Consider the following 94,877-nt stretch of genomic DNA (forward strand, 5'->3'; position numbering starts at 1 on the left):
AGCTGAATTCGATCTCAATATTGAGTTATGGCGAGAGGTTCCAGTCAACAATGATGCCCTCAATGAAGCCTCTCAAGCAGTACAGCAAACGATTCAACAGGTTGTTTTTACTAATAAACAATCAAACAGAACATCCAATGAGTTTGAGGGTGATATCAACAAAGCACTCAATGAACTAGAGTCCCAAGGTTTCACTAATGATAACCTGCATGGATTCTATCCGCTGTCAATGAGCTCTCGAACACAGGTTTATAAAGGCAGACTAAATTCATGGGAAGTCGTGCCCTATTTTGCTGATCTTTCTCACCCAGACCATCAGATTACAACGCTGTTTTTCCACACCCGCTTCTCAACCAACACGGCTCCAGCGACTATGATGGCGCAGCCATTCAGAAGAATGGCGCACAATGGTGAACTGAACACCGACAAAAAGAACCGTCTAAGTGAAGATGCGATTGCGCGCCAACAGAAGAAGCGCGTGATTTTTCCAAAAGGTCAATCAGACTCCTCTCGTCTTGACCAAACATTAGCACGCCGAGTTGTCGAAGATGAACTCGATATCGTGACGGCTGTATTGGCAATGATGCCACCAGCGTGGGAAAACGATGATAGCTGTCGCCAGAAGTGACAGCGATGCTAGAGTACTTCAGCCTTTCCGAAGAGAAGAACGATGGCCCTGCTGCGCTAATTTTCTCGGATGGCCAGAAAGTGGGTGCCCGTTTAGACCGCTTGGGTCTTCGTCCACTACGAAGTGTAGAAACAGACCGCTACCTAGCCGTGATGAGTGAAGCGGGTCAGATCGATTTCCCTGCGGAGGAAGTGGTTCGTTTCGGTCGCATTCAAGCCGGTGGCATGATCTATTTTGATCATGAGACAGGCCAAAGTTATGAAACCAACGAAATACTAGAAACCCTAGCTAAAGAACGCGACTATACCGCGCTACTTGAATCTGCTCGTATTACACTTAACAACTTAGACGATTCCTCTCTTGATAACGTCAGTGAAAACAAAAGCTTCAGCACTTATAGCCGTCATGTTGCCTACTCATTGAACCAAGAGAGCTTTAAGTTCTTCCTCGACCCGATGATTGAAAATGGCGCTGAGAAGATCACCGCGATGGGTTTCGGCCTTGCTCCTAACGTCCTAACGGATGAAGAAGGTGGCATGTCCAAATACTTTAGCCAGCGCTTTGCTCAGGTCACTAACCCTCCGCTAGATTCCTTGCGCGAATCTGATGGGATGACGCTACGTGTTGCGTTAGGCGCAAAGCCAAACTTCAGCCCAACAGAAACACTACAACTGGTTCTGGCTTCTCCGATTCTACAGCCACAGCAATTGGAGCAAATCTTTGCTCAACAGCAGATTAAAGTTGCCACCTTCGATGCGCTATTCACTCCGACTCTCAACAGTCGTGAAGACAATGCAAAACGCGTTTCGCAAGCCCTTGATAACTTGTGTGATCAAGTAGAACAATCGGTTGAATCAGGCACTAACATTGTTGTTCTTAGCGACAAACAAATTGGCAATGATAAAGCGGCTCTACCTGCCATTTTAGTGGCAACCGCAGTCAACCAACGCTTAATTAAACGCGGTTTGAGATTCGATGCCAGCGTTGTGTACCAAACTGGTCAAGCGGCAAGTAGCCATGATATTGCTTGTTTACTTGGTTTTGGTATCTCGGCAGTCTGCCCTATTTCGGTATATCACCGTGCTAAGACCCTATCGAATAACCAATCCGTTGAACAGGGCCTGAAAAACTTCCAGAAAGCGTGTGAAAAGTCGCTGATGAAGACCATGGGTAAGTTTGGTCTGTGTACCGTTGAGAGTTACATCGGCGGTGAATTTTTTGAATCAAACTTCCTAGATACCGAATCCTCTGAGCTAAAACGCTTCTTCCCAAATATCAGCTCGCCAGTCGGCGGGGCTCAATTTGATGATCTTGCTTGGAGCTCAGCCAAGTGGCACTTCAAAGCGTTAGCGATTAACGAAGAGAACCAAATCCCACTACTTGGGTTGTTTAAAGAGCGCCAAGACGGAGCCGGACACAGCTTCGGTAACACAGCGGTTCGTGAATACATCAATATGACTCACGAAGAAGTGCGCTACGCTGACCCTGTTGCAGAGCAAGCGCTCGAAGCAACAGTCGCAACCAGTGAAGATATCGCATATAAGCAAACAGGCTACGAGAAACTGACACCCGCCGAAATCGATCGTTTTAATGTCACACCGGCGTATCGTGCTTTTGCAGAAAACTTGTATCGCGAGCGGGAAACTCGACCGGCTACTCTACGTGACATCTTATTGTTACCACTCGATTTCACAGCATTTAGCAGCGCTGCAGAGTACTCACACCTTCTTAATCGTTTCCACTTTGAAGGAAACATCAATTACCTGTGGGCCGGATTAAGTGTCCAGCAATCAAGCGAGCGTTCTAGCTTGTTCGTGCTCTCTCTAGACAACATTGAAGCTAACAACACCCTAAAGATCGCAATAGAAACCACTTGGGCTGAAAAAATTGAGAAAGTAGAGCTGGTCGATAATGCCATCCACCTCGAAACCAAACCTGTTCTTGAGCAGTTCTTGTCGCGCATTAAAGCGGCTAAGAAACCCATCTCACTAAACGATGTTGAGCCCGCTCACCTCATTACGCCAACTTTTGCTTCAGGTGCAATGAGTCACGGCGCACTCAACGCTAATGCTCACCAAGCCGTCGCCCAAGGAACCAACATTGCTGGCGCAATGAGTAACTCGGGTGAAGGTGGTGAACATTCGTCGCGCTTTAACTCAATTAAATCGAGCAAGATTAAGCAGTTCGCTTCTGGCCGTTTTGGTGTTTGGGTAGGTTACCTAGCCGACCCTCAACTTGAAGAGATCGAAATTAAGATTGCTCAAGGTGCGAAACCAGGTGAAGGTGGTCAGCTACCATCGCCTAAAGTTACCGTTGAGATTGCCGCTGCACGTGGCGGTACACCGGGGGTCGAGCTAGTCAGTCCTCCACCACACCACGACACTTACTCGATCGAAGATTTGGGTCAGCTGATCATGATGCCAAAGCAGCCCGAGTGCGAGTTATCGTTAAACTCGTGTCTTCAGAAGGTATCGGGACCATTGCTGTCGGTGTTGCCAAAGCGGGTGCAGATGTCATCAACGTTGCCGGTAATACAGGTGGTACTGGTGCTGCAGCCGTAACCAGCTTGAAGAACACAGGTCGTGCAGCAGAAATCGGTATTGCTGAGGTGCATCAGGCTCTAAGTGAAAATGGCCTGCGTGATAAAGTCACACTGCGTTGTTCAAACGCACACCAAACCGGTGTCGACGTCATCAAGTCAGCCATTATGGGCGGAGACTCATTTGAGTTCGGTACGACCGCATTGATGATGCTTAAGTGTGTCATGGCGAAGAACTGTAACGTTAAATGTCCTGCTGGCCTAACAACTAACCCAGAGCTCTATCAAGGTGACCCTCGGGCACTCGCTCAGTATTTCCTAAACGTTGCACACGAAGTTCGTGAAATACTTGCTAGCTTGGGATACTCCAGCTTGAAAGAGATTCGCGGTAAGAGTGAGCTGCTTCATTTAGCAAACCATCACAGTATTGTCGGTAAGCTCAATGTCACCGGATTACTGCGTGAAGTCGATATTGTTAAAGTCGCGAAACCTGTTTATCTCGAAGCGGACTTTACGCCAGATGACAAACTCATAGAAAGCCTACTTAGCGATTACTTCGAGAACGAAGAACGTAACGTCGTGCTTGGTGCAGGTAAGCTCAACAACCGCAATAAGTCGACAGGTGGGCAACTATCCATTGATATCGAGCGTGCGCTCAACTATCAAGACAAGGCTGCTAAGCACCCTGCAGTTCTGCTTGCGAGCAACGGCCGTCGATTCTTCGATGCAGAATCTATTGTGGTTCAAAGTCACGGCAGTGCTGGCCAAAGCTACGCGGCGTTCAACAACAGTGGTCTGGTTATGCAGCACACTGGAACCTGCAACGACGGTGTCGGTAAAGGCTCCAGTGGTGGTCACATTGTTGTTCGCTCACCGAGCCAACGTAAACTCACAGCCGGAAACAATGTACTGATTGGTAACTTTGCTCTGTTTGGGGCAACCGGCGGACAAGCCTTTATCCAAGGTGAAGCGGGTGACCGTTTTGCCGTACGTAACTCAGGGGCTGTTGCCGTCGTAGAAGGGGTTGGTGATTTCTGTTGTGAGTACATGACCAACGGTTCGGTAATTAACCTTGGTGGATTTGGTAAAGGCTTTGGTAACGGCATGTCGGGTGGTATTGCTTACCAATATGACGTCGATGGTCAGTTTGCCGATAGCTGCAGTGCTGACTCCGTACTACCCGTGCCTTTGATAGAACAAAACCCTGGCTATGAAGAGGCCTTAAAGTGGCATCTTGAGCAACATGTTCGTTTTACCGGTTCACGCAAAGCGCAACGAATCTTAGATGACTGGGCAACAAGCCGCACGCTCTTTACTCTTGTAGTACCTTTCGCACTGCTCCACAGCCAACATCCGGAGAGTATTCTTTCATCTCATACGCGTAAGCAAATGCTTGAAGAGCTAATCCAAGGTCAAGCTCAGAACTTAATGGAAGCGGTTCACTTCGCCTACCGCGATAACAAAGCCTTAGCGGGCGGGTTGAGCCCTCAATATGGGGAGATGGATACACCGCTGATCTGCGACCTTCTCACCCATAGTGGCGTGTTACATCGTGCGCACCAGCTTGCGAAAAACGCTGGTGACCATGCCCAAGCCATTGAGCGAATGTTCGAGCTAAAAGACAAGAAGCTGCTTGACCAACTGCTGAAAGATGTGAAAGAAGCAGTATCCAATTACCGCGATGAAGAGCTGTCTGTACTGCTCGCTAACAAACGAGTTCAAGACTATAAAGCTTCATTAGCGCGACGTGATGTGTGGGACACCCACTCACGAGGCACTGCCGTTTGGATTATTTCCCGCGAACAAGACATCAGTGAAGAGATGCAAGATATTGAGCCAATTAATCAGCGCCTTGCTACGCTCTATTGCCATGCATTCGCTGACGTCATTCGTGACCAAATCCAACAAGAACAAGAAGCCCAGATCGCCTAAGGACAGGCAAAGCATTAGATAGGAAGAACAATGAAAGTACCTCATTTGCCACAAGATATACCATTTAATGAAGACCAAAAGACTTGGTTGGCGGGCTTCTTTTCCGGCCTACACTCGCGTCTTTTAGTGAAAGAAGAGTCCGTGGTTCACGCGGAATCCAAACCACAAGTTAAAGGGCTCACTATCCTTTATGGTTCACAAACAGGTAACGCGGAGAGTGTAGCCTACGACACCGCAGAAAAAGCCAAAGAGTACGGCCTTACTGCCAGTGTGCATGATATGGATGATGTTGATGCTCAAGTGTTTGTAAAATCTTCACGCATTCTGATCGTCACCAGTACCTATGGTGAAGGCGAACATCCAGATAACGCGGAATCGCTTTGGGAAACCATGAGCGGTGACAACGCTCCTAATCTCGCCGATACCTACTTCTCGGTACTGGCACTGGGCGACACCAGCTATGATGAGTTCTGCCTTGCAGGTAAACAGTGGGACGAGCGACTCGAGCAGCTTGGTGCAACTCGAGTCACTGACCGTGTAGATTGCGACATCGACTTTGAACAACCTTCTGAAGAGTGGATGATCGCGACCCTTCCGGCTATTGCAGATAAAGGGGAAGATGGTCAAGCAACGGCAAGCGGGCAGTCTGCGCCAAAGCAAAAATCGAAGTACGGCCGTAAGAACCCGCTATTGGCAACCTTGAAGCACAAGCGCACTTTAACTAAAGAAGGCTCAAGTAAAGAAATTGTTCATTACGAGTTTTCACTCGAAGGTTCAGGTGAGTTTTATAAGCCGGGCGATGCATTAAATGTGATCCCAGAGAATCAACCTGAGCTGGTTGAGGCACTGTTAGAGCACTTCCAGTTTAGTGGTGATGAAAAACCATCTTGGAATGGTGAAAGCCATAGCCTTCGAGAGTTGTTCACTAGCACATTAGATATTCGAACACCGTCAAAAGAGTTGGTGAAAGCGTTAGCTGAAGCGGCTAGCGACCATAGCGTTATTCAAATGCTTGCCGATGAAGATTCCTCTGCGCTGAACGATTTCCTTTGGGGCAAAGATATCCTCGATCTCGTCAAGCACTACGCAGGCGTTTCGCTGTCATTAGCGGAAATTCTATCGCTACTTAAACCCATCGCTCCACGCGCTTACTCTATTTCATCAAGCTTGAACAAGCATAACGATGAAGTACACCTCACTATCGGTAGCGTGCGCTATGCCAATGATGAGCGAGAATATGGCGGCACTTGCTCAACTTGGTTAGCAGACCTCGTTGATGAAGGTGAAAAAGTGCCATGCTACTTCGCCCCGAATAAAAACTTCGCCGTTCCTGAAGATGATAAGGCTCCAATGATCATGGTCGGCCCAGGTACAGGTATTGCCCCGTTCCGCGCTTTCCTAGAAGAGCGAGAGATACAAGCATCACCTGGTGATAACTGGCTAATCTTTGGCGATCGAAACAGTGCGACAGACTTTATCTATCAAGAAGAGATCGAAGCTCTCCAGACGAAAGAAGTATTAACTCGACTCGATCTGGCTTTCTCTCGTGACCAAGCCGAGAAAGTCTACGTACAAGATAAGATGAGAGAAAACGGTGCAGAGCTCTATGCGTGGCTAGAGCGTGGTGGTTACTTCTTTGTATGTGGTGACGCTTACTATATGGCAAAAGATGTCGATAAAGCGCTGCATGATATCGTCGCAGAGTATGGCAACTATAACGAAGAGCAAACTAAAGAGTACATCAGCAACTTGAAGAAGCAAAAACGCTACGTGCGCGATGTTTACTAACCCAAGTTAACCTCTAATACACAAAAAGGATCTCTGCAGAGATCCTTTTTTGTTTTGTGTCGTATACACTCTAACCATCAGATAGATAGAGGATATTATGAAAAAACGGATAGTATTTATCTTCGCCTCCTCCATTCTACTTACCGCTTGTAGCCAAGGAGTTGTCGACATGGATGATAGAACATCCTCACCTTGTGGTGATAAACCCAACTGCGTCTCGACCTTTGATGTACGAGAAAAATACGCTATTGCACCTTTTGTATTAGCCCGTAACGTAAACATTGACACGATTGAACAACTTGCTCTGCAGCTTCCCGGGGCGAAAACTGCCGTGAAAAAGGACAACTACTTGCGAATTGAATGCACGTCAAAAATCATGCGCTTTGTGGATGACCTAGAGATAAAGATAGAGGATAAGCGCCTCATCGTTCGTTCTGAATCTCGAGTTGGTTATTCTGATTTTGGAGTTAATCGAAAACGCACTGAGCTGCTACGCTCTATTCTCATTGAGAATGGCTATACGCAATAGCAAATAAAGGCAACCTAAAGGCTGCCTTTACTGCTCCTATTTAACGCCTTTCCTTACTGAAACGACTGCTTGGTACAATGATGTTTTCTAGTGGCGTACCGCCATATAGGTTAGATTGCATCGTCTTGCCTTCTAGCTCAGGCTGCGGAGCGTAGTAACGCATGACTAAGTAATAATTTTCACCATCAATGACAGGCATCCAATACGTGCCATCTTGTGGATCTTCTGATGAGAATGTAATCGTTACGTTTCCATCTGCATCTGGTGACGTGTTACCGCCTGCAAATACTTGACGATTAGAGCCGTGTATATCTTCAGGATTTAGTGGCAAACGCGTGTCACTAGCATAACGTGTCAGTGACCAGAATTCGCCAACCGCTTGTTCATGAGGGAAGGTTAACGTAAACGCTTCAGAACCATTTAACAACTCGCCTTCTGGGGTCATTGGAATCATCTCGTAATAGGCATGGTATGCCGGGAAGCCTAAATGCCCCATATGCGTCACGAATGATTCTGCAAGCATATCTTCATCGTAAGTTGGGTGCTCAGGGTTAGTGAAGCCAACTCGATTGTTGGTATAAATTCCCGACATTCCAAGTTCATAAACGTAGTTAGCGGTTTGCTTGTATTGATCTAGCGTGTACCCATTGTCGATCATGTACTCGAGACCAGGGTTGGTGCGTTCCCAACCATCAGACCACTCTGTCGCCAGAGCAATGACACTTTGTGCATCAGTACGCTCAGGTAGGGAGATGTCACGAGGCTCACCATGAGCTTTAATCGTGTACTGCTGACGGATATCATTGGCTACACCGTCGTCACGGTAATCAAATGTTTGTGTCCGTAGGAATAGGAAAATAAGGTCATCGTTCACTTCAATAGTATCAATGTACTCACCTTCTGGCAGTTCATAGTCCGCGCCTGAACGGTGTATTAGGTAAGTACACCTGTAGTAGGCATCATCTCAGCATAGACGGTAAAGTGTTGTGCATCTTTCAAATGAAAAGAGGCATAGCGGCCTTCGTCGTACTCAGGAATAGTGACTTCAACGGCACCATTAGTGACATCAATCATTGCTTTTGAATACAAGTGATCCAGTGCAGGAGTGATAACAAAGAACGTATGATCGGCCAGATCTTCTTGTGAGAAATGGTTAATACCATGCTGCTCAATATGTTCGACCATATTCTCCATATGGTGGTAGGTTCGCTGAGCCGTCAATTGTGCATCCGTTGGAACGTAGTCATTGGCTACAGCGCCAAAAGAGAGCGTTGTAATGATGGTTGCTAAAACTGTTTTATTCATAGGTCACCTCAAGCTATTAGAGAGAATTAATTAACTGAGGTAATCTTAAAACGTTGAGCCATCACTCCTGAAATGACTTGAACGGTAAGTAATATGAATCAAATTCATATCTAGATGAGTAGATCTTTGGGCTCTTTTTTGCACAGGGTTTCTATTTGTTCAATAAGCCAATGCATCATCGGTGTGTTCGCCGTTCTCACCGCAGTAAATAAACCAACGTGACGGCCTATCTTATTGTCTGGGTGAGGCACAACCAATGTGGTACCTTCAGGCAATTGAGCACTGTCCAATGGTTCACTGGTTGGCAATAATAGATCCGAGTTTGCTACTACAGACAAACATAAACTCAATTCATCAGCCCGCAAATGAATCTTAGGCACAATGCCTTCAGCAAGCAGCAAGTGTTCTATAAGGTTCCGTTCTTTCGAAAAGTCAGGCAGTTCAAGTAGTGCCAAAGGGTATTGGCCAATGTCTTGCGCTCTTCTTTCAGAATCCAAAACTGGGTGTCCTTCTCTGCAAACTAACATGAAATCGTTGTAAACAAGCTTTCTTTGCAGCAAACTTTTCGATACATCCAGAGGATAGAAATTAATGCCGAGATGAATACTGCCGACTTTAAGTTCATGCTCTGTATTCGAGTTCCAATTCAACAGCTTTATGGTGGCATTGGGTAAATGTTGTTTTAGGTAAGTATATAAAGGTAGAGATATCCAGTGATAAATCGATGAACCGATAGCGATAGAGATATCGTCGTTATACTCTTCTGGCTCAAATTTATCCAAGTCACGGAAGATCTCATCAATCACTTCAAATGCGACAGGGAGCTTTTTTAGTAACTCTTCACAGTAGGGCGTTGGCTTCAAGCCATACTGCTTGCGTACGAAGAGATCATCGCCAAAATACCCACGCAATTTTTTAAGCGCTTTGCTGACAGCTGACTGAGACAAATACATTCTCTCTGAAGCGCGTTTTGTATTTCGCTCTTCACCAAGAATTTTTAGTAATTTAAGACTATTAAAATCAATTTGATACAGTTGCTTGTCATGCATGTCTATTACCACAATTGCCAGTTTTTGAATGTTAGGCCAGTATAAAAAAGAAAAGCCGAGGCAACAATTGCCTCGGCTTTTAATTGATTGGATGCGCAAAGATTATGCTTCTTCGCGAAACACCACTAATCGCTTGGGTGCCACTTTCCCGTCTTTATTAACTTCTGCAACACCAATGAACAGCTTTTCATCACCAGATGTCATTCGCAGTGGTATCCCCTCAGGCGCACCAAAAACTTGAACTGGCATACCATGCTGAACTAGATTAGTGAGCTCTGCATCTAAGTTAACCTCAGGAAGATCTTCCACAGCGGTATCCATTGGCAGCAAGAGTGGATCAAGTAGATCTTTAGGTGCAACTTCGTCACGATGCGCTTGTTCCAACAACTCATTGAGCTGCTCAAGCGTCACCATCTTCTCGTACGGATATTTAGCAACACCAGTACGACGCAGCATAGTCACGTGCGCGCCGCAACCAAGCATCTCACCAAGATCATCCACAATAGTACGAATATAAGTACCTTTTGAACAGTGTACTTCCATTTCTACCTCATCACCTTCAAAGCGATGGAGTACAATTTCATACACAGTAATTTTGCGTGATTCACGCGGTACTTCAATGCCTTTACGAGCATATTCGTAGAGAGGCTTTCCTTGGTACTTCAATGCAGAAAACATGGAAGGCACTTGATCAGATTCACCACGAAACTTATCAATACATGCCTCTAGCTTGTCTAAGGATACATCCACAGGGCGAGTTTCAACCACTTCGCCGTCAGAATCTGACGTATTGGTGCGCTCGCCAAGTTTTGCTTTCACAACATAACGTTTATCCGAGTCCAGTAGGAACTGAGAAAACTTAGTTGCTTCGCCTAAACAGATAGGAAGCATACCCGTTGCTAGTGGATCAAGCGCACCCGTATGGCCCGCTTTTTCAGCAAAATAGATACGCTTTACTTTCTGCAGTGCGTCATTGGATGAAATACCCGTAGGTTTGTCGAGTAAGATAACTCCGTTAATTGGGCGACCTTTACGACGACGAGCCATTACTCTTCACCTGCCTGTTCGTCATCACGACCAGCTTCGTGCTGTTTACGCTTATCTTCGCTAACCACTTCGCTTACGAGGTTTGACATACGCATACCTTCAACCAAAGTGTTGTCGTATTCAAAACGAATTTCAGGTGTTAGACGTAAGCGAATACGCTTGCCTAGCATCATACGAATATGCGCTTCGTGTTCGCGTAGCGCCTTAATGCATGATTCCGGCGTTTGTTCACCCACACATAGGAAAGTCACAAACACTTTTGCGTATGCAAGGTCACGTGACACTTCTACGTCTGAAATCGTAACCATGCCTAGGCGTGAGTCACGAACTTCACGTTGTAGAATCATGGCTAATTCTTTTTGCAGCTGCTGCGCTACGCGCTGCGTGCGGCTAAATTCTTTTGACATATCTTTTCTCTTATTAGAAAGAATGGGGGATGGTCAAAGCCAGCCCCCATGGTGTATTCAACAACCAATTACTGTCATTAAGACAATGTAATTTTAGTCAATTAATCAAGAGTACGTTTAACTTCAACGATCTCGAATACTTCGATTTGGTCACCAACGCGAACATCATTGTAGTTCTTAACGCCGATACCACACTCGTAGCCATTCTTAACTTCTTGAACGTCATCTTTAAAGCGACGTAGTGACTCTAGTTCACCTTCGTAGATAACAACGTTATCACGTAGTACGCGGATTGGGTTGCTGCGCTTAATTGTGCCTTCAGTAACCATACAACCTGCGATTGCACCTAGTTTAGGCGACTTGAACACGTCACGTACTTCAGCAAGACCAATGATCTCTTGCTTGAATTCTGGAGCAAGCATACCGCCCATCGCTTGTTTCACTTCATCAATCAACTGGTAAATGATTGAGTAGTAGCGTAGGTCTAGGTTTTCGTTCTCAACTGCACGACGCGCTGTTGCGTCTGCACGAACGTTGAAGCCTAGGATGATTGCGTTAGAAGCCGCTGCTAGTACTGCGTCAGTTTCAGTAATACCACCAACACCAGAACCAACGATGTTCACTTTAACTTCGTCAGTAGACAGTTTCAGTAGGGAATCCGCGATTGCTTCAACCGAACCCTGTACGTCAGCTTTAAGTACCACGTTAAGCTCAGCAACTTCACCAGCCGCCATGTTAGAGAACATGTTCTCAAGTTTCGCTTTCTGTTGACGTGCTAGTTTCACATCGCGGAACTTACCTTGACGGTAGTTAGCAACTTCACGTGCTTTACGCTCATCACGTACCACTGTTGCTTCGTCACCAGATGCTGGAACACCAGACAGACCAATGATTTCAACTGGGATAGATGGACCTGCAGTGAAGATCTCTTGACCATTCTCGTCGCGCATTGCACGTACACGGCCGTACTCTTGACCACAAAGCAGGATGTCACCTTTGTTCAGCGTACCAGATTGAACAAGAACAGTAGCAACTGGACCACGGCCCTTATCTAGGCGAGATTCAACAACAACACCCGATGCCATGCCTTCTTCAACAGCCGTCAGCTCAAGAACTTCAGATTGTAGAAGGATAGTTTCTAGTAGGCCGTCGATGTTTGTACCCTGTTTCGCAGAGATGTGAACGAACATGTTCTCACCGCCCCACTCTTCAGGAATTACGTCGTACTGAGCGAGCTCGTTCTTAACGTTATCTGGGTTTGCATCTTCTTTATCGATCTTGTTTACCGCAACAATTAGAGGCACACCTGCCGCTTTCGCGTGCTGGATTGCTTCGATTGTTTGTGGCATTACGCCATCGTCAGCTGCAACTACAAGTACAACGATATCTGTCGCTTGAGCACCACGAGCACGCATAGCCGTAAACGCCGCGTGTCCAGGAGTATCAAGGAAAGTGATCATACCGTTTTCAGTTTCAACGTGGTATGCACCGATGTGCTGTGTAATACCACCTGCTTCACCAGAAGCAACGTGTGCTTTACGGATGTAGTCAAGTGTCGATGTTTTACCGTGGTCAACGTGACCCATGATAGTAACAACAGGAGCACGAGGTACTGATTCAGCGCTGTTATCACGATCAGACAGTACTGCTTCTTCCAGCTCATTCTCTTTACGAAGGATAACCTTATGGCCCATCTCTTCTGCTACAAGCTGTGCAGTCTCTTGGTCGATAACTTGGTTGATAGTCGCCATAGCGCCCATCTTCATCATCACTTTGATAACTTCTGTGCCTTTGACAGACATCTTGCTTGCTAACTCAGAAACAACGATCGTTTCACCGATGACAACATCTGCTTTCGCAACGGTTGCTGTCTTATCGAAGCCGTGCTGCATTGAAGTTGGCTTAGCTAGTTTACCTTTACGACCTTTACCGCGTTGGTTACGACCACCGCGATCATTGCTGTCATTACCTGCTTTTTTCTTCTTCTTGCGACGACCGCCACCTTCTTCTTTGCGGTCAGCAGCATCTTCAGCTTCACGAGCATAAGTAGAAGTCGTTACGTGGTAGTCAGAGTTTTCAAGCTCTTTCTTCTTAGCTTCTTCTTCATTCCAGCGAGCTTCATTCTCTTCAGCGAGTTTACGAGCTTCTTCAACAAGCTTCGCCGCTTCTTGTTCCGCTTTCTTCTTCGCTTCTTCTTCCTGACGACGTTTTAGTTCATCAGCTTCTTTCTTTGCTTGCGCAGTAACATCTGCGTTTTTTGCATTCATGTCTTTCTTAGCCTTATCAGCTTGTGCGCGCTGTGCCTTTTCTTCAGCTTTGCGTTTTGCATCCGCTTCTTGCTTCGCTTTCTCTTCGGCTTCGCGCTGTGCTTTCTCTGCAGCTTCACGTTTAGCTTGCTCTTCAGCCTCACGCTTTGCGAGCTCTTCGGCTTCACGCTTAGCTGCTTCCTCAGCTTCGCGATTTGCTTCATCTTCGATAGTGCTGCGCTTCACATAAGTGCGCTTCTTACGCACTTCTACTTGAACATCTTTGCTCTTACCACCGCCAGCAGCAACACTTAGTGTGCTGCGCGTTTTGCGCTGAAGTGTCAAGCGAGTCGGTTCAGACTCACCAGACGTATCGCCATGTTCTTTTTTCAGGTGCGAGAGAAGCTTTTGCTTCTCATCGTCTGAAACTTGGTCGTTGCTTGCTTTGTTCATTCCTGCATCAGCAAGTTGTTCAATCAAGCGGTCAACTGGCGTACCAATCTCTTCACTAAGAGCTTTTACTGTAAGTTGTGTCATGCCGCTTCCTCCTTGCTGAATTATTACTCTTCGTTGAACCAACAGATGTTACGTGCAGCCATGATTAGCTCGCCTGCGCGCTCGTCTGTCAATCCTTCGATGCCTTCTAGGTCATCGATACCTTGGTCTGCAAGATCTTCCAGCGTGGCAACGCCTTTTGCAGCCAGTTTAAATGCCATTTCACGCTCAAGACCTTCAAGGCCTAGTAGGTCTTCTGCAGGCTCTAAACCTTCAAATGACTCTTCTTGCGCTAGAGCAATTGTCGTTAGCGCGTCTTTTGCACGGCTACGCAGCTCTTCGATGATCTCTTCATTTAGGCCATCGATTTCTAGTAGTTCGTTTACTGGTACGTAAGCGACTTCTTCTAGCGTTGAGAAACCTTCTTCAACCAGTAGTTGAGCAAAGTCTTCTTCAATATCTAGGTACTTCATGAAGTTTTCGATAGATGCCATTGATTCTTCTTGGTGTTTCTTCTGAAGATCAGCAACTGTCATTACGTTTAGTTCCCAGCCAGTTAGCTGAGACGCTAGACGTACGTTTTGGCCATTACGACCAATCGCTTGTGCTAGGTTATCGGCTTCAACAGCGATATCCATGGAGTTTGCATCTTCATCAACGATGATTGACGCAACATCAGCTGGTGCCATTGCATTGATAACAAATTGAGCTGGGTTATCGTCCCAAAGAACGATATCGATACGCTCACCGCCAATCTCGCCAGAGACAGCTTGTACACGTGCACCACGCATACCCACACACGCACCAACAGGGTCAATACGCTTGTCGTTGGTTTTCACTGCGATTTTCGCACGTGAACCAGGATCGCGCGCTGCACCTTTCAGCTCAATTAGCTCTTCACCAATTTCAGGTACTTCGACGCGGAATAGTTCAGCTAGCATCTCTGGCTTAGAGCGAGTGATGAATAGTTGGAAACCACGTGCTTCTGGTGCAACTTTGTATAGAAGACCACGTACACGGTCGCCCGGACGGAAATTTTCGCGTGGAAGCTGGTCGTCACGTAGGATAACCGCTTCAGCGTTATTACCTAGGTCTAGAATTACTGTGTCGCGGTTAACTTTCTTAACCACACCAGTAACTAGCTCACCTTCGTTGTCGATGAACTGTTCAACGATTTGTGCGCGCTCAGCTTCACGTACCTTCTGTACGATTACCTGCTTAGCGGTTTGAGTCGTAATACGGTCAAACGTTACTGACTCAATTTCGTCTTCAATGAAATCGCCTAGTTCGATTGTTTCGTCTTCAAACTTAGCTGCTTCTAGTGAGATCTGCTTTGTCGGGAATTCAACTTCTTCTACCGCTTCCCAGCGACGGAATGTTTCAAACTCACCTGTTTTACGGTCGATCGCTACGCGCACTTCGATTTCCATCTCGTGCTTTTTCTTAGTCGATGTTGCTAGCGCAATTTCAAGCGCTTCGAAAATACGCTCACGAGGTACAGCTTTCTCGTTAGAAACTGCCTCAACAACCGCTAAAATTTCTTTACTCATTTATCTAGCCTCTTAAGCTTCTATTTCTCTAGAGCTGTTTTCTCTAAAAAACTAAAATTTAGGGATTAGGTTTGCTTTCGAAATGTTGCTCAAGACAAAAACTTCTTCTTGTCCGTCAACCAAAACAGCGATGTTCTCACCATCAACAGATTGGATTACACCTTTCCACTTACGACGGTTACCCACAGCCATTTTCAGTACGATGCTTACCTCGTGACCAATAAACTGCTCATAATGTGCTGCTTTGAAAAGTGGTCTTTCAAGACCCGGTGAAGACACTTCTAGGTTATAAGCCACAGAAATTGGATCTTCGACATCCAGTACCGCACTCGCTTGGTGACTTACTTCAGCACAATCATCAACATTGATGCCATTTTCATGATCAATATAAATTCGCAGTGTTGAGTATTCGCCTGCACGGATAAATTCTAATCCAACTAACTCATAACCAGCCGCCGCAACAGGTGCGTCTAGCATTTCAGTAAGTTGTCTTTCTAAACCAGTCATTTTAACCACTCCAGAAACAAAAAAAGGGCTCAGAGCCCATTTTAAATTCCAAGCAACTATCTGAACTTGGTAAAACCAAAAATTCAAATAACAAAAAACCCCGATAAGTCGGGGTTTTTTGTTGCTGGACCCTGATACGTTAAATGCGTATTTGCATCTAACTCGCAGTGTTGTCCACACTACGCAAACTTGTCCACGAATCCTAAAAGGATTTGGTTGCGGGGGCCGGATTTGAACCGACGACCTTCGGGTTATGAGCCCGACGAGCTACCAAGCTGCTCCACCCCGCGTCCGACTTGCTGTGCATTATACGCTCAACAAGGTGTTTTACAAGTTTGTAAACGATGGTGCCGAGAGAGGGACTCGAACCCTCACACCAAAGGCACTAGCACCTCATGCTAGCGTGTCTACCAATTTCACCATCTCGGCAACTAAATTCGTTTTATTGAGGGATTTCATCGCCGCTTTCGGCTGGAATTCCACTCGTTGCATCTTCAGCTTGCTGGATGATTTGACCTTGAGTTGGGTCAACCCATTGCGACTCACTCTTGTTCGTCGTCATGTTACCAAGCACTAAGCTGATGATGAAAAATACTGTTGCAAAAATTGCAGTCATTCGGGTTAGGAAGTTTCCTGAGCCGCTTGCGCCAAACACTGTGTTTGAACCGCCAGCACCGAATGAGGCTCCCATATCTGCGCCTTTACCTTGTTGAATCAACACCAGGCCAATTACACCAAGCGCTGCCAACAGGTAAATCACAAGTAGAACTGTAAACATTTTTCCACCTATGTTCCAAATTGTTGAGCCAGCGCCGTTCTAATTCATGACGTTAATCAAGATATTTTAGAACAAGGCTAGCGACCTCCTTACTGAAGGCCGAGCAATACTAGCGAAAGCCCCTGTCGCTGACAAGAAAAAATTGTAGAAATGTCTCATTTACCTAATCAAACGGTCAAAAAAAAGCCGAAACAATTGGTTTTCGGCTTTCGTTACTAATCGTATTTGATTATCAGCAGTTTGCTTTTACTGTTTCAGCAATTGTTGTAGCGCAACTTTGAACTAAATCAGCATCTTCGCCTTCTACCATCACACGCAATAAAGGCTCGGTACCTGACTTACGTAAGAGTACTCGTCCTTTTTCACCAAGCTTAGATTCTGCCTCGACAACCGCCGCTTTAACCGCTTCTGCATCTAAAGGGTTGGAATCGCCACTGAAGCGAACATTCTCGAGAACCTGAGGGTAAAGAGTCATACCTTGAGACAACTCATTTAGCGTCATTTCGCTGCCAACAACAGAAGCAAGCACTTGAAGCGCGGCTACAATCGCATCACCCGTCGTCACTTTATCCAGTAAAATCACATGCCCTGAGTTTTCTGCACCGATCTTCCAGCCTTTTTCAAGCAGTCGCTCCATCACATAACGATCACCCACCGCAGCGCGAACAAATGGAATGCCTAACTGCTTTAAGCCATTTTCCATCCCTAGGTTTGTCATTAGTGTACCAACGACGCCACCTTTGAGTTCACCGCGACGTAGAGCATCACGAGCAATAATGTAGGCAATCTGGTCGCCATCGATTTTGTTGCCAAGCTCATCAACCATGATGATTCGGTCACCATCACCATCAAAGGCTAGACCTAAGTGCGCTTTTTCTTCTACCACACGTTTTTGCAGTGCGCGTACGTCTGTCGCACCCACTTCGTCATTAATATTAGTGCCGTTTGGCTCAACACCCATTGCAATGACTTCTGCACCTAGCTCTTTGAAGACGTTTGGAGCAATGTGGTATGTCGCCCCATGAGCACAATCAACCACAATCTTTAGGTCTGCAAGGCTAAGCTCTGATGGGAAAGTGCTCTTACAAAATTCAATGTAACGGCCCGCAGCATCATTCAAGCGCGTTGCTTTACCAAGATCCGCCGATTCTACACATTCGATATCTTTATCTAGCTCGGCTTCAATCGCCAGTTCAATATCATCAGGAAGCTTGGTGCCTTCCGATGAGAAGAACTTAATACCGTTATCATAATATGGGTTGTGCGATGCAGAGATGACAATCCCAGCTTCCGCACGAAATGTTTGTGTTAGATAAGCAACCGCAGGCGTTGGCATTGGCCCGGTGAATGTCGCCTTCAGTCCCGCCGCGGCAAGGCCAGCTTCGAGTGCAGATTCAAGCATGTAACCCGAAATTCGAGTATCTTTGCCGATAATCACTTTCTTCGTGCCCTGCTTAGCAAGTACGCGCCCCGCAGCCCAACCTAGTTTCAAAACAAAATCGGGCGTGATTGGATATTGGCCCACTTTGCCACGTACACCATCTGTACCAAAATAACGTCTCTTATCAGACATGGTAAATCCTTCAGTTTTTATATTATTAGTGATTAGCCTGAACCAACTGCACCATTTTCATTGCTTCTATCGTTTCATCGACATCATGAACACGGAGAATTTGAGCACCTTTCATTGCTGCAATCGTTGCGCAAGTGACACTGGCGACAGTACAGTCGGCAGGCTTTTTATCTAGCACTTTAAAAATCATAGACTTTCTAGACATACCAGCAAGCAAAGGCAGGCCTAGTTGATGAAATTGTTCCAAATGTGCCAAAAGGTGGTAATTATGGGCCAAAGTTTTACCAAAACCAAAGCCCGGATCAAGGATTAGCTGCTCTTTGGCTATTCCCACTGATTCACACGCCCTAACCCGCTCTTCCAAAAACTGGCTGATGTCGGATAGGATATCTTCATAATGTGGCGCGCTTTGCATGGTTCTTGGTTGACCTTGCATGTGCATCAAACACACAGGCACATTCGCCTCCGCTGCCGCTTCTAGAGCACCGGGTTCTTGCAACGCTCTGACATCATTAATAATGTCAGCGCCAGCTTGCACGGCTTGGCGCATCACTTCTGCTTTACTTGTATCGACGGAAATCCAGATTTGACTATGCGCTCTTATGGCTTCAATCACTGGAATAACACGATTTAACTCTTCTTCTAACTCAACATCCGGAGCGCCAGGGCGCGTCGACTCACCGCCGATATCGAGAATAGTTGCTCCAGCAGCAATCATCTTTGTGGCTTGCTCAAGTGCCGAATCAACAGAGTTAAATTTCCCGCCATCAGAAAACGAATCGGGAGTGACATTAATAATTCCCATCACTTGTGGGACTGACAAATCTAGCTGTTTGTTGTTTGCATATAAGATCATGAAAATTAACCGTGACAATTAAATGCGATTTTCTGAATGACCAAAATAGAAAAACCCCGGGACTAATCCCAGGGTTTCTATCTTATAAAGATTTATTCAGTGTCTTTCTTTTCTTCAGACTCTGTTTGCTCTTCTGCTACTGGCGCAGCTTTTTCTGACTTAGCTTCAGCTTCTGGCTTAGCTTCAGATTTTGCTTCTGAAGCAGGAGCGTTATTGTTTTCACCCCAACCTGCTGGCTCTCGAATATCACTCTTGCGCTCCATCAGATCATCGATCTGACCAGCATCAATCGTTTCATACTTCATCAATGCATCTTTCATTGCATGCATGATGTCCATATTATCTTCAAGAATTTGCTTCGCACGATCATAGTTGCGGTCGATGATCATACGTACTTCGTCATCGATCAGCTTAGCGGTATCATCAGAAACATGTTTAGTCTGAGTTACGCTGCGACCAAGGAATACTTCACCTTCGTCTTCTGCGTATAGCAACGGACCAAGCTTTTCAGAGAAGCCCCACTGAGTCACCATCTTACGTGCAATATCAGTCGCACGCTCGATATCGTTTGATGCACCTGTAGAAACTTTGTCTTTACCGTAAATAAGCTCTTCAGCTAAACGGCCACCGTACAAACTAGACACCATAGATTCTAGATGTTGGCGAGACATGCTCACACGGTCTTGCTCAGGAAGATACATAGTGACACCAAGTGCACGCCCACGAGGAATAATAGACACTTTGTACACTGGGTCATGTTCAGGAACTAGACGGCCAACAATGGCGTGACCAGCTTCGTGGTATGCCGTTGATTCTTTCGTTTCCTCAGACATCACCATTGAGCGGCGCTCTGCACCCATCATGATTTTGTCTTTCGCAAGCTCAAACTCGACCATAGATACGTTGCGCTTGTTGCCACGAGCTGCAAAAAGCGCCGCTTCGTTAACAAGGTTAGCTAGGTCTGCACCAGAGAAGCCTGGTGTACCACGAGCGATTAAAGAAGGCTCAACGTCACCCGCTAGAGGTACTTTGCGCATGTGAACTTTAAGAATCTGCTCACGACCACGTACATCTGGTAGACCAACCACAACCTGACGGTCGAAACGACCAGGACGAAGTAGCGCTGGGTCAAGTACGTCTGGGCGGTTAGTCGCCGCAATAACGATGATACCTTCGTTACCTTCGAAACCATCCATTTCTACCAACATTTGGTTCAATGTTTGCTCACGCTCATCGTGACCACCACCAACACCCGCGCCACGTTGGCGACCTACTGCATCAATCTCATCAATAAAGATGATACAAGGCGCTGCTTTCTTCGCTTGTTCGAACATGTCACGTACACGAGATGCACCAACACCAACAAACATTTCTACGAAGTCAGAACCAGAGATAGTAAAGAATGGTACTTTCGCTTCACCAGCAATCGCTTTAGCTAGAAGTGTTTTACCTGTACCTGGAGGGCCAACCATAAGAACACCAGTTGGGATCTTACCACCAAGCTTTTGGAAACGGCTTGGGTCGCGCAAGTAGTCAACCAGCTCTTTAACGTCTTCTTTTGCTTCGTCACAACCAGCAACGTCTGCAAAAGTGGTCTTGATCTGCTCTTCGCTCATCATTCGAGCTTTGCTCTTACCGAAAGACATAGCGCCTTTACCGCCACCGCCTTGCATTTGACGCATGAAGAAAATCCATACACCAATCAATAAGATCATTGGGAACCAAGAGATGAAGATAGTGCCAAGTAGGCTCTGCTCTTCTGGAGGAGTACCTTGAACTTTCACGTTTTGATTGATCAGGTCATCAAGGAGTTTCTGATCATACACAGGCATGTAAGTTACATAGCGAGAACCACCGCCACGACGAACGAAAGTAATTTCACCGTCTTTGAATGTTGCTTCCTGAATCTGCCTTGGCCAACTTCCTGTACAAACGTAGTATAATCAACTGCTCGACCGTTATTTTCACCTGGGCCGAAGCTCTGGAAAACGGACATTAAAACGACAGCAATGACTAACCACAGTATTAAATTTTTTGCCATGTCACTCAAGGTGTAAGCCTCGCGATAACTAATTGTAATTAAAGGTAGGGTACTACAGTTTGAAACCTGTAGCTATAGTGTTAACTTTTGCCTTTAGTAGCAAAAGAGTTAACCTTTGTAACCAGTGGCTACAATGAATACTTCACGAGAACGAGCTCGAGAAGAATCAGGTTTTCGAACCTTCACGGTTTTGAACATATCTCGTACATCTTTTACGTATTGATCAAATCCTTCACCTTGGAACACTTTGACCACAAAGCTACCATTGGTTGCCAGAACTTGTCGACACATATCCAACGCCAACTCAACGAGGTACATTGCTCGTGGCTGGTCAACAGAATTGTTGCCTGCGATATTAGGCGCCATATCTGACATCACCACGTCCACCATGCTTGGCTGAATTCGGTCTAACAGCGCTTCTAAGACAGCATCTTCTCGGAAATCACCTTGTAAAAAGCTCACTCCAGAGATTGGGTCCATCGGGAGCAAATCACAAGCGATAATTTGTCCAGAATCTCCAACTATTTTAGCAGCATATTGAGACCACCCACCAGGAGCCGCGCCTAAATCCACGACCGTCATTCCTGGAGCCAATAGTTTATCTTTAGTCTGGATCTCTTCCATTTTAAAGTAAGCGCGTGAACGGTAACCTTTTTTTCTGGCTTCGTTCGCATACTTGTCGTCGAAGTGCTCCTTCAACCAACGACCAGAACTGGCCGAATGCTTCTGTTTACTCATTCTATTCTCAATAAGATAGATTGGGGACTTGTTAGTGCGTATTGCTGCGATAGTTACCGCCTATCACTAACAAATTATAGTCTTTAGCCATAGATGGCGTTAAAATAGGTTTTTTCAACCCTAATAGTAAAGAAAATTGGCCGCGTAATGAACCTAAGCACCAAACAAAAGCAGCATCTTAAAGGCCTAGCGCACAGTCTAAAACCTGTCGTGCTTATGGGCGCGAATGGACTCACTGAAGCTGTTCTAGCGGAAATCGAGATTGCCCTTGATCATCATGAACTGATCAAAATTAAAGTGGCATCTGAAGATCGTGAGACAAAACAACTAATTATCGATGCTATCGTGCGTGAAACTAACGCAGAGAAAGTACAGACTATTGGTAAAGTACTGGTATTGTATCGCCAGTCTGAAGCTCGCAAGATCGAACTTCCACGTAAATAGTACTTCGTGTTTGCCATAGCAGTGGCAAATAGCAAGTAACAAAAAAGGTCGCGAATGCGACCTTTTTTAATTCTATTAAAATGGCTTGACCATTTCAGATGTATTCAACTTTATCGATTTCAAAGTCTTTGTCGCCACCAGGTGTTGAAATCACAACTTCATCACCTTCAAGCTTACCGATCAATCCACGAGCGATTGGCGAACTGACAGAAATGCGGCCAGCTTTAATGTCCGCTTCGTCGTCACCAACGATTTGGTATGTTTTCTCTTCATCGGTATCAACATCAATTAGCGTTACCGTAGAACCAAAGATGATCTTGCCTGTGTTTTCCATGCTAGTGACATCGATAACTTGCGCAACTGACAGTTTGTATTCAATGTCGCGGATCTGGGCTTCACAGATACCTTGCTCTTCGCGCGCAGCGTGATATTCAGCATTTTCTTTCAAATCACCTAGCTCACGGGCTTCGGCAATTGCTTCAGAAATTTGTGGGCGAAGCTTAAGTAATCTTTCAAGCTCTGTGCGCAGCAGCTGTTCGCCGCGCGTTGTCATTGGAACTTTTTCCATCTTCTACCTCTATTGCCAAAGTATGCTTTGGACAAAACAAAACTACCCAACCCATAGTCGGATCAGGTAGTAAAAGAATTCGTTATTTCGCCTAGTGTAAACAATGTCGTGTTTTAAATCACCCAAATTCGAGCATTTGTCTAATCGGGCGACATAAAATCCAACTTAGCTCTCGCAACCATAAGCTTCTTGAATGAAAAATAATCCTCAGACACTTCTACTAAACCAACTCGCTTTTACATGATTGCCCTATGCTACCCTGCCATTAAATACCGAGTGCCAAAAGATAAAGTATAGATACTCAGCCTATTTTTATGTTGCGTCATCAGTGCCAGCACACCGCCTGTTTTTTCAAAAAACCAACACTTTGTGCAAAAAGTAATCATATTTCACATCTCTGACATATTTCTTACATATGAAACTTGATTAATTACAACTATGCGTCCACTCTAAGCACTGCGATGCGAAGCGCCTCGCAAATACAACTATTTATGGACAGTAAATTAGGACTATTAAAATGAACAAGAATCTGATTACTCTAGCGGTATCAGCTGCAGCAGTGGTAGCGGCATCTGGTGTTAACGCAGCTAACGTATATAGCAGCGATGGTACAGAACTCAATATCGGTGGCCGTGCGGAATTCCGTGGTGATTTTATCGGTAACGGTGGTAACGAGATCGATGGCACTATGGCGAATAACAGCCGTTTTCGTCTAAACCTAGGCGGAACAACAGAGATCACTAGCGATCTTTCTGGCTTTGGCTTCTACGAAGCAGAGCAAGGCGTAAAGTCAGACACTACCAACGACGCGGAAACAGACTTCAAACAGCGTTACATGTTTGCCGGCTTAAGTGGTAGCTTTGGCGCAGTATCGTTTGGTCGCCAAGATACGGCTGCGGTGCAAATCTCGCAAATGTCGGATGTCACCACTTTCACGGGCGCTCAAAAAGCATTCATTAATGCTTCTGACGAGCAAATCAACAACACCATTCTATATACCGCTGACTATGAATCACTAACGCTAAAAGGTAGTGTTTCTCTTGGTGAAGCAAAAGACACAAACACCTCTGGCTTGTCTGTTATCTACACATTGCCAATGGGGTTAGGTCTTGGTCTTGGTTACTCGGCAGGTAACAATGGTGAAAATAATGGCTCTAGTGATGCTATTATTGGCGGTATCAACTACGCTTTAGATTCACTATACCTAGCTGTGACTTACGCTACTGGTGATAAAGATAATAAAGCCACCGCTGAAACAGATTTCAACGGTATCGAGCTAGCCGCTAAATATGGCTTTGGTAATGGCTTTGCCTAATGGGCGCGTACCAAAAAACAGATGTTAAAAAATCAGGTACAAAAGTTGACGAGAGTGATTTCTTTGAGATTACTGGTGATTACAAATTCAACGGTAACATCAATGCTTATCTAGCTTACATGTTAAACAACATGGATGAGAGCTCAGTAGGTGCAAAAGATGCTGAAGACACGCTACGTCTTGGTCTTAAGTACTCTTTCTAAGTTAGATAGACACTCAATTTAGTCAAAACCTATAGGTTTGGATAAAGGCTTAGCGAATTGCTAAGCCTTTCTTCTTTGGGGCTAGCCCAATACCAAAGCTCTCTTTATACTAACCCAATTCCATAATGCGCTTTTGTCGCCACAAATCGCTTCTTTTTCGTTTGTCATGGACTTCACAATGCATAAATGCTGGCTTTTCATTACTCTCTGCTTCTCATCCGTTGTTTGGGCCAATTACGATACAAGCGCATTGCCGAAAGAGTCTCGCCATAGCTTAGTTGTAAAGCAACTCGCTGAAAGTAAAGAGAATTCCATTGAGAGCAATTCAGGGCATTTCTTCCCACCAGCCAGCACCCTAAAGATCATCACCGCTTTAGCAGCCACGTTAGAGTTAGACAATGATCACAAATTTGAAACTAAATTACTTAATAGCGGTAATGATTGGATCATTCAATTTTCTGGCGATCCTACTTTGACCACTCAAGATCTTGATAACATCATCAAAACTCTACAAGAACGCAGTAAAGGAAAAACCATTGGCAACATCTGGTTAGATAACTCTGCCTTTACCGGTTACGATCGGGCCGTCGGCTGGCCTTGGGACATTTTAGGCGTCTGTTATAGCGCACCCGCCAGTGCAATCTCTATTGATGGTAACTGCGTTCAGGCGTCTATCTATACGCAAGACCAAGGAAAGACAAGGGTTTATGTTCCTGAACATTTCCCTATCCATGTGTCGACAAAAGCGAAAGCGGTCACGAAAGAGCATCAAGAAAGCACACAATGCACCATTGAACTCATTAGCCAGCCAGACAATTTCTATCAACTTCAAGGCTGTTTGGTCGAGCGTGAAAAAGCACTTCCACTTAAATTTGCCATCCAAAATCCAGAGCTGTACACAACGAGAGTAACGCACAGCCTACTAAATCAACATGGCGTGAAGATAAGTGGCAATGTCCAAGTCGGCGCACCAAAGCTTGATAATTCAGTAACGGTTTACACCCACTATTCTGCTCCACTGCCTGAACTGCTTGAAGAGATGCTGAAGAAATCAGATAACTTGATTGCAGACAGCATCACCAAAACCCTTGGCGCTCACTTTTACTTACAAGCGGGCAGTTTTGGTAACGGCACCGAAGCCATCAAACAGATCATCTTTTCACGTACCGGGATCGACTTAGGATATGCTCAGCTTGCCGATGGTTCGGGCTTATCTCGCAACAACCTACTGACTAGCCAATCCATGGCGAGCATTCTTGAATACATTTGGAAACATGACGAAGAACTTGGGCTTATTGATCTCTTCCCAAGAGCGGGCGAATCGGGAACGTTGAAATACCGACGCAGCATGAGAAAAGAGCCGATCAAAGGCCAAATAGCCGCCAAGAGTGGCTCTGTCTATGGCAGCTACAACATGGCAGGCTATGGACTAAATGAGAAAGGCGAGCCAACGAGTCTATTTGTTCAGTTCGTTGCCGATTATCATCCTAGAAAAAAGAGCGATGGCCCTGCGGTCATCACTCCTATCACTCAGTTTGAAACTCAGTTTTATCAAGATGTTGTTCGTTACAGTCAGGAAATACCTAAGAAGTAATTGACAACGGTAAAGTAAATCCACATACCTGAGATATCCACTATCGACGCAAGTACAGGGCTCACCAATACGGCTGGGTCCATCTTGAACGCACGTGCGAGTATTGGCAGTAAGCACCAAGCGTGGTTGATATCGTCACTTGAATAAACAGTGCTACGGCCACCGCTAGAGCAATCGTATTGATGTCAAAACCACCCGCTGATGCCGGATCACTGAAAAATACGATACGACCAATCATCACAATCGCGATAGCTAAGGCTAAACAGAGTGCCACGCGGCTCTCTTTCCAAAAAACTGCTAACCACTGACGTTTTTTCAGCTCGCCAGTTGCAAGAGCCCGAATAACCAACGTCGCCGCCTGGGTGCCCGTATTGCCCCCTGCCGCAGCAATAACAGGCATATATACCGCAAGTAAAACCAGCTGACTTAACGTGTCTTCATATTGAGCAATAATCAAGCCTGACACGATCCCCAGCAAAGCCAACGCAATGATCCAACCAATACGCTGCTTTACATGCTCAAACACGGAAGTACTTAGGTACCCCTGTGGCGTATCAACTTCAGAATGCACAAAGCCAAGCTGGTGAGCAAAGTGTCTGGCACGCTTATCGTGCCCTTCTGTTTCGAGTACTGTTAGTAGTTGTTGTACATAGCTTATTGAACAGTCGTGCAAAATAGCCACCGCCTCTTCAATAGGCATTACTGTTAGCAAGTGAACTTGCTTAGTTTGTTCATATTGCAAAAATGCATTACGCGCGGCCCCGATCTCTTCTTGAGAAAAAGCACGCGAAGTTTCTACATAATTATTGCTCATTACCGTCATGGCGAATCTCCCGATTGGCAAAGGTAACGACCATCAAGTAACACAAGACATAGCTATCCCTAGTCGGACGACTACAGCTTTACAGTTACTTTGATTGAATAAATGAGGAGTGATTGAGAAAGGAAAATAGATCCTACCGCTAGGTAGGACGGAGTGCGCCAATACCGAAGCGGGTTACAATGCCCTCTTAAAATTATTCACCCAGCAACTGGAGGATGGTCGGTATTGTTCATATTTATCTCCAAAATTACTGCCAATTCAGCAGCGCGCGTATCTTAACAAAAGCCAATAAAGATTGCTGTTATTTTTGAATCGAGATGCCCACTTTTCACAGAAACTTCATATAAAAGAAGAGCTACAATAGACCCAATAAATAATTAAACCTGTCTGCATAACGTTCTATTATTCAAGAAAACAAAAAAGCGCCCATTAGGCGCTTTTACTACACAGTGAAGCTATCGGATTACTTGATAGTAATGCGAGCAAACTTACGTTTACCAACTTGGAAAACATAAGTACCAGCTTCTGGTGCGAACTTGCTATCAGCGACTTTTTCGCCATCCATTTTCACTGCACCTTGCTTAACCATTCGCATCGCTTCAGATGACGATGGGCAAAGCGCCGCTTCTTTAAGAAGGTTACTTACTGGGCGACCTGCATCAAACTCAAACTCAGGCATTTCGTCTGGAATCTGGTTCTTCGCAAAGCGGTTCACAAACTCTTGCTCAGCAGCGTCAGCGTCGGCTTCTGAGTGGAAACGAGCAATGATCTCTTTTGCTAGCGCCACTTTCACGTCACGTGGGTTTTTGCCTGCTTCAACGCCAGCTTTCAGCTCTGCAATCTCTTCTAGAGGACGGAAAGATAGCAGTTCGTAGTAGCTCCACATCAGATCATCAGAAATCGACATGATCTTACCGAACATTTCGCTTGGCGCTTCGCTCACACCGATATAGTTATGAGCGGATTTAGACATCTTCTTAACGCCATCAAGGCCAACAAGCAGAGGCATCGTTAGTACAACCTGAGGCTTTTGACCGTTGGCTTTTTGCAGTTCGCGGCCCATTAGAAGGTTGAACTTCTGGTCAGTACCACCAAGCTCAACATCCGTTTCCATTGCCACTGAGTCATAACCTTGTAGGAGTGGATACATAAACTCATGGATAGCAATAGGTTGGTTGTTACCGTAACGCTTTTTGAAATCGTCACGCTCTAGCATACGTGCAACAGTTTGGCTTGCAGCTAGGCGAATCATGCCTTCAGCACCAAGCTCAGACAACCATTCAGAGTTGAAGGCAATCTTAGTCTTAGCTGGATCTAGGATCTTAAATACTTGCTCTTTATACGTTTCAGCATTACGTAAAACGTCTTCGCGAGTTAACGGTGGACGCGTTGTGTTCTTACCTGTTGGGTCACCCACCATGCCAGTGAAATCACCAATTAGGAATGTTACATCATGGCCTAGCTCTTGGAATGCACGCAGTTTGTTTAGAATAACTGTGTGACCAAGGTGAATATCTGGAGCCGTTGGATCGGCACCCAATTTAATACGAAGAGGACGACCCTCTTTCAGTTTTGCAATCAGCTCTTCTTCTGGAATTAGCTCATCAACACCGCGCTTAATCTCGCTAGTGCCGCTTCAATGCTCGCCATTCTTGTTCACTCCCACAGATTTGGCAAAAATAGTTTAATTCACCATCTTACTTGAATAGCGATGCTTTTTGAAACCAGTTAGACTAAACAGCTCGCTATTTTTTTAATACACACAGAACGAACGATAAAAATGCTGTCTATTTTTGCTCGACTTCCATGGATGCACCGAGCCCTTATCGCTATATTTAGCGCTGTTATTGTTATCGCGCTCTTTTTTCTTCCCGATCCAAAAGATCTGCATCCTGAAGAGAGCCGATATGAAGTGGGACGTCACTACCCACTCACTATTAATGCCGAAGCGTTATCACCAGGCAATCAAGTTGCTCCGTCAGCAGTCATGCGATGGGAAAAGCATAAAGTCGGTAACGGCGAAAGTGCCGCTATTTTGTTTCAACGCTTGGGCTTATCGTCTCGTCTTTTATATCAGCTTACTTCAACCAACAAAGACATTGAGCGCCAACTGTCTCGCTTAAGACCCGGTGACGTACTCGAGTTTGGCTTTGATGAAGATGACCAACTGATTCAGCTAAAACGCCGCTTAAGCGCTTTTGAAACCTTCAAGATCACCCGTACAGATTCTGGCTTTCGTTCAGAGACGGACAAAAAAGAGGTGGCGTATCAATACAACTATGCCGAAGCTTCTATTACTTCCAACTTCTGGAATGCGGGCATTTCAGCCGGTTTAACCGCCAACCAAATCATGGAGCTCGCGGGTATCTTTGGTTGGGATATCGACTTTGCGTTAGACATTCGCAGTAAAGATAGCTTTCAAGTGCTGTATCAAGAAAAGGTTGTAGAGGGCGAGGTTATCGGCGAGGTAAGATCATCGCTGCCGTGTTCACTAACCAAGGCGATACGTTCAAAGCCATTCTTGATGACAATACCGGCAATTACTACGACGAAAACGGCCGAGCGATGAAAAAAGCTTTCTTGCGCTCGCCACTCGATTTTCGCCGTGTAACGTCAAACTTTAATCCAACACGTCGCCACCCAGTAACGGGTAAAGTCCGCGCTCACCGTGGTACAGACTATGCCGCACCGGTTGGCACGCCTATCTGGGCGGCAGGTGATGGCGTGGTTCAAAAGTCTGGTTACAATCAGTTCAATGGTAACTATGTCTTTATTAAGCACAGTAACACTTACATTACTAAGTACCTTCACCTACAAAAGCGCCGTGTAAAAACAGGTCAACGCGTTAAGCAAGGCCAAACTATTGGTACATTAGGTGGCACAGGTCGTGTAACAGGTCCTCACTTACATTATGAGTTCTTAGTTAATGGCGTTCACAAGAACCCAAGAACCGTTAAATTGCCTCAGTCAAAATCACTGACGGGTAAAGCGAAAACAACTTACTTGGCAAATTCAAAGCTCAGACTTGCTACGCTAGATCGATACAGCAAACTACTTTTTGCTAAGTAAAACATGCTTTAAACCCGCTGCTATATACGTCGTTATAGACATTTGCAGTCCTGTTAGTCAAGACATAAAAAAGCCCGTCACTATGACGGGCTTTTTGTTATCACTTCGTTTTTGTTTCTCACTTATTATTGTGCTGTGCTCTCTTGAGCAACTGCACTCTCTTCTTGAAGTTTATCCTCTGCTTTTTCCAGATTATGGTTGCGACCTAGCATTAACATACATGGCGTCAGTACCAATGTAAGCACGGTCGCAAACGCCAAGCCACCCGCGACTGCGGTCGCCAATTGAGACCACCACTGCGTACTTGGTGCACCGAACTCAATCTTCTGGTTGATAAGGTCGATGTTCATCTCGAGCACCATAGGCAACAAACCGAGAATGGTGGTGACTGTTGTCAGCAATACTGGCCTTAAACGCTGAACACCAGTACGAAGAATCGCCTCTTGCTTACTTAAACCGCGGCGCAGTAATTGGTTAAACGTATCGATCAATACGATGTTGTTGTTAACCACGATACCCGCCAGCGCAATCACCCCGATACCCGACATAATAATGCCAAACGGTTTTTGGAAGATCAGTAAGCCTGCAAATACCCCAACTGTTGAGAACAATACCGCACTCAAAATCAAGAAGGCCTGATAGAAGCTATTGAACTGCGTAATGAGGATCAATGCCATCACCGCCAAAGCAATCAAAAATGCTTTCTGCAAGAAGGCTGACGAATTGTTCTGCTCTTCATTTTGCCCCCTGATCTTAAACTCAACACCGCTTGGTAAATCCAGTTCAGACAAAGCTTTCTCAATATTTGGCAGCTCAAGTGCTAAGTTGTAGCCCTCTTTCATGTCTGCCATGATACTGATAATACGCTGACCATCGACGCGGTGAATCGTGTCCTGCTTGGTTTCAGGTACAATGCTCGCGAAGTTGGTGATAGGGACTAAACCAGCTGGGGTTTTTACTCTCAACTGATCAAAGCGCCCGATGTCTCGCTTCTCTGTTGGATAACGAACCAAAATATCGACTTCTTCGTTCGCATCATCAGGTAAGTAATCACCTATCTTAAGTCCGTTTGTTACAAACTGAACGGTGTTACCAACCAAGGTCGCATCAGCTGCAAATCGAGAAGCGTCATCGCGTCGAATATCAATTTGCCAATCAATACCTTCTTTACTGGAGTTATCGCTCAAGTTAGTGAAGATCGGATTGTTGTCCGCCCATTTACGTACCTGTTTCGCTGCTGCATCTAGGTTGTCTGGCGTGGTTGAGCTCATCTCAATCACGAGATCATGCTCAACCGGAGGCCCTGCATCAGGGAATTTATATTCGATCTCCACACCAGCAAATTTACTGGTCGTTTCTTCCAGCTCTTCGATGATGGTTTTCACTTTACGACGATACTGCCAATCAACAGGGGTAATTTGGATCTGACCGATCTCTTCCTTACCCCCGTTTTGGTGTAGACGCTTTCAAACTCATCATGCCCCAGCATCACTTGCTCGATATCGCGCATAATGACGTCTTTTTCATTGATCGATAGATCACCATAAGAGCGTACTTTCACAGTGAAAAATGGCGGATCAACTTCTGGGAAGAACTCAGCACCCAAGCCAGCTTTGCTGTAGGTAAAGCCGACTCCAACCGCCATCAATATCGCTAACATCAATATTTTCAGCGGGTGCTTAATAGCAATCGCTAGCGTGTGGTAGTAGAGCTTAGTAATTCCGGTTGCTTTAGTGAAGTCGCCTTCATGCAAGGCCACCATTTTTGCTCGATTCTGAGGATTAACGTTCTGTGGTTTACCAATTAGGCCACCCAGCACCGGAACAAACAGCAGTGCCATGACTAATGATGCTGCCAACGTCGCAATCAAGGTGAGTGGCAAGTACTTCATGAACTCACCAGTAATATCCGGCCAGAAAAGTAATGGTGCAAACGCCGCTAAAGTAGTGGCCGTTGAAGCGGTGATCGGCCATGCCATTCGTTTCGCCGCATCTCGATACGCTTCACGCCTAGGTGTGCCCTCTTGCATCCGTCTATCTGCAAACTCGGTCACTACAATGGCACCATCCACCAGCATGCCCACCGCCATGATCAAAGAGAAAAGCACAACGATATTGACGGTCAGTCCAAATACAGACAGCACCAGAAGACCGGTTAAGAACGAGCCGGGAATCGAGATCCCCACTAACAAGGCCGTTCTCACACCAAGAATCGCGATAATTACGATCACCACGAGGATAATGGCTGACAAAATGTTGTTTTGTAGATCATTGAGCATGATCTTCACGTCATCAGATTGGTCCCATGTGTATTTCACCAAAAGGTTATTCGGCCAGTCTGGTAACTTCTGAGCTTCATTAATTACCGCTTTCACAAGTTCCACGGTTTCAATGATGTTCTCACCCGCGCGCTTTTTCACATCGAGGACGACAGCGGTTTTTCCGTCTAGACGAGCAAAGCTTTCCGGATCGCGAAACGCACGTCTAACCGTGGCGACATCACCAAAGGTAATTACCTGCTTACCATCAACTTTGATCGGCAGCTCTAGCACATCTTTAAGTGAATCAAAAACTGAAGGTACTTTGACAGAGAAGCGGCCATAGCCTGTATCGACAAAGCCCGCCGCCACGACGCGGTTGTTTAACGCAATAAGGTTATAGATATCGCCTTGATCTAAACCATAACTTTCCATAAGTAGTGGATCGACAATGATTTCAACAATATCTTCGCGGTCACCAGCAATGTCCACTTCCAGAACTTGTCGGTAACTTTCCAGTTTATCTCGTAGTTTGCGAGCAATAAGTACGTTGGTACGTTCAGGGACCGTACCGTATAGCACAACCGACAAAACAGGCTCTTCAGAGGCAAACGTCACCTCATTAACGGTAGGTTCGTCACTGTCCGCTGGCAGCTTAGGTTTGGCCAGATCAACAGCGTCTCGAACATCAGCCATGGCTTTGTTCAAATCGACACCAACAGAGAATTCAAGCACAACAGACGCATGACCTTCTGAGGCCGTCGCTGTCATCTCTTTTACGCCTTCAATGGAACGCAACTCTTGTTCTATTGGCCTAACGAGTAAGCGTTCTGCATCAGTTGGGGATATCCCTTGGTGACTGACCGATACATAGATCACTGGAATGGTAATGTCTGGGCTCGACTCTTTAGGAATCGTGACATAAGTGACGGCGCCGGCAATTAATATCATCAGCAACAACGTCAGCATGGTCCGCGTGCGCGATAGCGCCGCATCAATCAGTGTGAACATTTATCACACCTCCTAGTTGTTTAATTGCTGTGATGCGCGATCTTGCTCAACCGCGACAACTTTATCACCGTGTCGAACAAAGCCTTGCCCGACAGTGATGATGCTCACTTGATCACCGAGACCAGAGAGCCAAACACCGTCTTGCTCAGCTTTTACTAACTGAATTGGTATGAACTCGACGAAATCGTCTTGCAGAGTTTTAACGCCTAAGTTGCCTTCTTCATCCAGTGCCAGCATTGCAGGTGTTACTTTCACTGCCATTTGCTCTTGGAGATCCAAAGTCACTTCGGTGCTGATACCCGCTGGGATTTTGCGTTCTGGATTTGCCACTTCAATTTCAATTGGGAAGGTGTTGGTCGACTCCGAAGAGATACGCGACATGTAGCGAACTTTGCCTGTTACGGTTTGGTCATTAATAAAGCGAACTGTCGCCTCTTGTCCATTCGCAATGTACTGAATGTGTCTTTCACTCACGTCCGCTTCAATCACGAGCTTACTTAAATCGATCACAGTTGCGACTGGATCGCCGATGCCAACATAATCGCCTAACTCGATGAACAGGTGGTCAACATAGCCCTCGAATGGTGCGCGAACCACAGTATTACGCAGAGACAATTTTGCGTTGCTCACCCCTGCTTTTGCTTCTGCTAAAGCAGCCTGAGCTGTGGCGTAAGCCACCTCACCTTGTAAGCCACGGCTCTTCAAAGATTCCGCCGCTTTAAACTCTTTCTGTTTCACTTGGAGCATCGCTTGCGCACGCTCTAATTGGATGTTGAGATCGCCTTTATCAATCTGGGCAATATGCTGACCTTTCTTAACGAATTCACCTTTGCTCACTTTAAGATCGATAATTTTCCCGCTGAATTCAGCACCTAATCGCGCCTGTTTGTCTGGTGCAGTGCGGCCATAAAGATCAATAGAGCGGAAAGTTGGCTGGGACGCAAAAGTTTCAAAAGCAACTTTAGCGAGAGGAACGGATTCTTCTGACGTTGAAGTGTTTTCTTCTTGTGCATTGGTACTCCCCATCCCTAGCCAAAGAGCGAGTAGAAGCACAAGAATAAGAGAGACTAAATATGGACGAGCGGAAAAGAACCCGATCGGAGAGTACTTTGACATAACAATCCCTTGTATTCGTTTCGTCAATGTTCATCATTGACTCTAACTTTTTTTATTATGAACACTTACCCTATACAATAAGTGCTCATAAATAAAATGAACTTATGGGGGATATTACGCCAGTCTCACTTTTTTGGATTAGTGAGAGTAGGGAAAATATTGATTAAACGCTGAAAGATGCGCCACAACCGCAAGTTGTTGTTGCATTTGGATTGTTTACAAAGAAACGAGCACCTTCTAGGCCCTCTGTGTAATCAACCACACCACCAACAAGGTACTGCAGACTCATAGGGTCAACCACAAGCGTTACGCCGCTGTTTTCAATTGTGGTGTCGCCTTCATTCACACTTTCATCAAACGTAAAACCGTATTGGAAACCACTACAACCACCACCAGTGATGTAGACGCGCAATTTTAATTCTGGATTCTCTTCCTCAGCGATCAGCGTTCTAACGCGTGTTGCAGCTGCATCCGAAAATGATAGTGGGATATTTACTTCGCTCACGATGACCTCTCTCATTCGTGTCATGCCCAACAGCCGATTGAAGTTGTTGAGTCAAACTTGTTCTAATAATCTGGCGATTATCTAATACCTGACTGTTCCGTTCAAGTATTCGCCGCAAGTTAAGTCAAAATCCGATTTTTTCGCACTTTTTTAGCCGTTTCTGTTCGAAATCTAACCAGAATGTGGCGCAAAACATTCCTAGTTTCGATAGGGATAGGTACAATGCGAGCCAAATTGGTCCTAGCAATCATAAGAGGATACATCCATGACCAAATCAGCAGAGCTTTATGAAAAAGCACAAAACACCATTCCGGGTGGCGTTAACTCGCCAGTTCGTGCTTTTAACGGCGTTGGCGGCTCACCTATTTTTGTTGAGAGAGCCGATGGTCCTCTGATTTTCGATGCTGACGGCAAAGCTACATTGATTACGTTGGTTCTTGGGGTCCTATGATTCTTGGGCACAACCATGCTGTTATTCGTGATGCGGTCATTAATGCTGCACAGCGTGGTTTAAGTTTTGGTGCGCCAACCGAAATGGAAATTCAAATGGCAGAGCTTGTGTCTGAACTTGTCCCTTCAATGGAGCAAGTACGCATGGTGAGCTCTGGCACAGAAGCCACTATGAGCGCTATTCGTCTAGCTCGTGGGTTTACTGGTCGCGATAAGATTCTTAAGTTCGAAGGTTGTTACCACGGCCACGCAGATAGCTTGCTTGTTAAAGCGGGTTCTGGTGCTTTGACATTAGGTCAACCTAGCTCGCCAGGTGTTCCTGCTGACTTTGCAAAGTACACACTCACTGCAACGTTCAACAACCTAGATTCCGTTCGTGAGCTGTTTGCAGCAAACAAGGGGGAAATTGCTTGTATCATTGTTGAACCGGTTGCAGGCAACATGAACTGTATTCCACCTCTAGAAGGTTTCCACGAAGGCCTGCGTGAGATCTGTGATCAAGAAGGCGCACTACTGATTTTTGACGAGGTTATGACAGGCTTCCGCGTTGCATTAGGCGGTGCTCAAGCACACTACAACATTAAGCCAGACCTAACCACTTTGGGTAAAGTCATCGGTGGTGGTATGCCTGTTGGCGCATTTGGTGGCCGTAAAGATGTGATGCAATACATCGCCCCAACCGGCCCGGTTTATCAAGCCGGTACACTATCAGGTAACCCTGTTGCTATGGCGGCTGGTTATGCTTGTTTGAATCTTCTAAAAGAAGAAGGCAATGAAAAACGTCTTGCCGCAAAAACTAAGCAATTGGCAGATGGCTTTAAATCACTTGCAGACAAGCATGGTGTGCCGCTGCAAGTCAATCAAGTGGGTGGCATGTTTGGCTTCTTCTTTACCGAGCAAACAAGCATCACCTGCTACGACGACGTAGCTAAATGCGATATCGACCGCTTCAAGCGCTTCTTCCACTTAATGATTGAACACGGTGTCTACCTTGCTCCATCTGCGTTTGAGGCAAGCTTCACGTCTCTTGCTCATAGCTCTAAAGAGATAGAAGCGACACTAGAAGCCGCAGATCGCTGCTTTGCGATCATAGCGCAAGAAGCTTAGTATCGCCCACATTCAAAAAGGGCTGCCAATGGCAGCCCTTTTTTGTAGCGATAACAGCGAGCTATACCAGCTTTGCCATTGCTAACGACTCGCTTTGCGGTCATTATATCGACACAAACATTTTCTCTGGAACGAAAGCGTGTCGGATAAACTCAAAATTACTCCTAGCCATTGGGTACTTGTCATCGCACTGTTAGCCTCGGCATTTGCCTGCTATTTATTAGTTGCGCCATACATGAACTCCATCGTGATGGCTTTCATCATTTCTTTGTTGATGTTCCCTATCCATCAATGGTTTGAAAAAAAGCTACCCAATCACCCCAACGTCTCATCATTGCTTTCTTGCATCGTGCTCACTTTCATCATCGTTATTCCATTGATGTTTGTGTTTACCGCAATTGTCCAGCAGGGTTCTCACTTCTCACAAAATGCATATCAATGGGTAACACACGGTGGTATCCAAACGATTTTTGATCACCCTTTTGTTGTTAAAGCGTTGTCGTTGGCCAATACCTATCTGCCTTTCGATGAAATTCTCCCAGAAGATATCGCGCAAAAGATCGCTCAGTTTGCAACGTCGTTTGGCACTAACTTAGTTGGTGTGTCCGCTAAGATCCTCGGCGATGCCACCAACTTTTTGATGAGCTTCTTCTTAATGCTGTTTGTTTTGTTCTTCTTACTAAGAGATCACGACAAGATCATTAGCGCCATTCGCCATATTTTGCCTTTGTCGAGAAGCCAAGAAGACAAACTGCTTGATGAGATCGAGAAGGTGTCAAAATCGGCGGTTATGGGATCATTTCTTACCGCGATAGCACAAGGTTTTGCTGGTGGTATCGGTATGTGGTTAGCTGGCTTTCCAGGTCTATTCTGGGGCACGATGATGGGCTTTGCCTCCTTCATCCCTGTTGTCGGTACCGCTTTGATCTGGATTCCAGCCGCACTGTACCTATTCCTCACCGGTGACATTACTTGGGCTATCTTCTTAACGGTATGGTCAGTAGCTATTGTTGGATCAATCGACAATGTGTTGCGCCCATTACTAATGCAAGGTAGCGCCGGCATGAATACCTTAATGATCTTCTTCTCGTTGCTGGGTGGTATTCATCTATTCGGTCTCATTGGCCTAATCTACGGGCCACTTATTTTTGCCATTACTATGGTGCTGTTTAATATGTACGAAGAAGAGTTCAAAGACTTTTTAGACAAACAAGACAACAGTTAATGAGTCGGCGTAGTTCCTTTCAATACTAAACTTCTTCAAGCAAAGGGCAGATTGTGCGAAAATCTGCCCTCTTTTGATCGAACCGAGTCTGTTATGTCTGCTTATATTGCTCCTAGCCAAATCGCCCAACGCCAACTTGAGTATTTCTCAGGTAAGCATGTGCTCGTCGCAGGTGAAGCCGAAGACCTTTTCCCACGTGAGTTAGTTGAGCATTGCGAATCAGTCTCGGTGTTTACCACTAACTATGGTTATTACCGTCAAACTCAAAAGCAATCGAATCTAACGTGTCAATTTGGCGCAGTGTTTGAGGTCGACGAAAGAAAAGAAGCTAAACCAGACCTGATCTTGCTCTACTGGCCAAAAGCGAAAGCAGAAGCCGAGTATTTATTAGCGATGTTACTGGCTAAGCTCGGTGTAAATACTGAAATCGTCGTGGTGGGTGAGAACCGTTCAGGTGTCAAAAGCATCGAGAAGATGTTCAAGGCTTATGGCATTGTCACCAAATACGATTCGGCTCGACGCTGCTCTTTCTATTGGGGACAGTGCACTCAGCAGCCGAAACCTTTTGTACTCGACGATTGGTTCAAATCTTATCAAGTGCAATACAATAACCTGTCGATTCAAGTAAAAAGCTTACCGGGTGTGTTTAGCTACGGCGAGTTTGATGTTGGCAGTAAACTTCTATTGGATACGCTTCCATCATTATCAGGTAAGGTGCTGGATTTCGGCTGTGGCGCAGGGGTGCTCGGTGCAGTCATGGCTAGCCTCAACCCTTCCATTGAACTTGAGATGTGCGATATCAGCGCGCTTGCGGTTGAATCGTCAAAAGAGACATTAAAAGCTAACCAATTAAACGGACGAGTATTTGCCTCGGATGTCTATTCAGATACAGCAAAAGATTATCAGTTTATTGTTAGTAATCCGCCATTTCATGCCGGATTAGATACCAGCTACAGTGCGACTGAAACATTGCTTGCTGATGCTCCAAACCATCAAAGCCAAACTGGCCATCTGTATATTGTGGCCAACAGCTTCTTGAAATACCCTCCTATCATCGAACAGGCATTTGGGCATTGTGAAACTTTAAGCAAGACAAACAAGTTTGCCATCTATCACGCCAGTAAGTGATATCTGTCTACAGTAAGTAATTACTATGCCCAGTAACGCAGAGTTACTGGGCAACTTTCCATCATAAGTCAAATAAAATGCGCCTATGTGCACGATTTGATTAGCACTTGCTTGTCAAAGCGAAAAAACTCGTTAATTTCGTCATTTTGGATACTGCTTTTTCTGATTTGTATTGCAGTCGATGAGTCAAATTTCACGGAAATGACGTAATTACTATGTTCAGGTTTTATCGAAAACAAAAATTCAAACGCCTTCAAAATACGCTGATGTTAGCGTTTTTGGTATTGAGCATTACCCCACTCACCATCATCGCACTTCTGTTTCTTCATTCTCATACTACAGATTTGCAAGAACAGAGCACCTCTCATTTAACCTCTGTACGCGATACCAAACAGCAGCAAATTATCGACTACATGTACGCCAAAGAATCTGAGGTCATGGGCTTTGTGCGCTCAGAACTGGCTTATGCAAGTGCAGGTCGATTCTATGGCATTGTTAATGCCTTCAGAGACCTGGGAACGAGTATTGATGATGCTCGCGAACATGCCCAGCAACGTTATATTCCAGGCTCTGGCGATCAGGTCAAAACATCGGTTTTGCCTCAATCGGATGTTTATAAAGGCAGTGAAAGGTATCGGCTTCTTCACAAACGCTACCACTGGGCATATCTAGAACTCCTCAAACGCTCTGACTTCGACGATATTCTGCTGATTGATCTTTCGGGTAACGTGACTTATTCCATCTTCAAGAACGAAGATTTTGGTACCAATCTACTGACCGGAGAGTACAAAGATAATGTTCTGGGGGATACTTTCCGTCAATTGAAAGATCTGGTTACCGAGCGACGTAAAACCAATCAAGATTATACACCTGTTGTTATTTCCGATTTCTCAGTAACCAATGGTAGACAAGTCGCTTGGCTTGGGGCCCAATCATTCGCCAAGGATATCTACATAGCTACGCGATGTTTAGGCTGCCTAACAACGGTATTACCAAATTGATTGCTGATGGAAACAACAAGAGTTCCTCTTTGCGCACTCTGCTTGTCGGTGATGACAACCGAGTTCGCACGCTCGCCTACTCACAAGAAGAAGCAGACAAGAGTGTTGAAGTTATCGAGCGAGCTCTATCCGGCGAGTCAGAGGTTGGCACCTATACCAATACGATTGGCAAGAAAGTCATCGCAGCGTATGCACCGATCTCAGTTAAAGGATTTAATTGGGCACTAGTGGTTGAAATTCCAGAGAGCGAAGCGTTTGCTCGTGTAAGACAACTGGAGAAGCTGTTTGTATTTGTCATGTTGTGCGCTGTCGTCTTGGTATTCATCTCATCACACTACTTATCGAACTTCATCACATCACCGCTACTGAAATTGACTTGGGCGGCAGAAAAAGTATCTGCGGGTGATCTCGATGAAAGTATGATCAATACCAATCGAAAAGACGAAATTGGAAGGCTCGCTATCAGCTTTGAGCGTATGCAGCGCTCAATTCGAGAGAAGATGCAACTGATCAAGCAGCAAAACAAAGAGCTTGAGAGCAACTTACAGATCATTCAAAAGCAAAATGACGATCTTCAACTTGCCAACAAACTTAAAGATGAGTTCCTAGCAACCACATCGCACGAACTGCGAACGCCTCTGCATGGAATGGTCGGAATAGCAGAAGCTCTAGCTTCTGGGTCCAATGGTGCGATTACCGCCGATCACAAATATCAGCTAGATATCATTATCAGTAGTGGTCAACGCTTAACGACTTTGGTTGATGACTTATTGGATTACCATAAGATGCGTTATGGCAATCTCGATATTCAAACCAGTGCGGTGGATCTATCAAGCGCAACTCGTTTAGTACTAGAGCTGTCTAGTCATTTGTTGGGCAGCAAACCAATCCGCATTATTAACCAAATTGACGATGCAAGCCTATGGGTATGCGCCGATCCGCAGCGAGTCGAACAAGTACTTTATAACCTTGTTGGTAATGCCATCAAATACACCAGTGAAGGTAAAATTGTTATCTCTGCTGACATTGTCGATGACAATATTCGCGTGCAAGTCGTTGATACGGGGCAAGGCATTCCTGCAGAGCAACTCGAACACATTTTCGAGCCACTGATTCAAGCGGGTAGCGATTCTAGCCGCTATCGCCAAGGCGCGGGACTGGGGTTATCAATCAGCCGACAACTGATCGAATTGATGGACGGCAGTTTATACGTGAGCAGCCAACCTATGGTCGGCACAACATTTAGCTTTACTCTTCCAATAGCAAGTGAAGAACAAATCGCTAAAGCGAGCTACAAAGAGAGCAATCACTATCAAGCACCAGAATCGAACGAGCTGGACTTGCCTGATACAAATTCATTACCTGAAAATCCAGATGGCCCACTGCTACTGATCGCTGATGATGAGCCGGTGAACTTACGCGTACTCGACAGTTTCTTGCGTTTGGAAGGCTACCGAGTGAGAACCGCTCACGACGGGCCTGACGCTCTCGAACAAATAGAGAAGGAGAAACCTGAACTTCTACTGCTCGATATCATGATGCCTGGACTCAGTGGTTATCAAGTGTGTGAGCAACTGCGTCAACAGTATGATCACGCGCAGCTACCAATCATTATGCTAACCGCATTAAATCAAACTGATGACCGAGTGCGCGGTTTTGAGGCCGGCGCCAATGACTACTTGTCAAAACCATTTAATAAGCAGGAGCTCGCCGCCCGAATTGTTGCGCACCTGACCGCAAGTAAAGCTGAGCAACGTCGAATCGAAAACCAGCAGTTGCAGTTGGAGCTCAAGCACAGAGCGATGGTAGAGGCCAGCCTACTTGAAACCCAAGGCCGCTTGCTTGAACAACTTGAATCAGCGCCTGAGGCAATCATCTGCATCCGTGACGACAATAAAATTCAGTTTGCTAACCATGCTGCTACCAAGCTGTTCAAACGCAGTCAGGAGCAGCTCAAGCGCTCTAGCGCAGAAGAGCTTATTGCACCGAAGTATCTGAACGTTGAGCAGGCGCATTACTGTGGCAACATCGATATTTACGTTGAAGATGTCAGACAGCACATCTCATCTGACGTTCTGTCTCTGCCTGAAGGCGCTGGATTAAAATCCATGTACATCTTCAATGTCGGAGGTGGAGTCAATGCCGCACGCATTAATAACCTAGAGACCGCAATTGAAGCTTTGTCTAGCTATGCATTTGAAGGCGACAAGAATAAGCTGCAACAACTTAAAGAGCTTGGTGGCGAATTCACTCGGTTGGCAGACAAGGTATCGGGGGAGACCCGTTCTAAGCAAGATATTATGCGTGAAGTGTTAGTAGAATCGATGACGAATGCTTTGGAGTACTGGGAACGAGTCACAGGTCAAACTAAGTTTACCTTTGCTGAACAAAGTGGCTTATGGCGCGTGTATCTGGACCGCAGCACCCTGCAAACCCGAACGCTAGATAAGTACCTAAGAGTGGAAACATTGCCTAAGACGCCTCGCTGGAGAACGGTACTAAGCTCTCTCGATTACATCCTTGAACACTGCCAAGAGCAAGGCCCAGAGCGAACTCATATTGAAGGCTTAAGGGATAAGCTTCAGCACTTGTTGACCAGCTAACAGAACCCCTATCTCGATAAAAAGCGCCTTTTAAAGGCGCTTTTTTTATCTCCCAATTACGCTCTAGTATTTGCGTTTCAATCTATACCACTCCACTCAATTAATTCATCAGCCAAAATAAGCAAATTTGAGGCATTGAATAATGCTGATAAAACCGTAAAAACACTGATTGTTCGTGCCTCTAATCGCGTAATTACCCCATAAAAGTTAGAGATTTAGTCCAGATTGCGAACCGAATCACAACATTTCGGCAGTTTTAAATTAACTCCAAAAATTAACGACAAAACAGCTTAGTGAGTAAGATCTCAAAAATAGAGACCAAACAAAAAAAGTCAGACCCAGAAAGAGCAAAAAAGTAAGTGAACACTTACAAACCAAGACCGAAACGTAGAAAAGTGAGAGGTAGATCAGAGTGCAATAATTGAACGAATATAAAAAAAAAACGGACTTATTAACGTGTTTGACGTCGGTAAGTGACATTTTGACGTTTTTAACGGGAAATGAAATTGCTAAATGGGTCATTAGCGTGTTTTCTTACTCATGCCAAAGGCCTACAGGCCACTCTAGTTTTCTACTTCCTCCGAGTAGAAAACGTTTCAATGAGGTAGGCCTTGGAGAGTGTTTATCAATTGATGACATTCATATCCATTAGTGAAATGAAAGCAAATAGTAAGGAACAGCTATGCTTGCCAAAATTAAAAAAACAGCACTAGCCACTGCAGTAATCGCTACAGCAGCAACAGGTGTAACAGCTCCAGCAATCGCACAAAGTGAGCTAACTATTGTACCGCAGTTCTACCCAACGTTTGTAAGGAACTTCAACCCGTTCCTAGATACAGCGCTTAACACAACTACTGAGTTCATCTACGAGCCTCTAGTTGTTTTCAACCAAATGCACGGTAACGAGCCAGTTATGCGTCTAGCAGAAGACTTCTACATGTCTGATGACTTGATGGAAGTAACTTTCGTTCTGCGTGAAGGTATCAAATGGTCTGACGGTGAAGCAATCACTGCTGATGACATCAAGTTCACAATCGATCTTCTAGCTAAGCAGCCTGAGCTTGACCGTACTGGTGTAAACTCAGTTGTTAAATCTGTTAAGACTGAAGGCGACCGTAAAGTTATCTTCTCTCTAGTAGAAGCAACTTCTAACGCTCCATTCGAGATCACTAAGGTATCTTTCGTTCCTGAGCACATCTGGAGCAAAGTTGATAAGCCAGAAACGTTCTCTAACGAAAACCCTGTAGGTTCTGGTCCTTTCACTGCAATCGACACGTTTACTCCACAGCTATACGTTCAGTGTCGTAACCCTAACTACTGGGACAACGTGAACCTAGAAGTTGACTGTCTACGTCTTCCACAGATCGCTGGTAACGATCAGCTACTAGCTCGCATCATCAACTCTGAGCTAGACTGGACTTCATCGTTCATCCCTGACATCGACAGCACATACGCAGCTGCAAACCCTAACCACAAGTACTGGACTCCAGCGGCGGGTACTCAGTCGTTCATGATGAACTACAAAACGCCAAAAGAAGGTAACAACGAAGCAATCAACAACATTGACTTCCGTCGTGCATTCTCTATGGCTATCGACCGTCAAACTATCGTTGACATCGCGTTCTACGGTATTGGTTTCCCTAACAACTACGCTTCTGGTCTAGGTGACGCTCACAAAGCATGGGCTGATCAAGCGGTTTACAACAAGTACAAAGGCTACAACACGTACAATGTTGCAAACGCTAAAGCTCTTCTAAAAGAAGCAGGCTTTAAAGACACTAACGGTGACGGTTTCGTAGAAACTCCAACTGGTAAAGAAATCAGCTTTGAAATCATCTCGCCAAACGGCTGGACTGACTTCAACAACACTGTACAGCTTGGTGTAGAGCAACTTGCTGAAGTAGGTATTAAAGCAGTTGCACGTACTCCTGACTTCGCGGTTTACAACAAAGCGATGCAAGATGCGACATACGACATCGGCTACACAAACTACTTCCTAGGTGCGGATCCACACCAATACTGGAACGATACTTACAACTCAGCTCTACAAGAAGGTGAAGGTAAGCCACGTTTCGCAATGCACCACTGGAAGAGTGATGAGCTAGACAGCCTGCTAAACAGCTTCTACAAGACAGCAGACCGTCAAGAGCAACTTGAAATTGCACACAGCATCCAGAAGAAAATTGCAGAGAACCAAATCACTATCCCTGTAATGACTGGTGCGTCTAACTTCCAGTACAACACTACTCGTTTCGACGGTTGGTGGAATGAGAACAACCCTAAAGGTCGTCCAATGGTATGGGCTGGCGTTCAGGAGCGTCTACTTCAAGTACTTGATCTAAAACCTAAATCTTAATTTCTAGTTAGTTTGCGGTGCGCGCCTTGCGCACCGCCTTTTCCCCCTTCCTTTATAGAAGCGTATTTATGGCGCCAGTCGTCAGGGGTTTTTTCGTCCAGAAACCAGCCACAGGATAGTCGCTGGCATGGAAAGGTGTGAGTTATGGGATTTTTTCTACGACGTTTATCGTTCTACTTCTTAGCGTTCTTAGTGGCCGCTACGATCAACTTTATTATACCGCGAGCAATGCCAGGTGACCCAGTTACCATGATGTTCGCTAACGCAACTGTTCAGGTAACACCAGAGCGTATCGCCGCAATGACAAAGCTACTTGGCTTTGTAGATGGCCCACTACATGAACAATATTTTACTTACCTGAAAAGTATCTTTAGCTGGAATCTTGGTATTTCAATTCAAACTTACCCACAAACAGTAAATGCTATGCTTGGCAACGCTGTGGGTTGGTCACTGTTCCTTGCGGGTACAGCGGTTGTTCTATCTTTCTGTATCGGTTCGGTATTAGGTATTTTTGCAGCATGGAAGCGCGGCAGCAAATACGACGCGTTTATCTCCCCTGCCATGCTCGTTGTGCAAGCGGTACCGGCCGTAGTTACTGCGATGCTAGCTCTCTATACCTTCGCAATCAGCTTTAAATGGTTCCCGACCAGCTACGCCTATACTCCGGGCCTGATCCCTGATTGGACAAGCTGGGAGTTTTATAAGGATGTTGCTTACCACGCAGTTCTTCCTCTAATTTGTGCAACCATCATTCAGATTGGTGGCTTCCTAATCAGCATGCGTAACAACATGATTAACCTGCTGAACGAAGACTACATTACAATGGCAAAAGGTAAAGGCCTTAGCGAAAACCGCGTTGTCTTCAACTACGCTGCACGTAACGCGATGCTACCGAGTGTAACCGCACTTTCAATGGCTCTTGGTATGGCAATTGGTGGTCAGTTGATTATCGAAATCATCTTTAACTACCCAGGCCTAGGTACTGTTCTTCTTAATGCGATCAACGCTCGTGACTACCAGGTTCTACAAGGTCAGCTACTTATTATGACTCTGTTTATGCTGTTCTTTAACTTCCTAGCAGACTTGTTAATCGTTGTACTGGATCCTCGCCTACGTAAGGGAGGTAAATAATCATGAAAGCTCTCATTAAACTACTTTCGAATAACGGTAAGGCTCTTATTGGCCTAGCAATTATCAGTGTTTTTATCTTTGGTGCTATCTTCGCGCCGCTTATTACTAAGCACGCGCCAGACCGTAAAACTGGTAATCCACATGAATACCCAGCTTTCGTAGTTAAAGCTGCACAAAACAACCCTGACGGTTGGGTTGCACAAAACCTAGCAGATAACCGCCGTACATTACTGATGTCTAAAAAGGCTGATCACGTACTAGGTACTTCACGTATGGGTCGTGACGTGTGGTCTCAGGTTGTATACGGAACTCGTACTTCTTTGGCTGTTGGTTTTGGCGCAGGTATCGTTGTATGTTTCCTAGCAACGGTAATTGGTGTATCAGCAGGTTACTTTGGTGGTCGAGTTGATGACGTACTCACCGCGGCTATGAACATCATGCTAGTAATACCGCAATTCCCATTACTGTTTGTAATCGCCGCCTTTATTGGGCAAGCGGGGCCATTAACCATTGCGATAGTAATTGGTGTGACCTCCTGGGCCTGGGGTGCACGTGTTGTTCGAGCCCAAACACTATCACTACGTGAGAAAGAATTTGTTAAAGCGGCTGAAGTATTGGGTGAATCTTCATGGCGTATCATCTTTGTAGAAATCCTACCTAACCTAGTGTCAATCGTTGGTGCAAGCTTCATCGGTTCTGTAATGCTAGCAATCATGACAGAAGCAACGCTATCGTTCCTAGGTCTTGGCGACCCAAGCAGCATTAGCTGGGGCGTAATGCTTAACAACGTACGTACGTCTTCATCAATGCTTGTTGGCGCTTGGTGGGAACTACTTGCTCCATGTATCGCACTTATCTTTATTGCAATTGGTCTTGCGCTTCTTAACTTCGCAGTTGATGAAATCGCAAACCCGCAATTACGTTCTCACAAAGGCATGAAACGCTGGAAGAAGCTTGCAGAGCAAGACAAAGCTGAGCGTAGCCCAGAACTACCACCACAAAATGCACTATGGAGCGGAGATAAATAATCATGACTGAACCACTAATTTCTATCCGCAACTTATGCGTAGACTACATTACAGAAGCTGGCGACGTTCGTGCTTGTAACAACGTTAGCTTCGACATCGCACCAGGTGAAGTGTTTGGCCTGGCGGGTGAATCAGGTTGTGGTAAATCAACCGTAGCATTCTCACTAATGCGTCTTCATAAGCCGCCAGCATTTATCACCGGCGGTGAGGTTATCTTCAATGGTGAAGATATCCTCAAATACAGCGATGAGCGCATGACAGCGTTCCGCTGGAGCGAAATGTCAATGGTTTTCCAAAGTGCGATGAACGCTCTAAACCCAGTACTTACAATGGAAGAGCAGTTCTGTGATGTCATCATGCGTCACACTAATATGACGCGTGAACAAGCAAAACGCCGTGCAGAAGGTCTACTGGAAATCGTTGATATTCACCCTAACCGTCTGAACGACTACCCTCACCAGTTCTCTGGTGGTATGCGTCAGCGTTTGGTTATCGCGATTGCACTCGCTCTGAATCCGAAAATGATCATCATGGATGAGCCTACAACAGCACTTGATGTGGTTGTACAACGCGAAATCCTACAGAAGATCTACGCACTGAAAGAAGAATTTGGCTTTGCAATTTTGTTCATCACCCATGACTTGTCACTAATGGTCGAGTTCTCCGACCGTATCGGCATCATGTACTCTGGTGAGCTTATCGAAGTCGCGCCATCGAAAGAGATTTTGACTACACCATACCACCCTTACACGAAAGGTCTGGGTAGCTCTTTCCCTCCATTAACTGGCCCTAAGACCAAGCTAACTGGTATTCCAGGCAACCCATTGAACTTATTAGAAGTTCCACAAGGTTGTCGATTCCAGGCACGTTGTGACCGAGTACATGAAGCGTGTACTAAGGTTCCAACTACGCTACGTCAAATTGAGCCAAACCGTTTATCGAACTGTCACCTTTACGGTGAGCCAATTGCTCAAGCAAAAGTGTAAACAGCGATAGATAAATAAGAAGTATAAGTTTCTGGAGACAATTATGAGCAAACAATATGGCGAGCTACTCGTAGAAGGGAAAAATGTCGTTAAAGATTTCCCTCTTAACAGCAACTCTCTAAAGCAAACAAAGATGCGCGCAATTAATGACGTGTCTTTCAAAATGTACAAAGGTCGCGGCCTATCAGTTGTTGGTGAATCAGGTTCTGGTAAATCAACAACGGCAAAAATGATCGCGAAGATGTACGCACCAACCGAAGGTGTGATCGAGTACAAGGGGCGTGATATCCAAGATATCACCTCTCGTGCAGACCTGATGCACTACCGTGAAGGCGTGCAGATGGTGTGGCAAGACCCGTTTGGTTCTCTTAACCCAACGCACAACATCTTCCACCACATTGCGCGTCCGTTGCTTATCCACAAGAAAGTAACACCGGGCAATAAAAAAGAGCTACAAGAACGCGTTTACGATCTTCTTGAACAAGTAGGCTTGATTCCACCAAAAGAGACGGCAGAGAAGTTCCCTCATCAGCTGTCTGGTGGTCAACGTCAACGTGTCAACCTAGCGCGTAACATTGCAGTAGGTGCAGAGGTTGTACTCGCTGACGAACCAACTTCGATGCTGGATGTATCGATTCGTGCAGGTGTTCTTAACCTGATGGAAGAGATGAAGTTTGAGAAGCAAATGTCACTTCTTTACATCACGCACGATATCGCAACTGCGCGTTACATCGCTGAAGATCTTGCGGTTATGTACGTAGGTCACATGGTCGAATGGGGTGACACTGAAGAGATCATCCACGATCCTCAACACCCGTACACGCAGCTTCTTGTTTCTGCCGTGCCAGATCCAAGCAAGTCAATTCACGAGAAGCTGAAAGGCAACAAAGGTGAAATCCCACTTTGGACGCAGCATCTGTCGGTTGTCCATTTGCGGGCCGCTGTACTCACGCGACTGAACAATGTCGTGAGCAACTTCCGGGTGTGACTCAGCTATCTGAAAACCACTTCGTACGCTGTTACCTATACGAATAATTGCACAATAAGGCTCGACGGCATTCCGTCGAGCCTCTTTTAGCTTTTACTGACCCCAATAATAACAATAATATTTTCCGGAGAGATTCAATGCTGCTACTCACCAACCACATTGGTTATGAAGCAACAGGCCCAAAACAAGCCATTATCATGACGAGCAAAGCCCGCCTTTCCTCTTATAATGTTCTGCTTGTATGCGCTAAAGGCCACCACACAGTCGCTACCCTTGATGTAGAAAAACACGGGAAAGTAGCGAACTGGCATCAGGGTTACTTTTACAGCATCGACTTTAGCCAAGTGAATCTTTGCGGAAAATATTATCTTCGTTTCGACAACATCAAATCAGATACTTTCGAGATCGGTAACAACATCCTTATGGATAAGACGTTTTCCGATTTGTTGCACTACTTCAAGTCTCAACGATGTACTGGCATTTTTGACCAAAAGGACAAGCAAGTACCGCTGCTAGGCACTAATACTACTGCCGACGTGCGTGGCGGCTGGTACGATGCTTCTGGTGACGTAAGTAAGTACTTAAGTCACCTTTCTTACGCCAACTACCTAAATCCACAGCAGATCCCAATGGTGACTTGGAATATGCTCAAAGGTTTAGAAGATTTAAAACACCACTCAGATTTTGCTCCGTTCTCTCGTACCCGCCTCATGGAAGAGGCGTTAGTGGGTGCTGATTTCTTAACCCGGATGCAAAATTCTGAGGGTTATTTCTACATGACCGTGTTCGATAGATGGAGCAAAGATATCGAGCAACGTGAAATCTGTGCTTATGAGACCCAAGACGGCCACAAGTTCGATGATTTTGAAGCGGGCTTCCGTCAAGGTGGTGGGGTATCTATCGCCGCCCTTGCTGCAGCGGCTCGCCTAGACGTTCATGGCGACTTAGACCAAGCGACTTACCTAGAGAAAGCAATCAAAGGTTACGACCATTTAAAAGAGTTCAACCTCAAGTACCTCAATGATGGTCAAGAAAATATTATCGACGAATACTGTGCACTTTTAGCGTCGGTCGAACTTTACCGCTCAACACAAAACAACAAATACTTACTCGAAGCACGTATTTGGGCAGAGCGTTTATCAAACCGCCAGTCTACTGATAGCGAATTTGAACACTTTTGGTCGGCAAATAGTGACGGATCACGTCCTTATTTCCATGCCGCTGAAGCCGGTCTTCCCGTGATCGCATTAGTCGAATACATCAATTGTGAAACGGACGATACGTTCAAGAACGCGGCAATCCAAACTGTGGAACGTGCCGTGCAGTTTGAACTAACTATCACTCAAAAAGTCACTAACCCATTTGGTTATCCACGTCAGTACGTTAAGTCAGTTGATGGTGACAAACGTGATGCGTTTTTCGTTGCTCAAAACAACGAGAGTGGATATTGGTGGCAAGGTGAGAACGCGCGCTTAGCATCACTGGCAGCAATGGCATATACCGTCATGCCAGTAATCTCCAATGCAGAGCTAGCTAATCAGCTTACTGCTTACGCGCAAAATGCACTCAACTGGATTGTGGGTTTGAACCCATACGATATGTGCATGCTCGATGGCCATGGTCACAACAACCCTGACTACCTCCCACAACTTGGTTTTTACAATGCCAAAGGTGGTGTGTGTAACGGCATTACAGCCGGTTTTGACGATGAACTGGACATTGCATTCAATCCAGAAGGCCAGAAAGATGACATGCTACAAAACTGGCGTTGGGGTGAGCAGTGGATCCCTCACGGAGCGTGGTTCCTATTCGCGGTAATCAAGCAGTTCAAGCATCTTTCTCAGGAGCAAAACTAATGGCAACTTACTACGTTGGAATTGATGGCGGCGGCACTTCTTGCCGTGCACGAATTCGTGATGAACAAGGTCTTCTTGTCGGCGAAGGGAAAAGTGGTAGTGCAATATTCTATTAGGTGTAGAGGTAGCAATGGCCTCTATCACTGAAGCGATTACGATTGCAGCAGCACAAGGTGGGCTAACAACATCCCACTTTGGTCAAATGCATTTAGGTCTTGCGCTGGCTGGCGCGGAGCAAAAAAACGCTTGGGTTAAGTTCATGGAATTGGAACACCCATTCGCAAGTGTCACCCTTAACACCGACGCTTACGGCGCATGCATTGGAGCCCATAACGGTGAAGATGGTGCGATCATGATTGGTGGTACTGGGTCTTGCGGTATTTACATTCAAGGATCGGAGCAGTTTGTCGTCGGTGGGCGTGAGTTTCCGATTTCAGACCAAGGTGGTGGTGCCGTTATGGGACTACGCCTGATTCAGCAAGTACTGTTATCTGTTGATGGCATCGTGCCAAAAACGGAACTAGCACAACATGTACTAAACCACTTTGATGACAATGTTGACGCAATTGTTGACTGGTCAAAAACAGCCATACCTAAAGATTATGGTCAATTCTCTCCAGCAATTTTCGAGTATGCCAACCTAGGTGACAGCTTGGCGATGGAAATGTTAAAGCAAACAGCTAGTGACATTGAGATGTTTCTTATCGCTCTAAATCGCAAAGGGGCCACTCGCATTTGTTTAATGGGAAGCATCGCAGAGCGAATCAAAGCATGGTTATCGCCTCCAGTTCAAAACTGGATCGTTGAACCACAATTCGATGCTATTGAAGGTGCCATCATGTTTGCTGGCAAACCAGAACATAATCTGTATTAGGGAGAGACCATTATGAACTACCGTATTGATTTAGCCGTCCTCTCCGAGCAAAAACAATTCTGCCGGTTTGGACTTACTTTGCACAACCTGAGTGACCAAGACGTCACTGACTGGTCTATTGAATTTCTGATGGATCTGTTTATCCAACCAGACAGCATTACTCATGGCGAGTTAACTCAGATTGGTAGCTACTGTTTACTCAAACCTGAACTCGACGTATTGAAGGCAAACCATCACTTCTATTGTGAGTTCAGCATCAAAACGACACCGCTTCGTTTCTACACTGATGGCCTAAAAGATGCGGCGCTTGTTTGCGGTGCTCCTGCGCAACGCCACCAAATTGCATTGACTCCAATTGCGCTGGCTTCACCACTCAAAAACAGAGCTGAAGTACACCCTGTTATTGCAAGCGATCTGCCAATCATTCCTAAGCCGAAGTCAATTAAGCAAACGGAAGGGACTTATAGCCTAACCTCTACAAGCCAAATCACCATTCACTCTGAAATTGCAGAAAAAGCGGCGAAATGGTTAGACGGTGAGTTGATCAGTCTGTTTGGCTTCAAAGCAAACTCAATTGGTAAGAGCGACATTGTATTCAAGGCAAACCCTACCCTAGACGAAGGCGCCTATCATCTTGTAGTGAACGCTCAAGGTATTTCTTTGGAGTCCGGTTCTTCTCTGGGCTTTGTCCACGCAAGTGCCACTTTATTGCAAATCGTAAAACCGATTGACGGTACTAACGACCTAACCGTTCCCTATATTGATATTCGTGACGAACCTCGCTTCAAATACCGCGGCATGATGTTGGATTGTTCACGTCACTTCCATCCGGTCGAGCGTGTTAAACGTCTAATCAATCATTTAGCGCATTACAAGTTTAACACCTTCCATTGGCACTTAACCGATGATGAAGGCTGGCGAATTGAAATTAAATCCTTGCCTCAGTTAACTGAGATTGGTGGTTGGCGTGGCAGCGACCATGTGCTTGAGCCGCAATTCAGTACGCTGATTGGCACACATGGCGGCTTCTATACGCAAGAAGAGATCAAGCAGGTTATCGAATACGCTCTCGAGCGTGGCATCACCATCATTCCTGAGATCGACGTACCTGGTCACTGTCGTGCAGCTATTCAAGCACTGCCGGAGATGCTGATTGATCCTGAAGACAAATCGGCTTACCGCAGTGTTCAGAACTATACCGACAACGTGTTATCACCGGCTATTGAGGGCACGTACGAGTTTCTCGACAAAGTGCTTACCGAAGTTGCAGAGCTCTTCCCTGCGAAATGGGTACACATTGGCGCAGACGAAGTGCCAGATGGTGTGTGGGTCGATAGTCCAAAATGCCATAAATTAATGGTTGAACACGGCTACCAAGATATCAAAGAGCTCCAAGGTCATCTTCTGCGCTACGCAGAGCAGAAGCTTCGCTCTCTAGGTAAGCGCATGGTTGGCTGGGAAGAAGCTCAGCACGGCAACAAAGTGAGTAAAGATACTGTGATTTACTCATGGTTGAGCGAAGAAGCGGCTCTAAACTGCGCCAAACAGGGCTTTGACGTGATTTTGCAGCCAGGTCAAATGACTTACCTAGATATGGCACAAGATTACTCACCAGAAGAACCAGGCGTCGATTGGGCGAATGTGATTCCTCTAGAACAAGCTTACCGTTATGAACCACTGGCGGAAGTGCCAGACAACGATCCAATTCGCAAGCGCATCTTAGGCATCCAGTGTGCATTATGGTGCGAAATTGTTACCAACCAAGATCGTATGGATTACATGGTCTTCCCACGTTTAAGTGCACTAGCCGAAGCGTGTTGGACTCATAAATCTGCACGAGACTGGGATGATTACTTAACACGGTTAAAAGGTCACTTACCTCTGCTGGATATTCAGCAAGTTAACTACCGAAACCCGTGGAAATAAACCAATTTGTTCAAGCCTAACCCTACATTAATTTGGCTTGGCAGTTTTCACTAGCATGAGTTTTAGCTGCGTTGCTTGCAGCTTATTAAAAAGGAAATGACAATGAAATACGGCTATTTCGATAACGACAATCGTGAATACGTCATCACTCGACCAGATGTTCCAGCGCCATGGACTAACTACCTAGGCACGGAAAAATTCTGTACTGTTATCTCTCATAACGCAGGTGGTTACTCGTTCTACAACTCACCAGAGTACAACCGCGTTACTAAATTCAGACCAAACGCTACATTTGATCGTCCAGGACACTACGTTTACCTGCGTGACGATGAAACAGGTGATTACTGGTCAATCTCATGGCAGCCAGTCGCGAAGAGCCTAGACGAAGCAAGCTACGAAGTTCGTCACGGCTTGTCTTACTCGAAATTCAAGTGTGAATACAACGGCATCACTGCAGAGAAAACGCTTTTCGTACCGAAAGGCGAAGATGCAGAAGTCTGGGATGTTGTGATCAAAAACACGTCTGATAAGCCACGCACTATCAGCGCATTTTCTTTTGTAGAATTCTCATTCAGCCACATCGCATCAGACAACCAAAACCATCAGATGTCTCTATACTCTGCTGGTACTGAGTACAAAGATGGCGTGATTGAGTACGATCTCTACTACAACACTAACGATTTTGAAGGTTTCTACTACCTAGCTTCAACATTCGACCCAGATTCATATGACGGTCAACGTGATAGCTTCCTTGGCCTATACCGTGATGAAGCAAACCCAATTGCGGTTGAACAAGGTAAGTGTACTAACTCTGCTCAAACTTGTTACAACCACTGTGGTTCATTGCACAAGCAATTTGTTATCCAGCCTGGTGAAGAAGTACGTTTCGCATACGTGCTAGGTATCGGTAAAGGTAACGGTGCTCGTCTACGTGAAAAGTACCAAGATCTTGCCAACGTAGATGCAGCATTTGCTGGCATCAAAGCTCACTGGGACGAGCGCTGTGATAAGTTCCAAGTGAAATCGCCAAACGAAGGTCTGGACACAATGATCAACGCTTGGACACTATACCAAGCAGAAACCTGTGTCGTTTGGTCTCGTTTTGCATCCTTCATCGAAGTAGGTGGCCGTACAGGTCTTGGTTACCGCGATACTGCGCAAGACGCAATCTCAGTACCACACGCGAACCCAGCCATGACTCGCAAGCGTATCGTTGATCTTCTTCGTGGGCAGGTTAAAGCGGGCTACGGTCTACACCTATTCGATCCAGATTGGTTCGATCCAGAAAAAGCAGACGTTGAACCATCTAAGTCACCAACGGTTGTTCCAACACCTTCAGATGATGACAAGATCCACGGCATCGAAGACACATGTTCTGATGACCACCTATGGATCGTACCAACCATCTGTAAGTACGTGATGGAAACAGGTGAGACCGAGTTCTTTGACGAAGTCATTCCATACGCAGACGGCGGTGAAGCAACCGTTTATGAGCACATGAAAGCCGCTCTAGATTTCTCAGCAGAATACGTGGGTCAAACAGGTATCTGTAAAGGTCTGCGTGCAGACTGGAACGACTGTCTAAACCTTGGTGGTGGTGAATCTTCAATGGTTTCATTCCTGCACTTCTGGGCACTTCAAGAGTTTATCGACCTTGCTAAGTACCGCGATGACCAAGCAGACGTTGATAAGTACACCACAATGGCTGAAGGCGTTCGCCAAGCGTGTGAAACTCACCTTTGGGATGACGAGGGTGGCTGGTACATCCGTGGTCTAACAAAAGATGGCGACAAGATCGGTACTGCGCAACAAACTGAAGGCCGTATCCACTTAGAGTCAAACACTCTTGCTGTTCTATCTGGCGCCGTTTCTCAAGAGCGTGGTGAGAAAGCGATGGATGCGGTTGACGAGAACCTATTCTCTGAGTACGGCTTGCACCTAAATGCACCATCATTTGCAACACCTAACGATGACATCGGTTTCGTAACGCGCGTATACCAAGGCGTTAAAGAGAATGGTGCAATCTTCTCGCACCCGAACCCATGGGCATGGGTAGCAGAAGCGAAGCTTGGCCGTGGTGACCGTGCAATGAAGTTCTACGATGCACTAAACCCATACAACCAAAACGACATCATCGAGAAGCGGGTCGCTGAACCTTACTCATACGTACAGTTCATTATGGGTCGCGATCACCAAGATCACGGTCGTGCAAACCACCCATGGCTGACAGGTACTTCAGGTTGGGCTTACTTTGCCGTGACTAACTTCATCTTAGGTGTTCGTACTGGTTTCGATGGCCTAACAATCGACCCATGTATCCCAACTTCATGGCCTGGCTTCGAGGTAACTCGTCAATGGCGCGGTGCGACTTACAACATCAAAGTTGAAAACCCAAGCTCTGTAAGCAAAGGCGTTAAGTCTATTACTGTAAACGGCCAAGCGGTTGAAGGCGCGGTTCCAGTACAAGCTGAAGGCAGTGTCAACGAAGTCGTTGTTGTACTTGGTTAATCAAATAGGGCGCTAAATTAGCGCCCTACTTTACTCACCTTCATAACTGCCATTTCAATGTCATCAAATAGGCATAGAAAGGCTCTAGGGTTTAACAAAGAGCTAGGCACAAGGTGAACTTGAAAGGATTAAAGAATGATTAAATTTGGTACAGGTGGCTGGCGTGCATTCATTGGTGAAGAGTTCACCAAAGACAATGTTCGTTTAGTAGCGCAAGCCATTTCTAATATTATTAACGCAGAAAATGTCGCTGATAAAGGCTTTGTAGTGGGCTATGACCGACGTTTTCTATCAGATAAAGCAGGCCGTTGGTTTGCCGAAGTACTTGCAGGCAACAACATTACCGTAAGCTTCATCGATAAATTTGTCCCAACTCCAATTGTCATGTTTAAGGCAAAAGAGATGGGCTGTGCATATTCAGCGTGTATCACCGCTTCTCACAACCCTGCCGATTACAACGGTATTAAGGTGTTTATCGAAGGCGGCCGTGATGCTGACGAGATCATCACAGAGAAGATCGAGTCTCAAGTATCAACCCTCACTCAAGATCAAGTCACCAGCGTTGACTTTGAACAAGCGGTTGAAGACAAGCTGATCGACGTGATCAACCCGATGAACGAGTTTGTTGATTCGATCATCGACTTCATCGACATTGAAGCGATCAAAAAAGCCAACCTTCGTGTGCTAATCGATCCTATGTTTGGTGTAGCAAAAAACGCGCTACAAACCGTATTGATCAATGGCCGCTGTGATGTAGACGTGATCAACGACGGCAAAAACCCGGACTTTGGTGGCTTGATGCCATCACCGAGTGCAGCAACCCTTTACCGTTTGAAGCACCTAGTTGCAGCCGAGGGCTATGACATTGGTATCGGTACCGATGGTGACGCTGACCGACTTGGTATTATTGATGAAAAAGGCGACTTCATTCACCCGAATGAAGTGCTGATTCTTCTTTACTACTACCTACTAGAATACAAAGGCTGGAAAGGTTCAGTGGTGCGTAACATCGCAACCACACATATTCTCGACAAGATCGCAGCCGATCATGGTGAGAAGAGCTTTGAAGTTCCAGTTGGCTTTAAGCACATCAGCTCTCAAATGGAAGCCGATGATTCGCTTATTGGCGGTGAGAGCTCGGGCGGTTTAACTATCCGTGGTCATATCAAAGGTAAAGACGGCGTGTTCGCATCTAGCCTATTGGTTGAGATGATCTCGGTAACGGGTAAGAAGCTATCTGAGCTACTCGAAGAGATTTACTCTAAATACGGTTACGCATACACAGCGGAAGGCGATTGCACATTCAAAGCAAATCAAAAGCAGGCTCTGTATGACAAGATCTACGTAGAGAAACAGCTTCCAGATTTCGAATTTGAAATCGAAAAAGTCAGTTACGAAGATGGTGCGAAAGTGTACTTCAAGAACGGAGGTTGGGTTATTGCTCGATTCTCTGGTACTGAGCCACTACTTCGTATCTTTGCAGAGATGCAAGACAAAGACACTGCGGAACGTGTTCTTCAACAGGTAAAAGAGTTTCTTTCTCTTTAGTTGTTACCACCCGCTCACCTGAGCACCCTATAGGTGAAGAACACTTGCCCGGCCTTGAGCCGGGCTTTTTTATGTCTAATGATTTAGATGTAGTAACCCACTACTACCCATAAATGTAAATAGATTGTTAAGTTTGAACTCCAATTATCAAAAATGGAGATTGAGCATGGCAAACGTACTAATTATCGCAGGCGACTTTGTTGAAGATTATGAACTGATGGTTCCGTTTCAAGCGCTGCAAATGGTTGGACACCAAGTTGACGTTGTCTGCCCAGGAAAACAGATCGGTGAAACGATCAAAACCGCGATTCATGACTTTGAAGGCGATCAGACTTACACCGAGAAAGTTGGTCACCAGTTTAGCCTCAATGCAGATTTTGCTCACGTAGACGTTAATCAGTATGACGCCTTAGTAGTACCCGGTGGACGCGCTCCTGAATATCTGCGCTTGGATTCTCGAGTCATTGAAATCGTCCAAAGTTTTGCCAAGCAGCAAAAGCCTATCGCTGCAATTTGTCACGGCTCTCAGTTGCTCGCCGCCGCTAAAGTGATAGAAGGCAAGTCCATCTCTGCTTATCCAGCCTGTGCACCTGAAGTCACCTTAGCCGGCGCGACCTACGTCGAGCTTGAGATGGACCAAGCGACAACCGATGGTATCTTTATCACGGCTCCAGCTTGGCCCGCTCATCCAGCTTGGCTTGCACAGCTTCACGCACTACTCGACTAGACCAAAGGCGTAGTGAAACCTGCTCTAGGCTCACTATACTAAGTAAAAAAATCGAGTCAGGAAGGCATATGTGTGAAATTTATTCTGGAGCCGAGGAGCAACTTTTTGAGCTTAAATCGCGATCAGTTCGAATTGACGGCGTAGTAACTAGCATAAGGCTAGAAGCCGTGTTCTGGAAAATAATTGAAGATATCGCGGCCGAAGCAGATATTTCCGTCGCGGAATTTTTGACTCAAATATATAACGAAGTGATTCAACAAAGAGGTGTGTTAGGTAACTTCACCTCTTTGTTGCGTGTCGCCTGCACCACCTATCTTAATGGTGGCAAGCGGTTAGAAATCTAAAAAGCCAGTACGCCCTTAGTTTCGATGTTAACCGACACCGCCTGTCCAATTGACAACGCTTCCGATGAGCTGGCAAACAAGCGGCTACCGTTCGCATCAATCACATAGCGGCAGTGATCGCCCATGAACTGCTGTTCTAATACTCGAACTGAGCTATCTTCAACACTGCTAATCTGCACATGTTGAGGTCGTAACAGTAACTCACACTCTTGGTGAAGATTAATATCAGTTTGAGCTTGTGCTTCGACAATACCTAACTCTGTTTCAAAACCAGATTCAGATACACGCGTCGCCTTCACATAGCTACCACCGCCCAAGAAGTCTGCGACAAACTTACTTGATGGTTGGAAATAAAGATCTGATGCAACACCGTACTGTTCAATCACACCGTGGTTCATTACCGCCATCTTGTCAGAAAACGCAAAAGCCTCTTCTCGGCTGTGCGTAACGAAAATGGCCGTCACACCCTGCTCTTTAAAGATCTTACGAATCTCACGGATAAGCTCATGACGCACTTGAGTATCGATATTCGAAAACGGTTCATCAAGAAGCAGTAAGTCTGGCTTGTAGGCAAGTGAACGAGCAATGGCAACACGCTGCTGCTGACCACCGGATAGCTGGTGAGGGAAACGCTCTTTAAAGCCCGTCAAATGAACCAGTTCTAGCATTTCATCGACTTTGTCCAATTTCTCTTTTTCGCTTAAATCCTTTAAACCAAAAGAGATGTTTTGCGCCACTGTTAGGTGGGGGAACAAAGCGTAATCTTGGAAGATCATGCCAATATTTCGCTTCTCAGGGGCAACCCAATTATTACCATCGTCAATGGTCATGCAGTTCAGGCTCATGTTGCCTGAACTTAACGGAAGTAAGCCTGCAATGGCTTTTAATAGTGTTGTTTTTCCGCAACCACTGGCACCCAGTAAGCAAACAATTTCGCCATGGTCGACTTCAAGAGACAAAGACTCTAAAACCGTCTGAGTTTCGTATTGACAAGTAAGATCACGAATAGAAAGTGCGCAACTCATTAGTGACTATGCTCCAGTGAACGGTTAACAATAATTAGCGGAATTAATCCCACTAAAACCAGTAGTACCGCAGGCATTGCGGCGAGCTCTAAATGCTCATCAGAGGCGAAGTTAAAAACATAAGTCGCCAACGTTTCAAAGTTAAATGGGCGAAGTAACAAAGCTGCATTCAGCTCTTTCATCGATTCAATGAAGACCAGTAATCCGGCGATAAGCGCACCACGGCGAATGAGTGGTAAATGCACGCGTTTGAGCATCTGATTCGAGTTACAGCCCATTGTTCTAGAGGCCATATCCAAAGAAGGCGAAATCTTACTTAGACTGCTTTCTACGCTGCCAATCGCAACGGCAGAGAAACGCACTACCATGGCAAAGATGAGCGCAAACATAGAGCCTGAGAAGATAAGCCCCGGACGCTCCCAGTCCATAGAACGAGCGATGTCGTTTACGAAGTGATCCATAAACACAACCGGAACCATCACACCGATTGCCAATACTGTACCCGGAACCGCATACCCCATTGACGAAAGGCGCATGAATGCCAAGCTAGATTTGTTCGATTTAACGCGATTGTTAAAGTTGACAATAACAGCGATAAATACAGCAATAACCGCGGCAGTTAGAGAGACTTGCAAACTGTTTACCGCGTACTGACGAAACTCTTCTGTCCAACTTTGTGCGAAATATTGATAAGCATAGATGCACAGCTGAAGCAAAGGGAAGATAAACGCGATTGAGATAAGCCCCCAACACCAAGTAAGAGCCGCCCACTTTTTCCAACCCGTGAGCTCATATTTGAAGTCTTCACGGCTACTAAACTGGCTCTGAAATAACTTTTGCTTGCGGCGACTGTAGCGCTCAGCACTCAGCAAAACCAAAACAACCACCAGCATCATCGCCGAGATCTTGGCAGCTGCCGTTAAGCTATGGTAACCGAGCCAAGTGTCGTACACCGCTGTGGTTAAAGTGCTCACTGCGAAATAGCTGACGGTGCCGAAATCGCCAATGGTTTCCATTGCAACAAGCGACAAACCAACGGCAATCGCCGGTCTGACGAGTGGAAGCGACACACGAACAAAACTTTGCCAAGGGGTGCACTTTAGAATACGTGCAGACTGAAGCAGAGAAACGTTTTGCTCCATAAATGCAGCTCGACACAACAGATAAACGTATGGGTACATCACCAAAGAGAGTACCACCGTTGCGCCGCCTAATGTACGAATATCTGGAAACCAATACTCGCCAGGCCCCAGCCAGTCATATCACGCAGCATGATTTGTATTGGACCTGCAAAATCAAACCAATCGGTAAAGATATAACCAACGATATAGCCGGGCATTGCAAGGGGCAAGACAAGCGCCCACTGCAAGATTCGCTCAGAAGGTAAGCGGCACATCGCCATAAGCCATGCGCTAGGGATACCGAAAACAAGAGAGAGCAGCATGACACCTGTCACAAGCGTAACGGTGTTCCATGCGTAAGTGGGCATCACCGTTGACATAAGATGCGGAAACAAGTCGTCCGTATCGCCAATGGCGGTGTAGAAGATCGCTAAGATCGGCAAAACCAGCAGCAAAGCAACGCTTAGACTACTGGTTTTCCATAAGATGTTTTTTTCTTTCATTGCCTAACTACAACAAGGCAATATGAAACACAAATGCGTTTGCAAATACATCTCATATCCCTTTAAAAAAATAGGGTACAGTTATACCCTATATGCTTTTAAAGGTCAAATTTCACTTCATCTAGAAGGCGAATTGCAGCTGCGTGATGCTCTGCGATCTCATCTAGTGAAATAGTGTCAGCTTTGAAGTCACCCCAAGAAGCAACTAGCTCAGAACGCTCAACGCCTTCTTTAACTGGGTACTCGTAGTTCACTTCTGCGTACATGCTTTGCGCTTGGTCGCCCGCTAGGAACTCCATTAGCTTCTGAGCGTTATCACGGTTTGGAGAGTACTTAGCCATCGCCATACCAGAGATGTTTACGTGTGTACCTTCTGCATTTTGGTTAGGGAAGTTGATGTATACCGCATCAGCCCATGCTTGTTGGTTTTCATCGTTAACCATTTTGCCTAGGTAGTAGCTGTTACCTAGAGATACGTCACATAGACCTTCGTGAATCGCTTTCACTTGTGCACGGTCGTTACCTTGTGGCTTACGAGCTAGGTTCGCTTTAACGCCTTCTAGCCAAGCTTTCGCTTCAGCTTCGCCGTGGTGAGCGATGATAGAAGATACTAGAGATACGTTGTATGGGTGCTTACCAGAACGCGTACAGATTTTGCCTTTGAACTCTGGCTTAGCAAGGTCTGCGTAAGTGAAGTCGTCACCTAGCTTACCAACACGATCACGTGAAGAGTAAACTGAACGTGTACGAGTAGTTAGAGCAAACCATTCGTTCTTGTCGTCTTGGTACTGTGCAGGAATGTTTTTCTCAAGAACGTCACTCTCTACAGGCTGAACAAGACCTTTGCTTGTTAGTTCAGAAAGACGGCTAATATCAACCGTTAAAATCACGTCCGCTGGGCTGTACTCGCCCTCTTGTGCTAATGCTTCAGCTAGGCCTTTCTTAGCAAACTTAACGTTTACTTTAATGCCAGTGTCTTTCGTGAACTCGTTGAACATTGGCTCAACTAGGAAAGGTTGACGGTAAGAGTATACGTTTACTTCTTCTGCAGCAGACGCCGCGATAGGCGCCAAAGCGCTACATGCTAATGCAGAAAGAGTTAGCAATTTTTTCATTAGTCCAGTCCTTATTTGGTAATGATAACGTTTATCAGTTGCGTTATTATATTCATCATTATTAAGAATACAATGATCATAGACAAAAAAACCTGCCTATGCAGGCAGGTTTTTTAACTAATGGTTTGTAAGAAAATATTACTTCACTGATACGAACTCTGGGTAAGCACCAACACCACAATCGTGCATGTCCATACCTTCTAGTTCTTCTTCTTCCGTTACGCGGATACCAATTGTTGCTTTTAGTAAGCCCCATACCACGAGGCTTGCACCAAATACCCAAGCAAAAATTACTGCTGCACCCAGAAGCTGAGCACCAAATGTTGCGTCACCATTGCTTAGAGGCACAACCATTAAACCGAAGAAACCACATACACCGTGTACCGAGATAGCACCTACTGGATCATCAATCTTAAGCTTGTCTAGACCTACGATGCTGAATACTACCAACGCACCTGATACTGCACCGATTGCTACAGAGTAAAGCGGTGATGGTGATAGAGGGTCAGCCGTGATTGCTACAAGGCCCGCTAACGCGCCGTTAAGAATCATTGTTAGGTCTGCTTTACCCCAAGTCGTTTTACACACTAGAAGCGCTGCAATCGCACCTGCTGCTGCTGCTGCGTTAGTGTTTAGGAAAATTTGACCAACTGCCGTTGCGTTTTCAAAGTCAGACACCATTAACTGAGAACCGCCATTGAAGCCGAACCAACCGAACCAAAGGATAAACGTACCTAGCGTTGCTAGTGGCATGTTTGAACCTTGAATTGGGTAGACTTCGCCGTTCTTACCGTATTTACCTTTACGAGCACCTAGAAGTAGTACGCCTGCCAATGCCGCTGCTGCGCCTGCCATGTGAACAATACCTGAACCTGCGAAGTCACTGAAACCTGCTTCAGATAGGAAACCGCCGCCCCATGTCCAGTAGCCTTCCATTGGGTAGATAAACGCTGTCAGTACTACAGAGAAGATTAGGAAAGACCAAAGCTTCATACGTTCCGCAACCGCACCTGATACAACAGACATTGCTGTTGCAACGAATACTACTTGGAAGAAGAAGTCAGACTCTAGAGAGTGATCTGCACCTTCACCTTGCGTACCAATAAGGGTACCGAAAGACGGTAACCAACCACCTTCACCGTTATCGACATACATGATGTTGTAACCCACGATTAGGAAGGTCGTACACGCAATTGCGTAAAGACAGATGTTCTTAGTTAGAATTTCAGTGGTGTTCTTTGAACGAACAAGACCCGCTTCTAGCATTGCGAAACCTGCCGCCATCCACATTACTAACGCACCTGAAATGAGGAAGAAAAAAGTGTCTAGTGCGTAACGTAATTCCGTTACTGTTGTTGTTAATTCCATGATTATGCTCTCCAATCCTTCGAATTCTTATAGGCTTCAACGTCTAGCTCGCCAGTACGAATACGCACTGCTTGGCTCAAGTCGTACACGAAAATTTTACCGTCACCGATTTTTCCGGTATGCGCAGCTTTGCTCACTGCTTCCACCACTCGGTCTACATTTTCTGCTTGAGTTGCGATTTCCAGTTTTACTTTTGGCAAGAAATCAACTTGATACTCAGCACCACGGTATAGCTCTGTGTGACCTTTTTGGCGGCCAAAACCTTTCACTTCTGATACCGTCATACCTTCGATGCCAACATCGGCTAATGCTTCACGTACATCGTCTAGTTTGAAGGGTTTGATAATTGCGTTAATCAGTTTCATTGTGTCCTCTCCCGAAGCTCTCATCCTTTTCCTTCTATAATCCAAGTGCCGTGCCAAGTTTTTAAATTATTGATTTATATGAAGTTACTTTAACTAACCCCTCTAAAACGCAAAAAGGCCGCACCATGTTGGTGCGACCCTTTCCCTATAACAATGCATTAACATATTCTTTCACCAGTTCGGTGCAATATGTCGAGACGCTTAATCGATTAGTAGCCTAAAAAATCTTTCCAGCGTTCAATCAGCAGCTCAAAATCATCGATACCACAGCTTGCCGTACTCTCTGAGTTATAAAAGTCGAACTCACTGCCCTCTTCCAGCTTCATTTCATGATCAAGCACGTTCTCTTGAATCGTGACTTCATCGCCTTGAATGCTCAAACTGATTTCAGCGCCTTCCAAGCGACAATCACTTGAAAGCTTGCCTTGAGAATCGACAATTAAAGCTTCTACTTCAGCAATCTTGTCTCTGTCTTTGCCGATCTCCTCTTGGAGCCAGCGTCCGACTATCTCATGGCCCATGCTGCATTTCACATAGTATTCACCCATCAATGTATTTCGCGTAAATTCAAACTCCATATAGGCTCCTAATCACAGTGAATGCTTTTCTTTAATACTCGTCGCAACATTGCGAGGGCGGTGAGTATATAGCGCAAAGTGCTCCTCAACCAGATCTTCACGATCAAAAAAGCACTTACCTTTCGATAAGTGCTTTTATATTTTAGAGTGTAACCAATCCAAGATTATGCTGGTTCTTGGAAAATCACTTCATCCGCTTTCTTAGTGTACTGATCCATCTTATGGAAGTTCAGGTAACGGTATGTATCCGCTGCCGTCGCATCAATCTTCTGAGCGTACTCTAGGTACTCTTCTTTAGTAGGAATACGGCCAAGAATCGCACCTACTGCCGATAGTTCCGCTGATGCAAGGTAAACGTTAGCACCTGTACCCAAACGGTTCGGGAAGTTACGTGTAGAGGTCGACATCACTGTTGCTTTGTCAGCAACACGTGCTTGGTTACCCATACATAGAGAACACCCTGGAGTCTCGATACGTACACCAGCACGACCAAAGATACCGTAATAACCCTCTTCAGTAAGTTGGTCTTTATCCATCTTCGTTGGTGGCGCTACCCATAGGCGAGTACTTAAAGAGCCATTGAACTCTTCAAGCATCTTACCTGCAGCACGGAAGTGACCAATGTTAGTCATACATGAGCCGATGAATACTTCTTGGATCTCTGTGCCTTGAACATCAGACAGTAGGCGAGCATCGTCTGGATCATTTGGTGCACATAGAACAGGCTCAGTAATGTCAGCAAGATCAATCTCGATAACATGCGCGTATTCTGCATCAGCATCCGCAGATAGTAGTTCTGGGTTTGCTAACCACTCTTCCATCGCCGTAATACGACGTTCAATAGTACGTACATCGCCGTAACCTTCCGCGATCATCCACTTAAGCATAGTGATGTTCGAGTTTAGGTACTCTTCGATAGACTCTTGAGACAGCTTAACGGTACAACCTGCCGCTGAACGCTCTGCTGATGCATCTGATAGCTCAAACGCTTGCTCAACAGAAAGGTGCTCAACACCTTCAATTTCTAGTACGCGACCAGAGAATTCGTTGATCTTACCTGCTTTTTCTACTGTTAGTAGACCTTGCTTGATGCCGTATAGAGGAATCGCATGTACTAGGTCACGTAGCGTGATACCCGGTTGCATTTCACCTTTAAAGCGAACCAAGATAGATTCAGGCATATCAAGAGGCATAACACCTGTTGCTGCAGCAAACGCCACAAGACCAGAACCTGCTGGGAATGAGATACCTAGAGGGAAACGAGTATGCGAGTCACCACCTGTACCTACAGTATCAGGCAGAAGCATACGGTTTAGCCATGAGTGGATAACACCATCACCAGGACGAAGTGAAACACCCGCACGGTTCATGATGAAATCAGGCAGTGTGTGGTGAGTGTTAACGTCAACTGGTTTCGGGTAAGCCGATGTGTGACAGAATGACTGCATCACTAGGTCTGCAGAGAAGCCAAGACAAGCTAGGTCTTTCAGCTCATCACGTGTCATTGGGCCTGTTGTATCCTGAGAGCCCACCGTTGTCATCTTAGGCTCACAGTATTGACCTGCGCGAACACCTTCAACGCCACACGCTTTACCCACCATCTTCTGAGCTAATGTATAGCCCTTATCTGAAGCGCTTGGGTCTACTGGTTTAGCAAATAGGTCTGTATCTGCTAGGCCTAGAGATTCACGAGCACGCCCAGTTAGACCACGACCGATAATCAGTGGAATACGACCACCAGCGCGCACTTCGTCAAGAAGCACATCGCTTAGCTCAAAGTTAGAGATCACGTCGCCATCTTTACGCACAACGCCTTCATATGGGTAAATTTCAATCACGTCGCCCATGTTCATCTGTTGAACATCTAGCTCGATCGGTAGTGCGCCTGAATCTTCCATTGTGTTGTAGAAAATTGGAGCAATTTTACCACCCAGACAAACACCGCCTGTGCGCTTGTTTGGTACAAATGGGATGTCTTCACCCATAAACCAAAGTACTGAGTTAGTTGCTGATTTACGAGACGAACCTGTACCCACAACATCACCCACATAGGCAAGCTGGATACCGTCTTTTTGCAGCTCTTCGATTTGTTTGATAGGGCCAACAGTACCTGGCTCATCTGGGTTGATCCCTTCGCGTTCCATTTTCAGCATTGCTTTTGCGTGAACTGGAATATCTGGACGTGACCATGCATCAGGTGCTGGAGATAAGTCATCGGTGTTTGTTTCACCAGTAACTTTGAATACTTTTACAGTGATCTTTTCAGCCACTTTCTCTTTCGATGTAAACCACTCAGCGTCAGCCCACGATTGCAGAACTTGCTTAGCCGCTTCATTGCCTGCTTTCGCTTTTTCTTCTACATCGTAGAACGCATCAAACATCAGTAGAGTGTGAGACAGTGCTTTTACAGCGATTGGCGCTAGTGCATCATCGTCTAGAAGTGCAATCAGTGATTCAATGTTGTAACCACCTTGCATTGTGCCCAGTAGCTCTGCCGCTTTCTCACGGCTCACTAGTGGAGAAGTCACTTCGCCTTTAGTAATAGCAGTTAAGAATCCAGCTTTTACATAAGCCGCTTCATCTACACCTGGTGGGATTCGGTTTTCTAGAAGATCAAGAATGAACTCTTCTTCACCTTGAGGTGGGTTCTTTAATAACTCAACAAGTCCAGCGACCTGTTCTGCGTCTAAAGGTTTAGGGACAACTCCCTCTGCAGCACGCTCTTCGACGTGTTTACGGTAGGCTTCAAGCACGACTTTTTCCTCTCATTGCGGTTCCTCCCTCTTATTGCTATTTATTCAAAGAATAAGGGAGTGAACATCCTTGGAAACTTGGCTCTCCATTGCCAGACAAGTCATTCAATTGTATTGATGAGCAGCGCCAGAGAGGCCAAACTGTGGGACGTAAGATAGCAAATTTAACCTAAAATTAAAATCTGATCATTTTGACCAACATAGCAACTTAAGACGAAAGTTGCATGATTTTCATAAATTAATCCGATGAATTTAGGCCAATATTCACTACTTAAATGTCGTCCCAATGATTAAATAAACGGAATCGAATTGCTCTTCAGTAAAACCATATCCGAACATGACGGGACCGATTGGCGAGTTGATTCCGGCAAACACACTCGCGGCTTGATACAGAGGCGCATCTTGGAAATTGATATCCGGATCAGACCAGACGCCACCATATTCTATAGAGCTACCAATGTAGAGCGGAGAGCTAAACAACCCGAAATCATTATCGAACCAACGGTAACGGTAAACCAGACTTGTAAACGCCAAGTTCTGACCGATTAGGCTATTTCTTGGGATACCAGACAGGTTCAAAAAGCCGCCGATCGTCTTTGGATCTATTGGCAGTGTCGCTTTTTCGTTTTGAACTATGCCCAAGTCCATATTCGCGACTAAAGTATGACGCTCATAAGTGTAAGCACCGATGAACTTGGCGCTCACTTCTGTCACATTATCCGTCGACTGGCTCGGTAGGCCCCAAGGCAAGAGGTATTGGTTTCAGACTTGTCTCTCGAAAGCAGATACTCAGCATCAAAGTACATACCCGAGCGCGGCAAGCTGAAGTCATCAAGAGTGTCGTAACGATAATTGACAAAGCCCCCTCTCGAGTAAAGTCAATGTCACCACAAGCTGGCAAAGTAGAGAGCTCTGCATAGCCTTTGGTGTACCTCAGACCGGCTCTAAATTGACGCCAGAGCTTTTCTTGATAGCCAACCGCCCACTCACCTTCCCATTGTCGATAAGTCACAGGCAAAGTGTTTTTGGTATCTTCCAAACTAGGTGAGAAAAAACCATCAGAGCCAATAGGCGCGTAACGTTTGTCATTACTATAGCCAAAACCAACGGTGGTAAAGAGCTTCTGAGTAGACATTAGCGGAGTGTAAAATTCGGTCTCAATCAGCTTATCAGTGCCCATTTCGAGGTTAGTTCTAAATTCTGCGCCATCCAAACCAATATCGGTGAAATTTAGTGAAAGACCCAATGAATACTGGCTTTCTGTTGCAAAGTCGTCCTCAAGGAAGAAACGCATGTTAGCGTAGTTTGGCCCCCACGATTTTTCGTTCACACTAACAACTAACTTATCTTTGTCATCTTCACGTTCATAGCGATAGGTGATGAGCTCGAAATGGTCGAGAGCATAAAGATCTTGAATGCTTTGCTCTATCTCTTCTGCTTCGTACGCTTGACCAGGCTTGAGCGCCAAGCGGTTACGCAGCAATCTTTCACTGTAGTGCGTGTTGTTTTCAATGACGATCTCGTCGACCAAGATCTCATCGCCATATTCAAGCTTCTTACGGGCCGCCTGTTTTGCATCAATATAATCTTGATAATCGGCTGTCGAGAGAGTGAGTGCCGACAGCTTATCTTCAACCGAACGGACGACCGAGTACCCCTGCTTAAACGCATCGGGCATCTTGTCGAACTCAGTGGTTTCCATCTCTCCCACTTCAGGTCTTAAGAAAAAGTCCTGTTCGCCCAGTGTTGATGCTTGCTGGTTGGTACTTCTTCGAACCAAATAGTTAGATAATTGATCGGCCACAGAGAATATGGTGGTAAACTCGTCTTCGCTTTTGTAATCGGTACTGATATCAACGGCGATAACGATATCCGCCCCCATGGCACGAGCCACATCGACTGGCATATTGTTGGTCACGCCACCATCGACAAGCTGCTTGTCACCAATCGTGTAAGGCGGTAGCGCACCGGGTACAGACATGCTGGCCATCATGGCATCCAACAAGTAGCCCTCAGAAATAATGACAGGCTCAAGCTCTATAATATCGGTCGCAACCGAACGGTAAGGGATAGCAAGCTCATCAAAGGATTCAAATGGCGGCAGGTTTCCGGTGGTTTCACGCAGAATACGCAACATACCCTGCCCCTTAACCACACCACGAGGCAGTTGGATTTCGCTTAAGCTAAACCCAATATTGGGATTGATCTGGTAGCGATCTTCGTACTCTTTATCTCGCACACGGCGCTGGCTGCGATCGACTCGATCGCGATAACCACTTGACCAATCAACGCTGTAGATAAAGCTTTCAATTTCGGCCGCACTCATGCCCGTAGCGTAAAGGCCCCCAATGTAGGCGCCCATACTGGTACCGGTAATGATATCCACCGGAATACGCATCTCTTCCAGTGCCTGCAAGACGCCAATGTGCGCTGCCCCCTTAGCACCGCCACCAGCCAATACCACCGCAACGGTTGGCCTATCCTGATTGGCCACATTAATAGACGTATCTGCAAAGCTAGCACTACTCACTAGCGATGCAGCTACCCACATCATTTTTGTCATTGTTCGCACGAAACCAGCACCTAGATAAAGGAACGAAGTGTATTTCAATTAAATGGTGTGTTGCCTTTAGCAGTTAAACTTAAGTCAACACACCCTCAATATCATAGTCAGAGATACCCATAAAAAGAAGCACTTAATTTGCTAAACGGTGCGCTTTAGTTCCAATCGAATAGGTTCTGTATCCAGCCTTTCGATTGATTTTCACAATGCTGCTTGAACGTCTGATTTACATCCCAAACTGGCAACTTTGTTTGGCTAGCACAGTCTATTTCTAGTGCCCCTTCAGGCAAAGCACGTACGCCCACGGTTGTAATACCTCGTGGCCAAGGGAGAGATAACTTCTCAGGAATTCTCGACTCAAGATAATCGGAATACACTCTTAGCGCCCCACTAGAGCCGGTTAGTTTGGTTGGTTTGTTATCGTCTCGGCCAAGCCAGATAGTCGTTACCTCACGCCCATCGACCCCTACAAACCAGCTGTCTCGAGTATCGTTACTGGTTCCGGTTTTACCGGCAAGCGCCGCCCAAGCAAAACGGTTATTGAGATAACGGCCAGTTCCTTCCATCACGCCACGTTTCATCGCGTAGGTGGTCAGCCAAGCCGCTTGCTGGTCAACGGTCTGTTTAACTCTTGGGATAGATTCGTACAGGACATTACCATCTAAATCGATAACCGAACGCAAGGCCGACAGCTCAGCCTTTCTGCCTGAGTTAGTCAGCGTTTGATACATCTGCGCGACTTGGTATGGCGTCAAAGTGAATGACCCCAAAAACATCGACGGCACAGGCGAATCTCAGCTCTATCAACACCAAGCTTCTCCAGCGTGTTCACTACATTTGGGATACCTAATTGCATACCTAATTGAACCGTTGGCACATTCAAGGAGCGAGAAAGCGCCGAGTATAGCGGAACATCACCTCTAAACTTTCGATCGTAGTTTCTTGGCGACCAAACATTGCCTTGGCTGCCTTTCAAACTGATCGGCTTATCTTGCAGTGTTGTCGCCAGATTGTATTTCTCTGGCTGGCTCAGTGCAGTGAGATACACGGCTGGTTTTGCCAACGAGCCAATTTGTCGGCTGGCGTTCAACGCGCGGTTAAAACCGTCATAGCCAGTTCGCTTACCACCAACCATCGCGCGAATTTCACCACTGTGACGGTCGACCGCAATCGCAGCGGCTTCCAACTCTTTCCCTGCCGTTTTCGCCAGTTGGGGTATGCGAGATGAAATCGCGTTCTCAAGCTCGTGCTGAGAAACCGGGTCGAGCGAGGTAAAGACTCTTAAGCCATTTTGCGACTGAAATGCAGGGCCGACTTTCTCTCTCAACTCAATATTAAGCTGCTGGAAGTATGCTGGCTGGCGACTTGCAATACGAGGGTTGTCCTGAATGTCTAACGGACGATTAGCAGCTTCATCATACTCTGATGCCGTCAAGGTGTTTTGCTGCATCATCAGGCGCAGCACCAAGTCACGACGCTGCTTTGCGCGATCTGGGAAGCGAATAGGATTGTAATACGACGGTCCTTTAACCATGCCGACTAAAAGTGCTAACTGATCAATACGCAATTCTTGAATTGGCTGACCAAAGTAGAGCCGAGAAGCCAGTCCAAAACCGTGAATCGCTTCACCGCCACTTTGACCTAAGTAAACCTCATTCAAATAGGCTTCGAGAATCTGGTCTTTGTCGTAGCGGTAATCGAGAATGATGGCGATGTAAGCTTCCCTAAGCTTGCGCCACAACGTACGCTCACTCGACAAGAAGATATTCTTTGCTAACTGCTGGGTTAAGGTACTGCCCCCTTGCACCGTGCGGCCGGCTTTAGCATTGGCCACTGCTGCGCGAAGTATTGCTACAGGCGACACGCCATCATGCTGATAGAAGTTGCGATCTTCCGTGGCAAGCAGAGCATCCACCATCACCTCAGGGAACTGCTCTCTGCGTAGGAAAAGGCGCTGCTCTGGCGTATTTCTCTCAAGCATTCCAAGCATCTTAGGCTCAATCCGCAGATACCCGAGATCGCCTCGTTGATCCAAAGATTGAATACGCTGTAAGCCTGATTGATCAAAGTGCAGCATGACGTGTCTGTCCGCTTCCGGTCCATCAGAAAACTCAAACGGACGACGAATCAATTCAACACGTGTGGAAGAGGCAGAGTATTCACCCGCATAACGTGGTGAGCGCACTTTTCGATAGTTGAGGACATCAAGTTCATTGGTCAGCTCTTTCAGCGAAAGAGTGTCGCCCGGAGAAAGATGCAAAATTCGCGCATAGACCACAGTCGGCAAATCAAACAGCTGGCCTTCAAAGCGCTGCTTAACCACGCTGTCTAGATAAATACCAACGAACAAAAGCACGGAAAACAGTGCCAAGGCACTCTTCCATGTAATTCCCCATAGCTTTTGCTTCCACGAACGTTTGTTTGCTGCACTTTTCTTCGACGGACTTTTCTTGGCAGTAGAGCGGCGCGGCGATTTTTTCGCTGCAGCTTTACTAGCAGTTTTCTTCGTCGTTCGCTTGGTTGTCGGCTTCTTCGAGGTTGGCTTTTTAGGCGTTGTCATTATTTGTCCAACTGTCGTTTCGTTTTGGTTGTTGCTACGTGATTTGCAGGATCGTCTGGCCAAACGTGTTTTGGATAGCGTCCCTTCATCTCTTTTTGCACTTCCTTGTAAGACCCTGCCCAAAAACTGGCAAGATCTCGCGTTAGCTGAAGTGGCCTTTGTGCGGGTGAAAGCAGCTCTAACACCACTTTCTTTGTCCCTTGAGCAATTTCAGGTGAACTTTGCTCACCGTACATCTCTTGCATTCTGACCGATAACAGTGGCTCATGACCCACTTGATAGCGAATGCGCTTGTTGGAGCCGGTCGGCACTCGGTAATGCGTCGGCAACCACGTGTTAATTTCTTGATTGAGCGGCCATCCCAAGCGCGCTTCTAAAGCCTCTTTCACTGAAAGCTTGGCCAACTGTTTAACTGACTTAATGCCATTCATATAAGGCGTTAACCACGCTTCTAGATCATCCAGTAAGCTTTGATCATCCATACTTGGCCAAGACTCATTCGGCAGCCACTCGATTGCACAGCGAACACGCTCAAGGTACTCGTTATCGCTTTCCTTCCACTCTAGTACTGAAAGGCCTTTACGACGGATAAAATTAAGTAAAGCTTGCGTCATTTTTTCGCCATCAGGCGCTGGAAGGTCGCGCGTTTTTATCACTAACTTACCCAACGTTAGGCGCTGCTGAGCCACGAGCGAGCCTCTGTTTTCATCCCAATCGACGTGCTCTTGGTCATAAAAAGCATCAGGGAAACACTCTGCTAGCTCATCGATATCGACTTTCACCGCTCGAAACACTTGGCTTGCATCTCGCCCTGTACGCATTAAGTCAAAAGCAACGACATAGGCTTCATCAGACAGGGTTTGCTCATTACTGAGCTCCGCGCCATGGCCGTTAGCGAGTCGAAAAGCACTATGGGAAGCTCCAGCACTGCGTCGCTGAGCAATTCGGTCAGGGTAAGCAAGTGATAACGCTAAACCTAATTCGCTCTCTTCTACTTTTTCCAATGAGAAAGAGACTTTGAGTTTATTCGCCAACTGTTTCGCTCGCGTTAATACCCGTCGTCCATTGCTGTGCTTACCGATGGATAGTCGGTGCAGGCTGTATTGCAAATCCAACATGTTGCGTTCAGGCTCTTCCACTAACGCCGCAGCAGCAATCGCTGTTTGCAGCATACTTGGGCCTTGGGATTTTGCTCGGACTAACATGCTGGCTAATCGTGGCTCTATACCTAATGAGTATGCCTCGCGGCCTTGAGGAGTAAGTTGCCCCGCTTCATCAATTAACTGCAATTGAACAAGAAGTGATTGCGCTTGAGAGAAAGCGGCTTGAGGAGGTAAATCCAACCATCGTAACCCTGAAGGATCTTGCTCCCCCAGTTAATAAGCTCCATCACTAGTGAACTTAGGTCGGTGTGGAGTATTTCTGCGCTCGGAACCTTAGGCTGTTGATTAAGCTGCTGTTCGCTGTATAGGCGGCAGCAAAAACCTGCTTCTATCCGTCCTGCACGGCCTGCGCGTTGATGAGCGGATGATTGGGCAATACGTACTTGTTCTAACTTAGTGATACCGGTTTTAGGGTCGAACTTCGCGACTCTTTCTAAGCCGGAATCGACAACGATTCGAATGCCTTCGATGGTCAAGGACGTTTCGGCAATATTCGTTGCCAATACCACTTTGCGACGTGCTTGCTCCGCCGGAGCAATCGCTTTTTGCTGCTGAGCGTAGTCGAGCTGTCCATACAAAGGGCAAACATCGATATCACTGGGCAAATCTAGCTGCTCTTCCAGTTGACGAATCGCGCCAGTACCCGGCAGAAATGCCAGCAATGATCCTGACTGCGTGCTCATTAACTGACGAATGGTTTCCGCCATTTTAGGCACTAATCGATCGTTAACAGCCAGTGGTTTGTAACTGTAATCAATAGGGAAACTGCGGCCTTGCGACTCAATGTATTTCGCATCTGGCATCAAAGCCTGCAACGCCTCCTGATCTAAAGTCGCCGACATTACCACCAATTTAAGATCGTCGCGCAAGGCTTCTTGGATCTCTAAACACAGTGCTAAGCCCATATCCGCATGAATACTTCTCTCATGAAATTCGTCAAAGATGATCGCGTCAATACCTGTGAGCTCTGGGTCTGATTGAATCATTCTTGTCAGGATCCCTTCCGTCACAATCTCAAGTTGAGTTTGATCACTCACCTTAGATTCACCTTTGACTCGATACCCGACTCGCTGACCCACTGACTCAGCCAACTGCTTAGACAGATAAGTAGCTATATTGCGCGCAGCCAAACGTCTTGGTTCTAGCATAATAATTCGCCCTTGAACCGCACTTCGCTTAACCAACTGGAGTGGGAAGTAGGTCGACTTACCCGCACCGGGTTCTGCTTTTAAGATTGTTTGGTGACAAGAGCGGATTGAATCAAGAAGATCATCAATAACGCTTTCAATAGGTAAAGTGTGAGAAGGAGCTTGTGACAATGGGCTATCCCTATGATTTAATATCGAGACTATTGTACATAAAAACAGTAATAAAATGCACTTCAAACCTTCTTTACAAGCGGGAACGCTCATCAAGCGTTACAAGCGCTTTCTTGCGGATATTGAACTTTCCGATGGCGAAGTTCGTACTATTCACTGCGCCAACACCGGTGCTATGACGGGGTGTGCAACGCCGGGCGACACTGTGCTTTATTCCACTTCTGATAACGCCAAGAGAAAGTACCCAAATAGTTGGGAGCTAACTCAGACACAAACGGGTCACCACATTTGTGTCAACACCGCACGCGCAAATCAACTGGCGGTCGATGCAATAAACAACGGCGTGATAAAAGAGCTGCAAGGCTATAACGAGCTGAAAACTGAAGTGAAGTATGGCAGTGAAAATAGTCGCATCGATATCTTGCTCAATAGCCAAGATAAGCCACACTGTTATGTAGAAGTGAAAAGCGTGACTCTGTTGGATGACACCGAAGAAGATGGACAGGGCTACTTCCCTGATACAGTGACAACTCGAGGTCAAAAGCACCTGCGGGAGCTCACAGAAATGGCAAATAATGGAAGCAGAGCGGTACTTTTGTTTACTGTTTTACATTCAGGCATTGAAAAAGTTTCGGCTGCCCACCATATAGATGCCAATTATTCGAAATTATTGGACCAAGCAATACAACAAGGTGTGGAGGTACTGTGCTACAAAGCAGAGTTCTCCGAAGATGGCTTCTCTCTCAAATCTGCTGTTGAATTTATCAATAACAGTAAAAAAGTGATGCCACCTTCACAATGACAATAAGATTAGTTTCCTAGAATTGCCACCTCAGTTTGTTTTTGCTATAGATACCCGCCTTAAATTGACTGCTCAAGCAGTTGACTAGGTGTTAGTAGGAGTTGCTGCATGCCAGAATCAAAGAAAAAAGCGCTAGGCATCCTAGCCATTGCAGGTGTTGAGCCTTATCAAGAAAAGCCGGGTGAAGAGTACATGTCACCTGAGCAGATGGCTCATTTTACAAAGATTTTAGAAGCTTGGCGTAATCAGCTTAGGGAAGAAGTAGAACGCACGGTTCATCACATGCAAGATGAAGCGGCTAACTTCCCAGACCCTGTCGACCGCGCTTCGCAAGAAGAAGAGTTCAGCCTAGAGTTGCGTAACCGTGACCGCGAGCGTCGCTTGATCAAGAAGATTGAGAAAACGCTGACTAAGATCGAAGAAGACGATTTTGGTTTCTGTGAGTCATGTGGTGTGGAAATCGGCATCCGCCGTCTAGAAGCACGCCCTACTGCAGACCTTTGTATTGACTGTAAAACACTTGCAGAAATCAAAGAAAAACAGATGCAAGGCTAACGAAGTCGAGTCATAAGAAAGGGAGCTTACGCTCCCTTTTTGTTGTTTTTATACCCTTTGAATTTGTTGTTTTTTGGGGCTGCTGCGCCCATACAGGTTAAACACATATGAGTTACATCGGCCGATTTGCACCCTCTCCTTCTGGCCCACTTCACTTTGGTTCTCTCGTTGCCGCGCTCGGCAGCTACTTTCAGGCGAAGTCTCAGCAAGGCAAATGGTTGGTTCGCATTGAAGACATCGACCCACCACGAGAAGTTGAAGGTTCGGCAGAGTTAATCTTACAGGCACTCAAGGCTTATGAGCTCAATTGGGATGATGAAGTCACTTATCAAAGTGACCGCCACAATCTGTACCAACAGCAGATCGATAAATGGCTAGCAAACGGCCAGGCATATTACTGCCAATGCACTCGAAAACAGATCAAACAATCAGGTGGATATTACCTTGGCACGTGTCGAAATAATCCACCTAACAATGTTGATGAGTGCGCGATTCGCTTGCGCATGGATCATCCGGTCAATCAGTTTACCGACCTTAGACATGGCGACATGCTCATTCCTAATGCGCTCGCACAAGAAGACTTCATCATCAAACGACGCGATGGCCTTTATGCTACAACCTAGCGGTTGTCATAGATGACATAGAGCAAGGCATAACAGAGATAGTACGAGGCGCCGATCTCATCGAGCCCACAGGGCGACAAATCAGTTTGTATAAAACTCTTAACGTTGAGCCCGTAAACTATCTGCACTTGCCACTCGCAATGGATGAAAATGGCAATAAGCTGTCCAAGCAAAATCATGCAACGGCGATTGATATCAACAACCCAAAACCGACGCTGCTAATGGCAATGACGTTTCTAGGCTTTCAATTGCCACATGACATTGAAGCTAAAACAGTCAGCGAAATCATTGCTTGGGGAAGCCAGAATTGGCGCATTGTTCAACTGCCTGATTCGACCAAGATCACAGCAAAGTTCTCAAATGAGGCTGTGTAAGCTATTATTAGCCGCAAAATTCATCCTCACTGGGTGATAACACGTATACCAACAGAGATTGGCTAAGCCGATCTTTAATAGAATTTAGATGAAAAACAACGACCAAACACAAAGCGAGACTACCGTGTATCCAGAACTTTCACTGAATATCATTGCTCGCCAAGAGCACAATGTTTCGCGAAAAAAAATCAGCGACAATGCACTAAAAGTTCTCTACCGATTAAACGGTGCAGGCTTTGACGCATACCTTGTGGGTGGTGGCGTACGCGACTTGCTACTTGGTCAGTCTCCAAAAGATTTTGATATTGCGACCAACGCAACCCCAGAGCAAATCAAGCAACTGTTTCGCAACTGCCGTCTAATTGGCCGTCGCTTTCGTCTAGCACACATCATGTTTGGTCGAGACATTATTGAGGTGGCGACATTCCGTGGTCACCATCAAGAACCAAGCAAGAATGTTTCCGCTCAATCCAAAGAAGGAATGCTGCTACGCGATAACGTCTATGGCACCATCGATGAAGATGCCGAACGTCGCGATTTCTCAATTAACGCGATGTACTACAGCATCAGCGATTACAGCATTCACGACTACGCGGGTGGCGTTGAAGACCTTGAAGACCGATTAATTCGTCTTATTGGCGATCCTGATACGCGCTACCGCGAAGATCCCGTGCGCATGCTGCGCGCGATTCGTTTTGCAGCCAAACTGGATTTCGACATCGAAGAAGATACTGCAGAACCGATTGAGCACCTTGCCCATCTTCTGCAAGATATTCCGTCAGCAAGACTCTATGAAGAGTCATTGAAACTGCTGCAATCGGGCTATGGCTTGGAAACCTACCACCTAATGCGTGAGTACAATCTATTCCAACAGCTATTCCCTGTGTTGGCCGAGCACTTCACTGAAGACTACTCTTCTCCGACCGAGCTGATGCTGGATCTCGTCCTAGATTCGACAGACATTCGCATTGAAGAAGGCAAGCGCATTAACCCTGCGTTTATGTTTGCCGCCATGCTGTGGTATCCGCTAAACAGCCTTGCTGAGTCATTAATGACAGATCGTAAGCTCGGGCATTACGATGCGATCATGGAAGCCAGCAACATCATCCTCGATCAGCAAGTAAAAACCATTGCAATCCCTCGTCGACACACGGCAACTATCCGTGAGATCTGGCAACTTCAACTGCGCTTACCTCGCCGTAATGGCAAACGTGCATTCCGCTTGATGGAACTGAACAAATTCCGTGCGGGCTACGACTTCCTTGAGATGCGCGGCGAAGTTGAAGGCGAAGAGACAGAACAGCTCGCTAAATGGTGGGAAACGTTCCAAAACGCTGGCCGCAACATGCGCCAAGCCATGGTTGCAGATGTTGATAGCTCAAGCTCTGCATCCAAATCAGGCCGTCGCCGCAAGACTTACCGCAAGAAGAAGAGTAAACCAGAATCATGATCACCGCCTACATCGCCGTGGGCAGCAATCTATCTGATCCTGTCACGCAAGCTAATGACGCCATTGAAGCCCTAAAGCAGCTGCCAAAGAGTCAGTTTGTCAGTAGCTCTTCGCTTTACTCAAGTACGCCGATGGGGCCTCAAGACCAACCGGATTACATCAATGCGGTGGTCGCTATCCAAACCGAATTAACGCCTCTTGAACTGCTCGATTGCACTCAAGCTATCGAGTTAGAGCAAGGGCGTGTCCGCAAAGATGAACGTTGGGGGCCAAGAACCCTCGATCTCGATATCATCTTATACGGCAATGAGGTGATCGATTCCGAACGTCTAACCGTTCCACATTATGGAATGAAAGAGCGCGAATTCGTGCTCTACCCGCTCGCAGAAATCGCACCAAGTTTAACTCTCCCTGACGGGACTGACCTGCAAACGCTGCTCAAAGTAGTCGATAGAAACGGGCTCAGTACTTGGCAATCATAGCCAACTCCTAGTAAGGAATACCCATGAAAAAAATTACCATCAACGACCTTATCAAATGTAAAAAAGAGGGTCGAAAGTTCGCGACTTCTACAGCCTATGACGCAAGCTTTGCGCAGCTGTTCGAAAGCCAAAACATGCCCGTTCTTCTTGTTGGAGACTCTTTGGGCATGGTACTACAAGGCAAAACTGATACCTTGCCTGTTACCGTCGATGACGTGGCTTACCATACGCGCTGTGTGCGCGCAGGCAGCCCGAACTGCTTGCTAATGGCTGATATGCCATTCATGAGCTACGCAACGCCTGAGCAAGCGTGTGAGAACGCAGCAACGCTAATGCGTGCAGGCGCGAACATGGTGAAACTTGAAGGTGGTGACTGGTTAGTTGATACCGTCAAAATGCTTACTGAGCGCGCAGTTCCGGTATGTGCTCACCTAGGCTTGACGCCTCAGTCGGTCAACATTTTCGGCGGCTATAAAGTTCAGGGCCGCGAGCAAGAGAATGCCGACCGTATGGTAAAGGATGCCCTAGCACTTCAAGAAGCTGGCGCACAAATTATTCTGCTTGAATGTGTTCCAGCAGGCTTAGCCGCTCGAATTACCGAAGTACTTGATGTGCCAGTCATTGGTATCGGTGCCGGTAATCAAACTGACGGTCAGATCTTAGTTATGCACGATATGTTTGGTATTTCGGCGAACTACATGCCAAAATTCTCGAAAAACTTCTTAGCTGAAACAGGCGATATGCGCAAAGCGGTAGCGAAATACATTGAAGATGTAGAAAGTGCTGCGTTCCCAGATGACGCTCATACCATCGCCTAATTTAACGGTCTATAAGGATTGAAGATGCAGACATTTGCTGAGATTAGCGCTCTGAGAGAGCAAATCAAACAGTATAAACGTGAAGGTAAGAAAATAGCGTTTGTCCCAACTATGGGCAACCTGCATGAAGGACACCTGACACTCGTACGCAAAGCGCGCGAGCACGCCGATGTGGTTGTAGTGAGTATCTTTGTTAATCCAATGCAGTTTGAACGTGCAGACGATTTAGCAAACTACCCGCGTACCTTAGACGACGACCTAAGCAAACTAACGGCGGAAGCTGTCGAGATTGTCTTTACTCCAACACCAGAGATCATGTACCCAGAAGGTTTGGATAAGCAGACCTTCGTTGAAGTCCCTGGTCTTTCAACCATGCTTGAAGGCGCATCACGCCCGGGTCATTTCCGCGGCGTGGCAACAATTGTGACTAAGCTATTCAACATCGTTCAACCTGATGTTGCTTGCTTTGGCGAGAAAGACTTCCAACAGCTGGCGGTTATTCGTCAGATGACGCTTGATCTGGCAATGGACATCGAGATAGTTGGTGTGCCTACTGTTCGTGAAATGGATGGCCTAGCAATGAGCTCACGCAATGGTTTGTTAACCATGGATGAGCGCCAACGTGCGCCAGTGCTAGCAAGAACCATGCGTTGGATCAGCAGTGCGATTCGTGGTGGCCGTGACGATTACGCATCGGTCATTGAAGATGCCAGCGATCAGCTTAGAGCTGCAGGCCTACAACCTGATGAGATCTACATTCGTGATGCCCGAACACTGCAAGCTGTCACCGCAGAATCAAGCCAAGCGGTTATTCTGATGTCGGCTTTCCTCGGCCAAGCCCGACTCATTGATAACCAAGTGGTTGAAATGGTTGTTGAAAGCAAAGAAGAAGAGTCTGTTGAGACGACTTCTGACAGTGAATAGACCGTAGTTCCAGATTACCTATTCTATGAATATCAAAAGGGGTGATGCATCGCATCACCCCTTTTCTATTCTTATTAACGTGTTATACCAGTGTAAGTAAATGCACTACCGCTTATGAACGTAGTCCAATGCCTTTGGTCACCAAGTAATGTGCAATGGCATAAAGCACTACGACAAACACGCCAAGTACACCAAACGAAGTCACGATACCTACATCTGATACGCCCAAAAAGCCGTAACGGAACGCATTCACCATGTACACAATTGGGTTAATCTTCGATACACCCTGCCAGAACTCCGGCAGCAGGCTGATTGAGTAGAAAACGCCGCCCAAGTAGGTCAATGGTGTGAGCACAAAGGTTGGAATGATTGAGATATCATCAAACGTACCTGCAAATACGGCGTTGATCAGGCCGCCAAGAGAAAACACCACCGAGGTTAAGAAAACCGTGGCAATGATAATGCCCCAGTGCTCAACTTGCAGGTCGACGAAAAACAGCGACACAAAGGTCACGATCGCCCCACCAGCAAGCCACGTACAACACCACCCATCACAAAGCCAGCGATGATCACATAGTTTGGCACTGGAGCCACTAAGAGCTCTTCAATGTTTTTCTGAAACTTAGCACTGAAAAATGACGAAGCAACATTGGAATAGGAGTTGGTGATCACCGACATCATAATCAGGCCAGGAACAATGTATTCCATATAGCTGAAGCCGTTCATCTCTCCAATTCGAGAGCCAATCAAATTACCAAAGATAATGAAATAGAGCGTCATGGTAATTGCAGGTGGAACCAGCGTTTGCACCCAAATTCGCGTAAAACGGTTTACTTCTTTTGTTAACAGGCTAACGAATGCCGTCCAGTACAAACTATACATTCTTGCTCTCCTCACGCTGCTCTTTCACTATGCTGACGAACAGCTCCTCTAGGCGGTTTGCTTTGTTACGCATCGACAGCACTTTAACGCCTGATTCGGTCAATTGGCTAAAGACATGGTTCAAACCATCGCTCTTTTCAATCTCGATCTCTAATGAGCCCTTTTCGACCTTCTGAGAATTCACACCCGCTAACTGCGGAACCTTTTCCACATTTTCGATATCGAGAATAAAGGTCTCTACATGAAGCTTATTCAGCAGCGATTTCATCGTGGTGTTTTCAATTAATTCCCCACGATTGATGATGCCGATATTGCGACATAGCATCTCCGCCTCTTCTAGGTAGTGAGTCGTCAAGATAATGGTAATACCTTGCTTTTCATTGATCTCTTTAAGGAATTCCCACATAGAGCGACGAAGTTCGATGTCTACCCCCGCGGTAGGCTCATCCAATATCAGCAGTTGAGGCTCATGCATTAACGCACGTGCAATCATCAAACGACGCTTCATACCACCCGACAGATTACGAGCCCGCTCGCTGCGCTTCTCCCAAAGGTCGAGTTTAGATAGGTACGTTTTAGCGCGCTCTTTTGCCAGCGTTCGTGACACGCCATAGTAGCCAGCTTGCTGCAGAACGATCTGCTCGACGGTTTCAAACTGGTTGAAGTTGAACTCTTGCGGCACTAAACCTAAATTCTGTTTGGCCAACTCCAAATCTGTATCAATATCAAGGCCAAATACTCGCGCTTTACCACTGGTTTTATTCACCAAGGATGAAATGATGCCGATCGTGGTCGACTTACCCGCGCCATTTGGCCCCAACAATGCGTAGAAGTCCCCTTTCTCCACCTTCAGGCTAACGCCCTTTAAAGCTTCAAAACCACCCGAATAGGTTTTACGAAGCTGATCAATCTCTAATGCATACATAAATTGCACGACTCTCTTCACTAGTGTTGAGTAACAAATGCTAACAACATTCTCAATTTTCAACCCTATATTAGTAATTAATAATAAAAAAGCGCAGAAGATCGTCTTCTGCGCTTTTTCTTAATCAAGTTGTACAGAGCTTATTTAAAAGGTAGCTGCTCAATGACGGCTTCATCATTTTGCTCGACATGTTTAATTGCCGCATTCAGTGCTTCGTAACGGAATTTAAACGTGTTTCCATCCGGCACCTGATCGATAACCTTGAATTTCTCTAGCTGCTCTCTCGTCTTCTCGTTCGGGCACAATAAGTAAACGCTACATTGAGCGTCCAACGCATCCTGTATCGCATTCTCTAGAGCAAGACCAACTGTGACGTCAATCATTGGCACGTCGGTCAAATCAAGTATCATCACTTCGTAGTCACTAATACTGGTGTGCTGCCTTGAAATCGCCTTAGAAACGCTGAAAATCATCGGCCCAGACAAGTAGAAAAACAGAACTTTACCATTGGCTTTATCAAGTAGGCCTCTTTCGCTATCGGTAAGAGGCAGATCGTCATCGTCGGCATCACTGATTGCTTTAACCTGACGCGCTTGCTCGCGACTCAGGCGTTCAATGATAATGATGTTTGAAATAAAGACGCCAAGACCAACCGCTGCAATCAGGTCAACAAACACCGTGAGCAGCATGACACCGTACATGATCGCCATACCCGCAAAGCTAACTTTGTGAGCGCGCTGGATGAAACTCCAATCGAGGATGTTGAAACCAACATACACCGCGATACCTGCCAGTACTGCCATCGGAATTGGCTCGGTAAGACCACCAGCAACCAATACAACTAACGCCAATACTAATGCGCGAGTCACACCTGATAGCGGTGAACGTGCACCGACTTGAATGTTAGTCACCGTACCCATAGTTGCACCCGCGCCGGGTAGCGCACCGAACAGGCCTGAGATCATGTTTGCAAGACCTTGGCCGCGTAGCTCTTTATCTGAGTCGTGTTCTTTACGCGTTAGTGAGTCGCCGATAACCGCCGTCAATAGAGTATCAATACAACCTAACGTACCAAGCACTAACGCATCAATCACCATTTCGGTAAAGACATCTGCGCCAAAGTGAGGAATCACTAACGAAGGTAGACCTGCTGGAATCTCACCAATACGACGAATATCGTCTGTCCCGAACATCATCACTGACAGGATGGTAACCGCAACTAAAGCCACAAGCTGGGCGGGTACATATCGACGATAAGCTTTCGGGAACAAGAACAAAATAGCCAGCGTCAGTATGCCCAAGAACAGCTCACTGAACTTCATGTTCTCAATAATTTCAGGCAATGCAGTGAGCGTTCCCATTACTCCACCAGCAGGCGCTGCTTGTCCAAGCAGTGGGGATAATTGAAGAATGATCAAGATAACGCCGATACCCGACATGAAGCCCGATACCACGCTATAAGGCATTAGGGTAACGTATTTACCAAGTTTGAGGGTTCCGAGAAGAATCTGGAATGCACCCGCCATCATGACGACGGTAAAGGTCATCGCCATGCCAGTTTCTGGGTATTTCGCCATCATACTGGTCAGTACGGCGGTCATGATTACCGTCATTGGGCCCGTAGGCTCAGAGATCAGGGTATTCGAACCACCAAAGAGGGCGGCAAAGAAGCCCACCATGATTGCGCCCCACAGACCAGCTTCTGCGCCAGCACCTGAAGCAACACCAAAAGCGAGTGCGAGAGGTAATGAGATGATAGCGGTTGTTACACCACCGAAGAGATCACCTTTAAGGTTTATATCATCAAAACGACGTCCAAACACAATTCAGCTCCCTGCTGATAGACAAACAAACGGCATCACTTTAACAAATCTTATATAAGGAAACTAAACTTAAAATAAGATTTATTCTCTTGGCTTTATAACTAAACAACATAAATTTAACTATCTTTATGATTTTCTATGCAAGAACTAGTCAGATGAGTACATTTTCATGCATTTTAATCAAGATAGCCTTATCAACATTGTGTATAGTATCGGCAGTAAATCGAGGATTTTTTTATGCCGGAAATTAAACAGCTTTTTGAAAACAACTCAAAGTGGTCAGATTCTATCAAGTCCGAGAAACCTGAATTTTTCGCCAAACTAGAAGAAGGCCAAAGTCCAGATTTTTTGTGGATTGGTTGTTCCGATAGCCGTGTACCCGCAGAGCGATTAACCGGTCTCTACTCTGGTGAGTTGTTTGTACACCGAAATGTTGCCAACCAAGTCATTCATACCGACTTAAACTGTTTGTCTGTCGTGCAATACGCAGTCGATGTTCTTAAAGTCAAACACATCATCGTTTGTGGTCACTATGGCTGTGGTGGTGTGAATGCAGCGATTGAAAACCCAAGACTTGGACTCATCAATAACTGGATACTTCACATTCGTGATCTCTTCTTAAAACATCGCAATCACCTGAACCGACTTCCAGAAGAAAAATGGGCGGATAAGCTTTGTGAGATCAATGTCGCCGAGCAAGTCTATAACCTAGGTAACTCGACCATTTTACAGAGCGCATGGGAGCGAGGACAAAAAGTTGAAGTTCATGGTGTCGTGTATGGAATTGGAGACGGTAAGTTGGAAGATTTAGGCGTGGGTTGCTCGAGTAACGAAACCCTTGAACTTAACTTTCACTCTGCAATGGAAAAAATTCTTCACTCCGATGTTCTAAAATAATTCCACCTGTAGACTCGGACGCTTGATCAAAAAAATGCCCACATGATGTGGGCATTTTTGTATCTATTAGCGAGTGGCTTAAGGTTACTCTTGAGGAACCACTTTACCAATATACGGCAGATGACGATATTTTTGAGCGTAATCGATACCCACACCAACAACAAACTCATCTGGAATCTCAAAACCGATCCATTTCGCATCCACTTCAACTTCGCGACGTGATGGCTTATCAAGTAATGTACAAATTTGGATAGACTTAGGTTCACGAAGAGACAGGATCTCTCTCACCTTGCTCAGCGTGTTGCCTGTATCAATGATGTCTTCCACTAGAAGGATATCTTTGCCTTTGATGTCGTCGTCTAGATCTTTCAAGATACGAACATCGCGAGAGCTCTCCATGCTATTTCCGTAGCTAGAAGCTGTCATGAAATCAACTTGATGAGTCACTTCAATCGCACGCGCAAGGTCTGCCATGAATACAAATGAGCCACGTAGTAGCCGATCATGACCAAGTCTTCACTGCCTTTATAGTGCTCTGTAATTTGCTGCCCTAGCTCTTTAACGCGATCACTCACTTCCTGCTCAGTGATCATAACTTCAACTGTATGTTTCATACCTGTCTCACATTGTTAGTGGCTTACGAGAATCTATAGAGTGTAGCCACAATAGGATTAGTTGGCCGCTAGTTTAACATCCATAAACTATGGCGTTAACCGTTTCAGTTACATCCTTATTGAGAAATAGGTCACTTAAAGAGACTTTAATTGTTCAATTTTTATTAAAATTGTTGATAAATCCGCCACTCCATATTGACCTCCTGGCATATGCACCATTACACTCATAGAGCTTTGAGCAAATTATAAAACAATAAATAGAGCGATACGCTCATTACAACGTTAAAAAATGGCAAGGAAATAAACTCATGGACTCAATTGAAAAAAGGCCGCGTACGCGCCTGTCACCTCAAAAGCGCAAACTACAGCTAATGGAGATCGCGCTAGAAGTTTTTGCTAAACGTGGCATTGGCCGAGGTGGTCACGCTGACATCGCAGAGATTGCACAAGTCTCGGTTGCAACAGTGTTTAACTACTTCCCAACTCGCGAAGATTTAGTCGACGACGTACTCAATCATGTTGTACGTCAGTTCTCAAACTTTCTTTCTGACACCATCGACCTTGATGTTCACGCTAAAGAGAATCTAGCCAACATCACCAATGGCATGACTCGTTTAGTAGTTAACGACTGTCATTGGCTGAAAGTTTGGTTCGAGTGGAGCGCATCGACTCGTGACGAAGTATGGCCACTGTTCGTAACCACTAACCGTACTAACCAAATGCTGGTTCAAAACATGTTTGTCAAAGCGATTGAGCGTGGTGAAGTCTGTGCCGAGCACGATCCTGCAGATCTAGCAACGCTTTTCCACGGCATTTGTTACTCTCTGTTCGTTCAATCTAACCGTATCCAGAATGAAGCGGCGCTAGAGAAACTGACTCAGAGCTACCTTGATATGCTGTGCATTTACCAGCATGCCGAAGAGTCTGTAACAGGCTAAACACCTTATATAAAGCAACTAAGGCTTGCCTATCGGTAAGCCTTTTTTGTTTGATGCCATTCCCAATGGAACCAGCATGGTCTGCAAAAACAAAAAGCCGCTGACTGTTCAGCGGCTTTTCTTATCAGATTGAGAAACTTAGTCTCTAAGAAAATTACTTTTTCTTTTTCACTGCTTTCTTATTTGGAAGGTCAGTGATAGAACCTTCGAATACTTCAGCAGCAAGACCAACAGACTCATGCAGAGTTGGGTGAGCGTGAATTGTTAGAGCGATGTCTTCAGCGTCACAACCCATCTCGATTGCTAGGCCGATTTCACCTAGAAGCTCACCACCGTTAGTACCAACGATAGCACCACCAATTACACGGTGAGTGTCTTTGTCGAAGATCATCTTCGTCATACCGTCTGCACAGTCAGATGCGATTGCACGGCCTGACGCTGCCCATGGGAAAGTAGCCACTTCGTAGTTGATGCCTTCCGCTTTCGCTTCTTTCTCAGTCTTACCAACCCATGCCACTTCTGGCTCAGTGTAAGCAATTGAAGGAATAACTTTAGGGTCGAAGTAGTGCTTCTTACCAGAGATAACTTCAGCAGCCACGTGGCCTTCATGCACACCTTTGTGAGCAAGCATTGGTTGACCAACCACATCACCGATAGCGAAGATGTGTGGAACGTTAGTACGCATCTGTTTATCAACGTTGATGAAGCCACGCTCGTCGATTTCTAGACCCGCTTTTTCACCGTCGATTAGCTGACCATTTGGTACACGACCAATAGCAACAAGAACCGCATCGTAACGCTCAGCTTCTGCTGGTGCTTTTTTGCCTTCCATTGAAACGTAGATACCGTCTTCTTTCGCTTCAACTGCTGTTACTTTAGTTTCAAGCATTAGCTTGAACTTGTCTTTGATACGCTTAGTGTAAACTTTAACGATGTCTTTATCCGCAGCTGGGATAACTTGGTCAAACATCTCTACTACGTCTACTTTAGAACCTAGAGAGTGGTAAACCGTACCCATTTCTAGACCGATGATACCACCACCCATGATAAGCAGTTTTTCTGGTACTTCTTTCAGCTCTAGCGCATCCGTTGAATCCCAAATACGTGGGTCTTCATGTGGAATGAATGGCAGTTTAATTGGGCGAGAACCCGCAGCAACGATAGCGTTGTCGAAGTTTACAACTGTCGACTCACCTTCGCCTTCTACTAGGATAGAGTTAGGGCCAGTAAACTTACCGTAGCCGTTAACCACTGTTACGTTACGCATCTTAGCCATACCGCCAAGACCGCCAGTCAGTTGGTTAACCACTTTTTCTTTCCAGATACGGATCTTGTTAATGTCTGTTTGTGGTTCGCCGAAAACTACGCCGTGATCAGCCATAGCTTTTGCTTCTTCGATAACTTTAGAAACGTGAAGAAGGGCTTTTGATGGAATACAACCAACGTTTAGACATACACCGCCAAGAGTGCTGTAACGTTCAACTAATACTGTTTCTAGACCTAAGTCTGCACAACGGAATGCAGCTGAGTAACCAGCAGGACCAGAACCAAGTACAACAACTTGGGCTTTAATTTCTTTGCTCATTGTGACCTCTTGTAGTCATTATCCCTAACAGGCTGAGAAGGTATTCTTAAATTATTGGACTTTCAAACCGTGAATATTTTACAGAGTTGTTAACAGTGTGAAAGTAGCTTTAAGTTAGCCTGTGAGCTAGACAACAATTCGTTTGAGAATCCCGGATTAATTGCCAACTGGGACAACAACAAATTGTCGATGTTATTAATAGTAGAGGCGGCTGTTAGCCGCCTCTAAATCATCTATTCTATTACAGAACTAGACGACGGATATCTGATAGTGCCGCGTTCAAGAATGTAATGAAACGCGCACCTTCTGCACCATCAATCACACGGTGGTCGTATGATAGAGACAGTGGAAGCTGTAGACGTGGTTCGAACTCTTTGCCGTTCCACACAGGCTTCATTTCAGACTTAGACACGCCTAGAATACCAACTTCTGGTGCATTTACGATTGGCGTAAATGCAGTACCACCGATACCACCAAGGCTAGAGATTGTGAAACAACCGCCTTGCATGTCAGCTGCAGTTAGCTTACCAGCACGTGCTTTCTTAGACACAGCCATTAGCTCTTCAGATAGCTCGTAGATGCCTTTCTTGTTCACGTCTTTGAATACAGGGACAACTAGACCGTTAGGCGTATCAACTGCGATACCTACGTTTACGTACTTCTTAAGAATGATGCTTTCGCCATCTTCAGAAAGAGAAGAGTTAAACGCTGGGAACGCTTCTAGCGCTTTAGCAACAGCTTTCATGATGAACACAAGTGGAGTGATCTTCATGCCCGTATCTTTCTTCGCTTCGATTGCGTTCTGCTCTTTACGGAATGCTTCTAGCTCGGTGATGTCTGCGTTGTCCCACTGTGTAACGTGAGGGATCATTACCCAGTTACGGTGTAGGTTTGCACCAGAGATCTTCTTGATCTTAGAAAGCTTCTGAACTTCAGTTTCGCCGAACTTGCTGAAGTCCACTTTTGGCCAAGGTAGAAGACCAAGAGCAGAGCCGTCACCGCCTTTGCCAGATGCTGCTGCACCAGACTCAAGACGCTTAAGAGCATCTTTAACGTAAGCTTGAACGTCTTCTTTAAGGATACGGCTCTTACGACCAGTACCTTTAACCTTAGACAGGTTGACGCCAAATTCACGAGCAAGACGACGAACAACTGGAGACGCGTGTGCGTAGTCGTTGTTTTCTTGGAAGTCGTTAGCTGCAGGTGCCGCCGCTGGAGCTTCAGCTTTTGGAGCTGCTGGAGCAGGTGCTGCCGCTTGAGCTGGAGCTGGAGCAGGAGCTGCAACAGGTGCCGGAGCTGCGCCTGCTACCTCGAATACCATGATTAGAGAGCCAGTCGTTACTTTGTCGCCAGCTGCAATCTTGATTTCTTTCACTGTACCAGCGAATGGTGCAGGAACTTCCATAGAAGCTTTGTCACCTTCAACAGTGATTAGAGATTGCTCTTCTTCTACTGTGTCGCCAACCGCTACCATTACTTCAGTAACTTCTACTTCGTCACCGCCGATATCAGGAACGTTTACTTCTTTAGCCGCAGACGCTGCTGGAGCCGCTGCCGCTGGAGCTTCTACTCGGTCCGACGTCTCGGCTGCCGGAGCCGCTGCTGCGCCTGAACCTGCAGTTTCAAATACCATGATTAAAGAGCCAGTCGTCACTTTATCGCCAGCTGCAACTTTGATCTCTTTTAGAGTACCAGCGAATGGTGCTGGGACTTCCATTGATGCTTTGTCGCCTTCAACCGTTAGAAGAGATTGCTCTTCTTCGATGCTGTCGCCAACTGCAACCATGATCTCAGTAACTTCTACTTCGTCGCCACCGATATCTGGAACATGAACTTCTTTCAATTCTGCCGCTGCAGGAGCTGCAGCTGGTGCTGATTCAACTGCTGGAGCTGCCGCAGGAGCCGCTTCTGCAGCGGCACCTTCAGCTTCGAAAATCATGATAAGAGAACCAGTCGTAACAGAATCGCCTTCCGCTACTTTGATTTCTTTTACGATACCTGCTTGAGACGCCGGAACTTCCATAGAAGCTTTGTCGCCTTCAACAGTGATCAGAGACTGCTCTTCTTCAACCTTGTCGCCAACGCTTACAAGAATCTCAGTAACTTCAACCTCATCCGCACCGATGTCAGGTACATTAATTTCGATTGCCATTGCTTATTTACCTTCTAGTTAAGCGCTGTATTAAGCGTATTGTGGGTTAGTTTTTTCAGTATCGATGTTGAACTTAGCAATCGCTTCAACAACGACTGACTTCTCAACATCACCACGTTTCGCTAGCTCAGTTAGAGCAGCAACTACTACGTAGCCTGCGTTAACTTCGAAGTGGCGACGTAGGTTCTCACGGCTGTCAGAACGGCCGTAACCATCAGTACCCAGTACTTTGTATGACTCAGAAGGCATGAATGCGCGAACTTGCTCAGAGTAGTTCTTCATGTAATCCGTCGCTGCGATTGCAGGCTCAGTACCCATTACTTGTGCAATGTAAGGAACTTTCGCTTCGCCTTCTGGGTGTAGCATGTTGTAACGCTCAGCGTCTTGACCGTCACGAGTTAGCTCGTTGAACGATGTTACAGAGAATACGTCAGATGCAATGCCGTACTCTTCGCTTAGGATAGTCGCTGCTTTACGTACTTCGTTCATGATAGTACCAGAGCCCATTAGCTGAACTTTAGACTTGTCACCAGCGTAAGACTCAAGCTTGTAGATACCCTTACGGATGCCTTCTTCAGCGCCTTCTGGCATTGCTGGCATTGCGTAGTTTTCGTTCATTACAGTTAGGTAGTAGAACACGTTCTCTTGGTTCTCACCGTACATGCGACGGATACCGTCTTGCATGATTACTGCAACTTCGTAAGCGAACGTTGGGTCGTAAGAGATACAGTTAGGAACTGTATTCGCCATGATGTGCGAGTGACCATCTTCGTGCTGTAGGCCTTCACCGTTTAGCGTTGTACGACCTGCAGTAGCACCTAGTAGGAAACCACGAGCTTGTTGGTCACCTGCCATCCACGCCATGTCGCCAACACGTTGGAAGCCGAACATTGAGTAGTAAATGTAGAATGGGATCATTGGCAAATCGTTAGTGCTGTATGACGTTGCAGCAGCAACCCAAGATGCCATTGAGCCTAGCTCATTGATACCTTCTTGTAGAACCTGACCAGATGTCGCTTCTTTGTAGTAAGAAACAATGCCTTTATCTTCTGGCGTGTATTCCTGACCGTGCGGGTTGTAGATACCGATCTGACGGAATAGACCTTCCATACCAAACGTACGAGCTTCGTCACAGATGATAGGAACGATGTTCTTACCAATGTTCTTGTTCTTAAGCAGGATGTTAAGAGTACGAACGTAAGCCATAGTCGTAGAGATATCACGCTTTTGCTCACTTAGTAGCGGCGCGAACTCTTCTAGCTCAGGTGTTTTGAATTCTTGAGTGAACTTAGGTAGACGCTGTGGCGTGTAACCTTTTAGTTCTTTACGACGAGCGTGTAGGTATTCGTATTCCGCTGAACCTTCTTCAAGTTTCAGGTATGGAAGTTCCGCTACTTTCTCATCAGATAGGATGTCTTGAAGACCTAGACGATCACGTAGGTGTAGTACGTGAGTCATATCCATCTTCTTCACTTGGTGCGCGATGTTCTTACCTTCAGCCGCTTCGCCCATGCCGTAACCTTTAACCGTCTTAGCTAGGATTACTGTTGGACGACCTTTCGTTTCTGCCGCGTTTTTGTATGCTGCGTATAGCTTAGAAGACTCGTGACCACCACGCTTAAGCGCGAAGATTTCGTCATCAGTCATGTCTGCAACAAGTGCAGCTGTTTCTGGGTACTTACCAAAGAAGTGCTCACGTACGTACGCGCCATCTTTAGATTTGAATGTTTGGTAGTCGCCATCTACAGTTTCGTTCATTAGCTGCAGTAGTTTACCAGACGTATCTTTAGCCAGTAGTGAATCCCAGTTGCTACCCCAGATAACTTTAACAACGTTCCAACCGGCACCTTTGAATAGGCCTTCTAGTTCTTGGATGATGCTACCGTTACCCATTACAGGACCGTCTAGGCGCTGTAGGTTACAGTTGATTAGGAAACATAGGTTGTCTAGTTTCTCACGCGCTGCGAAAGAAAGTGAACCACGTGATTCTGGCTCATCCATCTCACCATCACCTAGGAATGCGTATACACGCTGTGCAGACGTGTCTTTCATGCCACGGCCGTCTAGGTACTTAAGGAAACGCGCTTGGTAGATTGCAGAGATAGGGCCAAGACCCATAGATACTGTTGGGAATTGCCAGAACTCAGGCATCAACTTAGGGTGTGGGTAAGAAGGAATACCTTTACCGTCTACTTCTTGACGGAAGTTGTCTAGCTGCTCTTCAGTTAGACGGCCTTCAACGAATGCACGTGAGTAGATACCCGGTGAGATGTGACCTTGGTAGTAAACTAGATCGCCACCGTCCGTCTCGTTTGGAGCGCGGAAGAAGTGGTTGAAACAAACTTCGTAGAATGCAGCTGCTGACTGGTAAGAAGCCATGTGACCACCTAGGTCTAGGTCTTTCTTAGACGCACGCAATACGATCATGATTGCGTTCCAGCGAATGATTGAGCGAATACGACGCTCTAGAGTCACATCACCAGGGTAAGCTGGTTCTTGTGCTGCAGGGATCGTATTGATGTAGTTAGTGTTGATACCAGTTGGCATATCAACGCCATCTAGACGTGCTTTTTCTAGAACTGTTTCTAGTAAGAACTGAGCACGTTCTACACCTTCTTCACGTACCACTGATTCAAGGGCTTGTAGCCAATCTTGAGTTTCCAGTGCGTCTACGTCATGCTTCATATCAGACATGGCGATCTATCCTTTTGTTGGTTTGATCTACTTATTATTCGATGTAATGACTCTAGGAGTCGTTACCCTGCTGGATTCGACGTAGAGAACGCTCACGGCGACTCTCCTCACGACTCAAGTCCAACAATGTTTCTTCAATATAGGCCAAGTGCGAATGTGACATTTCACGCGCCTTTTCAGGCTGACCAGAAACAATCGCATCCACGATGTTTGCCCTATGGATACTGACTTTCTCAACTACTTCTTCACGACGATGAAGCAGTTCTAAGTTCTGTAATACGTTTTGCTCAAGCAGTGGCGCAAGGCTTCGAACAATGTGCAGCAGCACTACATTGTGCGCGGCTTCCGTCAAAGCAATCAGAAATGCCATAACAGCAGATGCTTCAGCTTCGATATTATTGTTCGCTTGCTCCGCACTGATGGTTTCCAAGCACGCTTGGATTCGAGCGAAATCTTCATCGGTACCACGAATTGCCGCAAAGTAGGCTGAAATCCCTTCCATCGCATGACGCGACTCCAAAAGATCAAGCTGAGTTTCAGAATGGCTAGACAATAAATTTAGCAGAGGATCTGAAAAGTTCTTCCAAATGTTCTCGCTAACGAATGTTCCGCCACCTTGACGTCTAGTCAGCAGTTTCTTTGCTTCCAAACGCTGTATCGCTTCTCGAATTGAAGGTCGAGACACGTCGAACTGCTTTGCTAGCTCTCGCTCTGGTGGCAATTGTTGCCCCGGAGAAAGTGTCCCTTCCACTATCAACCTTTCTAGCTCCTGCTCGATAACATCGGAGAGCTTAGGCTGACGAATCCTTTGATAAGCCATAGTTGTTGTTCTTCTACTCTTTGCAGTCAATTGGTATTACCAATTTTTTGTTGGAGCAGAAATTAACATAATTAAAACGCCGCTGTCTAGGTAAAAATTGATTCAAATCATAGAAACGATCGCGCACTAACACTTATGCAACATCGACACATTAAAACAGCAAAAGAATTGGTCTTACCAATTACAAAATATAAACAGGTGGGGCGATAGCGTGCTAGGGATCACAGTATGACCGCTAGGTTTTAAAGAAATATGAATAGAAAAGAAAAAACCATAGAAATAGGTTAAGAAATGAGTTGGATTGTAAAGCGCCTTTTTGAGTGTCAAAAAGGCGCTTTGATATACCCAAGTAACCTCAAGATGCGTGGTTCAGCGAGAATTGCCTAG

The 94,877-nt window shown here is 46.0% G+C and carries 53 protein-coding genes, 2 tRNA genes and 18 pseudogenes (1 of these 73 only partly in view); 34 read left to right on the forward strand and 39 right to left on the reverse strand.

What is annotated here, in order from left to right; genetic code table 11:
- From UA76_RS25320 to UA76_RS20955, 5 genes and pseudogenes are all read left to right on the forward strand, one after another.
- A pseudogene (locus UA76_RS25320) lies at positions 1 to 1,794 on the forward strand (glutamate synthase central domain-containing protein); its annotated part reaches 329 nt to the left of the window's first position; the annotation flags it as partial.
- A 288-nt stretch (positions 1,795 to 2,082) separates the two neighbouring features.
- Complete coding sequence (locus UA76_RS25325) at positions 2,083 to 3,189, forward strand: glutamate synthase-related protein (RefSeq protein ID WP_272946043.1); 1,107 nt, start codon at positions 2,083 to 2,085, stop codon at positions 3,187 to 3,189.
- Positions 3,072 to 5,099 (forward strand): GltB/FmdC/FwdC-like GXGXG domain-containing protein, encoded by a 2,028-nt coding sequence (locus tag UA76_RS25330; RefSeq protein ID WP_272946044.1) that lies wholly within the window; start codon positions 3,072 to 3,074, stop codon positions 5,097 to 5,099. The genes UA76_RS25325 and UA76_RS25330 overlap by 118 nt, the downstream gene beginning before the upstream one ends.
- 30 nt (positions 5,100 to 5,129) lie before the next feature.
- On the forward strand, positions 5,130 to 6,887 hold the full coding sequence (locus UA76_RS20950; RefSeq protein ID WP_047049794.1) for a diflavin oxidoreductase: 1,758 nt from the start codon (positions 5,130 to 5,132) through the stop codon (positions 6,885 to 6,887).
- Positions 6,888 to 6,984: 97 nt separating this feature from the next.
- A complete protein-coding gene (locus UA76_RS20955) occupies positions 6,985 to 7,416 on the forward strand; it encodes a DUF1499 domain-containing protein (RefSeq protein ID WP_075202614.1) in 432 nt (143 codons plus the stop codon).
- A 40-nt stretch (positions 7,417 to 7,456) separates the two neighbouring features.
- On the opposite strand, the gene UA76_RS20960 is transcribed toward UA76_RS20955, so the two are convergent.
- From UA76_RS20960 to rlmE, 15 genes and pseudogenes are all read right to left on the reverse strand, one after another.
- Positions 7,457 to 8,290: a DUF1214 domain-containing protein gene (locus tag UA76_RS20960; protein WP_047049796.1), complete on the reverse strand. Its 834-nt coding sequence runs from the start codon at positions 8,288 to 8,290 to the stop codon at positions 7,457 to 7,459.
- A gap of 59 nt (positions 8,291 to 8,349) precedes the next feature.
- Positions 8,350 to 8,721 carry a DUF1254 domain-containing protein gene (locus UA76_RS20965; RefSeq protein ID WP_047049797.1) on the reverse strand — a complete coding sequence of 124 codons (372 nt, stop codon included), beginning with the start codon at positions 8,719 to 8,721 and terminating at the stop codon, positions 8,350 to 8,352.
- A 110-nt stretch (positions 8,722 to 8,831) separates the two neighbouring features.
- Positions 8,832 to 9,770 (reverse strand): LysR family transcriptional regulator, encoded by a 939-nt coding sequence (locus UA76_RS20970; protein ID WP_047049798.1) that lies wholly within the window; start codon positions 9,768 to 9,770, stop codon positions 8,832 to 8,834.
- 102 nt (positions 9,771 to 9,872) lie between these two features.
- On the reverse strand, positions 9,873 to 10,817 hold the full coding sequence (gene truB / locus UA76_RS20975) for a tRNA pseudouridine(55) synthase TruB (RefSeq protein WP_047049799.1): 945 nt from the start codon (positions 10,815 to 10,817) through the stop codon (positions 9,873 to 9,875).
- Complete coding sequence (rbfA, locus tag UA76_RS20980) at positions 10,817 to 11,224, reverse strand: 30S ribosome-binding factor RbfA (RefSeq protein ID WP_047049800.1); 408 nt, start codon at positions 11,222 to 11,224, stop codon at positions 10,817 to 10,819. Before rbfA ends, truB begins: the two co-directional genes overlap by 1 nt.
- Before the next feature lie 101 nt (positions 11,225 to 11,325).
- A complete protein-coding gene (gene infB / locus UA76_RS20985; protein ID WP_047049801.1) occupies positions 11,326 to 14,007 on the reverse strand; it encodes a translation initiation factor IF-2 in 2,682 nt (893 codons plus the stop codon).
- Between the two features lie 23 nt (positions 14,008 to 14,030).
- The gene (gene nusA, locus UA76_RS20990; RefSeq protein ID WP_047049802.1) at positions 14,031 to 15,515 is read right to left on the reverse strand and encodes a transcription termination factor NusA; all 1,485 of its coding nucleotides are present in this window, start codon (positions 15,513 to 15,515) and stop codon (positions 14,031 to 14,033) included.
- A gap of 51 nt (positions 15,516 to 15,566) precedes the next feature.
- Complete coding sequence (rimP, locus tag UA76_RS20995) at positions 15,567 to 16,022, reverse strand: ribosome maturation factor RimP (RefSeq protein ID WP_047049803.1); 456 nt, start codon at positions 16,020 to 16,022, stop codon at positions 15,567 to 15,569.
- Positions 16,023 to 16,235: 213 nt separating this feature from the next.
- A tRNA-Met gene (locus UA76_RS21000) sits at positions 16,236 to 16,312 on the reverse strand.
- A gap of 55 nt (positions 16,313 to 16,367) precedes the next feature.
- A tRNA-Leu gene (locus tag UA76_RS21005) sits at positions 16,368 to 16,451 on the reverse strand.
- 13 nt (positions 16,452 to 16,464) lie between these two features.
- Positions 16,465 to 16,800, reverse strand: coding sequence for a preprotein translocase subunit SecG (gene secG / locus UA76_RS21010; protein ID WP_047049804.1), 336 nt, complete (start codon positions 16,798 to 16,800; stop codon positions 16,465 to 16,467).
- A 232-nt stretch (positions 16,801 to 17,032) separates the two neighbouring features.
- Positions 17,033 to 18,373, reverse strand: a complete 1,341-nt coding sequence (gene glmM, locus UA76_RS21015) for a phosphoglucosamine mutase (RefSeq protein ID WP_047049805.1) — start codon at positions 18,371 to 18,373, stop codon at positions 17,033 to 17,035.
- Between the two features lie 25 nt (positions 18,374 to 18,398).
- Positions 18,399 to 19,229, reverse strand: coding sequence for a dihydropteroate synthase (gene folP / locus UA76_RS21020; protein ID WP_047049806.1), 831 nt, complete (start codon positions 19,227 to 19,229; stop codon positions 18,399 to 18,401).
- A gap of 92 nt (positions 19,230 to 19,321) precedes the next feature.
- Positions 19,322 to 21,279: pseudogene (gene ftsH / locus UA76_RS21025) on the reverse strand (ATP-dependent zinc metalloprotease FtsH).
- A gap of 99 nt (positions 21,280 to 21,378) precedes the next feature.
- Positions 21,379 to 22,008 carry a 23S rRNA (uridine(2552)-2'-O)-methyltransferase RlmE gene (rlmE, locus tag UA76_RS21030; RefSeq protein WP_047049807.1) on the reverse strand — a complete coding sequence of 210 codons (630 nt, stop codon included), beginning with the start codon at positions 22,006 to 22,008 and terminating at the stop codon, positions 21,379 to 21,381.
- Positions 22,009 to 22,155: 147 nt separating this feature from the next.
- Between rlmE and yhbY the strand changes: the two genes are divergently transcribed.
- Positions 22,156 to 22,452, forward strand: a complete 297-nt coding sequence (gene yhbY / locus UA76_RS21035) for a ribosome assembly RNA-binding protein YhbY (protein WP_047049808.1) — start codon at positions 22,156 to 22,158, stop codon at positions 22,450 to 22,452.
- 94 nt (positions 22,453 to 22,546) lie between these two features.
- Here the strand turns inward: yhbY and greA are convergent, their stop codons facing one another.
- Positions 22,547 to 23,020 carry a transcription elongation factor GreA gene (gene greA, locus UA76_RS21040; protein ID WP_047049809.1) on the reverse strand — a complete coding sequence of 158 codons (474 nt, stop codon included), beginning with the start codon at positions 23,018 to 23,020 and terminating at the stop codon, positions 22,547 to 22,549.
- A gap of 517 nt (positions 23,021 to 23,537) precedes the next feature.
- On the opposite strand from greA, the pseudogene UA76_RS21045 reads away from it, so the two are divergent.
- A pseudogene (locus UA76_RS21045) lies at positions 23,538 to 24,538 on the forward strand (porin).
- Between the two features lie 178 nt (positions 24,539 to 24,716).
- Positions 24,717 to 26,132, forward strand: a complete 1,416-nt coding sequence (gene dacB, locus UA76_RS21050) for a serine-type D-Ala-D-Ala carboxypeptidase (RefSeq protein WP_420340933.1) — start codon at positions 24,717 to 24,719, stop codon at positions 26,130 to 26,132.
- Here the strand turns inward: dacB and UA76_RS21055 are convergent.
- Together UA76_RS21055 and tyrS are read right to left on the reverse strand one after the other, a co-directional pair.
- A pseudogene (locus tag UA76_RS21055) lies at positions 26,111 to 26,955 on the reverse strand (magnesium transporter). The gene dacB and the pseudogene UA76_RS21055 overlap by 22 nt on opposite strands.
- 463 nt (positions 26,956 to 27,418) lie before the next feature.
- Positions 27,419 to 28,605 (reverse strand): annotated as a pseudogene (gene tyrS, locus UA76_RS21060) (tyrosine--tRNA ligase).
- A gap of 130 nt (positions 28,606 to 28,735) precedes the next feature.
- Between tyrS and UA76_RS21065 the strand changes: the two are divergent.
- Positions 28,736 to 30,024 (forward strand): annotated as a pseudogene (locus UA76_RS21065) (peptidoglycan DD-metalloendopeptidase family protein).
- Positions 30,025 to 30,149: 125 nt separating this feature from the next.
- On the opposite strand, the pseudogene UA76_RS21070 reads toward UA76_RS21065, so the two are convergent.
- The 3 genes and pseudogenes from UA76_RS21070 to erpA all read right to left on the reverse strand — a co-directional run bounded on the left by UA76_RS21070 (position 30,150) and on the right by erpA (position 34,913).
- A pseudogene (locus tag UA76_RS21070) lies at positions 30,150 to 33,292 on the reverse strand (efflux RND transporter permease subunit).
- Between the two features lie 12 nt (positions 33,293 to 33,304).
- The gene (locus UA76_RS21075; RefSeq protein WP_047049810.1) at positions 33,305 to 34,408 is read right to left on the reverse strand and encodes an efflux RND transporter periplasmic adaptor subunit; all 1,104 of its coding nucleotides are present in this window, start codon (positions 34,406 to 34,408) and stop codon (positions 33,305 to 33,307) included.
- A 163-nt stretch (positions 34,409 to 34,571) separates the two neighbouring features.
- Positions 34,572 to 34,913: an iron-sulfur cluster insertion protein ErpA gene (erpA, locus tag UA76_RS21080; RefSeq protein WP_047049811.1), complete on the reverse strand. Its 342-nt coding sequence runs from the start codon at positions 34,911 to 34,913 to the stop codon at positions 34,572 to 34,574.
- Between the two features lie 265 nt (positions 34,914 to 35,178).
- Between erpA and hemL the strand changes: the two are divergent.
- The 16 genes and pseudogenes from hemL (at position 35,179) to UA76_RS21160 (ending at position 58,699) form a co-directional block, all read left to right on the forward strand.
- Positions 35,179 to 36,470, forward strand: a pseudogene (hemL, locus tag UA76_RS21085) (glutamate-1-semialdehyde 2,1-aminomutase).
- Between the two features lie 139 nt (positions 36,471 to 36,609).
- A complete protein-coding gene (locus UA76_RS21090) occupies positions 36,610 to 37,695 on the forward strand; it encodes an AI-2E family transporter (RefSeq protein WP_047049812.1) in 1,086 nt (361 codons plus the stop codon).
- Between the two features lie 93 nt (positions 37,696 to 37,788).
- On the forward strand, positions 37,789 to 38,823 hold the full coding sequence (gene rsmC / locus UA76_RS21095; RefSeq protein ID WP_047049813.1) for a 16S rRNA (guanine(1207)-N(2))-methyltransferase RsmC: 1,035 nt from the start codon (positions 37,789 to 37,791) through the stop codon (positions 38,821 to 38,823).
- Between the two features lie 215 nt (positions 38,824 to 39,038).
- Positions 39,039 to 42,427: pseudogene (locus tag UA76_RS21100) on the forward strand (response regulator).
- 682 nt (positions 42,428 to 43,109) lie between these two features.
- Positions 43,110 to 44,783: an ABC transporter substrate-binding protein gene (locus UA76_RS21105; protein ID WP_047049814.1), complete on the forward strand. Its 1,674-nt coding sequence runs from the start codon at positions 43,110 to 43,112 to the stop codon at positions 44,781 to 44,783.
- A gap of 144 nt (positions 44,784 to 44,927) precedes the next feature.
- Entirely contained in the window at positions 44,928 to 45,914 is a 987-nt protein-coding gene (locus UA76_RS21110) for an ABC transporter permease (RefSeq protein WP_047049815.1), read from the forward strand.
- Positions 45,915 to 45,916: 2 nt separating this feature from the next.
- Positions 45,917 to 46,942, forward strand: coding sequence for an ABC transporter permease (locus tag UA76_RS21115; RefSeq protein ID WP_047049816.1), 1,026 nt, complete (start codon positions 45,917 to 45,919; stop codon positions 46,940 to 46,942).
- A gap of 2 nt (positions 46,943 to 46,944) precedes the next feature.
- Positions 46,945 to 47,928, forward strand: coding sequence for an ABC transporter ATP-binding protein (locus tag UA76_RS21120; protein ID WP_047049817.1), 984 nt, complete (start codon positions 46,945 to 46,947; stop codon positions 47,926 to 47,928).
- 43 nt (positions 47,929 to 47,971) lie between these two features.
- Positions 47,972 to 48,963: pseudogene (locus UA76_RS21125) on the forward strand (ABC transporter ATP-binding protein).
- Between the two features lie 90 nt (positions 48,964 to 49,053).
- Complete coding sequence (locus tag UA76_RS21130; protein ID WP_047049818.1) at positions 49,054 to 50,772, forward strand: glycoside hydrolase family 9 protein; 1,719 nt, start codon at positions 49,054 to 49,056, stop codon at positions 50,770 to 50,772.
- Positions 50,772 to 51,646, forward strand: a pseudogene (locus tag UA76_RS21135) (glucosamine kinase nucleotide-binding domain-containing protein). Before UA76_RS21130 ends, UA76_RS21135 begins: the two are co-directional and overlap by 1 nt.
- A gap of 12 nt (positions 51,647 to 51,658) precedes the next feature.
- Entirely contained in the window at positions 51,659 to 53,572 is a 1,914-nt protein-coding gene (locus tag UA76_RS21140; RefSeq protein WP_047049819.1) for a beta-N-acetylhexosaminidase, read from the forward strand.
- A 102-nt stretch (positions 53,573 to 53,674) separates the two neighbouring features.
- Entirely contained in the window at positions 53,675 to 56,080 is a 2,406-nt protein-coding gene (locus UA76_RS21145) for a glycoside hydrolase family 94 protein (RefSeq protein WP_047049820.1), read from the forward strand.
- Between the two features lie 135 nt (positions 56,081 to 56,215).
- The gene (locus UA76_RS21150) at positions 56,216 to 57,628 is read left to right on the forward strand and encodes a phosphoglucomutase/phosphomannomutase family protein (protein ID WP_047049821.1); all 1,413 of its coding nucleotides are present in this window, start codon (positions 56,216 to 56,218) and stop codon (positions 57,626 to 57,628) included.
- 166 nt (positions 57,629 to 57,794) lie between these two features.
- Positions 57,795 to 58,355, forward strand: a complete 561-nt coding sequence (locus UA76_RS21155; RefSeq protein ID WP_047049822.1) for a DJ-1/PfpI family protein — start codon at positions 57,795 to 57,797, stop codon at positions 58,353 to 58,355.
- Between the two features lie 68 nt (positions 58,356 to 58,423).
- Positions 58,424 to 58,699 (forward strand): ribbon-helix-helix domain-containing protein, encoded by a 276-nt coding sequence (locus tag UA76_RS21160; RefSeq protein ID WP_047049823.1) that lies wholly within the window; start codon positions 58,424 to 58,426, stop codon positions 58,697 to 58,699.
- Here the strand turns inward: UA76_RS21160 and UA76_RS21165 are convergent.
- From UA76_RS21165 to hrpB, 10 genes and pseudogenes are all read right to left on the reverse strand, one after another.
- Positions 58,696 to 59,724: an ABC transporter ATP-binding protein gene (locus UA76_RS21165; protein WP_047049824.1), complete on the reverse strand. Its 1,029-nt coding sequence runs from the start codon at positions 59,722 to 59,724 to the stop codon at positions 58,696 to 58,698. The two genes, UA76_RS21160 and UA76_RS21165, sit on opposite strands and share 4 nt — an antisense overlap.
- Positions 59,724 to 61,348: pseudogene (locus UA76_RS21170) on the reverse strand (ABC transporter permease). The gene UA76_RS21165 and the pseudogene UA76_RS21170 overlap by 1 nt, the downstream one beginning before the upstream one ends.
- A 98-nt stretch (positions 61,349 to 61,446) precedes the next feature.
- Positions 61,447 to 62,463: a Fe(3+) ABC transporter substrate-binding protein gene (locus UA76_RS21175; RefSeq protein ID WP_047049825.1), complete on the reverse strand. Its 1,017-nt coding sequence runs from the start codon at positions 62,461 to 62,463 to the stop codon at positions 61,447 to 61,449.
- 138 nt (positions 62,464 to 62,601) lie between these two features.
- Complete coding sequence (locus UA76_RS21180) at positions 62,602 to 63,831, reverse strand: ammonium transporter (RefSeq protein WP_047049826.1); 1,230 nt, start codon at positions 63,829 to 63,831, stop codon at positions 62,602 to 62,604.
- A gap of 2 nt (positions 63,832 to 63,833) precedes the next feature.
- A complete protein-coding gene (locus UA76_RS21185) occupies positions 63,834 to 64,196 on the reverse strand; it encodes a P-II family nitrogen regulator (RefSeq protein WP_047049827.1) in 363 nt (120 codons plus the stop codon).
- 209 nt (positions 64,197 to 64,405) lie between these two features.
- Entirely contained in the window at positions 64,406 to 64,774 is a 369-nt protein-coding gene (locus UA76_RS21190) for a YacL family protein (protein ID WP_047049828.1), read from the reverse strand.
- A gap of 164 nt (positions 64,775 to 64,938) precedes the next feature.
- Complete coding sequence (gene acnB, locus UA76_RS21195) at positions 64,939 to 67,527, reverse strand: bifunctional aconitate hydratase 2/2-methylisocitrate dehydratase (RefSeq protein ID WP_047049829.1); 2,589 nt, start codon at positions 67,525 to 67,527, stop codon at positions 64,939 to 64,941.
- A gap of 267 nt (positions 67,528 to 67,794) precedes the next feature.
- Positions 67,795 to 70,081 (reverse strand): annotated as a pseudogene (locus UA76_RS21200) (patatin-like phospholipase family protein).
- Positions 70,082 to 70,245: 164 nt separating this feature from the next.
- A pseudogene (gene mrcB / locus UA76_RS21205) lies at positions 70,246 to 72,650 on the reverse strand (penicillin-binding protein 1B).
- Positions 72,650 to 75,090 (reverse strand): annotated as a pseudogene (gene hrpB, locus UA76_RS21210) (ATP-dependent helicase HrpB). Before hrpB ends, mrcB begins: the two co-directional pseudogenes overlap by 1 nt.
- Before the next feature lie 97 nt (positions 75,091 to 75,187).
- On the opposite strand from hrpB, the gene sfsA reads away from it, so the two are divergent.
- The 7 genes and pseudogenes from sfsA to panC all read left to right on the forward strand — a co-directional run bounded on the left by sfsA (position 75,188) and on the right by panC (position 81,160).
- Entirely contained in the window at positions 75,188 to 75,934 is a 747-nt protein-coding gene (gene sfsA / locus UA76_RS21215; RefSeq protein WP_047049830.1) for a DNA/RNA nuclease SfsA, read from the forward strand.
- 108 nt (positions 75,935 to 76,042) lie between these two features.
- Positions 76,043 to 76,489, forward strand: a complete 447-nt coding sequence (gene dksA / locus UA76_RS21220; RefSeq protein ID WP_047049831.1) for an RNA polymerase-binding protein DksA — start codon at positions 76,043 to 76,045, stop codon at positions 76,487 to 76,489.
- A 107-nt stretch (positions 76,490 to 76,596) separates the two neighbouring features.
- Positions 76,597 to 77,486, forward strand: a pseudogene (gene gluQRS / locus UA76_RS21225) (tRNA glutamyl-Q(34) synthetase GluQRS).
- A gap of 88 nt (positions 77,487 to 77,574) precedes the next feature.
- Positions 77,575 to 78,936, forward strand: a complete 1,362-nt coding sequence (gene pcnB / locus UA76_RS21230; protein WP_047049832.1) for a polynucleotide adenylyltransferase PcnB — start codon at positions 77,575 to 77,577, stop codon at positions 78,934 to 78,936.
- Positions 78,933 to 79,418, forward strand: coding sequence for a 2-amino-4-hydroxy-6-hydroxymethyldihydropteridine diphosphokinase (folK, locus tag UA76_RS21235; protein ID WP_047049833.1), 486 nt, complete (start codon positions 78,933 to 78,935; stop codon positions 79,416 to 79,418). The genes pcnB and folK overlap by 4 nt, the downstream gene beginning before the upstream one ends.
- Before the next feature lie 23 nt (positions 79,419 to 79,441).
- Complete coding sequence (gene panB, locus UA76_RS21240; RefSeq protein WP_047049834.1) at positions 79,442 to 80,236, forward strand: 3-methyl-2-oxobutanoate hydroxymethyltransferase; 795 nt, start codon at positions 79,442 to 79,444, stop codon at positions 80,234 to 80,236.
- Between the two features lie 24 nt (positions 80,237 to 80,260).
- The gene (panC, locus tag UA76_RS21245) at positions 80,261 to 81,160 is read left to right on the forward strand and encodes a pantoate--beta-alanine ligase (RefSeq protein ID WP_047049835.1); all 900 of its coding nucleotides are present in this window, start codon (positions 80,261 to 80,263) and stop codon (positions 81,158 to 81,160) included.
- 112 nt (positions 81,161 to 81,272) lie between these two features.
- On the opposite strand, the pseudogene UA76_RS21250 reads toward panC, so the two are convergent.
- The 3 genes and pseudogenes from UA76_RS21250 to UA76_RS21260 form a co-directional block, all read right to left on the reverse strand.
- A pseudogene (locus tag UA76_RS21250) lies at positions 81,273 to 82,042 on the reverse strand (ABC transporter permease).
- A complete protein-coding gene (locus tag UA76_RS21255) occupies positions 82,035 to 82,967 on the reverse strand; it encodes an ABC transporter ATP-binding protein (RefSeq protein WP_047049836.1) in 933 nt (310 codons plus the stop codon). The pseudogene UA76_RS21250 and the gene UA76_RS21255 overlap by 8 nt, the downstream one beginning before the upstream one ends.
- Positions 82,968 to 83,107: 140 nt before the next feature.
- Complete coding sequence (locus UA76_RS21260; protein ID WP_047049837.1) at positions 83,108 to 84,790, reverse strand: SulP family inorganic anion transporter; 1,683 nt, start codon at positions 84,788 to 84,790, stop codon at positions 83,108 to 83,110.
- Between the two features lie 237 nt (positions 84,791 to 85,027).
- Between UA76_RS21260 and can the strand changes: the two genes are divergently transcribed.
- Positions 85,028 to 85,687 carry a carbonate dehydratase gene (can, locus tag UA76_RS21265; protein ID WP_047049838.1) on the forward strand — a complete coding sequence of 220 codons (660 nt, stop codon included), beginning with the start codon at positions 85,028 to 85,030 and terminating at the stop codon, positions 85,685 to 85,687.
- A gap of 84 nt (positions 85,688 to 85,771) precedes the next feature.
- Here the strand turns inward: can and hpt are convergent.
- Positions 85,772 to 86,301 (reverse strand): annotated as a pseudogene (gene hpt, locus UA76_RS21270) (hypoxanthine phosphoribosyltransferase).
- 308 nt (positions 86,302 to 86,609) lie between these two features.
- Here hpt and UA76_RS21275 point away from each other — a divergent pair.
- Positions 86,610 to 87,239 (forward strand): LuxR/HapR/OpaR family quorum-sensing transcriptional regulator, encoded by a 630-nt coding sequence (locus tag UA76_RS21275; protein ID WP_047049839.1) that lies wholly within the window; start codon positions 86,610 to 86,612, stop codon positions 87,237 to 87,239.
- A gap of 154 nt (positions 87,240 to 87,393) precedes the next feature.
- Here the strand turns inward: UA76_RS21275 and lpdA are convergent, their stop codons facing one another.
- The 4 genes from lpdA to pdhR all read right to left on the reverse strand — a co-directional run bounded on the left by lpdA (position 87,394) and on the right by pdhR (position 94,490).
- Entirely contained in the window at positions 87,394 to 88,824 is a 1,431-nt protein-coding gene (lpdA, locus tag UA76_RS21280) for a dihydrolipoyl dehydrogenase (RefSeq protein ID WP_047049840.1), read from the reverse strand.
- 241 nt (positions 88,825 to 89,065) lie between these two features.
- A complete protein-coding gene (gene aceF, locus UA76_RS21285; RefSeq protein ID WP_047049841.1) occupies positions 89,066 to 90,976 on the reverse strand; it encodes a pyruvate dehydrogenase complex dihydrolipoyllysine-residue acetyltransferase in 1,911 nt (636 codons plus the stop codon).
- Positions 90,977 to 91,006: 30 nt separating this feature from the next.
- Positions 91,007 to 93,670 (reverse strand): pyruvate dehydrogenase (acetyl-transferring), homodimeric type, encoded by a 2,664-nt coding sequence (gene aceE, locus UA76_RS21290; RefSeq protein ID WP_047049842.1) that lies wholly within the window; start codon positions 93,668 to 93,670, stop codon positions 91,007 to 91,009.
- A gap of 52 nt (positions 93,671 to 93,722) precedes the next feature.
- On the reverse strand, positions 93,723 to 94,490 hold the full coding sequence (gene pdhR / locus UA76_RS21295; protein ID WP_047049843.1) for a pyruvate dehydrogenase complex transcriptional repressor PdhR: 768 nt from the start codon (positions 94,488 to 94,490) through the stop codon (positions 93,723 to 93,725).
- Positions 94,491 to 94,877 lie beyond the last annotated feature (387 nt).

It is taken from the genome of Vibrio mexicanus (genome assembly GCF_001012815.1).
In the GTDB taxonomy this organism is placed as follows: Bacteria; Pseudomonadota; Gammaproteobacteria; order Enterobacterales; family Vibrionaceae; genus Vibrio; species Vibrio mexicanus.

Excerpts from the sequence above, each read along its gene's own strand:
- UA76_RS25325 (WP_272946043.1), top strand. The coding sequence starts at position 2,083 with ATGACTCACGAAGAAGTGCGCTACGCTGACCCTGTTGCAGAGCAAGCG.
- UA76_RS20950 (WP_047049794.1), top strand. The coding sequence starts at position 5,130 with ATGAAAGTACCTCATTTGCCACAAGATATACCATTTAATGAAGACCAA.
- UA76_RS20955 (WP_075202614.1), top strand. The coding sequence starts at position 6,985 with ATGAAAAAACGGATAGTATTTATCTTCGCCTCCTCCATTCTACTTACC.
- UA76_RS20965 (WP_047049797.1), bottom strand. The coding sequence starts at position 8,721 with ATGAATAAAACAGTTTTAGCAACCATCATTACAACGCTCTCTTTTGGC.
- UA76_RS20970 (WP_047049798.1), bottom strand. The coding sequence starts at position 9,770 with ATGCATGACAAGCAACTGTATCAAATTGATTTTAATAGTCTTAAATTA.
- truB (WP_047049799.1), bottom strand. The coding sequence starts at position 10,817 with ATGGCTCGTCGTCGTAAAGGTCGCCCAATTAACGGAGTTATCTTACTC.
- rbfA (WP_047049800.1), bottom strand. The coding sequence starts at position 11,224 with ATGTCAAAAGAATTTAGCCGCACGCAGCGCGTAGCGCAGCAGCTGCAA.
- infB (WP_047049801.1), bottom strand. The coding sequence starts at position 14,007 with ATGACACAACTTACAGTAAAAGCTCTTAGTGAAGAGATTGGTACGCCA.
- nusA (WP_047049802.1), bottom strand. The coding sequence starts at position 15,515 with ATGAGTAAAGAAATTTTAGCGGTTGTTGAGGCAGTTTCTAACGAGAAA.
- rimP (WP_047049803.1), bottom strand. The coding sequence starts at position 16,022 with ATGACTGGTTTAGAAAGACAACTTACTGAAATGCTAGACGCACCTGTT.
- secG (WP_047049804.1), bottom strand. The coding sequence starts at position 16,800 with ATGTTTACAGTTCTACTTGTGATTTACCTGTTGGCAGCGCTTGGTGTA.
- glmM (WP_047049805.1), bottom strand. The coding sequence starts at position 18,373 with ATGTCTGATAAGAGACGTTATTTTGGTACAGATGGTGTACGTGGCAAA.
- folP (WP_047049806.1), bottom strand. The coding sequence starts at position 19,229 with ATGATCTTATATGCAAACAACAAACAGCTAGATTTGTCAGTCCCACAA.
- rlmE (WP_047049807.1), bottom strand. The coding sequence starts at position 22,008 with ATGAGTAAACAGAAGCATTCGGCCAGTTCTGGTCGTTGGTTGAAGGAG.
- yhbY (WP_047049808.1), top strand. The coding sequence starts at position 22,156 with ATGAACCTAAGCACCAAACAAAAGCAGCATCTTAAAGGCCTAGCGCAC.
- greA (WP_047049809.1), bottom strand. The coding sequence starts at position 23,020 with ATGGAAAAAGTTCCAATGACAACGCGCGGCGAACAGCTGCTGCGCACA.
- dacB (WP_420340933.1), top strand. The coding sequence starts at position 24,717 with ATGCATAAATGCTGGCTTTTCATTACTCTCTGCTTCTCATCCGTTGTT.
- UA76_RS21075 (WP_047049810.1), bottom strand. The coding sequence starts at position 34,408 with ATGTCAAAGTACTCTCCGATCGGGTTCTTTTCCGCTCGTCCATATTTA.
- rsmC (WP_047049813.1), top strand. The coding sequence starts at position 37,789 with ATGTCTGCTTATATTGCTCCTAGCCAAATCGCCCAACGCCAACTTGAG.
- UA76_RS21105 (WP_047049814.1), top strand. The coding sequence starts at position 43,110 with ATGCTTGCCAAAATTAAAAAAACAGCACTAGCCACTGCAGTAATCGCT.
- UA76_RS21110 (WP_047049815.1), top strand. The coding sequence starts at position 44,928 with ATGGGATTTTTTCTACGACGTTTATCGTTCTACTTCTTAGCGTTCTTA.
- UA76_RS21115 (WP_047049816.1), top strand. The coding sequence starts at position 45,917 with ATGAAAGCTCTCATTAAACTACTTTCGAATAACGGTAAGGCTCTTATT.
- UA76_RS21120 (WP_047049817.1), top strand. The coding sequence starts at position 46,945 with ATGACTGAACCACTAATTTCTATCCGCAACTTATGCGTAGACTACATT.
- UA76_RS21130 (WP_047049818.1), top strand. The coding sequence starts at position 49,054 with ATGCTGCTACTCACCAACCACATTGGTTATGAAGCAACAGGCCCAAAA.
- UA76_RS21140 (WP_047049819.1), top strand. The coding sequence starts at position 51,659 with ATGAACTACCGTATTGATTTAGCCGTCCTCTCCGAGCAAAAACAATTC.
- UA76_RS21145 (WP_047049820.1), top strand. The coding sequence starts at position 53,675 with ATGAAATACGGCTATTTCGATAACGACAATCGTGAATACGTCATCACT.
- UA76_RS21150 (WP_047049821.1), top strand. The coding sequence starts at position 56,216 with ATGATTAAATTTGGTACAGGTGGCTGGCGTGCATTCATTGGTGAAGAG.
- UA76_RS21155 (WP_047049822.1), top strand. The coding sequence starts at position 57,795 with ATGGCAAACGTACTAATTATCGCAGGCGACTTTGTTGAAGATTATGAA.
- UA76_RS21160 (WP_047049823.1), top strand. The coding sequence starts at position 58,424 with ATGTGTGAAATTTATTCTGGAGCCGAGGAGCAACTTTTTGAGCTTAAA.
- UA76_RS21165 (WP_047049824.1), bottom strand. The coding sequence starts at position 59,724 with ATGAGTTGCGCACTTTCTATTCGTGATCTTACTTGTCAATACGAAACT.
- UA76_RS21175 (WP_047049825.1), bottom strand. The coding sequence starts at position 62,463 with ATGAAAAAATTGCTAACTCTTTCTGCATTAGCATGTAGCGCTTTGGCG.
- UA76_RS21180 (WP_047049826.1), bottom strand. The coding sequence starts at position 63,831 with ATGGAATTAACAACAACAGTAACGGAATTACGTTACGCACTAGACACT.
- UA76_RS21185 (WP_047049827.1), bottom strand. The coding sequence starts at position 64,196 with ATGAAACTGATTAACGCAATTATCAAACCCTTCAAACTAGACGATGTA.
- UA76_RS21190 (WP_047049828.1), bottom strand. The coding sequence starts at position 64,774 with ATGGAGTTTGAATTTACGCGAAATACATTGATGGGTGAATACTATGTG.
- sfsA (WP_047049830.1), top strand. The coding sequence starts at position 75,188 with ATGCACTTCAAACCTTCTTTACAAGCGGGAACGCTCATCAAGCGTTAC.
- dksA (WP_047049831.1), top strand. The coding sequence starts at position 76,043 with ATGCCAGAATCAAAGAAAAAAGCGCTAGGCATCCTAGCCATTGCAGGT.
- pcnB (WP_047049832.1), top strand. The coding sequence starts at position 77,575 with ATGAAAAACAACGACCAAACACAAAGCGAGACTACCGTGTATCCAGAA.
- folK (WP_047049833.1), top strand. The coding sequence starts at position 78,933 with ATGATCACCGCCTACATCGCCGTGGGCAGCAATCTATCTGATCCTGTC.
- panB (WP_047049834.1), top strand. The coding sequence starts at position 79,442 with ATGAAAAAAATTACCATCAACGACCTTATCAAATGTAAAAAAGAGGGT.
- panC (WP_047049835.1), top strand. The coding sequence starts at position 80,261 with ATGCAGACATTTGCTGAGATTAGCGCTCTGAGAGAGCAAATCAAACAG.
- UA76_RS21255 (WP_047049836.1), bottom strand. The coding sequence starts at position 82,967 with ATGTATGCATTAGAGATTGATCAGCTTCGTAAAACCTATTCGGGTGGT.
- can (WP_047049838.1), top strand. The coding sequence starts at position 85,028 with ATGCCGGAAATTAAACAGCTTTTTGAAAACAACTCAAAGTGGTCAGAT.
- UA76_RS21275 (WP_047049839.1), top strand. The coding sequence starts at position 86,610 with ATGGACTCAATTGAAAAAAGGCCGCGTACGCGCCTGTCACCTCAAAAG.
- lpdA (WP_047049840.1), bottom strand. The coding sequence starts at position 88,824 with ATGAGCAAAGAAATTAAAGCCCAAGTTGTTGTACTTGGTTCTGGTCCT.
- aceF (WP_047049841.1), bottom strand. The coding sequence starts at position 90,976 with ATGGCAATCGAAATTAATGTACCTGACATCGGTGCGGATGAGGTTGAA.
- aceE (WP_047049842.1), bottom strand. The coding sequence starts at position 93,670 with ATGTCTGATATGAAGCATGACGTAGACGCACTGGAAACTCAAGATTGG.
- pdhR (WP_047049843.1), bottom strand. The coding sequence starts at position 94,490 with ATGGCTTATCAAAGGATTCGTCAGCCTAAGCTCTCCGATGTTATCGAG.